84 protein-coding genes, 1 tRNA gene, 3 pseudogenes and 1 riboswitch are annotated in these 81,096 nt (G+C 72.7%); of the genes and pseudogenes, 34 read left to right on the top strand and 54 right to left on the bottom strand.

The features are described from left to right. Positions 1 to 167: 167 nt before the first annotated feature. A complete protein-coding gene (locus ACZ4XJ_RS32250) occupies positions 168 to 854 on the bottom strand; it encodes a copper homeostasis protein CutC (protein ID WP_468498233.1) in 687 nt (228 codons plus the stop codon). Positions 855 to 1,004: 150 nt separating this feature from the next. Here ACZ4XJ_RS32250 and ACZ4XJ_RS32245 point away from each other — a divergent pair, with 150 nt between their 5' ends. Together ACZ4XJ_RS32245 and ACZ4XJ_RS32240 are read left to right on the top strand one after the other, a co-directional pair. Next, entirely contained in the window at positions 1,005 to 1,781 is a 777-nt protein-coding gene (locus tag ACZ4XJ_RS32245; RefSeq protein WP_468498232.1) for an HD domain-containing protein, read from the top strand. 147 nt (positions 1,782 to 1,928) lie between these two features. After that, positions 1,929 to 3,170, top strand: a complete 1,242-nt coding sequence (locus tag ACZ4XJ_RS32240) for a Cmx/CmrA family chloramphenicol efflux MFS transporter (protein WP_362876754.1) — start codon at positions 1,929 to 1,931, stop codon at positions 3,168 to 3,170. 61 nt (positions 3,171 to 3,231) lie between these two features. On the opposite strand, the gene ACZ4XJ_RS32235 is transcribed toward ACZ4XJ_RS32240, so the two are convergent. Together ACZ4XJ_RS32235 and ACZ4XJ_RS32230 are read right to left on the bottom strand one after the other, a co-directional pair. Further along, positions 3,232 to 3,498 carry a DUF4031 domain-containing protein gene (locus ACZ4XJ_RS32235; protein ID WP_468498231.1) on the bottom strand — a complete coding sequence of 89 codons (267 nt, stop codon included), beginning with the start codon at positions 3,496 to 3,498 and terminating at the stop codon, positions 3,232 to 3,234. A gap of 7 nt (positions 3,499 to 3,505) precedes the next feature. Further along, positions 3,506 to 3,883 (bottom strand): hypothetical protein, encoded by a 378-nt coding sequence (locus ACZ4XJ_RS32230; RefSeq protein ID WP_362876702.1) that lies wholly within the window; start codon positions 3,881 to 3,883, stop codon positions 3,506 to 3,508. A 174-nt stretch (positions 3,884 to 4,057) separates the two neighbouring features. Here ACZ4XJ_RS32230 and ACZ4XJ_RS32225 point away from each other — a divergent pair, with 174 nt between their 5' ends. Genes ACZ4XJ_RS32225 through ACZ4XJ_RS32215 form a run of 3 tightly spaced genes read left to right on the top strand, consistent with a single transcriptional unit; the run spans position 4,058 to position 7,550 of the window. Continuing rightward, complete coding sequence (locus ACZ4XJ_RS32225; protein WP_362876753.1) at positions 4,058 to 5,041, top strand: MurR/RpiR family transcriptional regulator; 984 nt, start codon at positions 4,058 to 4,060, stop codon at positions 5,039 to 5,041. After that, positions 5,038 to 6,039: an N-acetylmuramic acid 6-phosphate etherase gene (gene murQ, locus ACZ4XJ_RS32220; RefSeq protein WP_468498230.1), complete on the top strand. Its 1,002-nt coding sequence runs from the start codon at positions 5,038 to 5,040 to the stop codon at positions 6,037 to 6,039. The genes ACZ4XJ_RS32225 and murQ overlap by 4 nt, the downstream gene beginning before the upstream one ends. A 35-nt stretch (positions 6,040 to 6,074) precedes the next feature. Continuing rightward, positions 6,075 to 7,550, top strand: coding sequence for a PTS transporter subunit EIIC (locus ACZ4XJ_RS32215; protein ID WP_468498229.1), 1,476 nt, complete (start codon positions 6,075 to 6,077; stop codon positions 7,548 to 7,550). A 108-nt stretch (positions 7,551 to 7,658) separates the two neighbouring features. Here the strand turns inward: ACZ4XJ_RS32215 and ACZ4XJ_RS32210 are convergent, their stop codons facing one another. The 6 genes from ACZ4XJ_RS32210 to ACZ4XJ_RS32185 form a co-directional block, all read right to left on the bottom strand. Then, positions 7,659 to 7,997 carry a hypothetical protein gene (locus ACZ4XJ_RS32210; RefSeq protein WP_362876699.1) on the bottom strand — a complete coding sequence of 113 codons (339 nt, stop codon included), beginning with the start codon at positions 7,995 to 7,997 and terminating at the stop codon, positions 7,659 to 7,661. Positions 7,998 to 8,062: 65 nt separating this feature from the next. Then, positions 8,063 to 8,518, bottom strand: coding sequence for a hypothetical protein (locus ACZ4XJ_RS32205; protein WP_468498228.1), 456 nt, complete (start codon positions 8,516 to 8,518; stop codon positions 8,063 to 8,065). 114 nt (positions 8,519 to 8,632) lie between these two features. Next, positions 8,633 to 8,902: a hypothetical protein gene (locus tag ACZ4XJ_RS32200; protein WP_468498227.1), complete on the bottom strand. Its 270-nt coding sequence runs from the start codon at positions 8,900 to 8,902 to the stop codon at positions 8,633 to 8,635. Between the two features lie 349 nt (positions 8,903 to 9,251). After that, on the bottom strand, positions 9,252 to 10,433 hold the full coding sequence (locus tag ACZ4XJ_RS32195) for a S8 family peptidase (RefSeq protein WP_468498226.1): 1,182 nt from the start codon (positions 10,431 to 10,433) through the stop codon (positions 9,252 to 9,254). Between the two features lie 243 nt (positions 10,434 to 10,676). Next, the gene (locus tag ACZ4XJ_RS32190) at positions 10,677 to 11,417 is read right to left on the bottom strand and encodes an SDR family oxidoreductase (protein WP_362876695.1); all 741 of its coding nucleotides are present in this window, start codon (positions 11,415 to 11,417) and stop codon (positions 10,677 to 10,679) included. A 126-nt stretch (positions 11,418 to 11,543) separates the two neighbouring features. Next, a complete protein-coding gene (locus tag ACZ4XJ_RS32185; RefSeq protein WP_468498225.1) occupies positions 11,544 to 12,158 on the bottom strand; it encodes a phosphoribosylanthranilate isomerase in 615 nt (204 codons plus the stop codon). A 207-nt stretch (positions 12,159 to 12,365) separates the two neighbouring features. On the opposite strand from ACZ4XJ_RS32185, the gene ACZ4XJ_RS32180 reads away from it, so the two are divergent. Then, positions 12,366 to 12,794 carry a GNAT family N-acetyltransferase gene (locus ACZ4XJ_RS32180; RefSeq protein ID WP_468498224.1) on the top strand — a complete coding sequence of 143 codons (429 nt, stop codon included), beginning with the start codon at positions 12,366 to 12,368 and terminating at the stop codon, positions 12,792 to 12,794. 98 nt (positions 12,795 to 12,892) lie between these two features. On the opposite strand, the gene groL is transcribed toward ACZ4XJ_RS32180, so the two are convergent. The 4 genes from groL to thrC all read right to left on the bottom strand — a co-directional run bounded on the left by groL (position 12,893) and on the right by thrC (position 17,097). Then, entirely contained in the window at positions 12,893 to 14,515 is a 1,623-nt protein-coding gene (gene groL, locus ACZ4XJ_RS32175; RefSeq protein WP_281203599.1) for a chaperonin GroEL, read from the bottom strand. Between the two features lie 354 nt (positions 14,516 to 14,869). Continuing rightward, positions 14,870 to 15,076: a cold-shock protein gene (locus ACZ4XJ_RS32170; RefSeq protein ID WP_008743607.1), complete on the bottom strand. Its 207-nt coding sequence runs from the start codon at positions 15,074 to 15,076 to the stop codon at positions 14,870 to 14,872. 421 nt (positions 15,077 to 15,497) lie between these two features. Further along, positions 15,498 to 15,773, bottom strand: a complete 276-nt coding sequence (locus ACZ4XJ_RS32165) for a MoaD/ThiS family protein (RefSeq protein ID WP_281203600.1) — start codon at positions 15,771 to 15,773, stop codon at positions 15,498 to 15,500. Positions 15,774 to 15,807: 34 nt separating this feature from the next. Then, positions 15,808 to 17,097 carry a threonine synthase gene (thrC, locus tag ACZ4XJ_RS32160; protein ID WP_362876692.1) on the bottom strand — a complete coding sequence of 430 codons (1,290 nt, stop codon included), beginning with the start codon at positions 17,095 to 17,097 and terminating at the stop codon, positions 15,808 to 15,810. Positions 17,098 to 17,114: 17 nt separating this feature from the next. Further along, positions 17,115 to 17,272, bottom strand: a riboswitch (SAM riboswitch). A 185-nt stretch (positions 17,273 to 17,457) separates the two neighbouring features. Here thrC and ACZ4XJ_RS32155 point away from each other — a divergent pair. After that, entirely contained in the window at positions 17,458 to 18,408 is a 951-nt protein-coding gene (locus tag ACZ4XJ_RS32155; RefSeq protein ID WP_362876691.1) for a glucosyl-3-phosphoglycerate synthase, read from the top strand. Positions 18,409 to 18,470: 62 nt separating this feature from the next. Further along, positions 18,471 to 19,934 carry an alpha,alpha-trehalose-phosphate synthase (UDP-forming) gene (locus tag ACZ4XJ_RS32150; RefSeq protein ID WP_468498223.1) on the top strand — a complete coding sequence of 488 codons (1,464 nt, stop codon included), beginning with the start codon at positions 18,471 to 18,473 and terminating at the stop codon, positions 19,932 to 19,934. 49 nt (positions 19,935 to 19,983) lie between these two features. On the opposite strand, the gene otsB is transcribed toward ACZ4XJ_RS32150, so the two are convergent. From otsB to ACZ4XJ_RS32135, 3 genes are all read right to left on the bottom strand, one after another. Then, positions 19,984 to 20,838, bottom strand: a complete 855-nt coding sequence (gene otsB / locus ACZ4XJ_RS32145) for a trehalose-phosphatase (protein ID WP_468498222.1) — start codon at positions 20,836 to 20,838, stop codon at positions 19,984 to 19,986. Between the two features lie 119 nt (positions 20,839 to 20,957). Then, positions 20,958 to 21,218, bottom strand: a complete 261-nt coding sequence (locus ACZ4XJ_RS32140) for a DUF3263 domain-containing protein (RefSeq protein ID WP_468498221.1) — start codon at positions 21,216 to 21,218, stop codon at positions 20,958 to 20,960. 95 nt (positions 21,219 to 21,313) lie between these two features. Beyond that, the gene (locus ACZ4XJ_RS32135) at positions 21,314 to 22,618 is read right to left on the bottom strand and encodes an extracellular solute-binding protein (RefSeq protein WP_468498220.1); all 1,305 of its coding nucleotides are present in this window, start codon (positions 22,616 to 22,618) and stop codon (positions 21,314 to 21,316) included. Between the two features lie 212 nt (positions 22,619 to 22,830). Between ACZ4XJ_RS32135 and ACZ4XJ_RS32130 the strand changes: the two genes are divergently transcribed. The 3 genes from ACZ4XJ_RS32130 (at position 22,831) to ACZ4XJ_RS32120 (ending at position 25,963) form a co-directional block, all read left to right on the top strand. Continuing rightward, the gene (locus ACZ4XJ_RS32130; RefSeq protein WP_468498235.1) at positions 22,831 to 23,763 is read left to right on the top strand and encodes an ROK family protein; all 933 of its coding nucleotides are present in this window, start codon (positions 22,831 to 22,833) and stop codon (positions 23,761 to 23,763) included. Beyond that, the gene (nagA, locus tag ACZ4XJ_RS32125; RefSeq protein ID WP_362876686.1) at positions 23,763 to 24,914 is read left to right on the top strand and encodes an N-acetylglucosamine-6-phosphate deacetylase; all 1,152 of its coding nucleotides are present in this window, start codon (positions 23,763 to 23,765) and stop codon (positions 24,912 to 24,914) included. Before ACZ4XJ_RS32130 ends, nagA begins: the two co-directional genes overlap by 1 nt. A 131-nt stretch (positions 24,915 to 25,045) precedes the next feature. Next, on the top strand, positions 25,046 to 25,963 hold the full coding sequence (locus ACZ4XJ_RS32120; RefSeq protein ID WP_468498219.1) for a 1-phosphofructokinase family hexose kinase: 918 nt from the start codon (positions 25,046 to 25,048) through the stop codon (positions 25,961 to 25,963). 87 nt (positions 25,964 to 26,050) lie between these two features. Here ACZ4XJ_RS32120 and ACZ4XJ_RS32115 read toward each other — a convergent pair whose 3' ends face one another. Continuing rightward, positions 26,051 to 27,070: a CBM35 domain-containing protein gene (locus tag ACZ4XJ_RS32115; protein WP_362876684.1), complete on the bottom strand. Its 1,020-nt coding sequence runs from the start codon at positions 27,068 to 27,070 to the stop codon at positions 26,051 to 26,053. 68 nt (positions 27,071 to 27,138) lie between these two features. Beyond that, complete coding sequence (gene cdgB / locus ACZ4XJ_RS32110; protein WP_468498218.1) at positions 27,139 to 28,851, bottom strand: diguanylate cyclase CdgB; 1,713 nt, start codon at positions 28,849 to 28,851, stop codon at positions 27,139 to 27,141. Positions 28,852 to 29,154: 303 nt separating this feature from the next. Between cdgB and ACZ4XJ_RS32105 the strand changes: the two genes are divergently transcribed. Further along, positions 29,155 to 29,742, top strand: a complete 588-nt coding sequence (locus tag ACZ4XJ_RS32105; protein WP_468498217.1) for a flavin reductase family protein — start codon at positions 29,155 to 29,157, stop codon at positions 29,740 to 29,742. Positions 29,743 to 29,852: 110 nt separating this feature from the next. Here the strand turns inward: ACZ4XJ_RS32105 and arfB are convergent, their stop codons facing one another. After that, a complete protein-coding gene (arfB, locus tag ACZ4XJ_RS32100) occupies positions 29,853 to 30,278 on the bottom strand; it encodes an alternative ribosome rescue aminoacyl-tRNA hydrolase ArfB (RefSeq protein ID WP_362876682.1) in 426 nt (141 codons plus the stop codon). 152 nt (positions 30,279 to 30,430) lie between these two features. Between arfB and ACZ4XJ_RS32095 the strand changes: the two genes are divergently transcribed. Beyond that, on the top strand, positions 30,431 to 31,006 hold the full coding sequence (locus ACZ4XJ_RS32095) for a TerD family protein (protein WP_281203612.1): 576 nt from the start codon (positions 30,431 to 30,433) through the stop codon (positions 31,004 to 31,006). 126 nt (positions 31,007 to 31,132) lie between these two features. Then, positions 31,133 to 31,678: a GNAT family N-acetyltransferase gene (locus ACZ4XJ_RS32090; protein ID WP_362876681.1), complete on the top strand. Its 546-nt coding sequence runs from the start codon at positions 31,133 to 31,135 to the stop codon at positions 31,676 to 31,678. A 74-nt stretch (positions 31,679 to 31,752) separates the two neighbouring features. Here ACZ4XJ_RS32090 and ACZ4XJ_RS32085 read toward each other — a convergent pair whose 3' ends face one another. Both ACZ4XJ_RS32085 and ACZ4XJ_RS32080 read right to left on the bottom strand, forming a co-directional pair. Further along, positions 31,753 to 33,207, bottom strand: coding sequence for a M1 family metallopeptidase (locus ACZ4XJ_RS32085; protein WP_468498216.1), 1,455 nt, complete (start codon positions 33,205 to 33,207; stop codon positions 31,753 to 31,755). A 143-nt stretch (positions 33,208 to 33,350) separates the two neighbouring features. Next, positions 33,351 to 33,911 (bottom strand): GlcG/HbpS family heme-binding protein, encoded by a 561-nt coding sequence (locus tag ACZ4XJ_RS32080; protein ID WP_362876680.1) that lies wholly within the window; start codon positions 33,909 to 33,911, stop codon positions 33,351 to 33,353. Positions 33,912 to 34,447: 536 nt separating this feature from the next. On the opposite strand from ACZ4XJ_RS32080, the gene ACZ4XJ_RS32075 reads away from it, so the two are divergent. The 3 genes from ACZ4XJ_RS32075 to ACZ4XJ_RS32065 all read left to right on the top strand — a co-directional run bounded on the left by ACZ4XJ_RS32075 (position 34,448) and on the right by ACZ4XJ_RS32065 (position 36,947). Beyond that, positions 34,448 to 35,662 (top strand): sensor histidine kinase, encoded by a 1,215-nt coding sequence (locus tag ACZ4XJ_RS32075; protein ID WP_362876749.1) that lies wholly within the window; start codon positions 34,448 to 34,450, stop codon positions 35,660 to 35,662. Continuing rightward, complete coding sequence (locus tag ACZ4XJ_RS32070) at positions 35,659 to 36,282, top strand: response regulator (RefSeq protein ID WP_468498215.1); 624 nt, start codon at positions 35,659 to 35,661, stop codon at positions 36,280 to 36,282. Before ACZ4XJ_RS32075 ends, ACZ4XJ_RS32070 begins: the two co-directional genes overlap by 4 nt. Before the next feature lie 161 nt (positions 36,283 to 36,443). Further along, the gene (locus ACZ4XJ_RS32065) at positions 36,444 to 36,947 is read left to right on the top strand and encodes a hypothetical protein (protein ID WP_468498214.1); all 504 of its coding nucleotides are present in this window, start codon (positions 36,444 to 36,446) and stop codon (positions 36,945 to 36,947) included. A gap of 31 nt (positions 36,948 to 36,978) precedes the next feature. On the opposite strand, the gene ACZ4XJ_RS32060 is transcribed toward ACZ4XJ_RS32065, so the two are convergent. The 3 genes and pseudogenes from ACZ4XJ_RS32060 to ACZ4XJ_RS32050 form a co-directional block, all read right to left on the bottom strand. Beyond that, a complete protein-coding gene (locus ACZ4XJ_RS32060; protein ID WP_468498213.1) occupies positions 36,979 to 37,659 on the bottom strand; it encodes a pentapeptide repeat-containing protein in 681 nt (226 codons plus the stop codon). A 44-nt stretch (positions 37,660 to 37,703) separates the two neighbouring features. Further along, a complete protein-coding gene (locus ACZ4XJ_RS32055) occupies positions 37,704 to 38,201 on the bottom strand; it encodes a GNAT family N-acetyltransferase (RefSeq protein WP_468498212.1) in 498 nt (165 codons plus the stop codon). Positions 38,202 to 38,268: 67 nt separating this feature from the next. Further along, positions 38,269 to 38,460, bottom strand: a pseudogene (locus ACZ4XJ_RS32050) (aminoglycoside phosphotransferase family protein); the annotation flags it as partial. A gap of 413 nt (positions 38,461 to 38,873) precedes the next feature. Between ACZ4XJ_RS32050 and ACZ4XJ_RS32045 the strand changes: the two are divergent. From ACZ4XJ_RS32045 to ACZ4XJ_RS32035, 3 genes and pseudogenes are all read left to right on the top strand, one after another. Then, positions 38,874 to 40,253 carry an NAD(P)/FAD-dependent oxidoreductase gene (locus ACZ4XJ_RS32045; protein ID WP_468498211.1) on the top strand — a complete coding sequence of 460 codons (1,380 nt, stop codon included), beginning with the start codon at positions 38,874 to 38,876 and terminating at the stop codon, positions 40,251 to 40,253. A gap of 216 nt (positions 40,254 to 40,469) precedes the next feature. Next, positions 40,470 to 40,753: pseudogene (locus tag ACZ4XJ_RS32040) on the top strand (tyrosine-type recombinase/integrase); the annotation flags it as partial. 202 nt (positions 40,754 to 40,955) lie between these two features. Beyond that, positions 40,956 to 42,164: a DNA sulfur modification protein DndB gene (locus ACZ4XJ_RS32035; protein ID WP_468498210.1), complete on the top strand. Its 1,209-nt coding sequence runs from the start codon at positions 40,956 to 40,958 to the stop codon at positions 42,162 to 42,164. Between the two features lie 273 nt (positions 42,165 to 42,437). Here ACZ4XJ_RS32035 and ACZ4XJ_RS32030 read toward each other — a convergent pair. Continuing rightward, positions 42,438 to 42,512: transfer RNA gene (locus ACZ4XJ_RS32030), tRNA-Thr, on the bottom strand. A gap of 367 nt (positions 42,513 to 42,879) precedes the next feature. On the opposite strand from ACZ4XJ_RS32030, the gene ACZ4XJ_RS32025 reads away from it, so the two are divergent. The 3 genes from ACZ4XJ_RS32025 to ACZ4XJ_RS32015 all read left to right on the top strand — a co-directional run bounded on the left by ACZ4XJ_RS32025 (position 42,880) and on the right by ACZ4XJ_RS32015 (position 45,455). Further along, positions 42,880 to 43,971: an ABC transporter ATP-binding protein gene (locus ACZ4XJ_RS32025; protein ID WP_362876675.1), complete on the top strand. Its 1,092-nt coding sequence runs from the start codon at positions 42,880 to 42,882 to the stop codon at positions 43,969 to 43,971. Positions 43,972 to 44,190: 219 nt separating this feature from the next. Then, on the top strand, positions 44,191 to 44,604 hold the full coding sequence (locus ACZ4XJ_RS32020) for a hypothetical protein (RefSeq protein WP_281203635.1): 414 nt from the start codon (positions 44,191 to 44,193) through the stop codon (positions 44,602 to 44,604). An 80-nt stretch (positions 44,605 to 44,684) separates the two neighbouring features. Continuing rightward, positions 44,685 to 45,455: a nucleotidyltransferase family protein gene (locus ACZ4XJ_RS32015; RefSeq protein ID WP_362876674.1), complete on the top strand. Its 771-nt coding sequence runs from the start codon at positions 44,685 to 44,687 to the stop codon at positions 45,453 to 45,455. A 146-nt stretch (positions 45,456 to 45,601) separates the two neighbouring features. On the opposite strand, the gene ACZ4XJ_RS32010 is transcribed toward ACZ4XJ_RS32015, so the two are convergent. The 6 genes from ACZ4XJ_RS32010 to ACZ4XJ_RS31985 all read right to left on the bottom strand — a co-directional run bounded on the left by ACZ4XJ_RS32010 (position 45,602) and on the right by ACZ4XJ_RS31985 (position 51,974). Continuing rightward, entirely contained in the window at positions 45,602 to 47,155 is a 1,554-nt protein-coding gene (locus ACZ4XJ_RS32010; RefSeq protein ID WP_468498209.1) for a DoxX family protein, read from the bottom strand. Between the two features lie 184 nt (positions 47,156 to 47,339). After that, complete coding sequence (rlmB, locus tag ACZ4XJ_RS32005) at positions 47,340 to 48,311, bottom strand: 23S rRNA (guanosine(2251)-2'-O)-methyltransferase RlmB (protein ID WP_362876672.1); 972 nt, start codon at positions 48,309 to 48,311, stop codon at positions 47,340 to 47,342. Positions 48,312 to 48,402: 91 nt separating this feature from the next. Then, positions 48,403 to 49,803, bottom strand: coding sequence for a cysteine--tRNA ligase (gene cysS / locus ACZ4XJ_RS32000; RefSeq protein WP_362876671.1), 1,401 nt, complete (start codon positions 49,801 to 49,803; stop codon positions 48,403 to 48,405). A gap of 195 nt (positions 49,804 to 49,998) precedes the next feature. Continuing rightward, positions 49,999 to 50,505, bottom strand: coding sequence for a 2-C-methyl-D-erythritol 2,4-cyclodiphosphate synthase (ispF, locus tag ACZ4XJ_RS31995; RefSeq protein ID WP_362876670.1), 507 nt, complete (start codon positions 50,503 to 50,505; stop codon positions 49,999 to 50,001). Beyond that, positions 50,495 to 51,241 (bottom strand): 2-C-methyl-D-erythritol 4-phosphate cytidylyltransferase, encoded by a 747-nt coding sequence (gene ispD / locus ACZ4XJ_RS31990; RefSeq protein ID WP_468498208.1) that lies wholly within the window; start codon positions 51,239 to 51,241, stop codon positions 50,495 to 50,497. The genes ispF and ispD overlap by 11 nt, the downstream gene beginning before the upstream one ends. A 250-nt stretch (positions 51,242 to 51,491) precedes the next feature. After that, on the bottom strand, positions 51,492 to 51,974 hold the full coding sequence (locus tag ACZ4XJ_RS31985; RefSeq protein WP_003953493.1) for a CarD family transcriptional regulator: 483 nt from the start codon (positions 51,972 to 51,974) through the stop codon (positions 51,492 to 51,494). Positions 51,975 to 52,529: 555 nt separating this feature from the next. Here ACZ4XJ_RS31985 and ACZ4XJ_RS31980 point away from each other — a divergent pair. Further along, a complete protein-coding gene (locus ACZ4XJ_RS31980) occupies positions 52,530 to 53,201 on the top strand; it encodes a DUF461 domain-containing protein (protein WP_362876667.1) in 672 nt (223 codons plus the stop codon). A 150-nt stretch (positions 53,202 to 53,351) separates the two neighbouring features. Here the strand turns inward: ACZ4XJ_RS31980 and phoP are convergent, their stop codons facing one another. Both phoP and phoR read right to left on the bottom strand, forming a co-directional pair. Beyond that, positions 53,352 to 54,032 carry a two-component system response regulator PhoP gene (phoP, locus tag ACZ4XJ_RS31975; protein WP_037795450.1) on the bottom strand — a complete coding sequence of 227 codons (681 nt, stop codon included), beginning with the start codon at positions 54,030 to 54,032 and terminating at the stop codon, positions 53,352 to 53,354. Continuing rightward, positions 54,029 to 55,267 carry a two-component system sensor histidine kinase PhoR gene (gene phoR, locus ACZ4XJ_RS31970; RefSeq protein WP_383992065.1) on the bottom strand — a complete coding sequence of 413 codons (1,239 nt, stop codon included), beginning with the start codon at positions 55,265 to 55,267 and terminating at the stop codon, positions 54,029 to 54,031. The genes phoP and phoR overlap by 4 nt, the downstream gene beginning before the upstream one ends. Positions 55,268 to 55,462: 195 nt before the next feature. On the opposite strand from phoR, the gene phoU reads away from it, so the two are divergent. Then, on the top strand, positions 55,463 to 56,140 hold the full coding sequence (phoU, locus tag ACZ4XJ_RS31965; RefSeq protein WP_042813786.1) for a phosphate signaling complex protein PhoU: 678 nt from the start codon (positions 55,463 to 55,465) through the stop codon (positions 56,138 to 56,140). A 155-nt stretch (positions 56,141 to 56,295) separates the two neighbouring features. Beyond that, positions 56,296 to 56,445 carry a hypothetical protein gene (locus ACZ4XJ_RS31960; RefSeq protein WP_362876665.1) on the top strand — a complete coding sequence of 50 codons (150 nt, stop codon included), beginning with the start codon at positions 56,296 to 56,298 and terminating at the stop codon, positions 56,443 to 56,445. 164 nt (positions 56,446 to 56,609) lie between these two features. Here the strand turns inward: ACZ4XJ_RS31960 and ACZ4XJ_RS31955 are convergent, their stop codons facing one another. Further along, a complete protein-coding gene (locus ACZ4XJ_RS31955; protein WP_281203648.1) occupies positions 56,610 to 57,371 on the bottom strand; it encodes a phosphoglyceromutase in 762 nt (253 codons plus the stop codon). A 153-nt stretch (positions 57,372 to 57,524) separates the two neighbouring features. On the opposite strand from ACZ4XJ_RS31955, the gene ACZ4XJ_RS31950 reads away from it, so the two are divergent. Continuing rightward, positions 57,525 to 58,874 carry an MDR family MFS transporter gene (locus tag ACZ4XJ_RS31950; RefSeq protein WP_362876663.1) on the top strand — a complete coding sequence of 450 codons (1,350 nt, stop codon included), beginning with the start codon at positions 57,525 to 57,527 and terminating at the stop codon, positions 58,872 to 58,874. 51 nt (positions 58,875 to 58,925) lie between these two features. Here the strand turns inward: ACZ4XJ_RS31950 and ACZ4XJ_RS31945 are convergent, their stop codons facing one another. Together ACZ4XJ_RS31945 and mshA are read right to left on the bottom strand one after the other, a co-directional pair. Continuing rightward, complete coding sequence (locus tag ACZ4XJ_RS31945) at positions 58,926 to 59,420, bottom strand: type III secretion system chaperone family protein (RefSeq protein ID WP_362876662.1); 495 nt, start codon at positions 59,418 to 59,420, stop codon at positions 58,926 to 58,928. Then, positions 59,413 to 60,795: a D-inositol-3-phosphate glycosyltransferase gene (gene mshA / locus ACZ4XJ_RS31940; RefSeq protein WP_468498207.1), complete on the bottom strand. Its 1,383-nt coding sequence runs from the start codon at positions 60,793 to 60,795 to the stop codon at positions 59,413 to 59,415. The genes ACZ4XJ_RS31945 and mshA overlap by 8 nt, the downstream gene beginning before the upstream one ends. A 242-nt stretch (positions 60,796 to 61,037) precedes the next feature. On the opposite strand from mshA, the gene ACZ4XJ_RS31935 reads away from it, so the two are divergent. The 3 genes from ACZ4XJ_RS31935 to ACZ4XJ_RS31925 all read left to right on the top strand — a co-directional run bounded on the left by ACZ4XJ_RS31935 (position 61,038) and on the right by ACZ4XJ_RS31925 (position 64,978). Beyond that, positions 61,038 to 61,850 (top strand): class I SAM-dependent methyltransferase, encoded by an 813-nt coding sequence (locus ACZ4XJ_RS31935; RefSeq protein WP_362876661.1) that lies wholly within the window; start codon positions 61,038 to 61,040, stop codon positions 61,848 to 61,850. A gap of 240 nt (positions 61,851 to 62,090) precedes the next feature. After that, positions 62,091 to 63,224, top strand: coding sequence for a C40 family peptidase (locus tag ACZ4XJ_RS31930; RefSeq protein WP_468498206.1), 1,134 nt, complete (start codon positions 62,091 to 62,093; stop codon positions 63,222 to 63,224). A 386-nt stretch (positions 63,225 to 63,610) separates the two neighbouring features. Continuing rightward, complete coding sequence (locus ACZ4XJ_RS31925; RefSeq protein WP_468498205.1) at positions 63,611 to 64,978, top strand: PP2C family protein-serine/threonine phosphatase; 1,368 nt, start codon at positions 63,611 to 63,613, stop codon at positions 64,976 to 64,978. Positions 64,979 to 65,027: 49 nt separating this feature from the next. Here the strand turns inward: ACZ4XJ_RS31925 and ACZ4XJ_RS31920 are convergent, their stop codons facing one another. The 3 genes from ACZ4XJ_RS31920 to ACZ4XJ_RS31910 all read right to left on the bottom strand — a co-directional run bounded on the left by ACZ4XJ_RS31920 (position 65,028) and on the right by ACZ4XJ_RS31910 (position 66,566). Further along, a complete protein-coding gene (locus tag ACZ4XJ_RS31920; RefSeq protein ID WP_468498204.1) occupies positions 65,028 to 65,366 on the bottom strand; it encodes a DUF2516 family protein in 339 nt (112 codons plus the stop codon). Positions 65,367 to 65,481: 115 nt separating this feature from the next. Continuing rightward, on the bottom strand, positions 65,482 to 66,108 hold the full coding sequence (locus ACZ4XJ_RS31915; protein ID WP_362876658.1) for a hypothetical protein: 627 nt from the start codon (positions 66,106 to 66,108) through the stop codon (positions 65,482 to 65,484). 17 nt (positions 66,109 to 66,125) lie between these two features. Next, positions 66,126 to 66,566 (bottom strand): helix-turn-helix domain-containing protein, encoded by a 441-nt coding sequence (locus tag ACZ4XJ_RS31910; protein ID WP_362876657.1) that lies wholly within the window; start codon positions 66,564 to 66,566, stop codon positions 66,126 to 66,128. 154 nt (positions 66,567 to 66,720) lie between these two features. Here ACZ4XJ_RS31910 and ACZ4XJ_RS31905 point away from each other — a divergent pair, with 154 nt between their 5' ends. The 3 genes and pseudogenes from ACZ4XJ_RS31905 to ACZ4XJ_RS31895 all read left to right on the top strand — a co-directional run. Then, positions 66,721 to 67,167 (top strand): helix-turn-helix transcriptional regulator, encoded by a 447-nt coding sequence (locus tag ACZ4XJ_RS31905; protein ID WP_468498234.1) that lies wholly within the window; start codon positions 66,721 to 66,723, stop codon positions 67,165 to 67,167. Positions 67,168 to 67,177: 10 nt separating this feature from the next. Beyond that, the gene (locus ACZ4XJ_RS31900; RefSeq protein ID WP_362876656.1) at positions 67,178 to 67,594 is read left to right on the top strand and encodes a VOC family protein; all 417 of its coding nucleotides are present in this window, start codon (positions 67,178 to 67,180) and stop codon (positions 67,592 to 67,594) included. Positions 67,595 to 67,683: 89 nt separating this feature from the next. Next, a pseudogene (locus tag ACZ4XJ_RS31895) lies at positions 67,684 to 68,073 on the top strand (imine reductase family protein); the annotation flags it as partial. A gap of 88 nt (positions 68,074 to 68,161) precedes the next feature. Here the strand turns inward: ACZ4XJ_RS31895 and ACZ4XJ_RS31890 are convergent. The 3 genes from ACZ4XJ_RS31890 to ACZ4XJ_RS31880 all read right to left on the bottom strand — a co-directional run bounded on the left by ACZ4XJ_RS31890 (position 68,162) and on the right by ACZ4XJ_RS31880 (position 70,945). Next, positions 68,162 to 68,932 (bottom strand): putative protein N(5)-glutamine methyltransferase, encoded by a 771-nt coding sequence (locus ACZ4XJ_RS31890; protein WP_468498203.1) that lies wholly within the window; start codon positions 68,930 to 68,932, stop codon positions 68,162 to 68,164. A 90-nt stretch (positions 68,933 to 69,022) separates the two neighbouring features. Continuing rightward, positions 69,023 to 70,267 carry a GNAT family N-acetyltransferase gene (locus ACZ4XJ_RS31885; protein ID WP_468498202.1) on the bottom strand — a complete coding sequence of 415 codons (1,245 nt, stop codon included), beginning with the start codon at positions 70,265 to 70,267 and terminating at the stop codon, positions 69,023 to 69,025. A 93-nt stretch (positions 70,268 to 70,360) separates the two neighbouring features. Next, positions 70,361 to 70,945 carry an RsiG family protein gene (locus ACZ4XJ_RS31880; RefSeq protein ID WP_362876653.1) on the bottom strand — a complete coding sequence of 195 codons (585 nt, stop codon included), beginning with the start codon at positions 70,943 to 70,945 and terminating at the stop codon, positions 70,361 to 70,363. Between the two features lie 131 nt (positions 70,946 to 71,076). Here ACZ4XJ_RS31880 and dtd point away from each other — a divergent pair, with 131 nt between their 5' ends. Beyond that, positions 71,077 to 71,502, top strand: a complete 426-nt coding sequence (gene dtd, locus ACZ4XJ_RS31875) for a D-aminoacyl-tRNA deacylase (RefSeq protein WP_362876652.1) — start codon at positions 71,077 to 71,079, stop codon at positions 71,500 to 71,502. Between the two features lie 28 nt (positions 71,503 to 71,530). Here the strand turns inward: dtd and ygfZ are convergent, their stop codons facing one another. The 12 genes from ygfZ to ACZ4XJ_RS31815 all read right to left on the bottom strand — a co-directional run. Continuing rightward, on the bottom strand, positions 71,531 to 72,499 hold the full coding sequence (gene ygfZ / locus ACZ4XJ_RS31870; RefSeq protein ID WP_362876651.1) for a CAF17-like 4Fe-4S cluster assembly/insertion protein YgfZ: 969 nt from the start codon (positions 72,497 to 72,499) through the stop codon (positions 71,531 to 71,533). A gap of 51 nt (positions 72,500 to 72,550) precedes the next feature. Further along, complete coding sequence (locus ACZ4XJ_RS31865; protein WP_468498201.1) at positions 72,551 to 73,000, bottom strand: Fur family transcriptional regulator; 450 nt, start codon at positions 72,998 to 73,000, stop codon at positions 72,551 to 72,553. A gap of 129 nt (positions 73,001 to 73,129) precedes the next feature. Beyond that, entirely contained in the window at positions 73,130 to 73,702 is a 573-nt protein-coding gene (locus ACZ4XJ_RS31860) for a heme-binding beta-barrel domain-containing protein (protein WP_281203667.1), read from the bottom strand. Positions 73,703 to 73,969: 267 nt separating this feature from the next. After that, a complete protein-coding gene (locus ACZ4XJ_RS31855; RefSeq protein ID WP_468498200.1) occupies positions 73,970 to 74,833 on the bottom strand; it encodes a hypothetical protein in 864 nt (287 codons plus the stop codon). After that, complete coding sequence (locus tag ACZ4XJ_RS31850) at positions 74,830 to 75,672, bottom strand: hypothetical protein (RefSeq protein ID WP_468498199.1); 843 nt, start codon at positions 75,670 to 75,672, stop codon at positions 74,830 to 74,832. The genes ACZ4XJ_RS31855 and ACZ4XJ_RS31850 overlap by 4 nt, the downstream gene beginning before the upstream one ends. Further along, positions 75,669 to 76,427 (bottom strand): hypothetical protein, encoded by a 759-nt coding sequence (locus ACZ4XJ_RS31845; protein ID WP_468498198.1) that lies wholly within the window; start codon positions 76,425 to 76,427, stop codon positions 75,669 to 75,671. The genes ACZ4XJ_RS31850 and ACZ4XJ_RS31845 overlap by 4 nt, the downstream gene beginning before the upstream one ends. Positions 76,428 to 76,610: 183 nt before the next feature. Further along, positions 76,611 to 76,889 (bottom strand): DUF3099 domain-containing protein, encoded by a 279-nt coding sequence (locus ACZ4XJ_RS31840; protein WP_468498197.1) that lies wholly within the window; start codon positions 76,887 to 76,889, stop codon positions 76,611 to 76,613. A 154-nt stretch (positions 76,890 to 77,043) separates the two neighbouring features. After that, a complete protein-coding gene (locus tag ACZ4XJ_RS31835; protein WP_468498196.1) occupies positions 77,044 to 77,334 on the bottom strand; it encodes a DUF1416 domain-containing protein in 291 nt (96 codons plus the stop codon). Positions 77,335 to 77,433: 99 nt separating this feature from the next. Beyond that, a complete protein-coding gene (locus ACZ4XJ_RS31830) occupies positions 77,434 to 78,279 on the bottom strand; it encodes a sulfurtransferase (RefSeq protein ID WP_362876644.1) in 846 nt (281 codons plus the stop codon). A gap of 189 nt (positions 78,280 to 78,468) precedes the next feature. Then, the gene (locus ACZ4XJ_RS31825) at positions 78,469 to 78,552 is read right to left on the bottom strand and encodes a putative leader peptide (RefSeq protein WP_350206375.1); all 84 of its coding nucleotides are present in this window, start codon (positions 78,550 to 78,552) and stop codon (positions 78,469 to 78,471) included. 161 nt (positions 78,553 to 78,713) lie between these two features. Then, positions 78,714 to 79,427, bottom strand: a complete 714-nt coding sequence (locus ACZ4XJ_RS31820; RefSeq protein ID WP_468498195.1) for an LmeA family phospholipid-binding protein — start codon at positions 79,425 to 79,427, stop codon at positions 78,714 to 78,716. A gap of 101 nt (positions 79,428 to 79,528) precedes the next feature. Next, on the bottom strand, positions 79,529 to 81,096 hold a 1,568-nt coding region (locus ACZ4XJ_RS31815; protein ID WP_468498194.1), incomplete at its 5' end, for a hypothetical protein.

Raw genomic sequence — 81,096 nt, 5'->3', positions numbered from 1 at the left:
AACGTGATTTGTTGGCGCGCGGTGCCGCCCGGCAAACGAAGCTGCGGACAGGGCGCCATAAATCATGCCCGCCCCGGACGACACCCCACCCCGGCCCCGGCCCCGACCCACCCGCAGCCGCCGCCCCACCCGGCCCCGCCCCACCGGCCCCACCCGGCCCCGCCCCCCTACCCCAGCGCCAAGCGCCACTCCGCCACCGCCGCCGCCGAGACCGGCCCGTCCCAGCCCGCAGGCCGCGCCGCGCCGCCGATGTGGAAGGCGTCGATGCCCGCCGCCCGAAGCTCCGGCAGGTGCCGCAGCGCCAGCCCGCCGCCGACCAGGATCCGCGCCCCGTACCCCGGCTCACCCGCCCGCGCCGCCTCCGCGAGCAGCACCGGCAGCCCCTCGTCGACCCCGGCCGCCGACCCGGCGGTGAGGTACGTGTCCAGACCGGGCAGCTCCGCGAGCGCCTTCCGCAGCTGGTCCCGATCCGGCGCCCGGTCGATCGCCCGGTGGAACGTCCACCGGCACCCGGCGAGCTCCGCCACCACGGCCTCGACGGCGCCCAGGTCCGGCCCGCCCTCCGCGTCCAGGAACCCGAGCACGAACTCGTCCGCCCCCTCCGCCCGCAGCCCCCGCGCCGTCTCCACCAGACCGGCCAGGTCCCCGGCGGCGAACCCGTCCGCCCTGCGGAGCATCACGCGCAGCGGGATGTCGACCGCCGCCCTGATCGCCGCGAACGTCTCGCGCGACGGGGAGAGCCCGTCGGCGGCGATGTCGGCGACCATTTCGAGTCGGTCCGCCCCACCGGCCTGGGCGGCGACCGCGTCCTCCACGTCGAGGGCGATCACCTCCAGGAGCGCACGGTTGCTCATGTCGTCCCATCCTTCGGAATTCGGAAATCGGAAAACTGCGCGTATGGCCCGGGCCGGACCGATATGGAAAATAGGTCTAGTCCAATATGCAGGGTACGGGGCCCCACCCTCGCTCCACCAGCACAATCACGCCACCCCCACAATGTGCGCATGAACACAGACCCCGAGCACGCCGACACCACGAGCGGCACCACCACCTCCCCGCCCCCCACGGCCGGCGCCGCCGCCCCCGACACCACCGCCCCCGACACCACCACCCGCGACACCGACCTCCGCGCCCGCTGGCAGGCGACCCTCACCGCCGCCGGCGCGGACCCCACCATCGACCCCGCCCCCTACGCCGACCGCCTCCTCGCCGCCTGGGCCGAACCGCAGCGCCGCTACCACACCACCGCCCACCTGGCCGACGTCCTGGCCCGGATCGACGTACTCACCGACGCCGACCCGGCGACGCCCCCCACCGACGCCGCCACCGACCCCACCGACCCCGCCGCCGTCGAGCTCGCGGCCTGGTTCCACGACGCCGTCTACCGCCCCGACCGCTCCGAGAACGAGGAGCGCAGCGCTGCCCTCGCCGAGCGCGCCCTCCCCGAGCTCGGCGTAGACGCCGCCCGGACCGCCGAGACAGCCCGCCTGGTCCGGCTCACCGTCACCCACGACCCGGCCCCCGGCGACACCAACGGCGAGGTCCTCTGCGACGCCGACCTCGGCGTCCTCGCCGGCGCCCCGGCCGCGTACGACGCCTACGCCGCCGCCGTCCGCGCCGAGTACGGCTTCGTCCCGGAGGACGCCTTCCGCGCAGGACGCGCCGCCGTGCTGCGGCAGCTCCTGAGCCTGCCCCGCCTCTTCCGCACCCCGTACGGCGCCGGCCACTGGGAGGCCCCCGCCCGCGCCAACCTGACCCGCGAACTGGCGACCCTGACCTGACATACACACCGTCATACGGGAATGCGGCCCGCTACGACCTGGTTTGTGTATGTCATGCCCGCAGCCTCATCAGCGCCCGTCCCCGCGGCGTCGTCCCCCGACGCCACCGCCCCCACCACCCCCACCGCCCGCGCCCCGCGCACCCGCATGCCCGTGGCCGTGTACGTCCTCGGCCTGTCCGTCTTCGCGCTCGGCACCAGCGAGTTCATGCTCTCGGGGCTCCTGCCGCCGATCGCCGAGGACATGGGCGTCACGATCCCGCAGGCGGGCCTGCTCATATCCGCCTTCGCGATCGGCATGGTCGTCGGCGCCCCGCTGCTGGCCGTGGCCACCCTGCGGTTGCCGCGCCGCACCACCCTGATCGCGCTGATCATCCTGTTCGGCCTCGGGCAGGTGGCGGGCGCGCTGGCCCCCTCGTACGGGCTGCTCTTCGCCTCCCGCGTGGTGTCGGCGCTCGCCTGCGCCGGGTTCTGGGCCGTCGGCGCGGCCGTCGCCATCGCCATGGTCGACAAGGACCAGCGGGCCCGCGCGATGGCCGTCATGATCGGCGGACTGTCCATCGCCAACGTCCTCGGCGTCCCCGCCGGCGCCTTCCTCGGGGAGCACCTGGGCTGGCGCTCCGCGTTCTGGTCGGTCGGCGCGGCCTCCGCGGTCGCCCTGGTCGGCATCCTCGCGCTGATCCCACGGATCCCGCTGCCCGCCGAGAAGCCCCGCCTCGGCCGTGAGCTGCGCATCTACCGCGACCGTCAGGTGTGGCTGTCGATCGGCGTGACGGCGCTGGCCGCCGGCGGCATCTTCTGCGCCTTCAGCTACCTGTCGCCGCTGCTCACGGACGTGGCCGGGCTGGATTCGAAGTGGGTCCCGTGGATCCTCGGCCTGTTCGGCGTGGGCGCGCTGATCGGCACGACCATCGGCGGGCGGGTCGCCGACGCGCACCTCTTCGGGGTGCTGATCTGGGGCATCACCGCCTCGACGGTGTTCCTGACGGCGCTGGCCCTGCTGGCCTCCGTGCAGGTCGCGGCCGTGGCGCTGTCGTTCCTGATGGGCGTCTCGGCGTTCTTCACCGCGCCCGCGCTCAACGCCCGCATGTTCAACGTCGCCGGCGCCGCCCCCACCCTGGCCGGCGCCACCACCACCGCCGCGTTCAACCTGGGCAACACGGGCGGACCGTGGCTCGGCGGCACCGTCATCGACGCCGGCCTCGGCTTCGCCGCGACCGCCTGGGCGGGCGCGGCCATGACGCTCACCGCGATCGGCCTGACCCTGATCTCCCTGCGCCTGCACCGCCGCACCCCGCCGCACGGCGCACACGGCACCCGCGTGGTCGGCGGCTCCCGCCCCGCCACCAGCCCGGCGCCCACCGAGACCGCCGGCGCCGTCCGCGGCTGATCCCGCACCCGACCGGGCCCGCCGCCCGGCACGACGCACCGTACGACCCTCGGTCCGACCCTCAGTACGGCCGGCCCTTCGGGCGGCGCAGGCCGGCGTCCGTGAGGCGGCGGACCAGTTCCTTGCTCCCGATCTCCACCGCGCCCGCCCCGACCGCGTCGGCGTAGCGGTGCGAGGGCACGTCGTAGTGGTCGCGTTCGAAGCCGCGGGCCGGGCAGCCGATGGACGCCGCGAAGGCGTGCAGTTCCTCGTACGAGACGTCGCTGACCAGGTGCGACCACATGCGGCCGTGCCCGGGCCAGACCGGCGGGTCGATGTACACCGTCACGGGCGGCTCACCGGCCCGGGTGCAGGACGGGGCCGAGGCCGCCCACCGCCGACACCCGTACTCCGGCCTCCGAGCACACCCAGTGCGGGTCGGGTCCCAGCTCCGGATCCACGTCCAGGGCGTGCGGGTCGCCGTGTCCGCAGACGGGGCACAGCGGCCAGCGTCCGTACTTCTCCAGCAGGGCGTCCTTCACGTCCTGCGCGACGAGTCCGGCGAGGTAATCGACGCCCTCCGGCCACTGCTCCACCCACCACCGGCGGTGCGTGACCGAGTCCTCGACGAGGGAGACGACGTCGGCGTCGGCGACCTCGGCTGCGGCGAGATCGGCGAGAACGAGTGCGCGGGCGACGTGCAGCGCCTGCTCCAGGGGGGTCGGGGTGTCCATGGGCTCATTGTGGACCCGTGCACCCCCGGCGGCGAAGGTCCCTTTTCCCGGGGCCGAAGGTCTCGCGGGACACGGCCCCATGGCGCCTTGACCGACCGCCCCGCCCGAAAATAGATTTCAGACGTGAGCAAGAACGCGAAAGAAACTTTCAGCGACGCGGGTCACGCGGCCGACGTGAAACCGGGCGCGCCCACCGGAACCGCCACCGGAACCGGCAACGGAACCGCCCCCGTACCGGCTCCGGCCCCCGCCCCCGCCGCCCTCCGGGCCCGCGTGCGCAGCCTCGGGCCGTCGATGACCCGCTCCGTGCAGGCCGTCGCCGAAGCCGTGGCCTCCGATCCCGCCGGCTGCGCCCAGCTCACCGTCTCCGCCCTCGCCGAGCACACCGGCACCAGCGAGGCCACCGTCGTCCGCACCGCCCGCCTCCTCGGCTACCCCGGCTACCGCGACCTGCGCCTCGCCCTCGCCGCGCTCGCCGCGCAGCAGGAGTCGGGCGCGGCCCCCGCCGTGACCGTCGACATAGCCGTCGACGACCCGCTCGCCGACGTCGTCGCCAAGCTGGCGCACGAGGAGGCGCAGACCCTCGCCGACACCGCCGCCGGACTCGACCTGACCCAGCTGTCCGGCGCCGTCGGCGCCCTCGCCGGCGCCCGCCGCGTCGACATCTACGGAGTCGGCGCCTCCGGGCTCGTCGGCCAGGACCTGGCGCAGAAGCTGCTGCGCATCGGACTGATCGCGCACGCCCACAACGACCCGCACCTCGCCGTCACCAACGCCGTCCTGCTGCGCCCCGGGGACGTCGCGGTCGCCGTCACCCACTCCGGCAGCACCGGCGACGTCATCGAGCCGCTGCGGCACGCCTTCGAGCGCGGCGCGACGACCATCGCCGTCACCGGCCGCCCGGGCAGCCCCGTCGCCCACTGGGCCGACTTCGTCCTGGCCACCTCCGCCGCCCGCGAGACCCAGCTGCGCCCGGCCGCCATGTCGAGCCGGACCAGCCAGCTGCTCGTCGTCGACTGCCTGTTCGTCGGCGTCGCGCAGCGGACGTACGAGACCGCCGCGCCGGCCCTGGCCTCCTCCTACGAGGCCCTCGCCCCCCGGCACTCCGCCACCGCCCCCACCAGCAAGCGCACGACCCGCCAGGAGCCCCGCCCATGACCGCGTACGCCGCCCTCCGCGCCCAGCTCGACACGCTCACCACCGAGGCGTTCCGCCCCGAGCTGGCGGAGATCGATCGGCTGTCCACCCTGGAGATCACCCGCCTCATGAACGCCGAGGACGCCACCGTCCCGGACGCCGTCGCGGGGCAGCTGGAGACGATCGCCGCCGCCGTCGACGGGATCGCCGTACGCATGGCCCGCGGCGGCCGGCTCGTCTACGCGGGCGCCGGCACCGCCGGCCGGATGGGCGTGCTGGACGCCAGCGAGTGCCCGCCCACCTTCAACACCGACCCGGCGCGGGTCGTCGGCCTCATCGCGGGCGGCCCCTCCGCCATGGTCAAGGCCGTCGAGGGCGCGGAGGACTCCGCGGAACCGGCCGCCGAGGACCTCGCCGCGCTGGGCATCGGCCCCGACGACACCGTCATCGGCATCTCCGCCTCCGGCCGCACCCCGTACGCGATCGGCGCCGTCGAGGCCGCCCGCGCCCGTGGCGCGCTCACCGTCGGGCTGTCCTGCAACGCCGGTTCCGCGCTGGCCGCCGCGGCCGAGCACGGCATCGAGGTCGTCGTCGGCCCCGAGCTGCTGACCGGCTCGACCCGGCTGAAGGCGGGCACCGCGCAGAAGCTCGTACTGAACCTCATCTCGACGGTGACGATGATCCGGCTCGGCAAGACGTACGGGAACCTCATGGTCGACGTCCGCGCCTCCAACGAGAAGCTGCGCGCCCGCTCCCGCCGCATCGTCGCCCTCGCCACCGGCGCCCCCGACACGGAGATCGAGGCCGCGCTCACCGCCACCGGCGGCGAGGTGAAGGACGCCATCCTCGTGATCCTCGGCGGCGTCGACGGCCCCACCGCGGCCCGCCTGCTCACCGCCTCCGACGGCCACCTCCGCGCCGCCCTCGCCGAAGCGCCGACCGGAGCACCGACGGGAGCGCCGACCGGAGCCGCCACCGGTGCCCCGACCGATGCCCCCGCCGCCCCCGGCTCCCACTGACCCGCCCGCACCCCCCTACGCAAGGCGACACCACCATGTCCACTGACAAGAACCGCGCCACAGCCGCCGCGATCCTTCCTCTGGTCGGCGGTCCGGACAACATCACCTCCATCGCGCACTGCATGACCCGCCTGCGGATCGGCCTGCGCGACCGCACCCTCGTGCAGGAGGAGGCCCTCAAGGCGGTCCCCGCGGTCATGGGCGTCGTCGAGGACGACACGTACCAGATCGTCCTCGGCCCGGGCACCGTCGCCCGCGTCACGCCCGAGTTCGAGGCCCTCGTCGAGGAAGGGCGCTCGGCGGCGCCGAAGGCGGTCACCGCCGAGGAAATCGCGGCGCAGGGAGCGGCCCTCAAGGACGCCCGGAAGGCGAAGAACTCCACCCCCTTCAAGCTGTTCCTGCGGCGCATCGCGAACATCTTCGTCCCGCTGATCCCCGCGCTCATCGGCTGCGGCATCATCGCCGGACTCAACGGCATGCTCACCAACCTGGGCTGGCTGCCCGCGCTCGTCCCGGCTCTCGCCGCGATGGCCTCCGGGTTCATGTCCCTGATCGCCGTGTTCGTCGGCTACAACACCGCGAAGGAATTCGGCGGCACGGCGATCCTCGGCGGCGCGGTCGCCGCGATCATCGTCTTCCCCGGCGTCGCGAAGATCGACGCGTTCGGACAGCAGCTGTCCCCCGGCCAGGGCGGCGTCCTCGGCGCGCTCGCCGCGGCCCTGCTCGCCGTCCAGGTCGAGAAGTGGTGCCGCAAGTGGGTCCCCGAGGCGCTAGACGTCCTCGTCACCCCCACCCTCACCGTGCTCGTCTCCGGCCTCGTCACCCTCTTCGGCCTGATGTTCATCGCCGGTGAGGTCTCCACCGCCATCGGCACCTTCGCCAACTGGCTGCTCGCCACCGGCGGCGCCTTCGCCGGACTCGTCCTCGGCGGACTGTTCCTCCCACTCGTCATGCTGGGCCTCCACCAGGCCCTCATCCCGATCCACACCACCTTGATCGAACAGTCCGGCCACACGGTCCTGCTGCCCATCCTCGCCATGGCCGGCGCGGGCCAGGTCGGCGCGGCCATCGCCGTCCACCTGCGGCTCCCCCGCAACGGCTCGCTGCGCGCCACCATCAAGTCCGCGCTGCCCGCCGGCTTCCTGGGCGTCGGCGAACCGCTGATCTACGGCGTCTCCCTGCCGCTGGGCCGCCCCTTCATCACCGCCTGCGCGGGCGGCGCGGCCGGCGGGGCGTTCGTCGGACTCTTCAGCCAGCTCGGCGTCGGCGTCGGCTCCACCGCGATCGGCCCGTCGGGCTGGGCCCTGTTCCCGCTGCTCGACGGCAAGGCGGGCATGGGCGCCACCCTCGCCGTCTACGCGGGCGGCCTGGCCGTCGGCTACCTGGCCGGCTTCCTCGCCACGTACTTCTTCGGCTTCACGAAGCGGATGCTGACCGAACTCAACACCGACCCGAACCCGCCCGCCCCGACCTCCGCGACCGGCCCGGAGAAGGAACCCGCCCTGGCCTGAGCGCCCGCCGGGACAGGAACGGCGGTGGGGGGCGGGTACGCACGACGCGTACCCGCCCCCCACCCCCGTCACGTGCCGGGTGCCGGGCGCCGCTGGGCCCGGCGGGGCTCAGAAGTGTTCGACGAGCCGGGCTACGAGGACCACGCACGCGCCGAGCAGCAGGGCGATGACGGCGAGCGCGAGCAGCACCCGCCGACCCCGCCGCAGGCTGCGGACGGCCGACGCGATCCCGAACGCGGCGACCGCGACCCCCAGGACGCCGATCACCGCCGCGATCCAGTACGCCCAGGCGTGCTCGCCGAGGAAGCGCAGCAACAGGTTGGCGGCCAGGAGCACCACCGTGCCCGGCACGGAGTCACCGTAGGAGACCTCCCGCTCGGGGGCGGCGTGCGCCTCGGCGCCGTCCCGCTCCCGCTCCGACTCCGACTGCGTCACCGGCTCGGACATCCCCCGCCACCTCCCGTACCGACCGATCGTCGATCGCCCGCACCGACCCTACCGGCCCGCCCGGGTCAGAAGCTCGGACAGATGTTCTTGTGCGCCACGTCGAGGATCTTCGCGGCCTTGGCGGCGCCGTGGCCCTCCGGGTGGGTGGGGCTGGTCCACCGCCGCTCGGTCTGCTCGACCTGCTTGGCCCGGTTCCCCGGGTGGCTCTTGATGGCGGAGCAGGTGTCGATGCCACGGCTGATCGCCTTGTCCTCCTTGCCGTGGACGATGTCCCGATCGATCGCGTTGAGGCCGTCGAAGTAGGCCTGTCGGGCCGCGCCCTTGGGCGCCGGCGGCAGGCCGACGGCCGCCCGGAGGGCGTCCGGGTCGGGCGTCGCGGACGAGGGCGCCACCGCCGGCTTCGCGGTGGACGGTAACGCCGCCGGCTTCGACTCGGCCGGGGTGACCTCGGCGCAGCCGGTGAGCACGAGGAGCCCGGCGGCGGCGACGGTCAGGGTGAGGGGGATGTGGTGGGTGCGCATCGGGCCATCGTGGCGGCCCGGGGAGCCTCGTGCGCCCTCTGTGACGGGTCCGTTACGCGCGGGGCCCCGCGCGGGGCGGGGGTCCACGGGTCCGAGCTCCCCGGAAGCGGCTGGTCAGACTCCGGCGGCCTCCTTCAGGAAGCCGGCCGGGTCGGGCACCCCGTAGCCGAGCTTCGGGCCCCGCTCGACGGCCATCGGCAACAACTGCCCGACGATCTCGGCGCCCCAGCCGTCCGTCCCGTCCTCGGACCACTCCCACAGCTCGTCGATGCCGAGCCCGGTCATCAGCAACCCGTGCCCGGTACGGATCTCCGCGCACAACTCCGCGACCGCGTCCAGCAGCCGCCCGCCCGGCCGTTCGTCGGGGCGTAGAGGTCGAGGCACGGGCCCCAGTTGGAGAAGTCGGTCCCCTCGTCGAAGCGGTTCGTCGCGCCGACCGTCACCACGCGGGCGGCGGAGCGGGCGAGACCTGACAGGCGTCACGGTTGTCGCAGCCCAGCACGCGGACGCTGACCAGGGTCGCCTAGCGCGCCACCCCGTACGTCGTGCCGCCGACCGTGTCCGGGACGTGCGGGCGCCCGACGTCGGCACGGCCCCGCGAAGTTCACGTGTACGGGGGACCGGTGGGGGCACCTGTACGGGCACCTCTTACTCCCGGACGCCGGCCCGCCCTCCCCGGCTCCCCCCTGCTCTCCCCCGCTCGTCCGCCCTCCCCCGCCCGCTCGGAGACCGCTCAGAGGCCGCCGGTGAACAGCAGCCGGTTCGGGCTGCCGTCGCCGAGGCCGGTCAGGACGTCCTTCGTGGACGCGGCGACGAGGAACTCCGCGACCTCCGCCGGCAGCGCCTCGGGGTGCTCGGCCAGGTAGAGCGCGGCGACGCCGGTGACGTGCGGTGCGGCCATCGACGTACCGTCGTGGGCCACGCTCCCGCCGCCCAGCCGGGCCGAGACGATGTCCGTGCCGGGCGCGTACAGGCTCACGCACGGGCCGGAGTTGGTGAAGGCGGGCTGCTCGTCCCGCTCGTCCGACGCGGCGACCGTCACCACCTTCGCGGCGGAGGCGGGCGAGAACGCGCAGGCGTCCCGGGTGGCGTTGCCGGCGGCGACGACGGGCAGGACGCCCGCGTCGGCCAGCGCGGTCGCCGCGTTGTTGACGGTCTCCGACCGGTCCCCGGCCAGCGAGGCGTTCAGCACGGCCGGGCGGACGGCGTTGCGGGCCACCCAGTCCAACCCGGCGACGATCCCCGAGTACGTGCCGGTGCCGTCGCAGCGCAGGACCCGGACGCTCACCAGGCCCGCTTCCTTCGCCACCCCGTACGTCCGGCCGGCCACCGTGCCCGCGACGTGCGTGCCGTGGCCCTGGCAGTCCTCCCCCTCGCGGCCGTCGTCGACGGCGTCGAAGCCGGACGAGGCCCGGCCGCCGAACTCCTCGTGGCCCCGCTCGATGCCGGTGTCGAGTACGTAGACGGTCACCCCGGCGCCGGTGCCGCGGACGGTGTAGTCGTCGTCCAACGGCAGCCGCTCCTGGTCGATCCGGTCCAGACCCCACGAGCCAGCCGGCGCCCGCGATCCGGGGGCGGCGGAGGGCCGCGGCACGGACCACACCTCGGCGTCCTCCTCCACCGAGCGCACACCCGGGCTGTCGCGGACCGCCGCCAGCTGGAGCGGGGTCAGCGCCGCCGCGAAACCGTTCAGCGCCGAGGTGTAGAGGAACGACGGCTCCAGGCCCAGGCCCCGGGCCGCCCGCTCCGCGTCCACCCCCTGCTCCAGGGTCACGAGGTACCGGCCGGGCACCGCGTCGGCGGCGGTGAACAGCGGCGCCGGGGTCGGCTCCGGCGTCGCGGCGGAGGCCGTACCGGCCATCGCGGGGGTCACGGCGAGGAGCGCGGCGGTGGCCACGCGGGCGAGCAGGCGCATGAAGGGAACTCCCTGACGGGGTCGGAGATCGGCACGGTCGGCCGTCCCCACCGCGACGGGTGCCTCCGCGGGGCCGGCTCCCTCCCATCCGTGCCCCCGCGCGGCCCGCCCGGCCTCCGACCGCCACCCGAAGACCACCCGTACGGCCGCGCCGCCGGCGGGCGGCCGCGCCGAGCCGGGACCGTCGCCGGGGCGGGCATCCGGTCGCGGGGTCGACCCCCCGGGTCCGGCCCGGCGGGGCCGCTACAGGCCCGCGCCGCCCGTGGCGTCGACCACGCGGCCGGTGACCCAGCGGGCCGCGTCCGAGGCGAGGAAGCCGACGACGTCGGCGATGTCCTCCGGCCGGCCCACCCGGCCGAGCGCCGCGAGGGAGGCGGCGTGCGCCTCGGCCTCCGGGTTGCCGCGCAGCCAACCGGCGTTGACGTCGGTGTCGACGATGCCGGGCGCGACGGAGTTGACGGTGATCCCGCGCGGGCCCAGCTCCTTGGCCAGGTTCAGGGTCAGGTTGTCGAGCGCGCCCTTGGTGGCCCCGTAGGCGAGGATCTCCGGCATCGCGAGGCGCGCGGCGCCACTGGAGACGTTGATGACGCGGCCGCCGTCGCGCAGCCGGCCGAGGCCCTCCTGCACGACGAAGAACGGCGCGCGGACGTTCACGGCGAAGACCCGGTCGAAGTCCGCCTCGGTGACCTGCCCGAGGGGAAGCGGCAGTCCGATGCCCGCGTTGTTGACGATGATGTCGACCCCGCCCGGCTCCAGCGCGTCGTACGCCTCCCAGAGGGCGGCCGCGTCCCCGTGGCGCCCGAACTCCGCGCGCAGCGCGCGGGCCCGACCGCCCGCCGCGGTGATCTTCCCGACGGTCTCCCGGGCCGCCGCCCCATCGCTGGCGTACGTGAGCACGACGCTCACGCCGTCCGCCGCGAGCCGCTCGGCGACGGCCCGCCCGATACCCCTACTGCCACCCGTGACCAGCGCGTTCTTCTCCATGACGGATCCCCCTGGATTCAATAGCGATCACTACAGAATGAACGTAGCACGACATCTATAACGATCGCTACGGAATCTTTCGCCGGGGCGCGCGCCCCGGCCCGGCCGGAGCCGGGCGAACGGCGGTCAGCTTCCGGCCCGGGCCGCCGCGACGAAGGCACGGATCAGCTGCGGGGACTTGATCCCGCGCTCGCTCTCGACCCCGCTGGAGACGTCCACGCCCCACGCGCCCGTCGCCGCGAGGGCCTCCGCGACGTTGGCGGGGGTGAGTCCGCCGGCCAGCAGCCACCGCCCCTCGGGCGCCACGAACCCCGCCGAGCCCCAGTTCCAGGGCTTGCCGGAGCCCGGGTCCGGGGCGTCGAGCAGCAACAGGTCCTCCCCCAGCTCCCCGCACCGGCGCACGTGCTCGGCGGTGGCCCGGACCAGCGTCCGGCCGGGGGCGCGCAGGTCCTCGTAGTACTCCGGGCCCTCGTCCCCGTGGAGCTGCACGGCGCGCACCCCGCTCTCCTGCGTGAGCCGGCGCACCTCCGCCACCGACTGCCCCCGGAACACCCCGACGGTGAGCACCCCGTCCGGCACCGCCGCCGCGAGCACCCGCGCCGCGCCGGCGTCGACCGTACGGGGGCTGCCGGGGGCGAAGACGAAGCCGACGGCGTCCGCCCCGGCGGCCACGGCCACCTCGACGTCGCGGGCGGTCTTCAGACCACAGATCTTGACGAAGGGCACGCTGCGTTCGCTCATACCCCGATCCAACCAAACCGCCCCACCCGAAAGCGACCCGTCCCAAGCACCGGGCACGCCGGCCCGTACCCCCGCGTCACGGTCTCCTTCGGCGAGCCGCTCCACGCCCCGCCCCCCTTCGCCTACCCGCTCGACACCACCGGCTCCTGATGTCCCGCGCTCCGGAAACCGTTCGGCGCGGGCCGCCCGGCCGCCCAGAATGGGCCCATGAACGACAACGGGGTGGACGTCACCACAGGCGGCGCGGACGCGGAGCTCGACGCGCGGCTGAGCAAGGAACTGGACGCCTTCAACCAGGCGGCGACGGCGGGGCACGCGCAGTCGGAGTTCACCGTACGGATCACCGACGCGGACGGTGAGCTGGTCGCGGGGCTCTCCGGCTGGAGCTGGGGCGACCGCGCGGGCATCGGCATGACCTGGGTCCGCGAGGACCAACGGGGCTCCGGCCGGGGCGCCGAACTGCTGTTGACGGCCGAGGAGGAGGCCCGCCGACGGGGCTGCGTGAGCATCCTGGTCTCCTCGTTCACCTTCCAGGCCCCGGCCTTCTACGCCCGCCACGGCTACCGCGAGGTCGCCCGCGTCCCCGGCTTCCCGGCGTCCCACGAGGACGTCTGGCTCCTCAAGCCCCTCACCTGACCCGGTTCCGGAACCCGCAACGCCCCCACAACGCCCGAGGGCGGCACCCCCGTGGGGTGCCGCCCTCGTTCGAGAACAGCCGATCAGCCAGGGGCCGATCAGAAGTCCATGTCACCGCCCGGCATGCCGCCGCCCGCGGGGGCACCGGCCTTCTCGGGCTTGTCGGCGATGACGGCCTCGGTGGTGAGGAACAGCGCGGCGATCGACGCGGCGTTCTGCAGCGCGGAGCGCGTGACCTTCGCCGGGTCGATGATGCCCTCGGCGATCATGTCGACGTACTCGCCGGTCGCGGCGTTCAGGCCCCAACCGATCTGCAGGTTGCGCACCTTCTCGACGACGACGCCACCCTCGAGACCACCGTTGACGGCGATCTGCTTGAGCGGGGCCTCCAGCGCGAGCTTCACGGCGTTGGCGCCGGTCGCCTCGTCACCGGTGAGCTCCAGCTTCTCGAAGACCGAGGAGGCCTGGAGCAGGGCCACGCCACCGCCGGCGACGATGCCCTCTTCGACGGCCGCCTTCGCGTTGCGAACGGCGTCCTCGATGCGGTGCTTGCGCTCCTTGAGCTCGACCTCGGTCGCGGCACCGGCCTTGATGACGGCCACGCCGCCGGCCAGCTTCGCGAGGCGCTCCTGGAGCTTCTCACGGTCGTAGTCCGAGTCGGAGTTCTCGATCTCGGCGCGGATCTGGTTGACGCGACCCTGAACCTGGTCGCTGTCACCGGCACCGTCGACGATGGTGGTCTCGTCCTTGGTGATGACGACCTTGCGGGCGCGGCCGAGCAGGTCGAGACCGGCGTTCTCCAGCTTGAGGCCGACCTCCTCGGAGATGACCGTGCCGCCCGTGAGGATGGCGATGTCACCGAGCATGGCCTTGCGGCGGTCGCCGAAGCCCGGGGCCTTGACGGCGACGGACTTGAAGGTGCCGCGGATCTTGTTGACGACCAGGGTCGACAGGGCCTCGCCCTCGACGTCCTCGGCGATGATCAGCAGCGGCTTGCCGGACTGCATGACCTTCTCCAGGAGCGGCAGCAGGTCCTTGACCGAGCCGATCTTGGAGTTGACGATCAGGATGTACGGGTCGTCGAGGGACGACTCCATGCGCTCCATGTCGGTGGCGAAGTACGCCGAGATGTAGCCCTTGTCGAAGCGCATGCCCTCGGTGAGCTCAAGCTCCAGGCCGAAGGTCTGCGACTCCTCGACCGTGATGACGCCTTCCTTGCCGACCTTGTCCATCGCCTCGGCGATGAGCTCGCCGATCTGGGTGTCGGCGGCGGAGATGGAGGCCGTCGAAGCGATCTGCTCCTTGGTCTCGACATCCTTGGCCTGCGACAGCAGGGCGGCGGAGACGGCCTCGACGGCCTTCTCGATTCCGCGCTTGAGAGCCATCGGGTTGGCGCCGGCGGCTACGTTGCGCAGACCCTCGCGCACGAGGGCCTGGGCGAGCACGGTGGCGGTGGTCGTACCGTCGCCGGCGACGTCGTCCGTCTTCTTGGCGACTTCCTTGACCAGCTCGGCGCCGATCTTCTCGTACGGGTCCTCGAGCTCGATCTCCTTGGCGATGGAGACACCATCGTTGGTGATCGTGGGGGCGCCCCACTTCTTCTCAAGGACGACGTTGCGACCCTTGGGGCCAAGGGTGACCTTGACGGCGTCGGCGAGCTGGTTCATCCCACGCTCAAGGCCGCGCCGGGCCTCCTCGTTGAACGCAATGATCTTGGCCATCTGAAGTGGTCCTCCCGGACAGGGGTGGATTGCTCCGGACCGCGCCCGCGCCCGCGACGGACGGCCTGCGGATTCGGCGGTTCCTTCCCGCCGGACCCTGCGGGCCTCACCGGCCCGGTCCTCGTCTTAGTAGCACTCTCACCTGGAGAGTGCTAACGCCAATGATTAGCACTCGACCCCCGCGAGTGCAAGCGGCTTCGAGCAATGTCCGCCCCGCGCCGGGCCCGCCGGCGGCTCGGGGGCCGGGCTCCGCAAGGGCCCCGGGGCCGACACGCACGAGGGGCCCGCATCCCCGTGTCCGGGATGTGGGCCCCTCGTGTGTGAGTGCGTCGGTGGTCGATCGCGCTTCGGGACTCAGCCGGCAGCGAGCTTGACCATGTCCGCCTGCGGGCCCTTCTGGCCCTGCGAGATTTCGAACTCGACCCGCTGACCCTCTTCAAGGGTGCGGTACCCGTCCATCTGGATGGCGCTGTAGTGGACGAACACATCCGCGCCACCGTCGACCGCGATGAAGCCGTAGCCCTTCTCCGCGTTGAACCACTTGACGGTGCCCTGAGCCATGCCTAACTCCCCTATTACTGGCCCTTGCGCAGGTCCGCGCTTCGCGAACCCGGGTCAGAACTTGCGCCGGAACGCCTCGACCGGGGCTGAATGTATCCGCACCGCTGCTGTCTGCAACAGGTCAATCCGACGAGAATTCCGGACACGCGAAAACATTGAAATAGAGTGAAAATTTGGCATATTCTCGGGCAACTCGGGCCTGACAATCCACGCCAAAGCCCCATAGCGCGCACTCATGTTGACTCAATGTCAACCCTCCCCGGCCCCGCTCATATGCGGCGGGCAAGAACAGCGGAGGGGACTTCCCCAACTCTACCGCTATCAATCAAGCAGAATTGCCCCCTCCACTTATTGGCGGAGAGGGCAATTCGGAAATCGACGGGCGGCGCCGGCCGCCCGGGGAGGGCGAGCGGGCGAACGATCAGCCGCCGGCGACGGCCGGGATGATCGAGACGCCGGCGCCGTCGGGCGTCGCCGTCTGCAGCCCGCCCTCGAAGCGCACGTCGTCGTCGTTGACGTAGACGTTCACGAAGCGGCGCAGCTTGCCCTGGTCGTCCAGGACGCGCGCGGCGATGCCCGGGTGGCTCTTCTCCAGGGAGTCGATGACCTCGGCCAGGGTCGCGCCCTCGGCCGGAACCTCGGCGACGCCGCCGGTGTAGGTGCGCAGGATGGTGGGGATGCGGACGTTGACGCTCATGGCGCTACCGCCTTTCCGGGTGTCGTGGGGAGGATCAGGCAAGGCCGGCGGCGCGGAAGGCTTCCAGGCTCGGGCGGATGGTGGCGGTCTGACCGCTGTCGGCGGCCACCGCCTCCAGGGTCTTGAGGCCGTCGCCGGTGTTCAGGATCACGGTGGTCAGCGTCGGGTCGAGCTGCCCGTTCTCGATGAGCTTCTTCGTCACGCCGACGGTGACGCCGCCCGCGGTCTCGGCGAAGATGCCCTCGGTCTGCGCGAGGATCTTGATGGCCTCGACGACCTGGGTGTCGTTGACGTCCTCGACGTATCCGCCGGTGCGCCGCGCGATGTCCAGGACGTACGGGCCGTCGGCCGGGTTGCCGATCGCGAGGGACTTGGCGATGGTGTTCGGCTTCTGCGGGCGGACCACGTCGTGACCGGCCTTGAAGGCGGTGGACACCGGGGAGCAGCCCTCGGCCTGGGCGCCGAAGATCTTGTACGGCTTGTCCTCGACGAGGCCGAGCTTGATCAGCTCCTGCAGACCCTTGTCGATCTTCGTGAGCTGGGAGCCGGACGCGATCGGGATGACGATCTGGTCGGGCAGCCGCCAGCCGAGCTGCTCGCAGATCTCGTACGCCAGGGTCTTGGAGCCCTCGCCGTAGTACGGGCGCAGGTTGACGTTGACGAAGCCCCAGCCCTCGCCCAGCGGGTCGCCGATGAGCTCGGAGCAGAAGCGGTTGACGTCGTCGTAGTTGCCCTCGATGCCGACGAGGTCGCCACCGTAGACACCGGCCATGACGACCTTGCCCTGCTCCAGGTCGTGCGGGATGAACACGCAGGAACGGAAGCCGGCGCGGGCGGCGGCGGCGCCGACGGCGCCGGCCAGGTTGCCGGTGGAGGAGCAGGACAGGGTGGTGAAGCCGAAGGCGCGGGCGGCCTCGACGGCGATGGCCACGACGCGGTCCTTGAAGGAGTGCGTCGGGTTGCCGGAGTCGTCCTTGACGTACAGCTTGCCGGTGACGCCCAGTTCCTTGGCCAGGTTGGCGGCGTCGACCAGCTTGGTGAAGCCGGGGTTCAGGTTCGGCTTGGAGGCCACGTTCGCCGGGACGGGCAGCAGCGGGGCGTAGCGCCAGATGTTGTCGGGGCCGGCCTCGATGGCGGCGCGCAGGGCCTCGGGGTCGCCGAGGGGCAGGTCGTAGGAGACTTCCAGCGGTCCGAAACACTCGACGCAGGCGAAAATGGGACCGAGCTCGAAGCGGGTTCCGCACTCGCGGCAGGAAAGGCCGGTGGCGGGTCCGAGATCAACGGACGCCTGCTCGGCAGAGGTGGCGACGGTCTGTGCAGCCATGATGGCGAGGCCCTTTCTCCTCATCTTCCCCATGGCGCACTTCGCCATGAGACGGAATTGGCACCTTCCCTAGTCGGGGACCTCGCGGGAGTGCGTCGTGGACGCCTCGCGAGAACCGACTGGAGGGTTGCCGGGGCTTCAACGGGCCGTATCCCTCTGCCCCTCTGGATGAGCGGTATGGCACCGGACGGCGCGCTCCATGGCGTGTCCGGGCGTTTGTGCGCGGGACCCCCGGCATGCGGTGGGCCATCGCGTTGTTCAAGACTGTAACCGAAGGTCCGGGTGGTTGAGACAGCCGTCCGAACCGCGAGATGGATCACTTTTCGGTCCAAACCACCGACGCAGCAGGGAGTCCCGAGAGTGCTGGAAGAGGTGGAGCGCTGGCTGGCCGCCCGCTCCTGGTCCGCCGCCGACCGACCGCTCGACCAGCTCCTCGACCGGAAACGGGCGACGGGCACGACGGTCAGCGTGGTGCTGCCCGCCCTCGACGAGGAGGCCACCGTCGGACGGATCGTCGAGGTGATCCGGCGCGATCTGATCGACGGCCCGGCCATCGCGCTGGTCGACGAACTCGTGGTGATCGACTCGGGTTCCTCGGACGGGACGGCGAAGGTCGCCGCCGCCGCCGGCGCCCGGGTCGTGCACCGTGACGAGCTCCTCCCCCGCATTCCGGCGCTGCCCGGCAAGGGCGAGGTGCTGTGGCGCTCGCTGCTGGCGACGACCGGCGAGGTCGTCTGCTTCGTCGACGCCGACCTGCGGGACTTCGACTCCGCGTTCGTGTCCGGGATCGTGGGTCCGCTGCTGACCGATCCGCAGGTGCAGTTCGTCAAGGCGATGTACGACCGCCCCCTGGGCGACGCCCCCGGTCAGGGCGGCCGGGTCACCGAGCTGGTCGCCCGGCCGCTGCTGAACCTGCACTGGCCGCAGCTGGCCGGCTTCGTGCAGCCGCTGGGCGGCGAGTACGCCGTACGCCGCTCGCTGCTGGAGCGGCTGCCGTTCCCCGTCGGGTACGGGGTCGAGCTGGGCCTGCTCGTGGACGCGTTGCACACCGTCGGACTGGACGCGCTGGCCCAGGTCGACGTGGGCGTCCGGCTGCACCGCCACCAGGACGGGCAGGCGCTCGGTCGGATGGCCGCGGCGATCTACCGCACGGCGCAGCTGCGGCTCTCGCGCGGGCACCTCGTACGGCCGGAGCTGACGCAGTTCGAGCGGGGGCCGGCCGGTTTCGTGCCGCGCACGCACCCGGTGGACACCGAGGAGCGGCCGCCGATGGCGGGCATCGAGGAGTACGCGGGCCGTCGCGTGGCGTAATCCTCCGCGGGCCCTCGGCGTACGGGCGTTTGACCGGGGGCGGGCCTGGCTAGGTTGGCCGCATGGCTTCTCAGGTACTCGTCGCCGCGAACCGCGGCCCGCTCTCGTACGCCCTCGATCAGGACGGCACCCTCAGTGCCCGGCGCGGTGGGGGCGGTCTCGTCTCCGGTCTCTCCGCGGCCCTCGCCCGGCAGCCGGAGGCCGTGTGGATCTGCGCGGCCCTGTCCGACGCCGACCGGGAGGCGGTGCGCCGGGGCGTCGCCGAGCCGGGCGTGCGGATGCTCGACATCGACCCCGCGGTGTACGACGACGCGTACAACGGCATCGCCAACTCGGTGCTCTGGTTCACCCACCACCACCTGTACGACGTCCCCCGCGAGCCGGTCTTCGACGCGGCCTTCCGGCGGCAGTGGGCCTCGTACACCGCCTACAACCGGGCGTTCGCCGAGGCGCTGGCGCAGGAGGCCGCGCCGGGCGCCCGCGTGCTGGTGCAGGACTACCACCTGGCGCTGGTCCCCGGTCAGCTGCGCGAGCTGCGACCGGACCTGCGGATCGGGCACTTCACCCACACGCCGTGGGCGTCGCCCGAGTACCTGCGCATGCTCCCCGACGACATCCGCTCGGAGCTGGTGTGGGGCATGCTCGGCGCGGACGTGGTCGGTTTCCACACCTGGGCGTGGGCCGACGGCTTCATGGCAGGCGCCCACCTGGACGACGAGCGGGGCACCGCCCGGCCGATGTCCCCGGCGGGCGTCGAGCCGTCCGGGGCGCGCTGGGTGGACAAGAGCCCGTCGGGGCCGGTGCGCCACCGGCGCACGGACGTGGCGGTTTTCGCGCTGGGCGTGGACGGGGACGACCTGCGGGCCCTGGCCCACCGGCCGGAGGTCGACGACAAGCTGGCGGCGCTGCGGACCGAGGTCGCGGGCCGCAAGGCGATCGTCCGGGTGGACCGCACCGAGCTGTCGAAGAACATCCTGCGCGGGCTGCTCGCCTACCGGGAGCTGCTCACCACGCACCCCGAGTGGCGGGGCGAGGTGGTGCACCTGGCCTCCGCGTACCCGTCCCGGCAGGACCTGGCGGCGTACCGGTCGTACACGCAGGCGGTGCGGGACCTGGCGGCGGAGATCAACACCGAGTTCGGTACCGAGGACTGGCAGCCGGTGCTGGTGTCCGTCGAGGACGACTTCGCGCGGTCGCTGGCCGCCTACCGGCTGGCGGACGTGGCGCTGGTCAACCCGGTGCGCGACGGCATGAACCTGGTGGCCAAGGAGATCCCGGTGGTGTCGGAGGCGGGCGTCGCGCTGGTCCTGTCCACGGGGGCCGGGGCGTACGAGGAGCTGCGGGAGGACGCGCTGGTGGTCAGCCCGTACGACGTGACGCGGACGGCCGAGGCCCTGCACGCGGCGCTGTCCATGCCGGCCGCGGAGCGGGCGGAGCGTACGAAGCGGCTGGCGGCGGCGGCCACGGCACTGCCCCCGGCGGCCTGGTTCACGGCCCAGCTGGACCGCTTGGAGCCCGGGGCCTGACCCGGAGCGCGCCGTACCGGGGCGGATCCCGGTACGGCGCGGGCGCCGGTCAGGCGCGCAGGGCCTCGGCGAGCGCGGCGAGGAAGGCGGTGACGGCGGCCGGTCCCGGCAGGACCAGGTCGGCGCGGGCGGCCAGCTCGGGCACCTCCGCCGAGCCGCTGCACACCAGCAGTCCGGGCAGTCCGTCGGCTCGGCGCTTCTCGACGGCGGAGAAGGCGGCGAGGTCGCCCAGGTCGTCGCCCGCGTACAGGACGGCCTCGGCGTCGCGTTCGGCGAGGAACTCCGTCAGGGCGACGCCCTTGTCCATGCCGGGCGGCCGCAGTTCCAGGACGGCCCGGCCGGGCTCGACCATCAGCCCGTGCCGCGCGGCCAGCTCGGCGAGCGGCTCCCGCAGGGCGGCGAAGGCCTGTTCGGGGTCGGCGGCGCGGCGGGTGTGGACGGCCAGCGCGCGGCCCTTCTCCTCGATCCAGGTGCCGCGCCAGGCACCGATGGAGTCGAGGAAGCCGGGCAGCTCGGCCCGTACGGCCGCGACGCCCGGGTGCTCGGCGGGCGCGTGGACGATGCCGGTGACGGCGTCCCAGCGCTCGGCGCCGTAGTGGCCGAGGACCACCATGTGTTCCAGTCCCGGGACCCCGGCGAACCCGCCGTACCGCACGGCGACCCCGGCGGGGCGGCCGGTGACGACGGCGACGGCGGCGACCTCGGGCGCGAGCGCGGCGAGCGCCGGGACGGCGTCGGCGTGGGCGCGGGCCTGGTCGGGGTCGGGAACGATGTCGGCGAGGGTGCCGTCGAAGTCGAGGGCGACGACGGCCCTGCGGGGTGCGCGGAGGAGGGCTTGGAGGCCCTCGCGTCCGGCGGCGGTGACGGGCTCGGGCATCGGCAGGTCGTGCGGGCGGCTCCCCATACCGATGACCCTACCGGCGTAATCCGCCCTCCGCCCAGACCGCCTCCGGACCGGGACCGCCGCCGACCCGAACCGTCGGGCGCGCGGCGCCGGCGGATGACCATCGGATCGCGGGCGGATCATCGTCGGGCGCGCTGGGCCTCGCGGACGCGGCGGAGCCGGTGGACGGTGCCCGGGGCGTGCTCCAGGGCGCGCGGGTCGTCCATGAGGGCGTTGAGCAGCTGGTAGTAGCGCACGGGGGTCAGCCCGAGGGCCTCGCGTATCGCCCGCTCCTTGGCGCCCGGCCCCGGCCAGCTGCGCCCCTCGTAGGCGAGTACGGCGGCCTCGGTGTCGGTCAGCCGGGTCGCCGGCCGCCGCTCCGCCTGCCCGTCGTCCGTCATACGGCCAGATTAACGGCGGCCACCGACACCTGCGGCGTGGCGAGTGTCGGTGGCGCCGCGGGTCGGTGGCCGGCGTGGTGCCCGGGGCGGCGGGGTCAGCGGTCGCCGTCGGCCTTGCTCGCGGACGTCGCGATGTCCTCCAGGACCTTCGCGGGCTGTCCGCCGGGCTGCACGACCTTGCCGATGTTCTCCTTCACGTCCTCGCTGACCCCGGCCCAGGACTTCTTGCCGACGGGGTAGAGCTTGGCGTTGGGCAGGGCCGTCAGGAAGGTCTTCAGCTGGGCGGCGGAGCCGCCGGTGCTCGCCTCCATGGCCCGGTAGCCGCTGGTGGTGACGGGCAGCAGGTCGTACTGGTTGGTGAAGGTCGTCACGTTCTTCGCCGAGTACAGGTGGTCCAGGAACTTCCCGGACTCCTTCTTGTGGCCGTTCTTGAAGGCCATGACCCAGTCGGCGACGCCCATCGTGGAGTGGTCGGTGCCGTCGACGGTCGGCATCTGCACCATGCCGAACTTCACGCCCTTGCCCGTGGCCTGCTTGAGCAGGGTGGGGTGGCCGTTGAGCATGCCGACCTCGCCCCGGTTGAAGGCGTCGAAGGCGGCCTGGCGGTCGAGCTTGCCCGGTTCGACGGAGCCGGTCAGGCCCTGGCCGACCATCTTGTCGCGGAGGAACTCGAAGGCCTTGACGTTCTCCGGGGAGTCGATCTGGTAGCCCTCCTCGTTGTCGGTGTAGCCACCGCCGCCGGAGAGCATCCACATCATCGACTCGGCCTGGGCCTCCTCGCGGCCGAGCGGCACGGCCATCGGGGTGGGGACGTTCGCGGCCTTGAGCTTCTTGGCCGCGGCCTCCAGGTCGGCCCAGCTCTTGGGCTGCCAGGGGGTCGCGCCGTCCTTGGGGATGACGCCGGCGTCGCCGAGGAGCTTGGTGTTGTAGAAGAGCAGCCGGGTGCTGGCCACGAACGGCATGCCGTACTGGACCCGCTTGACCTTGCCGGCGTCGGCGAGGGGGGCCAGGAAGTCGGCCTCGGTCTTCACCGAGAGCAGTTCGTCGACGGTGTAGAGCTTGTCCGCCTCCGCGTAGTCGGCGTAGGCGCCGATCTGCGCGATGTCGGGGGCCTTGCCCGCCTTGACCATCTCGGCGACCTTCGCGTCGACCTCCGACCAGGAGTAGACGCTGACCTCGACCCGGACGTTCGGGTTGTCCTTCTCGAAGGCCGCGGCGAGGTCCTTCCAGTAGCCCGTCGAGGAGTTCTGCGGACTGTCGCCGTAGTCGGCCGCCACGACCCGCAGGGTCACCTCGTTGTCCCCGGTGAGGCTTTCCAGGCTGCCGCAGCCGGTCAGCGTCACGGCGGTCAGGCACAGCACGGCGCCGGACGCGGCCAGGCTCAGGTAACGGCCCTTCACGGTTCTCGATCCACCCCTTGTCGTACGTACGATTCGACGTAAGGTCTACACCACTTTGGCGGCTCCCTCACACCCCCCGCGCACGCGGCGCCCGGACTGTGTCCGGACCGTAGCCGGACCAAGCTCCCGAATTTGTATGGCCACTCAACAATCCCACCCAATGGACTAGACCTTTGCCCGCCGAGCACGCGAGACTGTCACCTGTGAAACCCGTGAAACACGTCATCGCCCTCGATGTGGGCGGCACCGGGATGAAAGCCGCCCTCATCGCCGAGGACGGCACCCTGCTGCACGAGGCGCGCCGCGCCACCGGCCGCGAGCGGGGCCCCGAGGCCGTCGTCGAGACGATCCTGGACTTCGCGTCCGAGCTGCTGGTGCTGGGCCGGGAACGGTTCGGCGCCGCCGCCTCGGCCGCCGGCGTCGCCGTCCCCGGCATCGTCGACGCCGACCGGGGAATCGCCGTGTACGCGGCGAACCTGGGCTGGCGCGACGTACCGATGCGCGAGCTCCTCGGCAGACGGCTCGGCGGCATCCCGGTGGCCCTGGGCCACGACGTGCGCACGGGCGGCCTCGCCGAGGGGCGCATCGGCGCGGGCCACGGCGCCGACCGCTTCCTGTTCGTCCCCCTCGGCACCGGCATCGCCGGGGCCATCGGCATCGCCGGGGTCATCGAGGCCGGCGCACACGGCTACGCGGGCGAGATCGGTCACATCGTGGTGCGGCCCGGCGGACCCGCCTGCGGCTGCGGCCAGCACGGCTGCCTGGAGACCCTGGCCTCCGCCGCCGCCGTCAGCCGCGCCTGGGCGGCCGCGTCCGGCGACCCCGAGGCGGACGCCGCGGACTGCGCGAAGGCCGTCCAGTCCGGTGACGCGCGCGCCCGCGAGGTCTGGCTGTCCGCGATCGGCGCCCTCGCCGACGGGCTCGTCACCGCGATCACCCTGCTCGACCCGCGCACGCTGATCATCGGTGGCGGGCTGGCGGAGGCGGGAGAAACCTTGTTCACACCGCTTCGGACGGCCGTCGAGGAACGCGTGACGTTCCAGCGGCTGCCCGAGATCGTTCCGGCGGCCCTCGGGGACACCGCCGGATGCCTGGGCGCAGGGCTGCTCGCCTGGGACCTACTCGCCACGGAGGTACCTGCCTGATGTCCGGAAGCGCACACAGCACCGTTCTCTCCGGCGCCAGGGTGGTGCTGCCGACCGGCACCGTGGCGGGCGGCCGGGTCATCGTCTCCGGAGACCGCATCGCGGGCAGCGCCGACGAGGGCGCGCGGCACGTCGACCTGTCCGGGCACTGGCTCGTCCCCGGCTTCGTGGACATGCACAACCACGGCGGCGGCGGCGCCTCCTTCACCTCCGGGACCGCCGAGGACGTCCTCAAGGGCGTCCGCACCCACCGCGAGCACGGCACGACGACCCTCGTCGCGTCCACGGTCACCGGCGACCTCACCGAACTGGCCCGGCGCGCCGGACTGCTGGCCGAGCTCACCCAGCAGGGCGAGATCGCGGGCATCCACTTCGAGGGGCCGTTCATCAACCCCTGCCGCAAGGGCGCGCACAAGGAGGAACTCCTGCGCGACCCCGACCCGGCCGAGGTCCGCAAGCTGATCGACGCCGCGCACGGCGCGGCCCGCATGTTCACCCTGGCGACCGAGCTGCCGGGCGGGCTGGACTCCGTACGGCTGCTGGCCGAGCACGGGGTCATCGCCGCGATCGGCCACACGGACTCCACGTACGACCAGACCCGGCAGGCGATCGACGCGGGCGCCACCGTAGCCACCCACCTGTACAACGCGATGCCGGGGCTGGAGCACCGCGCCCCGGGCCCCATCGCGGCGCTGCTGGAGGACGAGCGGGTCACCGTCGAGTTGATCAACGACGGGACCCACCTGCACCCGGCGATGCTGGAGCTGGCCTTCCACCACGCGGGCGCCCACCGCGTCGCGCTGATCACCGACGCCATGGACGCGGCCGGCTTCGGCGACGGCACCTACCACCTCGGTCCGCTGGAGGTCGAGGTCAAGGACGGTGTCGCCCGGCTCGTGGAGGGCGGCTCCATCGCCGGCTCCACCCTCACCCTGGACACCGCGTTCAAGCGGTCGGTGACGTTGGACCGGCTCCCAGTCGAATCCGTCGTCCAGGCGATCTCCGCCAACCCGGCCAAGCTGCTCGGCCTGTACGACCGGGTCGGCTCGCTGGACCCGGGCAAGTACGCCGACCTCGTCGTCCTGGACGCCGAGTTCGACGTCAAGGGCGTCATGCGGCGCGGCGAATGGATCGTCAACCCGCTCGGCTGAACGGGGCGTTGCGGGCGGGGGGCTGCCGCGCCCCGTTCGGGTGGGGGCGGTGCGGGCCCGGAGCCCGGGGGACTGGGCCGACCGGCCTCCGTTTGGCATGATCCCGGCACACACCGAAACCGGGACCGGTCATGATCCTCACCGTGACGCTCAACACCGCGCTCGACATCACCCACCGGGTGCCGAGGCTGCGTCCGCACGCCTCCCACCGGGTCACCGCCGTCGCCGAACGCCCCGGCGGCAAGGGCCTGAACGTGGCCCGGGTGCTCGCCGCCCTCGGCCACGAGGTCACGGCGACGGGCTTCGCGGGCGGCCCGACCGGCGAGGTCGTCCGCACGCTGCTGGCCGCCTCGCCCGGGGTGGTCGACGCCCTGCTCCCCTGCGCGGGCACCACCCGCCGCACCCTGGCCGTCGTCGACGAGGCCACCGGCGACACCACGCAGTTCAACGAACCCGGACCGCAGATCACCGCCGTCGAGTGGGCGGCGTTCCAGGCGCACTACGCCGAACTCGTCGCCGGGGCGCGGGCGGTGGCCCTGTGCGGCAGCCTGCCGCCGGGCGTGCCGGTGGGCGCGTACGCCGCCCTCGTACGGGCGGCCCGCGCGGCCGGCGTCCCCGTACTCCTGGACACCAGCGGTGAGGCGCTGCGCCGGGGGGTCGCCGCCCGGCCGGAGATGATCAAGCCGAACGCCGCCGAGCTCGCCGAGCTGACGGGCTCCCACGACGCGCTCCCCGCCACCCGCGACGCCCGCCGCCGGGGCGCCCACGCGGTGGTCACCTCGCTCGGCCCGGCGGGCCTCCTCGCCGCCACCGCGCACGGCACATGGCGGGCCGCCCCGCCCCGCGCCCTGAGCGGCAACCCGACCGGCGCGGGCGACTCCGCGGTGGCCGGCCTGCTGTCCGCCCTCACCGAGGGCCTCGACTGGCCGGCCCGCCTCACCCGCGCGGTGGCCCTCTCGGCCGCCACGGTCCACGCCCGGACGGCGGGCGAGTTCGACCCGGCGTCGTACGCGTCCCTCACCGGATCCGTCACCGTGACCGCCGTCTAGCGCTGTGGCCGGGACGACTCGACCCCCGCACCGCGGACGGGTGTGGGGGTCGGTGCGGGGCAGGGCCGGCGGCGGGGCCGGGTCGGATCAGCCCTGTTCGAGCCAGAGCTGGTCGATGTTGATCTCGCAGAGGTTTCCCTGCTCGCAGGAGACCTTGATCGTGTTGGTGCCCTTCTTCAGCTGCACCAGCGAGTACGTGTGCGTCCAGCCCTTGTCCCACTCGCCCGGCTTGGCGAGGGAGTAGTTCTTCATGTTGATCGGACGGGACTGGGCGTCGCCGTTCACGGTCAGCGTGCTGTTCGCGTCCTTGCCGGGCACCCCGTAGGTGATCTTCACCTTGTACTGGCCGTTCTTGGGCACGTCCAGGGTCCAGGTGACGGCCGCGCCGACCTGGTTGAAGTTGCCGACGTACTGGCCGTCCGCGCTCTTCGCCCCCGGCACCGCCTTCATCAGGGTCGCACCGCCCGTCAGGGCCATGCCCGACCCCGAGGCGTCCGCCTTCGGCAGCGGGGTCGGCGACGGCGCCGGGGAGCCGCTCGGCTTCGGGGCGTCGGAGTTGTTCGGCGGGGCCGCCGACTGGGCCGGGCCCGGGTCCGCCTGGTTCTTCTTGTCGTCGTCCTTGCCGAAGGCCAGCGCCGCGCCGATGCCGATGGCCACCGCCGCGACGACCGCGACCGCCGCGATGAGCAGGCCCTTGCGGCTGGAGCCGCCGCCGTTGCCGCGGCCGGCGCCGCCGCCCTGCGGCTGGATCGTCCGGGTCCGGTCCTGCGGTGACGGCTGCTGCGGAACGCCGTAACCGCCGGCCTGCAGCGCCTCCGGCGCCTGGTACTGGGCCTGGTAGGGCTGCTGCTGGGCGGGCACGGGGCCGCGCTGGCCGCCGTACGTCCGCTCACCGACCGTGCGCACCTGGTTGTACGAGGTACGGGGGACGCCGGGCTGCACGCCGGGCTGACCGCCGACCGCGGGACCGGGGTAGCCGTACCCACCACCCGAACCGGGCGGGGTGGCTCCGGCGGCCTGGCCGTCCGCGTAGAGGTAGCCGAACGGATCGTCGTCCTCGGGCTGGTTCGCCCCACCGTGCGGGCCGTTGTTCGCGGGCGTCGTCATCGCAGGTCACTCCTTTCGACCCACGGGAGCCTACCCCGAACACGTGCGCCCAGGAGCGGCCGATCCACTCAGCCGGCCCTGCGGTGGGCCTTGGAACGGGACCGCTTCTCGATGTACATCCGCTGGTCGGCGGAGCGCAACACCTCGTCCGCGGACATCCCGCAGCCGGCCCAGCCGATCCCGAAACTCGCTCCCACGCGCACCGCCCGCCCGTCCACCCGGATCGGCGGGATGATCGCGTTGCGCAGTCGAACGGCGAGGTCGGCGGCGTCGGCGGCGCCCAGTCCGTCCGCGAGGACGACGAATTCGTCACCACCGAGCCGGGCCACCGTGTCCCCGTCCCGGACCCCGGTCGTCAGCCTCCGCGCCACCTCGATCAGGACGGCGTCCCCGGTGTGGTGCCCGAAGCGGTCGTTGATCGACTTGAAGCCGTCGAGGTCGCAGAAGAGCACCGCGAGCCCCTTCGTCCCGTCGTCGACGTCCGTGGCGGGGGCGACGGTGTGCACGTGGTGGTCGTACGGGCCCTCCGGGCGCCCACCCGTCGCGCCGGGGAAGTCCGGGAACTCGGGGTAGTCGACGGGGCCGGCCCCGGGGTAGCCGTGGGGGGCCTCCGGCTGAAAGCCGTGCTCGACGGCACCACCCGCCCCGGGCCTCGACTCGTAGGCCGCGTCGAGCGCCTCCACGGCCGTGGCCAGCACCGACTGCGGCCGCCGGCACAGCCGGGCGCCGAGCCGCGAGCGCAGCTCGGCGCTGTTGGGCAGGCCGGTCAGGGAGTCGTGGCTGGCCCGGTGCGCGAGCTGGAGCTCGTGCCGCTTGCGCTCCTCGATGTCCTCGACGTGGGTGAGGAGGAAGCGGGGCCCGTCGGCGGCGTCCGCGACGACGGAGTTGCGCAGCGAGACCCAGACGTACGTGCCGTCGCGCCGGCCGAGGCGCAGCTCCGCGCGGCCGCCCTCGGCCGAGGTGCGCAGCAGGGTCCCGATGTCCTCGGGGTGGACGAGGTCGGAGAAGGAGTAGCGGCGCAGGACGGAGGCGGGCCGACCGAGCAGGCGACAGAGCGCGTCGTTGGTGCGGAGCAGCCGGCCGTGCTGGTCGCCGCCCATTTCGGCGATGGCCATGCCGCTGGGCGCGTACTCGAAGGCCTGGCGGAAGGATTCCTCACTGGCGCGCAGGGCCTGCTGTTCCCGTTCGAGCCGGACGAGGGCCCGCTGCATGTTCGCTCGGAGCCTCGCGTTGCTGATCGCGATGGCCGCTTGGAAGGCGTACATCTGGAGCGCTTCGCGGCCCCACGCGCCGGGTCGGCGCCCGTTGCGGGGTCTGTCCACCGAGATGACGCCGAGCAGTTCCCCGCCGGTCGCGTACATGGGGGCGTAGAGCCGGTCCTCGGGATGCCATTCGTCCTCGAACCGCGGGTCGGGGCCGTCGGTGTGCCACTGGGGGACGTCGTCCTCCAGCAGGACCCAGCCCTCGGTGTGCGGGATGAAGCGCAGGCCGTCCCAGTCCTCGCCCATGGTCAGGCGCCGGTCCCAGGACGGGCGGGAGCCGACGCGACCGGTGATCAGGGCTTCCGCGGCGGGGTCCCCGGCGAAGGCGGCGACGACCAGGTCCCCGTCAGGTCGAACGAGGTTGACACAGGCGAGCTCGTAGCCGAGGCCGACGACGATGCCGTCCACGACGGTCTGCAGGGTGTCCGCCAGGCTCCGGGCCGTATTGAGCTCGGCCACCACCTGGTGCAGCTGCCGCAGGGTCGCAAGACGGACGTACGGCTCCGACTCGGTCTCCATTGCTCGCTCTCCCCGAGACCTCGACAGCAACTCCAGGTTTGTCATCGGCGTTTCGTTGCGGTGTCCCGTCCACTGAATCACAGTGAGCTGTGCGGCAGGTACACAGGGTCAACAAATCTTGCTCTCTGTGACTCAAGTCACATGAGATGAACAACAGACCGGGAGACAGCCCCTGTTGGGTGGGAGCGCTCCCCGCCCTTCCCCGGAGCAAACGATACGTCGGGGCCTAGGCCCCGGGGCGGGGACGCGGCTCGGACCAGCGCCCGATGTGCGCCGTACGGTCGCCGCACTAGCGTTCCCCACGTGCCGAAGACGAGCCCGAGCCCGACCCCCGTACCCCTGACCGCGCCGGAAGGCGGCACCCCCCATCCTGAGGGGGTGAGCAACGACGAGTTCCGGGCGGCCATGTCCCGGCTGGCGGCGGGCGTGTGCCTGATCACCGCACACGAACCGGCCCTGACCGCCGACGGACCGCGCGGGGAGGACGTCGGCATGACGGCCACGGCCTTCATGTCGGTGTCCCTGGACCCGCCGCTGGTCCTGGTGAGCCTGCGCGAAGGCTCCAGGATGGACGACCTGCTGGCGGAGCAGCCGCTGTGGGCGGTGTCCGTCCTCGCCGACTCCCAGCTCCGGATCGCGAGCCGGTTCGCCATGAAGGGCCGGATCAGCGACCGGCTGCTGTTCGAGGGCGTGCCGTGGGAGCGGGGCGCCGTCTCCGGATCGCCGTTGCTGACGGGCGCGCTCGCCACGCTGGAGTGCCGTACGGAGTCCCGGGTCGAGGCGGGCGACCACACCCTGGTCATCGGCCGCGTCCTGACCGCCGCCCTGCCGGCGCCGGACGCACCGCCCCTGACGTACTTCCGGGGCCGCTACCGGCACCTCGCGCCGTAGCGGGCGTGAGGGCACGCGCGTCCGGAAGGGCTCGCGCGTCCGAAGGGGTCGCGCGTCCGAAAGGGCTCACGCGTCCGAAGGGGCACGCGCGTCCGAAGGGGCTCGCGCTCCTACCAGTCGCGGCCGGTGCGGCCGCGCTTCGTCTCGCCGCGGGCCTTCTTCTCCCGCAGGCGCCGCTCGTTGATGCCGCGCGGGATCCTCGTCGCCCGGCGGGCCTTCGGCGGCGGGGCCGTGGCCTCCGCCAGCAGCGCGGCCAGCCGGACCAGCGCCATCTCCCGGTTGCGCAGCTGGGAGCGGTGCTCGGAGGCCCGTACGGTCACCACGCCGTCGACGAGGCGGGACGCGAGCCGCTCCAGCGCCCGTTCCTTCCACACGTCCGGCAGGGCCTTGGTGGCGGCCACGTCGAACAACAGCTCCACCCGGGAGTCCGAGGTGTTCACGTGCTGCCCGCCCGGCCCGGAGGAACGCGAGAACCGCCAGGCGAGCTCCGACTCGGGGAGCACGACAGAACCGCGGATGACATAGGGACCAGGCATGCCCCCCATGATCCGTGCCCGCGGCCGGTCCGTCACTCATATTTCACGGAGGAAGACGCGCGGGAACCCCGCGGGTACCCGGGCGCGTTAGAGGAGTCAGCGGTACTTTGACCGCCTGTACGTGCGTGCTGGATGAGGAAAGGGACAATCCCATGGCTGTCAGCCTGTCCAAGGGCGGCAACGTCTCGCTCTCGAAGGAGGCCCCCGGCCTCGCTGCCGTCACGGTCGGCCTCGGCTGGGACACCCGCACCACCACCGGTGTGGACTTCGACCTCGATGCCTCGGCCATCGCGGTGAACGCGACGGGCAAGGTCGTCTCCGACGGTCACTTCGTCTTCTTCAACAACAAGTCCACCCCGGACCAGACCATCGTCCACACCGGCGACAACCGCACCGGCGAGGGCGCGGGCGACGACGAGGCCATCAACGTCAACCTCGCGGGCCTCCCCGCCGACGTCGACAAGATCGTCTTCCCGGTGTCCATCTACGACGCCGAGTCCCGCAGCCAGAACTTCGGCCAGGTCCGCAACGCGTACATCCGCGTCGTGAACCAGGCCGGCGGCACCGAGATCGCGCGCTACGACCTCTCCGAGGACGCGGCCACCGAGACCGCCATGGTCTTCGGCGAGCTCTACCGCAGCGGCGCCGAGTGGAAGTTCCGCGCGGTGGGCCAGGGCTACGCCTCGGGCCTCACCGGCATCGCCCAGGACTTCGGCGTCAACGTCTGACGGTCGGCGTCCGCCGATCCGGAGTCCGTTCGCAGGTCGTGATCCGACTCCGGTCCACGGCATAGCCGCTGGTGAAGCTCCCGCCCCGTCGTACGGCGGGGCGGGAGCTTCGCTACCGTTCCCCAAGTGATCCTCCAACCGCTCGTCCCCGTGGACGGCGCCCTGCCCGGGCCGGTCCTCACCGAAATCGCCACGCTCTACGCGACGAACCACGCGTTCTTCGAAATCAGCGGCGACTTTCCCGATCCCGCCCGCATCACCGTCGAACAGGTCGCGGCCTCCCTCGCCGACGAACTCGCCCACGACGGCGCCGAAGTGCTGCTGGCCCGCTCCGCCGGCCGCCTCGTCGGCCTGGCCGTGACCCTCGACCGGCACCCCGATCCGGCGTCCGAGGACCCGGACCCGTGGATCGGCCTGCTGCTCATCGACTCCACCGCGCACCGCGAGGGCTACGGCCGCTCCGTCGCCGGCGCCGTCGAGGACCGCTTCCGTGCCGCGGGACGGACCGGCGTACGACTCGCCGTACTCGAAGCCAACGCCAACGCGCTCGCCTTCTGGCAGGCCCAGGGCTACACGGCCCTGCGCCAGGCCAAGGACCGCGAACTGGGCCGTCCCTGCACGGTGATGCGCAAGGCGCTGACACCGGAGGCGGGGGTGGACGCGGGGGCGTGACCGGGCGGGTGACCGGGCGGGTGACCGGGGCGTGAACCGGGGCTGACAGGGGCGCGCCCCGGGTGCCCCGCGTGTCACGGGGCCTTCGGGCGGTCCTCCCCGTACAGCCACACGTCCCAGACCTTCTTCAGGTCGTGGCCCGTGTGCCGCTGCGCGTACGCCGTGAAGTCCGCGGTGCTCGCGTTCCCGTGCCGGTGGTCGGTGGCCCAACCGCGCAGCAGGGCGAAGAACTTCTCGTCGCCGACCTCCTGCCGGATCCGGTGCAGCACCATCGCGCCCCGCACGTACACCGGGTCACCCGAGATGTGCTCCGGTCCGGGCGGGGCCGCCGGCGGGAAGGCGTCCCACTCCGAGTCGGCGGCCTGGTCCACGGTCGTGTCACCGTCGACGATGGCCTCGAAGCGGCGCTGCGCCGTCGGACCGTCGTGCTCCTCGGCCCACAGCCACTCGGCGTACGTGGCGAAGCCCTCGTTCAGCCACATGTCCTTCCAGGACTTCGGCGACACCGAGTTGCCGAACCACTGGTGGGCCAGTTCGTGGAGGATGAGGTTCTCGTCGGGGGCGCCGGGATAGACGGGCTTGGTCTGCGTCTCCAGCGCGTACCCGAGGGTCCCGCCCGGCAGCACGATCGTGCCGACCGTGTCGAAGGGGTACGGGCCGAACTTGGCGCTGCCCCACTCCACGATCTCCGGCAGCCGCTCCAGCGCGGGCGCGCTCTTCGCCGATTCGGCGGGCGTCACCGCGTTGTAGAGGGGGATGCCGGAAGGGGTCCGGCCGGTCGTCACGTCGAACTTCCCGATGGCGGCGGTCGCCAGATAGCTCGCCATCGGCTCGGCGCTGTGCCAGGCGAACTCCGTCCGCCCGTCGGCGACGTCCGTACGCGATCGCAACGCCCCGTTGGAGACCGCCTCGTACCCCTTGGGGACGGTCAACTTGATGTCGTACGTCGCCTTGTCGGAGGGGTGGTGGTTCCCCGGGAACCAGCCCATCGACCCGACGGGCTCCCCGACGCCGACCGCTCCGTCGGCCGTGGCGATCCAGCCCTCCTCGGAGCCGTCGGGGTCGACCACGGGCTTGGGCCGGCCGGAGTAGTCGATCTCCGTACGGAAGACCTCGCCCTTCTTGAGGTCCTTCGCGGGCCGCACCGTCAGCTCGGTGCCGCTCCGGTTGTGGCGGGCGCCGGCGCCCTGCACCTCCACGCCCTCGACCTTGAGGCCGCTGAGGTCGAGGTTGAAGGAGCTGAGCCCCTGCTCGGCGCGGGCGGTGATGACGGCCGTGCCGTGCAGTCGCCCGTCGGCGGGGTCGTAGGCGAGGTCCAGGTCGTAGTGGTCGACCTGGTAGCCGCCGTTGCCGGCGCGCGGGAAGTACGGATCGCGGACCCCGGACGCGCCGGGCCGCCCCTGCACCGTGGAGCCCGTACACCCCGTGGCCAGGACGGCGACGGAGAGGACGGCCGAGACGGTGGGGGCGGCGAGGCGGGTGAGCCTGGTGGTGCGCCTGGTGCGCCGGATGATCCGGGGATGTTCCACGGAGTCGATCCTAAGCGGGGGCGCGGGGCCCGACCCGGAGCGGTGGAGTGCTTGCGGGGCGCCGGCCGGTTGCGGGGCGCCGGCCGGTGCGGGGCTCGGGCGGGTTGCGGGGCTCGGGCCTCGGGCTGCCCGCGGGCCCTGGACTACTTGCCGAGGGCGTCGACACCCGCCTTGGCGAACTTCTCGTCCAGGTCGCCGCTCGGGGCGCCGGCCACACCGATGCCGGCGACGGGGGCGCCCTTGAACTGGACCGGGGTGCCGCCGCCGAGGAACAGGGTGCCCGGGATGTCCTTCAGGTTCGGGGTCTGCGCGAGGCGGCCCGCGAGGACGGAGGTCGGGGCGTTCCAGGACACGGCGGTGTAGGCCTTGCGCTGCGCCGACTCGTAGGACTGCGGGCCCGCGCCGTCGCCGCGCAGGGTGACGATGGTGTTGCCGTTGCGGTCGACCACGGCGACCGTCACCTTCTGGTTCTCCTTCGCGGCGGCCTGCAGCGCGGCCTGGGCGGCGCGGGACGCGGCGTCGACGGTGAGGTGCGTCGAGGTGGTGAAGTTCTTGTCGTCGTCCTTCTTCGCGGCCGGCGCGGCGGCCTCCGCTGCGGCGGGGGCGGACGCGGGGGTGGCGCTCGCGCTGACGGCACCGAACGTCCCGGCGCCGAGGGCGAGGGCGAGGGCGGTACCGGTGAGGACGCGGGTGCGGGTGTTCATCTCTGCTCCTGGTGGTGGGAGGGGCGGTCGCCGACTGGCTCGTTCACCGCTGCTCCAAGCCTCGGCCCGCAACCACCCCGCCCCCGTCGCCGTACCGGCTCCCAACGACCACCGCACCGGCTGACCCAGGGGTCAACCGATCGGCCGATGCGCGGCCCGGCCGGCACGGGTTCTCCTGATCGGTACGCACGGATCGGTACGGAGCAGCGCGCACGCGCCGGCCGGCACGGAACGGCGCGCACGCGCGAGTCGAGACGGAACGGCACGCACGCGAGCCGGAACGGAACGGCGCGCACCCGAGCCGGTACCCCGCTGGGGCGCCGGCGGGCCGGCCGTCACCCCGCCCACCCGGGGCAGAGCAGGACCGATCCCCCCTCGCCCCCGCCCGGCCAGGGCAGGGGCGCCCACCCGTCCCCCGCCCGGCCAGGGCAGGGGCAAGATGGATACCACCCTCAGCCCCAGGAGCCCCCGCCGTGAGCCACATCCCGCGGCCGCACCCCTCGACCGACCCCGACACCCGCACCCTGGCCACCGTCATGCACGCGGCGTTCTTCCTGCTCCTCGGCGCGTCGGTGGCCCGCTTCCTCCTGCGTCACCCCGGCGAGCCCCGCACCCCCTGGGTCCTCGCCCTGAGCATCGCGCTGGCGCTGCTGTACGTCCTCGGCCCCGTCGTCGGAGCCACCACGGCCGCCCCCGCCCACCGCGGCACCACCCGTACCGGCCCCGGCAGCGGGACAGCTACCGCTGCCCGCCCGCCCGGTCGGGGCCGGCGGGCCACCGGTCCGACCCTGCGCCGGCGGGCGTGGCTCGGGTTGGTGGTCGCCACCTGGGTGGTGCTCGTCGTCCTCGCGCCGAGCTTCGCCTGGTGCGCCGTACCGCTCTTCTTCACCGCCCTGCGCACCCTCCCCCCGCGTGCCGCGATCGTCCTGGTCGCCCTGCTCACGGTGTTCGTCGTCGCCGCCCAGGTGCGGCTGTCCACCGCCTTCGACCCGAACCTGTTCCTCGCGCCGCCCGCCGTCGCCGCCCTCGCCACCGCCGTCTTCGTCCACATGGAGCGTCAGACGCAGGCCCAGCGCGCGCTCATCGACGACCTGATCCGGACCCGCCGCGAGCTCGCCGCCACCGAACGCCGCGAGGGCACCCTCGCCGAGCGGCAGCGGCTGTCCATGGAGATCCACGACACCCTGGCGCAGCACCTGTCCAGCCAGCAGATGCTGCTCCAGGCGGCCGACCGCACCTGGGAGAGCGACCCGGGCACCGCCCGCGCGCACGTCCGTACCGCCACCGGCATCGCCGCGCGCGGCCTGGCCGAGGCGCGGCGCCTCGTGCACGACCTCGCCCCGGCCGAGCTGGCGAACGGCGCCGGCCTCGCCGACGCCCTGCGCGCGCTGGACGCCGGCCCGGACATCACCGTCCGCTTCCACCTGGAGGGCACCTCGGCCCCGCTCCCGGACCGCGCCGAGTCGGCGCTGCTGCGCATCGCGCAGGGCGCCCTGTCCAACATCCGCGAGCACTCGGGTGCGCGTACGGCCGCCCTCACCCTGAGCTTCCTCGGCGACCAGGTCGTCCTGGACATCGCCGACGACGGCGACGGCTTCACGCAACCCCGCAGCGCCGGCCCCGACCGGGGCCACGGCCTCCCGGCGATCCGCGCCCGCGTGCGCCAGCTCGGCGGAACCCTCACCATCGAATCGACCCCGGGCGAGGGCACCGTCCTCTCGGCCTCGATCCCCCTGGAGCCCACAGGATGACGACGATCCTCCTCTGCGACGACCACGTCGTGGTCCGCGCCGGCCTCCTCGCCCTGCTGGGCAGCGAGCCGGACATCGAGGTGCTCGGCGAAGCCGGCAGCGGGGAGGAGGCGGTGGCGCTGGCCGCGAAACTCCGCCCGGACGTCGTCCTGATGGACCTGCAACTGGGCGAGGGCATCGACGGCGTCGAAGCCACGCGCCGCATCACGGCCCTGCCCGACCCCCCGTACGTCCTGGTCCTCACCACGTACGACACGGACGCCGACATCACCCGCGCCATCGGCGCCGGTGCCACCTGCTACCTCCTGAAGGCGGAACGGCCCGAGGAACTCTTCGCCGCCATCCACTCGGCGGCGGCGGGCCGTACGACGCTCTCCGCGCCCGTGGCGAGCCGGGTCATGGCCCACATGCGCGGCTCCCGCCCCACCCTCACGGACCGGGAACTGGACATCCTGGGCCAACTGGCGCGCGGCCTCGGCAACCGCGACATCGCCCGCGCGCTGTTCATCAGCGAGGCCACCGTCAAGACCCACCTGGGCCGCATCTACGACAAACTCGGCGTCGACACCCGCGCGGGCGCCGTAGCGGTGGCAAAGGAACAACGCCTCCTGCCGTCGTGAGGGGGGTTGGGGTGTTGTCGGGGCGGGGGCGGGTCGGTTTTGGGGGCGGGGTCGGGGGCGGCGGAACCACCCCGCCCAGCAGCGCCCACCCCACCCCCGACCCCACCCCACCACCCCCACCCGCGCGTCAGGGGAGTCGGAGCCGTGACACCATCGGGTACGTGCTCGACATCGGCTACTCCCTCTCCCGGCGCTTCCCGGACCCCCCGCAGACCGACTACCGGTCGGCGGACATCCGTACCCTGCGCCACGACCTCTTCTGCGGTGACGTCTACCTCGCCGACACCGACAAGGACCGGGAAGTATCCACAGCCTGGGGATGGGTTCCCGTCCTGGACTTCGCCTGGGCGCTCTGCGACATCGTCGAGAAGCTCGACGAGGACCCGCGCGGCAGCCGCTCCGCCCACCGTCAGTACGCCGAGCTCGACTTCACCGAGTCGGCGGACCGGATGCTCTTCGAGCGCCGCTTCGGCTGGGTCGACATCGAGGCCGACTGGATGCCGGCCGAAGAGGACCCGATCACCTTCAGCCACCGCCTGCTGCGTCGCGAGGCCCGCGATTTCCTGCACGACCTGATCGCCGACCTCGTCGACATGCACGACGGACTCGCCGACAACCCGGTCATCTGGACCCTCCAGGCCCGCTTCCCCCGCGTCCCGGCCTGACCGGCCCGTACGCCGACCCGTACGCAGCCCCCTACCCCACCACCCGCAGCCCCAGCTGCGCCGCCAGGGCCGGGGCGAGGTCGAACAGTTGCGCCGGGCTGATCACCGCTCCGGCCAGCGCCTCCACCCCGCGCGCGATCCCCAGTTCGGCGGCGTCCCGCAGGTCGACGTCCTTCATCCGGGCCGCGCTGAAGTCGGCCCCGCGCAGCGTGCAGTCACGGAAGCCGACCCGTTCCAGCACCGCGCCCCCGAAGTCCGGCTCGACGAGCACGCAGCCCTCGAACACCACGTCCTTGAGCCGTGCCTTCCGCAGGTTCAGGTAGTCGATCTTCCCGCCCCGTACGAGGACCCGCTCCAGCACCGCCCCGTGCAGCTGCACCCCGCCCAGCCGGGCGTCCAGCAGCTCCACGTCCCGCAACGCAGCCTCCGACAGGTCGGTGCCCACGCCCCGGACGCCGTCCAGCACCGTGTCCATGAACCGCGCCTTCGCCAGCCCGGCCTCGTCCAGCGCGCACCGTCGCAGCGCGCAGTCCATGAACCGCGCGCCGGAGCCTTCCTGGCCCGCCAGGTCGAGGTCGGCGAACTCCAGACCGTCGTAGTCGCCGTCCGGCTCCAGCGGGCCGCCGTCCCACGCCGTCAGCTCGGGCAACCTCACCTCCGGCCGCCGCGCCGCCTTGACCGTCCCGTGCTGCTGCCCACCACTGCGTGCCATCCCCTCATCCTGACCCACCCCACCGACATCCGACCGCCGCCGCGTCACCCGCCCCGGCGGACCCCCGCCCCCGAAGCCCCCAGCGCCGTGAGCGCGTCCTCCGTCAGTCGGTGGACCGACCACTCGTCCTGCGGGCGCGCGCCCAGGGACTCGTAGAACGCGATCGTCGGCGCGTTCCACTTCAGGACCGACCACTCCAGGCGCGCGTACCCGCGCTCCACGCACGTGCGCGCCAGTTCCGCGAGCAGGGCCTTGCCGTGGCCGCCGCCGCGCGCGGAGGGGCGTACGTACAGGTCTTCCAGGTAGATGCCGTGGACCCCGCGCCACGTCGAGAAGCAGAGGAACCACACCGCGAAGCCGACGGGTTCCCCGTCCTCCGCTTCCGCGATGTGCGCGAAGGCCGCCGGCCGTGCCCCGAAGAGGGCCTCACGCAGTTGCTCCTCGGACGCGCGTGCCTCGTGCGGGACCTTCTCGTACGCGGCGAGCTCACGGATCATGGCGTGGATGACGGGGACATCGGCGATTTCGGCGTCACGGATCATGCGGTCACCCTAGGTCGCCCGCCTCGGCGTCGATCCGGGCAGGCCCGTCGGTCGGGGGGCAACCGGTGTCACCCGGTTCGCCCGCCACCTCGGCGACCGCCGCCGCGCAGCCCAGCGGCGGCCGCCGGTCCCGCGGCTCGGCCAACAGGGCCGCCGCCCGGGGCGCCTCGTCCAGCATCCGCGCCGCGACCGCGTCCAGGCCGCGCAGTCCGGCGGGGGCGGGTACGGACGTCAGCCGACCCGGGAGTTCCCCGATGGCCCGCACCCGCCCCGACCCCAGGCCCGGCCCGCGCGGCGCCTCAGCCGCCGATGCCCGCCGCCGCCAACGTGCGCGCGAAGGCCGCCGCGTCGAACATCGAGCCGTCCTTCGCGCCGATCGACTTCCCGTCGACCAGCACCGCCGGGGTCCCCCGCACGCCCGTCGCCTCGCACGCCCCGTACGCCCCGCACCACGTATGCCCACGACCGAACCTCTCCGCATCGGCCCCGGCGCGCGCACGTCGATCCCCCACGCACCAAGGGCACAAACATCAGCAAACTCCGCAAACCACCCACCGGACCTTACGATCCCTCCCACCCCACCCGCATGGGTCATTCGGCCCGGAAACACGTCCCGAATCACGACACCGCGGCCCTGGACACCCCACCGACAGCCCGTGTACCAACTCCCCCATGACGATCAACGGCGGCATCTCCTTCTGGTACGCGACGGACACCACCGCCCCCCAACCGGCCCGCGCCCCCCTCACCCGCGACGCCACGGCCGACGTCGTCATCGTCGGCGGCGGCTACACCGGCCTGTGGACGGCCTACTACCTGAAGGCGTCCGCGCCCGACCTGCGCGTCACCGTCCTGGAGCAGAAGTTCTGCGGCTACGGCGCCTCCGGCCGCAACGGCGGCTGGCTCTACAACGGCATCGCCGGCCGCGACCGGTACGCCGAACTGCACGGCCACCCGGCGGCGCTCCGCCTCCAGCAGGCCATGAACGACACCGTCACGGAGGTCATCGACGTCGCCGCCAAGGAGGGCATCGACGCGGACGTCCACCGCGGCGGCGTCCTCGAAGTCGCCCGCAGCCCCGCCCAGCTGAGCCGCCTCAGGGCGTTCCACACCGCCGAGCTCGGCTTCGGCGAGACCGACCGCACGTTCCACGACGCCCCCGCGACCCGGGCACGCGTCGACATCGCCGACGCCGTCGGCTCCAGTTGGACCCCGCACGGCGCCCGCGTCCACCCGCTGAAGTTGGTCAAGGGCCTCGCCGCCGCCTGCGAACGCCTGGGGGTCGTCATCCACGAGTCGACCCCCGTCACGGAGATCGCGCCCCGCCGCGCCGTCACCCCGTACGGCACGGTCCGTGCCCCGTTCGTCCTGCGCTGCACGGAGGGCTTCACGGCGGCCCTCAAGGGTCAGAAGCGCACCTGGCTCCCGATGAACTCCTCGATGATCGCCACGGCCCCGCTACCGGCGGAGGTGTGGGACTCCCTCGGCTGGTCGGGCCACGAGGTGATCGGTGACATGGCCCATGCGTACATGTACGCCCAACGCACCGCCGACGACCGCATCGCGATCGGCGGCCGCGGGGTCCCCTACCGCTACGGCTCGCGCACCGACCACGACGGCCGCACCCAACCGGCCACGATCACCGCCCTGACCTCGCTGCTCACGTCCTTCTTCCCCCAGCTCACCGGGACGGAGATCACCCACGCCTGGTCCGGCGTCCTGGGCGTGCCCCGCGACTGGTGCGCCACCGTCTCCCTGGACCGCACCACCGGCCTCGGCCTGGCCGGCGGCTACGTCGGCTCCGGCGTCGCCACCGCCAACCTCGCCGCCCGCACCCTGCGCGACCTGATCCTGGAGAACCCGACGGACCTGACCTCGCTCCCCTGGGTCGACCACCGCGTCCGACGCTGGGAACCGGAACCCTTCCGCTGGCTCGGCGTCCAGGCCCTGTACGCCGCCTACCGCGAAGCGGACCGCCACGAAACGGCCACCCACCGCCCCACGACAACCCCCCTGGCCCGCCTGGCCGACCGCGTCTCGGGCCGCCACTGAGCGCCCGGCCGCCCGCTCCATACGACGAAACCCCGACTCAGAACGGATCTGAGCCGGGGTTTCCGCAGGGCCCCCTGTCGGATTCGAACCGACGACCTACGCATTCAGCGGCGCACCTGGAAGCAGACGTAGCCCTTGTGCGCCCGGCAGTCGGCCGGGCACGGCTCGAATCGGTGCAGCCTGCCCCCGCAGGCCCGCAGGTCCTTGCACCCGTAGGCCGGAATCAGCGACCGCCGCCAGCACGACGGGAGCCGTCAAACGGCGGGGACGATCCTCAACGAATTGGGGGTGGACATGCCCACGATCATGCAGATCCTCCGCCACACCCAGATCGGCCAGACCCGCCGGTATGTGAAGGGCCGCTCCGAGCTGTCCCGGGAGGGCGATGCGGCGGATGGGCGATGCGTTCATGCCCCGCCAGGCGGTGCCCGCCGAAACCCGAACCGACGCTGAGCGCAGTCGTGCGGCGCGTGCGCGGGCGCCGTCGCAAGATTCGCTGAAGATCCAGCTCAGAACCCTGGCGAGCGGTGACATCGCACGCGCTCGTTAGGTGACGTTACGTCGAACCGCAGGGGACCTCACCTACTACTCGCACGTAACTAGCATTTGTACGCGCCATTCATTGTTGCCTACGTGAGAAATCTTGCGTAGCCTCACTTCCATCGGACGTATTCAGCGTCCGCAAATGAAGGGACCCCCGCGATGGAAGAAGCGACTGACAGCAGCAGCGCCGCCACTACGCCGCCTTCCCGACCGAAGATCAATTACGGGCAGGTGGCTTACCCGGGCATCGGCTACAAGATGGGCAGCCGGCAGATGGTCACGACGGTAATGAACCCCGTCACCTACGTCGGGACCGTCGGTGACCGCGAGAACTGGGACCCGCTGCAAGGAACCGGGACCAACCGCAAGGAGGACAAGAACCACCGACAGGCCATCGCCAAGTACATCGAAGAGACAGAGGACTACGTCCTCAACTCGGTTCTCGTGTACTACAGCCTCGACGACGCCGAGTTCGTGCCGGATGACCCCGAGGCTCCGATCAGCATGGGAACCCTTTACGTCCGGCCCGGCGCGAAGGCGAAGGTAGGCGACGGCGGTCACCGCACCTCCGCCTATGGAGACGTCATCGAGGCCCACCGGCACGGCGATGACGTGCTCCACCGACTGCAGGCCAACGGCCAGCCGGTGATCGTGGTACTGGACGACGACCAGGCGCGCCGAGCACAGGACTTCACCGACCTGCAGCAGAACGCCAAGCCTCTCAACGCCTCGATCGCGCAGTCCATGGACCGCCGTCAGGCGATCAACAAGATGCTCCTGGAAGAAGTGGTCAAGGGCGACCGGGTGCCGCTCTTCGAGGGCGGCAAGCGGGTCGAGTTCCTCACCGACTCACCCGGCAAGCTCTCGCCGAAGCTGACGGGGTTCAAGACCCTGCGGTACGCCACCGGCACGCTCCTGGTCGGAACCGGACCTCGTTCGTCACGGGCCTGGGACGAAGCCGTCGCCGTCAACATCGCCACGACACGGCACGACGAAGCTCTCCAGAACATGATTGATTTCTGGAATGGCTTCGGCGCCTTGCCTGACGTGGCCACCGCCCTCTCCGTCCCCAGCGGCATGGTCAAGCTGCGCGAGACCACCTGGCTGACCAGCGCGAACGTCCTCTACGCGCTCGCGGCAGCTGTGCGTGAGGTCACCAATGGCACCGGTGTGAGCATCGCGGAGGCGATGAAGGCCGCCTCCGCGATCGACTTCACTCGGGCGGGGAGCACCTTCCACGGCACCCTCGTCGAGCCGGCCAAATACGACACGGACGGCAATCTGACGGCCAAGGAGAAGGCCCTGACCGGCCGCGACGCGTGGGAGGGCGCAGCCGAGAAGCTGGCCGCCATCATGCGTCAGCACTGACGCGGGCAGTCCACCAAACTGCTCCTGCCATTGAGTGGGACCCCCGGAATTGAGGTCCGGGGGTCCCACGTCAGTCTGCAACACGCCGATGCAGTCCCGCACGCGGAGGCGGCTGCCCCGGGCCCGACATCCGCTGCGGACCTAGCCCCGGGCCCTTGTCCGAGACCAGAACTGAGACCGAGAGCACCCGTGCGGCCCGGGCCCGGCGCCGCCGCAAACCCGCTGAAAGACGAAAGCCCAGCTCAGAGAACACCTGAGCTGGGCTTTTCACAGGGCCCCCTGTCGGATTCGAACCGACGACCTACGCATTACAAGTGCGTTGCTCTGGCCGGACTGAGCTAAGGAGGCAGGGCCGCACTCACTCTACACAGCAGCCGATTCGCCGAGCCATCACCTTTCCGCCGCCACCGGCGCCGCCCCGACGACGGCCGTACGAAGGCCGTACGACGGCCGTACGACGGCCGTACGAAGGCCCGGCGAACCGGCGGCGCCTCCGCCGACGCGCGCTCCGCCCGGACCCGGTGGACCGCCGCCGCGTCGGTTCCGCCGTCCGAACGGCCCGCTCCGACAGATCGCACGGAGTACGAAGTCACCGCACACGGGTGCTGACAGGAAGCGCGGCGCCAGGTAGCGTCGGGCGGAGTCCAGGGCACTGGACTAGACCTTCCACTCGGATCGTCCGGCACGTTCCTGCCGGTAGAAGGGATTCATCACCATGGCTTCTGTCACTTTCGACAAGGCGACCCGTCTGTACCCCGGCGGCGACAAGCCCGCCGTCGACCAGCTGGAGCTGGAGATCGAGGACGGCGAGTTCCTCGTCCTCGTCGGCCCCTCCGGCTGCGGCAAGTCCACCTCCCTGCGCATGCTCGCGGGCCTGGAGGACGTCAACGGCGGCGCCATCCGCATCGGTGACCGCGACGTCACGCACCTGCCGCCCAAGGACCGGGACATCGCGATGGTGTTCCAGAACTACGCGCTGTACCCGCACATGACCGTCGCCGACAACATGGGCTTCGCGCTCAAGATCGCCGGCGAGGACAAGGCGACCATCCGCCGCAAGGTCGAGGACGCGGCGAAGATGCTCGACCTCACCAGCTACCTCGACCGCAAGCCGAAGGCCCTCTCCGGCGGCCAGCGCCAGCGCGTCGCCATGGGCCGCGCGATCGTCCGCAAGCCGCAGGTCTTCCTCATGGACGAGCCCCTGTCGAACCTCGACGCCAAGCTCCGCGTGTCGACCCGTACGCAGATCGCCGCGCTCCAGCGCGACCTCGGCATCACCACGGTCTACGTCACCCACGACCAGGTCGAGGCCATGACGATGGGCGACCGCGTCGCGGTCCTCAAGGACGGTCTGCTCCAGCAGGTCGACACCCCGCGCAACATGTACGACCGCCCCGCGAACCTCTTCGTCGCCGGGTTCATCGGCTCGCCCGCCATGAACCTCGTCGAGGTCCCGATCGCCGACGGCGGCGTGAAGTTCGGCGACAGCATCGTCCCGGTGTCGCGCGAGGCGCTGTCCGCCGCCGCCGACGCGGGCGACCGCACCGTCACCGTCGGCGTGCGTCCCGAGCACTTCGACATCGGTGACACCGGCGGCCTGACCATCACCGTGAACGTCGTCGAGGAACTCGGCGCCGACGGCTACGTCTACGGCAGCGCCGCGGTCGGCGCCGACAAGGCGAAGGACATCGTCGTCCGCGTCGGCGGCCGGCAGGTCCCGGAGAAGGGTTCGACGCTGCAGATCGTGCCGCGCGCCGACGAGATCCACGTGTTCTCGACGTCCTCGGGAGCCCGCCTCTCGGGCTGACACCCGTCGCCGCGACCGAAACCCGAAGGGGCGCCCCATCAAGGGGCGCCCCTTCTTCGGCAGTTGCCGCCGTCCCCCCGCCAACCCCGCGCCAAACCCCGGCAGACCGGGCCATTCGGCCGCATCCGTCAACCCCATATTCGAAAAGCCACGTCGAACCATCCCCCGACAGGGTGACTAAATGTCGCCAATTCTTCACCGAGCGCTAATCTCGCCCTCGTGACCCACACTGCCCGCCGTATCGGCCGTTCCCTCGCCCTGGTCCTGCCCGTCGTCCTGGTCCTGTCCGGGACCCTCGCGGTCACGATGGTCCCCTGGGCGGACAACACCCCTTCCCAGATCCTCACCGCCTCCGCCGAGGACGTGTCCGTACCCGCCAAGCCGCGCGCCGCCCAGGACCTCCTGCGCGACAAGCTGCTCAGCGAGCTCCAGCAGGGCCAGGAGCCGGGCGCCGTCCTCACGCACCTCCAGCAGGAGGTGGACCGCAGGCCGTCGCTCGCCGCGCACTGCGTGGGCATCGCGCGCGCCCTGGGCCGGGCCGCGGTGGACGCGTACGGACCCACGAAGGCCCAGTCCTTCGCGCGTCCCGTCTGCGACACCTCGTACGCGACCGGCGTCGCCTCCATGGGCTGACACCGGCCGCCCCCGCGCTCCTCGCCGGCTCCGCCGCGCCTGCCCCCGCCGGGGCAGGGGCCGTCCCTACGCTGACGGCCATGAGCGACGCCTCCCCCGTACCTCCCCGATCCACCGACCTCGCGGCCGCGTCCCCGGCCCCACCCACCCAGGCGGTCGTCCTGGCGGGCGGCCAGGGTTCGCGGCTGCGGCCGTACACGGACGACCGGCCGAAGCCGATGGTCGAGATCCCGGGGACGGGCCTGCCGATCATCGGACACCAACTCGCCTGGCTCGCGGCGGAAGGGGTCACCGACGCCGTCGTCTCCTGCGGGCACCTCGCCCACGTGCTCCAGGAATGGCTGGCGCAGGCCCCGTTGCCGCTGCGCGTGACCACCGTCGTCGAGGAACAACCACTGGGACGCGGCGGCGGCCTCAAGTACGCCGCCCGCCGGCTCCCGCACGCCGATCGCCCCTGGTACGCCACCAACGGCGACGTGTGGACCCGCTTCCCGCTGCGCGACATGGCCGCCTTCCACGCCGAACGCGACGCCGTGGCCACCCTGGCGCTCGCCCGGCCGCGGATCCCGTGGGGGGTCGTGGAGACCAACGCGTACGGGCAGGTGCTGGACTTCATCGAGGCGCCGCCGTCGCCCTACCCGGTCAACGCCGGGGTGTACGTCTTCTCCCCCGAATTCACCGCGCTGCTACCCGACTTGGGCGACCACGAGCGGACGACGTTCCCGCGCCTCGCCCGCGAACGCCGCCTCGCGGGCTACCCGCTGCCCCAGGGGGCCTACTGGCGGGCGATCGACACCGTCAAGGACCTCACCGAGGCCGCACGCGAGCTGGCCGCCCAGAACGCCCCCTGAGCCCCCGCACGCCCCGGACCCCCAACTCGGCCGCGAGCACGAGCCCGTACGCCTCCCCCGGCGCGCCGAAGGGCCCGGTGCGCTCCTCGCGCACCGGGCCCCGGGAGCCGGGAGCCAAACCGGCGGAACCCGATCGGGCCGGGCGGTCAGCCCAGCAGGCCGCCCACCAACCCCGGCTTCTTCGTCGGGGTGTCGCCGCCACCGCCGCTGCCGCTCTCGGGGCGGTTCCCCGAGGACGTGGTCGGCGGCTTCTGCGGGGTGGACTGCTTCGGGACGCTGCTGCGCGGGGACTGCCCGCTGCCCGTGCCGCCGCCCTTGGTGGCGGAGGGGGTGCCGGCGCCCGTACCGGCGCTCTCGCGCACCGGCGCTCCGCTGCTGCCGTTCCGGGCCGACTTCGAGGGCGCCACCGAAGGCGCCGCGGACGGCGACGCGGCCTGCTTCGACGGCTGCTGCCCCCGCGCCGGCTCGGACTGCTTGACCGAGGCCTTCGGCAGCGGCGTACCGGGCAGGTAGTTGCTCGGCGCCTGACCCGGCCCGGGCACGGTGACGACCGTGGAGGACCGGACGGCCCCTCCGAGCAGGGAGCCGACGAGCAGGGTGAGCCCGCACACGACGGTGGCCATGACGGCTCCGCGCCGCAGGACCCGGCGTCGCAGCCGCCATACCTCCGAACGCGGGCCCAGCGTGCGCCACGCCTCGCCCGCGAGCCGCCCGTCGAGGGAGTAGACGGGCGCGCCCGCGATGATCAGCGGGCTCCAGGCGGCCAGGTAGATGATGTCGGGCGCGTCGTAGGCGGGGACGGTCTTCCAGCTCACCGTCATCAACAGCGCGGCGGACAGCAGCGCCCCGATGCAGGCGGCGAACCGCTGCCACAACCCGAAGACCGTCAGGACGCCCACGATCACCTGGAGGAACGCCACGCTCAGCCCCGCGCCCACCGGGTGCGCCAGCGCGAAGTCGCGCAGCGGCTCGGCCAGCGCCCAGGGGTGCAGCGTCCGGAGCCAGGTGACCATGGAGCCGCGCTCGCCGCCGTCGAAGTAGACGGGGTCGCACAGCTTGCCCATGCCGGCGTAGATGCAGATGAACCCGAGGAAGACGCGCAGCGGGAGCAGCACCACGCCGAGGTTCATCCGGCGGCCGGGGTAGTAGGAGGCCTGGCCGCGGGAGTCGCCGACCCGTCGGGAGTCGCCGTCCGGATCGCCGCCGGGGTACTGGGCCCCGTACGGCTCGCGCGGCAGGTCCCGTACGGCGGCCAGCGGGCGGGTCTCCTCGGGGTCCCCGTAGCTGCGCTGACCGATGACGGTCGGGGTGGCGAGGGTGTCCTCGGCGAGGTCGTGGTCCAGGTCCACGCGCGGGATGACCTGGGTGGCGCCGCCGTCGTACTCGTCGTGGCCGCGGCCGGACTCGCGTACGGCCTGGAGCAGGCCGCCCGTCGCGGCGGCGTCGCCGGGGTCGGACCTGCCGCTCCACACGACGGGGGCCCGGCGGCGGCGGGCTCCGGCGGCGGCGGCCGCGGCGACGCCGAGGACGGGCGCGCGGCCGGGGGCATTCGCGGGCTTGGAACGCGCGCTCGGGCTCGGTGCGAGCCGCACGCGGAAGCTGGCGTGGTTGACGATGACCTGTGCGGGGTCGCACGGCACCTTGACCATGCTCAGCGCGGGCTGGTCGTCGAACCCTGACGTTCTGGTGTCCACACTCATCTAACCGAGTGATCCGTGTTTAGGACACTGCCTTGACATCAGGGATCTGTCCGAGACCCGTCAAGATCAAGTCGCCCCGCCCGGATCGGGCGGGGCGACACGCTCACGGGTCACTTCCGTGAGCCAAGTGGATCAAGCCGGGCGGACGGGTCCGGTCCACCCGGCGCTCAGCCCCGACCCGCGATCAGGCGCGGCTGCGGTCGGCGCGGCGACGGGCCGCCTCGTAGAGGACGACGCCCGCGGCGACGCCGGCGTTCAGCGACTCGGCGCCGCCCGGCATCGGGATGCGCACCAGGTAGTCGCAGTTCTCGCCGACGAGGCGGCCGAGGCCCTTGCCCTCGGAGCCGACGACGATGACGACGGGGCCGGCGAGCTGCTCCAGGTCGTTGACCGTGTGCGTGCCCTCGGCGGCCAGGCCGACGACGGTGATGCCGGCCTTCTTGTAGTCCTGGAGGGCGCGGGTCAGGTTGGTGACGCGGGAGACCGGGGTACGGGCGGCGGTGCCGGCCGAGGACTTCCAGGCACCGGCGGTCATGCCGGCGGCGCGACGCTCGGGGATGACCACGCCGTGGCCGCCGAAGGCGGAGACGGAGCGGACGATGGCGCCGAGGTTGCGCGGGTCGGTGACCCCGTCGAGGGCGACGATCAGCGGGTCCTCGCCGTTGTCGTACGCGGCGGCCGTGAGGTCCTCCGGGTGCGCGTACTCGTACGGCGGGACCTGCAGGACCAGGCCCTGGTGGTTGAGCCCGTTGGTCATCCGGTCGAGCTCGGGGCGCGGGGCTTCCATCAGGTTGATGTTGCCGCGCGCGGCGGCGAGCTGGAGGGCCTCGCGCACGCGCTCGTCGTTGTCGATGAACTGCTGGACGTAGAGGGTGGTGGCGGGGACGCCGTCGCGCAGCGCCTCGAAGACCGGGTTGCGACCGACGACCATCTCGCTGGTGCCCTTGGGGCCGCCGCGGCGCGGGGCCGGGCGGCGCTTGGCGGCCTGGCGGGCGATGGCGTTGCTGATCCGATTCGCCTTGTGCTTCTTGCGGTCCTCGGCCTTGGGCGTGGGGCCCTTGCCTTCGAGGCCCCGGCGCCGCTGGCCACCGCTACCGACCGTGGCGCCCTTCTTGTTGGACGTGCGGCGGTTCCTGCGCTGGCTGTTCCCGGCCATGACCTCTACCTGTTTTCGTTGATGCTGCGATATGTACGTATGAAGAGTGTGCCGCCCGGAGCGCCGGGCGGCACAGTCGGGCCGCTCCGGCTCAGCGGGGGCCGAGCGTCCAGCGCGGACCGGTCGGGCTGTCCTCGACGACCAGACCGGACTGCTGGAGCTGGTCGCGGATGGCGTCGGCGGTCGCCCAGTCCTTGCGGGCCCGGGCGGATTCCCGCTGCTCCAGGACGAGGCGTACGAGGGTGTCCACGGCGCCGTGGAGGTCCTCGCCGCGGTCGGACTCGCCGGCCCAGTGCGGGTCGAGCGGGTCCAGGCCGAGCACGGTCAGCATGGCCCGCACCTCCGACAGGCGCGCGATCGCCGCGTCCTTGTCGTCGGCGGCGAGCGCGCTGTTGCCCTGGCGGACGGTGGTGTGCACGATGGCGAGCGCCTGCGGGACGCCCAGGTCGTCGTCCATCGCCTCGGCGAAGGCCGGCGGCACCTCGGCCGCGGCCTCGACGGGACCGCCCGCCTTCTCGATGACGCGCTGGTAGAAGCCCTCGATGCGGGCGAAGGCGGACTCCGCCTCGCGCAGCGCTTCCTCGCTGTACTCGATCATCGACCGGTAGTGCGGGGTGCCCAGGTAGTAGCGCAGCACGATCGGGCGCCACTGCTTGACCATCTCGGAGACGAGGACCGAGTTCCCGAGGGACTTGGACATCTTCTCGCCCGACATCGTGACCCAGGCGTTGTGGACCCAGTAGTGCGCGAACTCGTCGCCGAAGGCCTTGGCCTGGGCGATCTCGTTCTCGTGGTGCGGGAAGATCAGGTCCAGGCCGCCGCCGTGGATGTCGAAGGCCTCGCCGAGGTACTTGTGCGCCATGGCGGAGCATTCGAGGTGCCAGCCGGGACGGCCGCGGCCCCAGGGCGTCTCCCAGGACGGCTCGCCGGGCTTGACGGACTTCCACATGGCGAAGTCGCGCGCGTCGCGCTTGCCGGTCTCGCCGGTGCTCTCCGGCTGACGGATGTTGTCGAGTTCCTGGCGGGACAGCGAGAGGTAGCCCGGGAAGGACTTCACGTCGAAGTAGACGTTGCCCTCTGACTCGTAGGCGTGGCCGCGCTCGATGAGCCCGCGCATCATCTCGACCATCTCGGTGACGTGTCCGGTCGCGCGGGGCTCGTAGGTGGGCGGGAGGCAGCCGAGGGCGGAGTAGCCGTCGTTGAAGGCGCGCTCGTTCTCGTAGCCGATGGACCACCAGGGGCGGCGCTGCTCGGCGGACTTCGCGATGATCTTGTCGTCGATGTCCGTGACGTTGCGGATGAAGGTCACGTCGTAGCCGCGGTACGCGAACCAACGGCGCATCATGTCGAAGTTCAGGCCCGACCTGATGTGGCCGATGTGCGGAGCGGCCTGCACGGTCGCGCCACAGAGGTAGATCGAGACGCAGCCCGGAACGAGCGGGGTGAAGTCACGGATCTGCCGGGCGCTGGTGTCGTACAGGCGAATAGTCACGGCATCCAGGGTAGTGCGCCTCTAGCAGTGCCCCGCGACCCTTTGGGGACCCGGGGGCGGGGTTTGTCGGCGCGGCGGTGCGAAGGGGGCGCGCACGGAGTCCCGTACGGGCGGTTTTCCCGGTTGGTGCCGACCCCGCTCCGTCGCCGCGCGGCCACGGCACCGGCCGGACACCCGCCCGGGCGGGGCCCGGACTCAGGCCGGGCTCGTCCGGTGGACGAGGGCGGTGGCGATGGCGGCGAGCCCCTCGGCCCGACCGGTGAGGCCGAGGCCGTCGGTGGTGGTGCCGGACACCGAGACGGGGGCGCCCGCGGCGGCCGAGAGCGCCTTCTGCGCTTCTTCGCGCCGCTTGCCGATCTTCGGGCGGACACCGATCACCTGGACGGCGATGTTGCCGATCTCGAAGCCCTCGGCCCGCACGATGCGCGCGGCTTCCGCCAGAAGGGTGACGCCGGAGGCGCCGGACCACTGCGGACGGGAGGTGCCGAAGTGCGCGCCGAGGTCGCCGACGCCGGCGGCGGAGAACAGGGCGTCACAGGCGGCGTGCGCGGCGACGTCCCCGTCGGAGTGCCCGGCGAGGCCGTCCTCGCCCTCCCACAGCAGACCGGCGCACCACAGTTCCCGGCCCGCCTCGAAGGCGTGCACGTCGGTGCCGATGCCGACGAGCGGCATCACGGGCGCGGCGGCGGGATCAGTAGGCATCGGTGGCCCTCCTGCGGGCGAGTACGGCCTCGGCGAGGACGAGGTCGAGCGGACGGGTGACCTTGAAGGCCTCGTCGTGGCCGGGGACGGTCACGACGGTGACTCCGAGGCGCTCCACCATGCCGGCGTCGTCGGTGGCGCCCTCGCCGAGGACGGCGATCTCCCGGTGCGCGCGCAGCAGGGTCGCCAGGTCGAAGCCCTGGGGGGTCTGGACGGCGCGCAGCCGGGCGCGCTCGGGCGTGGCGACGACCGGCTCGGGCTCGCCGGGCTCGCCCGGCTCGACCTCCTTGACGGTGTCGGCCAGCGGCAGCGCGGGGACGACGGCGGGCGCGCCGTCGCGCAGGGCGTCGATGACGGCGTCCACGGTGTCGACGGGGACGAGCGGGCGGGCCGCGTCGTGGATGAGTACGGAGGTGACGTCCTGCGGCAGCGCGTCCAGGCCGGCGCGCACGGACTCCTGTCGGGTCTCCCCGCCGGGGACGACCAGGACCTCGGTACGGTCGGGCAGCGCGTGCTCGTCGAGCAGCCGGCGCACATCGGCGGCCCCGTCGGAGGGGGCGACCACCACGACGAGGGACACGGCGCGGGAGCGGGCCATGGCACGGACGGCGTGGATGAGCATGGGCGTCCCGCCGAGGGCCCGCAGGGCCTTGGGGGCACCGGGACCGAGGCGTACCCCGCGGCCGGCGGCCGGGATCACCGCGGCCGTGCGGTGCGGACGCGTTTCGTCAGACATCAGTAGCTCCGAGCCAGGTTTGTGACTTCGGCCGACATGGGTATGGCCTGAAGCGTGCCGGGTGCGATGCCCCTCGCCCCTTCCGTGAAGACCGGTCGAGCAGGGCTGCCCGAACTCGGCACGCCAGGAAAAAGCAATGGGTACGAAAAAGGCGTGGGTACAGACATGCCGCAGCGCCCGGCAACAGCTCCCTCGTGGAGGAGGGAGCTTGTCATCGGGCACCGCGGCACAACTGTGTACGGTTTTCGCGTCAGGACGCGAGAACCTCGTCGAGGAGGGCCTCGGCCTTGTCCTCGTTGGTGTTCTCCGCGAGCGCGAGCTCGCTGACGAGAATCTGGCGAGCCTTCGCGAGCATGCGCTTCTCACCCGCGGAGAGTCCGCGCTCACGCTCACGACGCCACAGGTCGCGCACCACTTCGGCGACCTTGATGACATCGCCAGAAGCGAGCTTCTCCAGATTTGCCTTGTAGCGCCGGGACCAGTTCGTCGGCTCTTCTGCATACGGTGCGCGGAGCACCTCGAAGACCCGGTCCAGCCCGTCCTGGCCGACTACGTCGCGAACGCCGACGAACTCCGCATTGTCCGCAGGCACACGAACCGTCAGGTCGCCCTGGGCGACCTTGAGCACCAAGTAGGTCTTGTCCACGCCTTTGATCTGGCGAGTTTCGATGGCCTCGATCAGCGCGGCCCCGTGATGGGGATAGACCACGGTGTCGCCAACCTTGAACGTCATGTGACAGGTACCCCTTCCGTGGCTATCCAGGGTAACACGAGAACTGACTGTTATGAATGGCGTTTTCGCAGGTCAGGGCACATCTCGGGGCTTGACAACAGCGACACGAACGTGCTGCGAAGGGGTTGCGGAAGGGGGTATTCGCAGGTCGGAGGTGTTGTGCGGACCGGGCGAAACGGCCACGTTACACCTGGCGGACGAGTCCACGGGAGTGACGTACGTCCCGTTTTGCCGGGTTCGGGAGTCGGAAACCGAAGTACTCCGTTCGACTGGCGGCCGCCCGTACGGAGCGGGTTCCGGCCCAATCCGAAATTGATCACGGAGCCACGTTCGACGGAATCCCGGAATTGATCATCGGGCGGCCCCGGCGGCGATATCCCGAATGCAAGATCGCCGAGGCCGTCCAGGGCCGTGCGTCCGCTGCGGAGGGTCGGGTGCGGGGGCGGGGCGGCGGCTCGGTAACCTAAGCGCGCTGACACACCCTTAGGGCGGCTTTACCTCGGCCGTCCCGAGCGTCCACCCTTCCGTCCGTACGTCCTAGGAGTTGCCGCCGCCGTGAGCCGCAGCCTTCGACGCGGCGCCCTCGCCGCTTCTGCCGTCGTGTTCTCGATCGCTTCGCTCGCCGCGTGCGGTGCGGGCAACGACGCGCAGACTCTCCAGATCAAGCCGGACAACGCCGCCGTCACCAAGGGCGACATCCAGATCCAGAACGCCTTGGTGATCACCCAGGCGGAGAAGGAAAAGAAGGGCCCGGCCGTCGTCTCGGCGACCGTCTTCAACAACGGTACGAAGCCGCAGACCCTGGAGGGCATCACCCTCAAGGGTGGCAAGTCCAAGGTCGTCCTGAAGGCCGCCGAGGGCTCCGGCAAGATCACCGTGCCGGCCGGCGGCTCCGTGGTGCTGGGCGGCCAGGGCAACGCCTCCGCCGTGATCGAGGGCGGCCGCACCGCCGTCGTGGACGGCGACGTGCAGGAGGTCGTCTTCGACCTGAGCAGCACCGGCGACGTCGCCCTCCAGGCCTTCATCGTGCCCGCCTCCGGCATGTACGCCGGCTACGGGCCCACCGCGGCCCCGGGCGAGCCTTCCACCAGCCCGTCCGGGTCCCCGTCGGGCACGCCCTCCGGGACGCCCGCGCCCTCGGGCGCGCCGTCCGGTTCGCCGTCGGGCGCCGCGGGCGCGCCGTCGGGCAAGCCGTCCGGCTCCGCCTCGCACGGCGCCGGCCACTGAGGCCCGGCCGCGCGAAGCGGCCTACGTACACGGGGAAGGCCCCCAGCCGATGTGGCTGGGGGCCTTCCCCGTGGTCGTGCGGGCCGCCGGACCCGACCGCCGCTCACGGCTGTGCGCATGTGCCGCCTCGCGGCTGCGCGGCGCCGCGGTCTACGGCTCGAACTTGTAGCCCAGGCCGCGGACCGTCACCAGGTAGCGCGGCGCGCCCGGGTCGGGCTCGATCTTCGCGCGCAGGCGCTTGACGTGGACGTCGAGGGTCTTGGTGTCGCCGACGTAGTCGGCGCCCCAGACCCGGTCGATGAGCTGCATGCGGGTCAGCACGCGGCCCGCGTTGCGCAGCAGCATCTCCAGCAGGTCGAACTCCTTCAGCGGGAGGTCCACCTTGCCGCCGCCGACGGTGACCACGTGCCGGTCGACGTCCATCCGTACCGGGCCGGCCTCCAGGGCCGCCGGGGTGACCTCCTCCGGCTCGCCGCGGCGGCGCAGGACCGCGCGGATGCGGGCGACCAGCTCCCGCGAGGAGAAGGGCTTGGTGACGTAGTCGTCTGCTCCTATCTCCAGCCCGACGACCTTGTCGATCTCGCTGTCCTTGGCGGTCACCATGATCACGGGAACGTTGGAACGGCCGCGCAGCTGCCGGCAGACCTCGGTGCCGGGCAGGCCGGGCAGCATCAGGTCGAGGAGGACGAGGTCGGCGCCGTTGCGCTCGAACTCGTCGAGCCCGTCGGGCCCGGTCGCCGCGATCGCGACCTCGAAGCCTTCCTTGCGGAGCATGTAGGACAGGGCGTCGCTGAAGGATTCCTCATCCTCGACGACGAGCACTCGGGTCACGGAAGGACCTCCGGGGCAGGGATGACTGGTTCTGGTTGGGGCAGGGGTCGGACGGGTGCGGGGGCCGGCGCGGGCGCCGGTGCGGGTGCCTCGGGGAGCCGCAGGGTGAACGTGGAGCCCTGGCCCTCCGAGCTCCAGACCGACACCTCCCCGCCGTGCGAGGCGGCGACGTGCTTCACGATCGCGAGGCCGAGGCCGGTGCCTCCCGTGGCGCGGGAGCGGGCCGGGTCCACGCGGTAGAAGCGTTCGAAGACGCGCTCGCGGTCCTTTTCCGGGATGCCGATGCCCTGGTCGGTCACGGCTATCTCGATCAAGTCTCCACCCGGCGCGGTCACCCGGCGCGCGGCGATGCCGACGCGGGTGCGGGCCGGGCTGTAGTTGACGGCGTTCTCCACCAGGTTGCCGAGGGCCGCGGCGAGCTGCCCCCGGTGTCCCCAAACCCGCAGGTCGGCGGTGCCGCCGGCGGCCATGGTGATCTGCTTGGAGGTGGCGGTGTGGCGGCAGCGGTCGATGGCCTCGGCCACCAGCGTGTCCACGCGTACGGGCTCGGCGTCCTCCAGGGCCTCGTCGTTCTGCACCCGGGAGAGGTCGATCAGCTCCTGTACGAGGTTGATCAGGCGGGCGGACTCGATCTGCATGCGGCCCGCGAAGCGGCTGACCGCCTCCGGGTCGTCGGAGGCGTCCATGACCGCTTCCGAGAGCAGGGAGATCGCTCCGACGGGGGTCTTCAGCTCGTGCGACACGTTCGCGACGAAGTCACGGCGGACCGCCTCGATGCGGCGGGCCTCCGTGAGGTCCTCGACGAGCAGCAGCACGAGCCGCGAGCCCAGCGGGGCGACGCGCGCCGAGACCGCGAGGGCCTCGCCGCGGCCGGTGCCGCGCCTGGGGAGGTCGAGTTCGATCTGGCGTATCTCTCCGTCCCTGCGGGTGTCGCGGGCCATGTGGAGCATCGGTTCCACGGCGAGCTTCCCGCCGCGGACCAGGCCGAGGGCGTACGCCGCCGAGCTGGCCTTGACGACCGCGTCCCCCTCGTCGAGGACGACGGCGGAGGAGCGGAGCACGGAGAGGACCGTGTCCACACCGGGCGGGAGTACCGCGTTGATGTCGGGGCGCATGGAGCTCCTGGTGGGGCGGGCTTGGTCGCGCTCGCTCCAGCGGAACGCCAGCATGGCGATCACACCGGTGCACAAACCGGCGATCGCTGCAGCTGCGGCGACCGCCGCGTTCACGTCCATGCATCCAGGTTAAGCAGGCACGACGGCAGTTCCACAGCCGTTCGGGTGGCACCTCGAACACTCGTCGCCCAGAGTTCACCCTGGCGACGGGGTTGATTCACTTGTGATGTCGGAGTCGGACGCGTTCAGGGCCGAACGTGTCAACGTGGGCAAGAAGCCACGCAGCAGTAGCGAGTCGGCGAGAGAGGGACACCAATGCGGGACGCGTACCACGAGGAACTGGACTCGATCGGAGAAAGCCTGGTCGAGATGGCCCGGCTCGTCGGTTCCGCGATCGGGCGGGCCACCACCTCCATGCTCGACGCCGATCTGAAGCTCGCGGAGAGCGTCATCGCCGCCGACCAGAAGGTGGACGACCTCCAGCACGACCTGGAGGCCCGCGCCATCGCGTTGCTGGCCCGCCAGCAGCCGGTCGCCACCGACCTGCGCATCGTCGTCACCTCACTGCGGATGAGCGCCGACCTGGAGCGCTCGGGCGACCTCGCCCAGCACGTGGCGAAGCTGGCGCGGCTGCGCTTCCCGGACCGCGCGGTGCCGCGCGACCTGCACGCGACCATCCTGGAGATGGGTCAGCTGGCGCAGCGCCTGATGGCGAAGGCGGCCGAGGTCATCATCACGAAGGACGTCGACCTGGCGCTCCAGCTGGAGCAGGACGACGACGAGATGGACCAGCTGCACCGCACGCTGTTCCAGCACCTGATGGACGACCGCTGGAAGCACGGCATCGAGACGGCGGTCGACGTGACGCTGCTGGGCCGCTACTACGAGCGCTTCGCGGACCACGCGGTGTCGGTCGCCAAGCGCGTCGTGTACCTGGTGACGGGCGAGCACGCGGACGAGCTCCAGCAGCCGACGCAGGTCGACGGGGTCTGAGGACCGCCGCGCGGGGGCGGGCGGGTCCGTCGCCCCCGCGTGCGGCGGCTCGCTCCAATGCGCCGTTGACGCGCCGGTGCGGCTGGGCATGAATGAGGGCGAAGGCGACCGCGTACGCGTACGACCTGCCGTGTGTGCCCCCACGAGGAGGATCCATGTCCGATTCCCCCGTCCCCATCACCCCGGAACAGGAGCAGCCGCCACGGCCGGAGCCGCTGCGCCTGCCCCTACTCGCGGCCTGCGGCTGCGGATCGGGCTGCGGCTGCGGCTGCCAGTCCGGTGCGCCCTGCCAGTGCGGCGGCTGAACCCCGACCGACCCCGACCGACCCTGAAGGGCCCCTTCCCGCTTCGCGGGCGGGGGCCCTTCGCCTCGTCGCGGGCCCGCTACGGGGGTCAACCGTGGGCCCATGGCAAAAGAGTGCCCCCGACCCGCACCGTGTGCGGGTCGGGGGCATGGTCACTCTTCCTGCTACTTCTTCTTGCCCTGGTTCTTGACCGCCTCGATGGCCGCCGCGGCGGCGTCCGGGTCGAGGTAGGTGCCGCCCGGGTTCAGGGGCTTGAAGGCGGCGTCCAGTTCGTAGGCCAGCGGGATGCCGGTCGGGATGTTCAGGCCGGCGATGGCCTCGTCGGAGATGCCGTCCAGGTGCTTGACCAGGGCGCGCAGGCTGTTGCCGTGGGCGGCGACCAGGACGGTGCGGCCCGCGAGGAGGTCCGGGACGATGCCGTCGTACCAGTACGGCAGCATGCGGACGACGACGTCCTTGAGGCACTCGGTGCGCGGGCGCAGCTCCGGCGGGATCGTCGCGTAGCGCGGGTCGCCGGACTGGGAGAACTCCGTGCCGTCCTCGAGGGCCGGCGGCGGGGTGTCGTACGAGCGGCGCCACAGCATGAACTGCTCCTCGCCGAACTCGGCGAGGGTCTGGGCCTTGTCCTTGCCCTGGAGGGCGCCGTAGTGGCGCTCGTTCAGGCGCCAGGAGCGGTGCACGGGGATCCAGTGGCGGTCGGCGGCCTCCAGCGCGAGCTGGGAGGTGCGGATGGCGCGCTTCTGGAGCGAGGTGTGCACCACGTCGGGGAGCAGGCCGGCGTCCTTGAGCAACTCACCGCCGCGGACCGCCTCCTTCTCGCCCTTTTCGTTGAGATTGACGTCCACCCAGCCGGTGAACAGGTTCTTCGCGTTCCACTCGCTCTCGCCGTGACGGAGCAGGATCAGCTTGTACGGTGCGTCGGCCATGCGTACGAGCCTAATGGACTGCCCGGGGCGCCCGCGCGCGGTGTGGACGGCCGTCGATTGACGGATGGTGACAATTCAGTGGCCGTCCGGGGATCTTGGATCGTAATGTGCGGAGCTCAGTAGGGACACTTACACATCCCCGGGGGGACCCTTATGTCCGTTGAGAGTCTGAGGCGGGCTGCCCGGGAGAGCGTCTCGGGTCTGCCGAGGGCGTTCTGGTGGCTGTGGGCGAGCACCCTGGTCAATCGGCTCGGGGCCTTCGTCGCCACTTTCATGACCTTGTACCTGACGTTGGACCGGGGCTACTCGGCCACCTTCGCGGGCCTCGTCGTCGCCCTGCACGGGCTCGGCGGCGTCATCTCGTCACTGGTGGCGGGGGTGATGACCGACCGGCTGGGTCGGCGTCCGACGCTGCTGGTGGCGCAGGCGTCGACCGCGTTCTCGGTGGCGCTGCTGGGGTTCATGGAGCGCCCGGCGGCGATCGCGGCGGTGGCCCTGCTGGTCGGGATGACGTCGAACGCCTCGCGGCCGGCGGTCTCGGCGATGATGGCGGACATCGTCCGACCCGAGGACCGGGCACGGGCCTTCGCGCTGAACTACTGGGCGATCAACCTCGGCTTCGGGATCAGCGCCGCGGTGGCGGGGCTGATCGCGCAGTACAGCTACCTGGCGGGCTTCCTGGGCGAGGCGGCGCTGACGCTGGCGTGCGCGGTGCTGGTGTACGCGAAGCTGCCGGAGTCGCGGCCGGAGCGGGCGCGGCGGCCCGGGTCGGACGCCGACGGCGAGGGGTTCGTCCCCGAGCCGGAGGTGGGGCTGGGGACGGTGCTGCGGGACGGGCGGTTCATGGGGGTCGTCGGGCTGTCGTTCGTCATCTCGCTGATCTTCATGCAGGGCTCGGTGGGGCTGCCGGCGGCGATGGGCGCGGCCGGGTTCTCGCCGGCCGAGTACGGCCTGGTCATCGCGGTCAACGGGCTGCTGATCGTGATCCTGCAGATCCCGGTGACGCGGTTCATCGAGCACCGGGACCCGCGCAAGCTGCTGGTGGTCTCGGCGCTGCTGGCCGGGTACGGGTTCGCGATGACGGCGTTCGCCGGGCCGCTGTGGGCGTACGCGCTGACGGTGTGCGTGTGGACGCTGGCGGAGATCGTGAACTCGCCGACCCAGATGGGACTCGTCGTCCGGTTGTCGCCGGTGCACGGGCGGGGGCGCTACCAGGGGATGTACACGATGTCCTGGGCGGTGGCCTCGCTGGTGGCCCCGCTGATGGCCGGGATCGTCCTGGACCGGCTGGGCGCGCACTGGCTGTGGGGGTCGACCGGGGTGCTCGGCACGGTGGCCGCGGCGGGGTACTGGCTACTGATGCGGAACCTGCCGGACGACGCGGACGCGGAATCCGGCGGCGGCACGGACGGGCGGGCCGGCGCGGTCGAGACCGTGGCGGTCGAGGTCGCGGGTACGGGGGCGTCCGGCGCGAAGCCGATCGCGACGGCGCCGGCGGCGTAGCCGGTCGGGGCGGCGCCGGCGGCGTAGCCGGTCAGGGCGGCGCCCCCGCCGTCACCCCTCGCGGGACGGCCGGGTCAGGTGCTTGAAGGCGTCCAGGTTGCGGGTCGACTCGCCGCGCGAGACGCGCCACTCGTACTCGCGGCGGATCGCGCCCGCGAAGCCCAGCTCCAGCAGGGTGTTGAAGGCGCCGTCGGCGGCCTCCAGGACGGTGCCCAGCAGCCGGTCGAGGTCGTCCGGGGTGATCACGGACAGCGGGAGGCGGGCCGTCAGGTAGACGTCGCCGAGCGGGTCGACCGCGTAGGCCATCCCGTACAGCTTGAGGTTGCGCTCCAGCAGCCAGCGGTGGACGCCGGCCTCGTTCTCGTCCGGGTGGCGTATCACGAAGGCGTTGACGGAGAGGGAGTGCTTGCCCAGGCGCAGCGAGCAGGTGGTGCTCAGCTTGCGCGTGCCGGGGAGCCGGACGACGTACGAGCCCGGTTGCGGGCTCTCCCAGCTCAGCTCGGCGTCGGTCAGGACGCTCTCGATGATCGCGGCGGTGTCAGCCATGGTGGGAGCGTACGCGACGCCGATGATCATGCATGGCGGCGGTGTAGACGTCGGCGGTGCCACTGGCGGCGGTGTCCCAGCCGAAGAACTGCGCGTGCCGCGCGGCCTGCCCGCCCAGGCGGTCGGCCAGCCCCGGGTCGTCGATGAAGCGGCGCAGCTCACGGGCGTAGTCGACCGGGTCGTGGCCGGGGACGAGGATGCCCGTGACCCCGTCGTTGACGGCGACGGGCAGTCCGCCGACGGCCGCCGCGAGGACCGGCGTACCGGTGGCCTGGGCTTCGAGGGCGACGAGCCCGAAGGACTCGTTGTAGGACGGCATGACCAGCACGGACGCGGCGCGGAACCAGTCGGCGAGCCGGTCCTGGTCGACGGGCGGGTGGAAGTGCACGAGGTCGGTGATGCCGAGTTTCGCGGCCAGCTTCTGCAGCCCCTCCGGCTTGGCGAGACCGCTGCCGGAGGGCCCGCCGACGACGGGGACGAACAGTCGGCGGCGCAGGGACGGGTCCTGGGCGACCAGTTCCGCGACGGCCCGCAGCAGGACGTCCGGGGCCTTCAGCGGCTGGATGCGGCCGGCGAACAGGGGGATCACGGCGTCCTGCGGCAGGCCGAGGCGGGCGCGGGCGGCGGCCCGGCCGTCGCCGACGGTGAAGCGGTCGAGGTTGACGCCGGGGTGGACGACGGCGACCTTGCCGGGATCGGCCTCGTAGTGCCGTACGAGTTCGTCGGCCTCCTCGGCGGTGTTCGCGACGAGGCGGTCGGCGGCGGAGACGATCTGGGTCTCGCCGATGACGCGGGCGGCGGGCTCGGGGGTGTCGCCGACGGCGAGCGCGGCGTTCTTGACCTTGGCCATGGTGTGCATGGCGTGCACGAGGGGGACGCCCCAGCGTTCGGCGGCGAGCCAGCCGACGTGGCCGGAGAGCCAGTAGTGGGAGTGGACGAGGTCGTAGTAGCCGGGTCGGTGACCGGCCCAGGCCTGCATGACGCCGTGGGTGAAGGCGCAGAGCTGGGCGGGCAGCTCCTCCTTGGCGAGGCCTTCGTACGGACCCGCGTCGACGTGCCGTACGAGGACGCCGGGGGCCAGCTCGACGGCCGGCGGCAGGCCGCCGGTGGTGGCCCGGGTGAAGATCTCGACCTCGATGTTGATCGCGGCGAGGCGCTTGGCCAGCTCGACGATGTACACGTTCATGCCGCCGGCGTCGCCGGTGCCGGGCTGGTGCAGCGGTGAGGTGTGCACGCTGAGCATGGCGACGCGGCGCGGCTTGCGGTGGTGGCCGACGGCCGGCAGGCGCAGTCGCGGCGCGTCGCTGCGGGTGCCGCGCGCGGCGGCGAGGCGTCCGCTGATGCTGCCGCCGAGACGGGACACGTACTGGCTCAAGGGAGCAGTTCCTCTCGCTCGGACGACGCGCGGGGACGACGCGCACGGACGGTGGTGGCGGACCGGGCGGGGCCCGGAGGGACGGTCCGCCCCGTGGGGCGGCATGGCTGCGGGGGCGCTGTGGGGCGCCTTGCAAGGAGTGCAACCCGGACGGGCGCCGCCCGCATTCCGGGGCGGGCCGACTTTCCGTCGCTGTTTGCCGGTTTTTTATCCGGCGAGGGCCCTCCGCTTAGGCTCGGCGCATGGCTTCCCGCAGCACTCCACCACCCCCGAGGCGCCCTGTGGGCACCGTGACGCGGGGGACGACGAACCCGAACCGGCTGCGCCGCATGGACCGCTGGATCGCGGCGTCGCACGGGGCCGCGCTGCGCCGCGCGGACGCGCCGGTGGCGGTGGACCTCGGCTACGGGGCGGCCCCCTGGACGGCGGTGGAGCTGCTGGCGCGGCTGCGGGAGGCGGCGCCGGCGGTGCGGGTGGTCGGCATCGAGATCGAGCCCGCGCGGGTGGCGGGGGCCAAGCCGTACGAGCGGGACGGGCTGAGCTTCCGGCACGGCGGCTTCGAGGTGCCGCTGGACGGGGACGAGCGCCCGGCGCTGATCCGCGCGGCGAACGTGCTGCGCCAGTACGACGAGGAGCAGGTCGCCCGGGTGTGGGAGCGGCTCCGCGCGCGGTTGGCCCCGGGCGGGCTGCTCGTGGAGGGGACGTGCGACGAGATCGGCCGGCGGCACGTGTGGGTGGCGTTGGGGCCGGAGGGGCCGCGCACGGTGACCTTCGCTACGCGGCTGGGCTCCCTGGAGCGTCCGTCGGACCTGGCGGAGCGGCTGCCGAAGGCGCTGATCCACCGGAACGTGCCGGGCGAGCCGGTGCACGCGTTCCTGCGGGACTTCGACCGGGCGTGGGCGGCGGCGGCCCCGTACGCCTCGTACGGGGCGCGGCAGCGGTGGATCCGGACGGCGCGGGCGCTGTCCGGGGACTGGCCGCTGGCGGACGGCCCGGTGCGCTGGCGGCAGGGGGAACTGACGGTGCGGTGGGAGGCGCTGCGCCCGGTGGGGTGACGCGCACGCGATGGGGTGAACCTCGTACGACGGGGAACCGGCTCCGTGGGCGGCCCGTTGAGTCGGCAGGGGTGGGCGGGGCGTGGCCGGTCATGATCGGACCGTGACCCGCAAGGGTGTTGGAATTCACCGAGTCGTGGCACCATCCCGGAGACAGTGACAAGTTACTGATGAATAGTCAGATCTGATGTCGGGTGAGGCACCTGTCGTCCGGTCGGACTCGGGGCGCCTGGGGGAGCCATGGGGACCGCGAAGCGAGCGTCGCGTCGGCACGGGGCATCGACCCTGACACTGCTGTGCGCGATGGCGATACTGACGGCCCCCGCGATCGCGGGGGGCACCGCGTACGCGGCCCCGGCCGCGCCGGTCCCGTCCCCGGCGCCGCCCGCGCCGGGTGCGACGCCCGGGTCGCCCGTGGCACCGACGCCGGCGCCCGGGGCGAAGTCGCTGGAGCAGACCCGCAAGGACATAGAGGGGCTGTACCGGCAGGCCGGCAGCGCGACGGACGCGTACAACCTCGCGGAGAGCGAGACCAAGGCCCAGTCCGAGCGGATCGTGGAGATCGCGAAGCTGGTCGTGGCGGGCCAGGACCGGATCTCCGGCCTGAAGGCCCGCGCGGGCGCCGCGGCGCGCGCCCAGTACCGCTCGGGCGGCCTGCCGCCGGGCGCGCAGCTGGCGTTGAGCGACAGCCCGGGCCAGTTCCTCGACGGGGCGAACCGGTTGCGGCAGGGTGAGAAGGCCACCACCGACCTGTTGTCCGAACTCAACCGCACGCAGAGCGGCTTGGAGCGGTACGCGAAGGACGCGGGCGCGCTCTGGCAGAAGATGGAGGAGAACCGGGCCAAGCAGGAGGCCGCCAAGAAGGAGATCGAGGGGAAGATCAAGGCGGCGGAGGAGCTGGAGAACAAGCTGGAGGCCGAGGAGAAGGCCCGGCTGATCCAGCTGGAGCAGGAAGCCCAGTACAAGGCGCAGACGCAGTGGCTGTCGACGGGCGCGCTGAAGGAAGCGAAGGGGTCGGCGACGGACGCCGGCAAGCGGGCGGTGCAGTTCGCGACGGCGCAGATGGGCAAGCCGTACGTGTGGGGCGCCACCGGGCCGAACTCATACGACTGCTCCGGCCTGACCTCGCAGGCCTGGCTGGCGGCCGGCAAGGCCATCCCGCGCACCTCGCAGGAGCAGTTGCGGCTGCTGCCGAAGGTGGCGATGAAGGACATACGACCGGGTGACCTGATCATCTACTGGGACGACGCGAGCCACGTCGCGATGTACGTCGGGGACGGCGCGATGGTCCACTCGCCCCGCCCCGGCCGGAGCGTGACGATGGCGGGCGTCGGCTCGATGCCGATCAAGGCCGTGGTCCGCCCCGACGCGTAGGCCCCGGCCGGGCGGATTCGGGTCCCGGGCGGGGCCGCGGGCGGGCTCGGGTCGTGGGGGCGGAGTCACCGCGGCCCACACGCGGCCGTCGGCGGCGCCGGACCGGAGAAGCCCGCGGGCGCGGCCCGGCGGGGCGGAGGTGTGCAGCGTCACGTGGGACGGCGGTGGGGCGGGGGCGGGGGCGGGGTGCGCGACGTCACGTACAGGGGTCCGGCACGGGCTTCGGCGGTGGGGCGCGGGGTCCCGGTGAGCGGGACCGGGTTGTGGGGGTTCCGTGACGTTGGTCATCCATCGGCCCGCTTATCCCCCGCGATAACGGCATATGACGGAGGCCCTCCCCCCAACCGGCATTCCGTTCGTCGCCACCCTCCCGCTAGGGTCGGCCCATGAGCGCACCCTCGGGGGGAGGGAAGGAACCGGAGACGATGTCCGTACCCGTACCGCGGCAGCGGGACACCCCGCCCGTGGAGAGCGGTCCGGCGGTTCTTTCCGTCACCCCCGCGACACCCGGACCGGGCCCCGCCCCCGTTCCGGCCACCGCATCCGTACCCGCACCCGCCCCGGCACCCCAGACGTCACTGACCCTGCTGGTGATCGAGGACGACCCCGCGGGCGGCCTCACCGTTCCCGAGATCCTCGACGCCGACGGCCACCGCATCCGGCTGCGCAGCGCCCGCAACCTCACCGAGGCCGCGCGACTGCTCACCCCCGACGTGCACTGCGTCCTGCTCGACCTCTCCCTCCCCGGCGCGGGCACGGGCACGGGCGCCGACACCGAGGACGGTCTCGCGACCCTGCGCCAGGTGCTGCGGCTGGCCCCGCGCCACGCGGTCCTCGTACTGACCTCGGAGTCCGACGCCGAACGCGCCGCCGAGGCGGTCCGCGTCGGCGCCCAGGACTTCCTCTTCCGCGACGAGCTCGACGGCCGGCTGCTCAGCCGCGCCATCCGCTACGCCGTGGAGAGAAAGCGGGCGGACATCGCCCAGTACAAACTTGCAGAATCGAAACTGCGGGCCCAGGAGAACGCCCGCCTGGAACGCGGTCTGCTCCCCACGCCCCTCCTGGAGGGCTCGGACCTCCGCTTCGCCGCCCGCTACCGACCGGGCCGCAGTCGGGCCCTGCTCGGCGGGGACTTCTACGACACGGTCCGCACCCCCGACGGCACCGTCCACGCGATGATCGGCGACGTCTGCGGCCACGGCCCGGACGAGGCGGCCCTCGGCGTCGAGCTGCGCATCGCCTGGCGCGCCCTGACCCTGGCCGGCCTGTGCGGGGACGACCTGCTCTCCACGCTCCAGGAAGTGCTCGAAGTCGAGCGCCCCTGCGAGGAGATCTTCGCGACGCTGTGCACGGTCGACATCGCCCCGGACGGCCGCCGCGCCGGCCTGTGCCTGGCCGGGCACCCGGCCCCGCTGATATCCCGGCCGGGCCAACCGGCGCGGCTCCTGCCGTACGAGAACAGCGGCCCGGCGCTCGGCCTGCTGCCCCGGGCCCGCTGGCCCCGCCGCCAGGTCGAACTGGGCGGCACCTGGAGCCTGATGCTCTACACCGACGGCCTGATCGAGGGCCACATCGGCGAGGGCAAGGAGCGCCTCGGGCAGGACGGCATGGTCGAGATGATCAACCGTCACCTGGACCGGGGACTGACCGGCGAGGCACTCCTGGAGGCTTCCGTCACGGAGGCCCGCCGCCTCAACGGCGGCGAACTCACCGACGACGTCGCCGTGGTCCTGCTCTCCCGCAACGCGGGCTGAGCCGGAACCCGGCCGGCGACGCCCGCCGGCCGGTGCCCACCACTCGGGACTACCGGCCGCCGTTGTAGGGCCCGTACGGGCCGTCGCTGCTGCTGCCGCGGCGCTTGCCGCCGCCGCCCGTGATCTGCTTGAGCGCCGGCCGGACGTCGACGAAGAAGACGATGGTGGCCACCAGGCCCGCGATCTGCAGGAACAGCATCGCGAGGAAGAAGTCCACCACCACGGTGACGCCGAGGATGACCAGCCAGAAGGTCTTGGTCTGCTTGTCGGCCGCCGTGTAGGCCTGCGCGCTCGGCACCGCGGCCATGACGAACGCCACGACGGCGAGCGCCAGCATGGCGTAGCCGAACAGCGGGAGCACCCCGTTGTCGAACCCCTGCATCAGCATCGTCTCAACCGCCCTCTGTCCCGTCCGGCACGCCTGTCTCCACGCTACCGCCGGAGCCGTCTTCCCAAACGAGAACGAACCGGGCACCGCTCAGGTGCCCGGTCCGATCCGTCGATCAGGCCTCGCCGCCGGTCGTGGCGGCGGCCTTCTTGGCCGTGCTCTTGCGCGCCGTGGTCTTCCGCGCCGCCGGCTTCGCCTCGGCGGAACCATCCGCGGCCTCGGCGGCCGCCGCGTCGGTGGCCTGGGCGTCGGAGGCAGCGGCCTCGGTGGCCCCGGCGCCGGACTCCTGGGCGGGCTTCGGCTTCGGGTCGGGCTCCACGACGTCGGCCAGGTCCACGATGTCGTCGGAGATCTCGCCGCGCCACGCCCGTACGGCCTGCTCGCCGTGCTCGGCGACCTTGTCGTAGGTCTCCTTGGCGCGCACCGCGTACTCGGCGGCCACGCCGACGCCGCGCAGCGCCAGGTCCTGGGCGGTCTCGCCCAGCTTCTTCGGGTCGATCGACCCGAGGACCTCGGCGACCTTGGCGGTGACCGCCTCCTGCGCCTCCTTGGCCTTCCCCTGGACGACCTTGGGGTCGGTGTTCACGACGGCGTCGATCCGCGCGGGGGCCTCGGCGCGCAGCTGCTCGATGAGGCCGGGCACCTTCTTGGCCTGCTGTACGGCCAGGTCGGCGGTGCCCGCGGCGAAGTAGAGGGGGGTCGGGTCGGTGAGGGTCTTCTTCAGGTCATCGGCGATGGCCATGTGCTGGTCCTCCCGGATCACAGTCGGTTCGTAGGGGGCAGGTCCCCGTCGTCGGCAATGGCACCGGAGTCCGCGGTCGGGCCGGGGGCGGCGTCGGCGGCCGCCTCGGCGTCCAGCGCGTTCTCCTTGCGGAACGAGTCGTAGATCTGGAGCAGCACCTGCTTCTGCCGCTCGTTGATCGACGGGTCGGAGAGGATGGCGGCACGCGTCTCCACCTCGTCGCGATCCCGCTCGTCCAGGATTCCGGCCTGCACGTACAGCGTCTCCGCGGAGATCCGCAGCGCCTTGGCCAGCTGCTGGAGGATGTCCGCGCTCGGCTTGCGCAGCCCGCGCTCGATCTGGCTCAGGTACGGATTCGACACCCCCGCCGCGTCGGCCAGCTGCCGCAGGGACAGTTGAGCCTGCCGCCGCTGGTCGCGGAGGTATTCGCCGAGGTTTCCGACGTTGAGCGATGCCATGCCCCGATCCTGCCGCACCCTGCTAACTTTTGCAAGCAACCGCTTGCAAAAGCGCGCACCCCCGGCCGGCGCAGGGTTCGTGGCATGCCGCCCGTGGGATGCTGGGGGCGTGAACCTGGAGGATCTCGTACGGCTGCGGCGGGCTCGGGACGCGATGGACCGGGACTACGCGCGGCCGCTCGACGTGCCGGCGCTGGCGCGGGTCGCCCTGATGTCCTCCGGGCACTTCTCCCGCAGCTTTCGGGCCGCCTACGGGGAGACGCCGTACGGGTACCTGATGACGCGCCGCATCGAGCGGGCGAAGGCGCTGCTGCGGCGCGGGGACCTGAACGTGACGGAGGTCTGCTTCGAGGTCGGCTGCACCTCGCTCGGGTCGTTCAGCTCGCGCTTCACCGAGCTGGTCGGCGAGACGCCGAGCGCGTACCGGGCCCGCTGCCACGCGGCGGGCGCCGCGATCCCCGCCTGCGTGGCCAAGGTGTCCACCCGTCCGCTCAGGAAACCGGAACCGATCGGGAAACCGGAACCGGTCAGCAAACCGGAACCGGTCAGCAAACCGGAACCGGTCAGGAACGGAGAAGCGGGAACGGGCGACGGCTCGTAACGTCGAGGGCATGACCATCAAGCTCTCGCAGTGCTTCATCGCCGTCGACGACCACGACAAGGCGCTCGCCTTCTACCGTGACGTCCTCGGCATGGAGGTCCGCAACGACGTCGGCTTCGAGGGAATGCGGTGGGTGACCGTCGGGTCCCCCGCGCAGCCGGACGTGGAGATCGTCCTCGAACCGCCGCTCGCCGATCCCAACGCCTCCGCCACCGACAAGCAGGCCATGGCGGAGCTGCTGGCCAAGGGCATGCTGCGGGGCGTCATCTTCGCCACCGACGACGTCGACGCCACCTTCGAACGGGTCCGGGCCGCCGGCGGCGAGGTGCTCCAGGAGCCGGTCGACCAGCCGTACGGGGTCCGCGACTGCGCCTTCCGCGACCCGGCCGGCAACATGCTCCGCTTCAACCAGCCCCGCACGCGGTAACCGACCCGCGATCCCACCGGCGACGGCCCTTCCCCAGGGGGCCGTCCGCCGGGTGCGCCGGTTGCGCCGCCACCCGGAGCCGGGGCGTCCTGACCGCCGACACCCCCGACCGGGCCCGGGACACCGCGCGGTGGGCGGAGCGGCACGGCGTCCGCCACCTGGACGGGGCGGTCATGACGCCGAACGCCACCATCGGCACGGACCACGCGGTGTTCCTGCACGGCGGCCCGCAGGACCTGTACGAGGAACTGCGCCCGGTGCTCGACACGTTGGGTGGCGCCCACACCCACCTCGGAGCGGACACCGGCCGCGCGGCGGCGTACGACATCGCGCTGCTGGACGTCTTCTGGACGGCCACGGCCGGCTGGGCGCACGCCCTGGCGGTCGCCCGGGCCGAGGGCATGGCCCGCCGCACGGTCGGGCCGGGCCACGGGACGGACGGGTTCGTCCGGATCGCCGAGGTCCTGGGCCGCCGCTGAGGAACCGCCGGGGGCACCCCCGACGCCGAGCCCACCGCCGCCGCGTCCGGAAGCGGACGCGGCGGCGGGCCCCGGTCGGCTCGGCGCGCTACCCCACCGGCGCCCGCCCGATCACCACCGTCGCGTACAGCTCCTCCGAGGTGACCGCCCGGACCGCGAGGCCGCCCGCCGTCAGGGCGGAGGCCGTCACCGGCGACTGCCGGGCGCTGGTCTCGATCAGCAGGTGTCCGCCCGGGGCCAGCCACCGCACGGCCTCGGCGGCGACCCGCCGGTGGACGTCCAGGCCGTCCGCGCCCCCGTCGAGGGAGACGAGCGGCTCGTGGTCGCGGGCCTCCGGCGGCATGAAGCCGATCTCCTCCGTCGGCACGTACGGGGCGTTGACCACCAGCACGTCCACCCGCCCGCGCAGCTCCGCCGGGAGCGCCGCGTACAGGTCGCCCTGCCAGACCGAGCCCCCGTACGGGGCCACGTTGCGCCGCGCGTACTCCAGCGCGGCCGGGTCGATGTCGGCGGCGTGCAGTTCGACGCCGCCGTGGACCTGGGAGGCCACCGCCGCGCCGAGGGCGCCGACCCCGCAGCACAGGTCCAGTACGACCGCTCCGGGCCGGGTCAGCCCGACCGCCTCCCGCACCAGGAACTCGGTGCGCCGGCGCGGCACGAAAGCCCCCGCGCCGACCCACACGCGCAGCCCGCCGAACTCCGCCCAGCCCACGACGTGCTCCAGCGGTTCCCCGGCGACCCGGCGGGCGACCATGCCGGCCAGGTGTCCGTCGTCGGTGGCGGCCGAGACCAGCAGGTCCGCCTCCTCCTCCGCGAAGACGCAGCCGGCCGCGCGCAGGCGTTCCACGATCGATGCCACGGGTGATTCGGTCCTCTTCGGTCGTCAGCAGTCGGAGATCGGTGGTCGGTGGTCGGCAGTCGGTGGGGACGGGCGACGCGCCCCGGGCCGTCAGAAGACGTCCGGGCACCACGGCCGCCGCGCGGTGCGGAACACCGTGTCGGCGAGGGCCACCGCCCCGGGCCGCAGTTCGCTCACCCCGCCCAGCGCCGCCAGCCGTACCGCCGAGGCGTCGCCGAGGTAGAGGGCGCCGAGCGCGGCCGCGTCGAGCCGCAGGTCGGCGGGCTCCTCCGTACGGGAACAGGTGCCGGCGCCCGCGTCGAGGCGGTAGCGGCCCTCCGCCGGGCCGTCGGGGTCGGTGACCTCCAGGACGAACGCGCCGGGGACCTCGTACGTCCGCGCGGCCAGCGCCCGTGCGACGTCCAGCACCCGCACCCACAGGAAGTCGGATGCGGTCACCAGCGCGGCCGCGCGCGGGTCGGGCAGCAGCTGCGGGAGGAGGTCGTCGGGGGCGCGGTAGCCGGTGCGGACCTTGGTGACCCAGTCGACGGAACACAGGAAGTGCCACAGCGCCCGCTCGGCCCCGGGGGTCAGCGCGATCAGGTCGCGCACGCGCAGGGTGTTCTGCGGGGTCTTCGCGTCGGTCCAGTGCTCGTCGACGCCGTAGATCACCAGACCGGCGGTCTCACCGTCGGCGCTGCGGTACACCGCGTGGAACTTGTCCTTGTACGGGGAGTGCGACATCGCCCGCACGCCCGTCGCCACGTCCCACCAGCGCGCGTCCCGGTCGACCAGGCCGGGCACGACGGCCCGCAGCCGCTCGTGCAGCGCGGGGCCGATCCGCCGGACCTCGGCGGCGTCCACCAGGTCTATCCGGCCGCCGTCGGCGGGGACCGGCCGGCGGCGGTCGAGGCCGGTGCGCGGCACGTCGATCTCCCACTCGGCGAGGGAGGTCGCGGGGCCGAAGCCGTAGCGCCCGTAGATCGGGTACTCGGCGGCGATCAGGGTGGCCAGGACGTCACCGCGCTCCCGGGAGGCCGCCAGCTCGGCGGCCATCATCCGGGTCAGCAGGCCCTGGCGGCGGTGGGTGGGCAGTACGGCGACGGAGGAGACCGCACTGCACGCGACGAGGGCCCCGCCGGGGACGGTCAGCTCCTGCGTGAAGGACCGGAAGCTCGCGACGCAGCGGCCGGTGTCCGGGTCGAAGGCGCCCTGAAGGCGGGCGAGGTCGCTGCCCTCGGTCCGTTGGGCCACGTCGGAGTCCGTGACCGGGGTCGCGGTCAGGAAGCCGGTGTTCAGGGCCCGCATCCAGTCGGGGATCTCGGACTCGGTGATCGGGCGGACGTCAGCGCTCATAACGGCTCACGCTAATCGTCCGTACGGCCCTGGTCGCCCGATTTTCCCGCCGCCCGCGATCGCTGCCCGCGCACCCCGTCCGGCAGCGGGTCGCTAGGCCAGCAGGTCGTCCACCTGTGCCTCGCCCTCCCGGTAGCGGCGGGTGATCTCCGCGCTGGAGTCGTCCGCCAGCCGCTGGAGCTGCTGCCGGCGCCGCGAGACCTGCTGCTCGTAGCGGACCAGCCGGCCCATCGCGTCGTGCAGTTCCGCGTCGGTGCGGGCGTCCAGGTCGGACAGTTCGACCTCGGAGAGCATCTCGGCGGCCAGCAGCCGGAACTCCTCGTTGTGCGGGGTCCCGAGGGTGACGTGGCGGGCGGAGGGCCTGCGGCTGGACGGCGCGTCGGCGAGGATCTCGGAGAGCCGGTCCACCACCGGCGCCTCGGGGTCCGTGCGGCGGGCGAGTTCGGCGCGCAGGATGTCGATGCGGCCCTGCAGGAGTCTGCGTACGTAGCTCAGGTCGGCCTCGTCGCGCTGCGCGTCGCGGCGCAGCGCGCGCAGCTCCGGCAGGCCGAGGGCGGTGGCCGCGCCGGCCAGCGGGCCCGGGCCCGGGGCTTCGCCGGTGCGCTGTGCGGGCGGGCGCCCGGTGGCGGGTGACGCGGGTGACGCGGGTGCAGGTGCGGAGGTACCAGAGGTGTTCATCGTTCGTATCCGTCCCCTCGACCGGTGCTGGGGGCACCGCCTGCGTGCATCGTGCCACTCTCCGTGGCGTCGACGCAGTCCCACTGCACCCGATCGGCCCCGGACGGGTGCACGCCTGGTACACAGGTGGTATGCGAGCAGTGGTGCAGAGGGTGGACGGCGCGAGCGTGGTCGTGGCCGGTGAGACGGTCGGCGAGATCGTCGGCGAGGGACTGTGCGTCCTGGTGGGGGTGACCCACGACGACACTCCGGAGAAGGCGGCGCTGCTGGCGCGCAAACTGTGGTCCGTACGGATCCTGGAGGCGGAGAAGTCGTGCAGCGACATCGGCGCCCCACTGTTGGTGATCTCCCAGTTCACGCTCTACGGGGACGCCCGCAAGGGCCGCCGCCCCACCTGGAACGCGGCCGCGCCCGGCCCGGTCGCCGAGCCGCTGGTCGACGAGGTCGTGGCGCAACTGCGGTCGCTGGGCGCGACGGTGGAGACGGGCCGGTTCGGCGCGGACATGCGCGTCTCGCTCACCAACCACGGCCCGTTCACCATCGTCATCGACATCTAGGACGTCCCGCCCGATCGGCGCCGGAACGCTACGGCGCCACGACGACCTCCTGCGCGGCGGCGGTGGTCCCCACCAGCAGCGGCGCGTCCACGGGGACGTTCCGCTTGACCAGGGCGAGGGCGATCGGCCCCAGTTCGTGGTGGCGCACGGCGGTGGTCACGAAGCCGAGCCGACGGCCCTCCTCCCCGTCCGCGGCGAGCCGTACGGGCGTGCCGTGCGCGGGGAGCAGCACCTCGGAGCCGTCCAGGTGCAGGAAGACCAGCCGGCGCGGCGGCTTCCCCAGGTTGTGGACGCGGGCGACGGTCTCCTGTCCCCGGTAGCAGCCCTTCTGCAGGTGGACGGCGGTGCCGATCCAGCCCAGTTCGTGCGGGATGGTGCGGTGGTCGGTCTCCAGGCCGACGCGCGGGCGGTGCGCCTCGACGCGCAGGGCCTCGTAGGCGAGCAGGCCGGCGGCCGGGCCGTGCGCGGCGGCGAAGGCCTCCAGCTCGGCGCGGGGGAGGAACACCTCGCGGCCGTACGGGGTCTCGCGCACGGCGAGGTCCTTGGCGACCTCGGCGATCGAACCGGCCGGGAGGTGGACGACGGCGAAGTCGGCGGTGCGGTCGGCGACTTCGACGCGGTAGAAGAACTTCATCGCCTCCAGGTAGCCGATCAGGGCCTCCTGGGTGCCGGGCTCGACGTGCGCCCAGACCGTCTCCCCGTCGTCGACGAGGTAGAGGGCGTGCTCGATGTGCCCGTTCGCGGAGAGGATCAGCGCCTCGGTGGCCTGTCCGGCGGGGAGGTCGGCGACGTGCTGGGTGATCAGCAGGTGCAGCCAGCCGAGCCGGTCCGCCCCGGTGACGGTGACGACACCGCGGTGGGAGAGGTCGACGAAGCCTCGGCCGTCGGCGAGGGAGCGCTGTTCGCCGTAGAGCTCTCCGTAGTGGGCGGCGACGCCCTCGTCACGGCCTTCGGCCTGTACGGCGCCGGGGAGATGGAGCAAGGGGCTGCTGGTCATGCCACCAAGCGTACGACCCCGGCGGCGCGGCCCCCGGGGCGCTCCCCCGGGTCAGGGCAGCTCGGGGCGGGTGTCCGCCGCGCGGCGGGCGGCGCACTCCGCGCACAGCCCGAAGATCGCGAAGTGCTTCATGTCGGTCTCGAAGCCGAAGTCGGCCCGCAGCTTCGCCGTGAACTCGGCGGCGACGTCCAGGTCGGCCTCGATGACCTCGGTGCAGTCCCGGCACACCAAGTGGATGTGGTGGTGCCGGTCGGCGAGGTGGTAGGTGGGGGCGCCGTGCCCGAGGTGCGCGTGCGAGACCAGGCCCAGCTCCTCCAGGAGCTCCAGGGTCCGGTAGACCGTCGAGATGTTCACCCCGGAGGCCGTCCTGCGCACCTCGACGAGGATCTCGTCGGGGGTGGCGTGCTCCAGGGCGTCGACCGCCTCCAGCACAAGCTGTCGCTGCGGTGTCAGCCGGTATCCGCGCTGCCGCAGGTCGCTCTTCCAGTCGGTGCTCACCACCCGGCCAGTGTAAGCGCGCGAAGGGGACCGCGGTCGAGTCCGCGGTCCCCTTCGTTTCGTACGACCGTCCGCCCGGCCCTCGGCCCGGCGGAGCTGCCCCGTCGGCTCGGCGGTGGCCGGCCGGTCGGCTCAGCGGAAGAAGGCGATGCCGTCCTCCGGGAGCTCCGGCAGGTTGCGCGCCATGTCGGCGATCTCCTCCGGGGTGACGACCTTCTTGAGCTGGGCCGACATGTACGGGCGCAGCTCGACGTCGGGCGTGGCCTTCTCGCCGACCCACATGAGGTCGCTCTTCACGTACCCGTAGAGGCGCTTGCCGCCGCTGTACGGGCCGGAAGCGGCCGTGCGGGCCACCGCGTCGGTGACGACGTCGATCTGCGGCTTCTGGTGCGCGAGGTCGCCGTACCAGACCTCGACGACGCCCTGGTCACGGACCATGACGATCTCGACCTTGCGGTCCGCGTCGATGCGCCAGTAGCCCGACTCGGACTCCAGCGGGCGCACCTTGTTGCCCTCGGCGTCGAGGACCCACGTGTGGGAGGTGTACTCCAGGAAGTCCCGGCCGTCGTGGCTGAAGACGACTTCCTGGCCGAAGTTGCACTTCTCCTCGCCGGGGAAGTCGAAGACGCCCGCGCCCTCCCAGTTTCCGAGGAGGAAGGCGAGGGGGACGAGGCCGGGGTTCAGGTCGGAGGGGATCTGGATCATGGTTGGCTGCTCAGGCGATCTGTTCGAGGGGGTCCGGGGTGGTCGACTGCGCGGAAGCTCAGCGCTGACCCTGGTACAGCTTCTTGACGGCCAGGACCGTGAAGGCCATGACGCCGACGCAGACCAGGACCAGCAGGGAGGTGAAGACTGCCTCAAGCACGGGGTGCTCCTCGGGAGGATTCGATGGCGGGGTACGGGCCGGTCCCCAAGCCTACTGGCCCGGGGACCGGCGCACTCTGCGAGGTGGGCCGTACGCCGTCCGGCGGGTCAGCCGAGCAGCTGGTGCTGGAGGATCACCGTCTGGTGGAGCGGGACGGCTGGCACCGCTCCCTTGCGGGTCTGCAGGATCACGGCCTGGACGTCACCGGACTGCACGCAGGCGGCCCGGACCTGTTCGTCGCCGACCGGGGCGGATTCCTCCATCACGGTCACACCGGTGGTGTCGGGTGCCTTCTGGTCGACCTTGACCTTGCCCCAGACCTCGTCCACCTCGATGCGGTTGACGCCGTTCAGGTTCATGTCGGCGCCGCAGCCCTCGAAGGTGTCCGCGAAGCCCGAGGAGTGGAACCGCAGCAGGTAGACGCGGGTGCGGGTGCCGTCGGGGGTGGTCCAGCCGCGGCCCACGATCTGGCGCAGGCCCTCGTTGACCAGCCCCTCCTTCAGCTTCGCGCGCGCGGTGCCCTCGTACTCCTCCATGAGGGTGTCCACGGTGACGACGGAGTCCTTCTCCAGCTTCAGCCCGGGGTCCGGTACGGAGCCCTTCGGCGGGGGCAGCAGCAGCTGGGTCAGGCCGGCGTAGTGGGTGCCGTCCTCGTTGTCCTTGGCGAAGGGCAGCGGGGCACCCGGCGGCAGGGTGGGCCGGGCCGGCGCCGGGTACTCCCAGCGGCCGTCGTCGAGGGTGGCGAGCCCGGGGAGATCGGTGCGCTCGGGCTGGAGGAGCGCGTACGCGGCCCCCGATCCGGCGGCCGCGAACACGAGGACGGCGGCGCTCCACCGCAGCACCGCGAACAGCTTGCGGCGGTCCTTGGGGGGCGCGGGGGGCGCGTCCGTCGGGGTCGGGGCCACGGGGGCGGCGGGCGCCGGGGCGGGCTGCGGGGACGTTTCCGCCGGGGCGGTGTGCTGCTCGGTCACGCGGACTCCCCCGGGGACTTGAGGTGGCGCAGCTGGTTCTTGAGGAGGTCGACCGCGTCGGTGGCGTAGAAGCCGGACTTGGGACCGTAGGCGCGCAAGTCGACCATCACGTCGCCCTCGACCGCGACGCAGTACAGGGACTCGATCTTTTCCTTCTTCTCCTCGCCGACGGCCACCAGCGCGCACTTGGCGTCCGGGTAACCGTCCACCTTCGGCGCCTCTCGCTTGTCGGCGACGAACTCCAGGAAGGACTTCGAGGCCCCGGCGAAGGAGTTCACGGCCTTCGGGTCGGCCTGCAGGATCCTGACCTCCACGACCAGGTTCCCGGCCCACTTCGTGTAGGTGCGTCCCGCCTGGCCCTTGAGGTCGAGTTCGGCCAGCGCCTCGTCGCGCTTCTTGCGCTCCGAGGTGGACAGGCCCTTGCGGATCTCCTTGAGCCCCTCGACGGCCTTGTCCCCGGACACGACGAAGTCGTTGCCCTCGGCCCCGAGGTCCGGGCCGAGTTCGAAGCTCGCGGGCACCGGGAGCAGCTTGGCGGACACCGCGTTGGCGGGCACGTTCGGCGGCTCGGGTACCTCCTGCGGCTCCTCGCCGGCGGCCGCCCAGTAGGCGGTGGGCGCGCTGCGGTCGGCGTCGTCGACGGTGGCGGACGCCCAGACCCCTGAGCCCACCAGAACGGCCAGGCTGAGCACGCCGACCACCAGCGGGCCCACCTGGACGCGACTCCCGGCCGGGGCGTCGGGGGCGGCCACCGTGGCCGGGGCCGGTCCGGGCTCCGTCGCCGCGGGGGCGGCGGGGCCGGCCGGGACCGTCGTCGTGTCGTTCGTCGGCTCGGTCACAGTCGCTCCAGCTGTCGCTTGGCCAGGTCGACGACGTTCGATTCGGCGATGTTCCCGCCCCGGTTGTCGTCGTAGAAGATCTCCAGGAGCACGTCACCGCGCCGCACGAGGGCGCGCGAGCTGCGGTACGGCTCGTAGCCGGGCTCCTGCTGCGCCTTCGAGTCCACCCAGGCGTGACCGAGGTCGTCGGGCACTCCGGGAATGGACACACCGGGATTGCCGGCTCGCCTCGCGCTCGGCATGCCCGCGCTGTAACCCTGCTGGTACTCGTCCGCGCCTTCGCGATCCCTGAACTGGATGAGCCGGACGGTGACGTGGTAACGGTCGTTCGTGGACCACGAGGTCAGCGCGATTCTGCGGAGGCCGCCCGTGACGAAATCCCGCAGGGCCTCTTCCGGGTTGTCGTGGTCGGCCGCGAAGAAGTCGAGCGACTCGTAGCCCGGCGATTCCTCGACCTTCGCGCCCGGCGGCGGCTCCAGGAGCAGCTCCGTCAGGTCGCCGTCGGTCTTGTGCCAGCGGTTGGCGTTGACGGACTTGAGCGTCGTCGCGCCGTCCGCGGCCAGCGGCTTCGGGGTGTTCACCTGCCGCAGGGCCAGCGGGGGCAGGGGGGTCGGTTCGCGGTGGTACTGGATCGCGTAACCGGTGACCGTGCCGGCCAGGGTACCGAGGACGACGGCGGCGGCGATCAGGAGCGTCGTGCGCCCGCGCCGCCGACGAATCGGGGCGATCTCGGCGCGAGCGGCATCCGATGTCACGGCCGGAAATTCCGCAGTGCCCGATTCCGGCGTCTTCTCCGCCGGTATGGGCGGCTCAGGCACGGTCTGTTCTTTTTCCAAGGGAGGTCCCCCCCGCAGGACTGGAGGCGCCGGGTGGTGCACCCACGCACAGCCAAGACGGACCCCGACCGGAAGTAGTTGTACCGAACCCTTATTACGTTTTTATATAGGCGGGTTTCCTTCGTCCCGGCGCCGCTTTCCGTCCAATTCGTCCCACCATTCGTCCGACTTCCGATCGCCGGAGGGATCGTCCCACCAGCGGTCGTCGGGTCCGCGCCGGTTGGCGACCATCGCGGCGATCGGCGGGATCACCATGGCGACCACGCAGAGGGCCACCGCGGCCTCCACCGACCACAGGCGCACGAAGGACCAGGCGGAGACGAACAGGAACAGGCATCCGCCCATGAGCAGGAAGTAGGCGCGTCGGCGCCGGGCGTACATACCTCCAGGGTAGGTCCGCGCCGACCCGCACGACCCCGAACGACCCCGACCGGACGCTCCGGACGGCGCGAAGGGCCGCACCCCGTTCCAGTGGCGTCCAACCCCCGGGGGTGCGGCCCTTCGGCCGGTCAATCGTCGCTGCGGTGTGCGGTGCTCAGACCGCGATCGCCACGTCCGTCACGCCGCCGGCCTCGGCGACCACGACGTCGCGGTCGGCCGTGCCGCCCGGCACGAGCGCGCGCAGGGTCCAGGAGCCGGTGGCCGCGTAGAAGCGGAACTGGCCGGTCGCCGAGGTCGGGACCTCGGCGGTGAACTCGCCGGTCGAGTCCAGCAGGCGGACGTAGCCGGACACCGGCTCGCCGCCCTGGGTGATCTGGCCCTGGATGGCCGTCTCACCGGGCTTCAGCGTCGCGAGGTCGGGCCCGCCGATCTGTGCTCCACACATGTTCTCTGTCCTGTCCTGGAGAGGTCGTACTGCTACTGGCTACGGGTGCCCCTGCGTGCCCGGCAGGGTTGCCGACCGGCCGGCCGCCGGCCGGCCGGGCTACTTGTTGGGGCCGAGCTCGATCGGCACGCCGACCAGCGAGCCGTACTCGGTCCACGAGCCGTCGTAGTTCTTGACGTTCTCCTGGCCGAGGAGCTCGTGCAGCACGAACCACGTGAGGGCGGAGCGCTCACCGATGCGGCAGTAGGCGATGGTGTCCTTCGCCAGATCGACCTGCTCGGCCTGGTAGAGGGCGGTCAGCTCCTCGTCCGACTTGAAGGTGCCGTCGTCGTTGGCGTTCTTCGACCACGGGATGTTGCGGGCGCTCGGGATGTGGCCCGGGCGCTGCGACTGCTCCTGCGGGAGGTGCGCCGGCGCGAGCAGCTTGCCGGAGAACTCGTCGGGCGAGCGGACGTCGACCAGGTTCTTCGTGCCGATCGCGGCGACGGCGTCGTCACGGAAGGCACGGATGGAGGTGTCCTGGGCCTTGGCCTTGTAGGAGGTGGCCGGGCGGTTGGGGACGTCCTTGCCGTCGACCAGGTCGCGGGAGTCGAGCTCCCACTTCTTGCGGCCGCCGTCGAGCAGGCGGACGTCCTGGTGGCCGTAGAGCTTGAAGTACCAGTAGGCGTAGGACGCGAACCAGTTGTTGTTGCCGCCGTAGAGGACGACGGTGTCGTCGTTGGAGATGCCCTTGGCGGAGAGGAGCTTCTCGAAGCCCTCCTGGTCCACGAAGTCACGGCGGACCGGGTCCTGGAGGTCGCTCTTCCAGTCGATCCGGACGGCGTTGGTGATGTGGTTCTTGTCGTAGGCGGACGTGTCCTCGTCCACCTCGACGATGACGACGTCGGCGTCGTTCAGGTGGGCCTCGACCCAGTCGGCGTCTACGAGGACGTCGCTGCGGCTCATGATGTTCTCCTCCGGGGCAGTGTGCGGCGGGGTGGTGCGGGTGCTGCTGCGGGGCTGGCAGTGCGGGTGCGCGCCGTTCCGGGTGTCACGCCCGGACCCTGCGCGGGGAGGCGTCAGGGGGCGGGAGGCAGGTGCGGTCACGCGACTGAAGGGCCGTCGTCCGGCCGGTGGAGCGGAAGGCTCACACCGCTACATGGAGCGACAGAGCATGGCGGCGACGCGACACAGGTCTACTGCCCGCCGCTTCGTGAGGTCCGCCTGCTGATGCTTCATAGGTAGGGATCGTAGGGACGAATCGGCCGCCCTGTCACCGGTGTGTCATATGTCGAGACAGGATCGTCCGAATGATGGGACGAGAGAGCCCCGGCGGGCCGCCGCGCGGCCCCCGGGGCTCCTCGTACGACCCGTTCATCTGCGGATCGGACCGGGCTGTCTCACGATCCGGCCAGCGACACGTTCGTGCCGGTCAGCGTGAGGTGCACACCGGCCTCGTCGGCGGTCAGCGCGGACAGGCCGAGCCCGGCGGGCAGGCCTCCGTCCACGGTCCGGTCGAAGTCGGTGCGCTTGCGGACCTCGCGCTCGATCCCGGGGATCCCCTCGCCGGGGACCTCGTCGGCGCGCACCCGGACGATCTTGCCCTTGCCGTCCTTCGCGTCGACGAGGGTCACGGTCGACACCACGTGCCGGGTCAGGGACTGGCCGAGGAACTCCAGCGTCGCGGTGACCTTGACCTTGCCGGGGGTTCCGCCGTAGGTCAGGACCACGCCGTTCTGGGAGGCCTGGGTGAGGTCCGCCCAGGAGGTCAGCGCGGTGCCCTCGGCCCGGCGGGCGGTGCCGCCGGTGTAGTCCCCGTTCAGCTTCACCTCGTGGAAGCTCGCGTCGATCTGCGAGAGGCGCGTCTTGCGGCCGTCCGCGGTGGCCTCGACGCCGGTCAGCTTCAGGTTGACCCGCTCCAGGTCGTGGCTGAGGGCCTGCGTCAGGAACGGGAAGCCCTCTATCTCGACCTCCGCCTTGCCGCCGGCCCCCTGCCGCGCCTGGATGCGCTCGGCCAGCCGCTCCTCGGCGTAGCCGACCGCCCAGCGGTCCGCGCCCACGAACAAGGCCCCCAGGACCACTCCGATGATCAAGACGACGCGCAGGAAACGCACGTGCCCTCCCCCTACTAGTCGGTACGTGCGTTCTAGTGGACCATGACCGGCCGCGGGGGCCGTGTGCGAGCGCCCCCGGGCCGGTGGTCGGCCCCGGCCGGTCAGCCCACGACCCGGCCGATCAGGTAGACGGCGGGCGCCGCGACGGCCAGCGGCAGCGCGACACCGGCCGTCATGTGGACGAACTTCGACGGGTAGTCGTACGCCGCCACCCGCAGGCCGATCAGCGCACAGACCCCGGCGACCAGGCCGATCAGGGCCCCGCCCGCGCCGGTGCCGGTGACGGTGCCGACCGCGATGCCGGCGCCCGCGGCCGCGCCCAGCGACACGGCGACGGAGGGCAGGGTGGGCAGCGGCAGCGCGCGCGTGAACACGGCCACGGCGACGGCCGCGGCGCCCACGCCGACGGCCTCGCCGTCGGCCGCGAGGAAGCCCGCGCAGGCGATGGCCAGGGCGGCGGAGGCCACCGACGCCATCAGCCCGTACATCCGCTCGTCGGGGTCCGCGTGGCTGCGCAGCTGGAGGACCAGCGTGAGCAGCACCCAGGCGCCGAGGGTGCCGATGATCGCGCCGGGCCCGTACGTGCTGTCGACGGCGAGCACCGCCGCGTCCGCGACGAGGGCTCCGAGGAAGGCGAGGGCGATGCCCTGACGGGCGGGCCACATGCCGTTCAGGCGGAACCAACCGGCCGCGGTGAGGGCCTGGAGGGCGATCAGCGGGAGCAGCAGGGCGAAGTCCCCGAACGCGGCGGCCACGGCCAGCAGCAGCCCGAGGGCGGCGGTCAGTACGGCCGGCTGCGGACCGGGGTCGATGATCGGCGAACGGCCCTCGGCGCGGGCCTGGGCGGGGTCGACGGCGCGGATGGTGTTGCCGCCCAGGGTCGGGGGGGAGTAGTCGGCGGCGGGCCCCCCGGCCGCCGGTACGGGCCCGGCCGCGGGAGCCGCGGGAGCCGCCCCGGCGGCCCCGGGCCCCGGGTAGGGCGGCAGGTACGCCGTCTGCTCGGCGGCACCCTCACGAACCGGCGGCAGATACGCCGTCTGCTCAGCGGCACCCTCACGAACCGGCGGCAGGTACGCCGTCTGCTCCGCGGCACCCTCACGAACCGGCGGCAGGTACGCCGTCTGCTCCGCGGCGGCGTCGGGGGCCGGTGCGGGGGGCTGGGGCGGGAGGTACGCGGTGGACTCGGCGTCCCAGGGCTGCGGCTCCGCCGGCCGGGGCTGCGCATGGCGCGGCCCGGCGTGCCGGGGCTGCTGCGGGGCGGCCGCGGGGGCGGCCTCCTCGCGGAACCACCCATCGGGCGCGACCGGCTGCGCCTGTTGCTGCTGCTGCGCCCGGGGGTCGGCCGGCCCCGGGTACGGGGGCAGGTACGCCGTCTGCTCGGCGGCGGCCCCGTCACCACCGGAGCCCCCACCGGCGCCGAAGCCGGTCCCGCCGGACGTGCGCGGGTCGGCGGCCCACGGAGCGGCCTGCGGGGCGCCCCAGTCCTGCTGCGACTGTTGCCGCTCGGCGGGCGCGGGCGCCGGCGCGGCCTCCTCGCGGAACCACCCATCGGGCGCGACCGGCTGCGCCTGCTGCTGCTGCTGCGCCCGGGGGTCGGCCGGCCCCGGGTACGGGGGCAGGTACGCCGTCTGCTCGGCGGCGGCCCCGTCACCACCGGAGCCCCCACCGG

The sequence above is a fragment of the Streptomyces sp. NPDC029836 genome, from assembly GCF_055574495.1.
This window is presented reverse-complemented; position numbering and strand designations above follow the sequence as displayed.

What these genes read in the sequence shown, in the direction of transcription:
- ACZ4XJ_RS32240 (WP_362876754.1), top strand. Translation starts at nt 1,929, where the DNA reads ATGCCCGTGGCCGTGTACGTCCTCGGCCTGTCCGTCTTCGCGCTCGGC.
- ACZ4XJ_RS32205 (WP_468498228.1), bottom strand. Translation starts at nt 8,518, where the DNA reads ATGCGCACCCACCACATCCCCCTCACCCTGACCGTCGCCGCCGCCGGG.
- ACZ4XJ_RS31830 (WP_362876644.1), bottom strand. Translation starts at nt 78,279, where the DNA reads ATGAGCCGCAGCGACGTCCTCGTAGACGCCGACTGGGTCGAGGCCCAC.
- ACZ4XJ_RS32010 (WP_468498209.1), bottom strand. Translation starts at nt 47,155, where the DNA reads ATGAGTGTGGACACCAGAACGTCAGGGTTCGACGACCAGCCCGCGCTG.
- ACZ4XJ_RS32025 (WP_362876675.1), top strand. Translation starts at nt 42,880, where the DNA reads ATGGCTTCTGTCACTTTCGACAAGGCGACCCGTCTGTACCCCGGCGGC.
- ACZ4XJ_RS31900 (WP_362876656.1), top strand. Translation starts at nt 67,178, where the DNA reads ATGACCATCAAGCTCTCGCAGTGCTTCATCGCCGTCGACGACCACGAC.
- phoU (WP_042813786.1), top strand. Translation starts at nt 55,463, where the DNA reads ATGCGGGACGCGTACCACGAGGAACTGGACTCGATCGGAGAAAGCCTG.
- rlmB (WP_362876672.1), bottom strand. Translation starts at nt 48,311, where the DNA reads ATGGCCGGGAACAGCCAGCGCAGGAACCGCCGCACGTCCAACAAGAAG.
- ACZ4XJ_RS31860 (WP_281203667.1), bottom strand. Translation starts at nt 73,702, where the DNA reads ATGATCCAGATCCCCTCCGACCTGAACCCCGGCCTCGTCCCCCTCGCC.
- ACZ4XJ_RS32115 (WP_362876684.1), bottom strand. Translation starts at nt 27,070, where the DNA reads ATGACGACGCCCGCGAACAACGGCCCGCACGGTGGGGCGAACCAGCCC.
- ispD (WP_468498208.1), bottom strand. Translation starts at nt 51,241, where the DNA reads ATGTCTGACGAAACGCGTCCGCACCGCACGGCCGCGGTGATCCCGGCC.
- ACZ4XJ_RS32060 (WP_468498213.1), bottom strand. Translation starts at nt 37,659, where the DNA reads ATGGCACGCAGTGGTGGGCAGCAGCACGGGACGGTCAAGGCGGCGCGG.
- ACZ4XJ_RS32165 (WP_281203600.1), bottom strand. Translation starts at nt 15,773, where the DNA reads ATGAGCGTCAACGTCCGCATCCCCACCATCCTGCGCACCTACACCGGC.
- ygfZ (WP_362876651.1), bottom strand. Translation starts at nt 72,499, where the DNA reads ATGACCAGCAGCCCCTTGCTCCATCTCCCCGGCGCCGTACAGGCCGAA.
- ACZ4XJ_RS32180 (WP_468498224.1), top strand. Translation starts at nt 12,366, where the DNA reads ATGAACGACAACGGGGTGGACGTCACCACAGGCGGCGCGGACGCGGAG.
- ACZ4XJ_RS31945 (WP_362876662.1), bottom strand. Translation starts at nt 59,420, where the DNA reads ATGGCTGACACCGCCGCGATCATCGAGAGCGTCCTGACCGACGCCGAG.
- ACZ4XJ_RS31950 (WP_362876663.1), top strand. Translation starts at nt 57,525, where the DNA reads ATGTCCGTTGAGAGTCTGAGGCGGGCTGCCCGGGAGAGCGTCTCGGGT.
- ACZ4XJ_RS31825 (WP_350206375.1), bottom strand. Translation starts at nt 78,552, where the DNA reads ATGAAGCATCAGCAGGCGGACCTCACGAAGCGGCGGGCAGTAGACCTG.
- ACZ4XJ_RS31840 (WP_468498197.1), bottom strand. Translation starts at nt 76,889, where the DNA reads ATGTACGCCCGGCGCCGACGCGCCTACTTCCTGCTCATGGGCGGATGC.
- ACZ4XJ_RS32045 (WP_468498211.1), top strand. Translation starts at nt 38,874, where the DNA reads ATGACGATCAACGGCGGCATCTCCTTCTGGTACGCGACGGACACCACC.
- ACZ4XJ_RS32170 (WP_008743607.1), bottom strand. Translation starts at nt 15,076, where the DNA reads ATGGCTCAGGGCACCGTCAAGTGGTTCAACGCGGAGAAGGGCTACGGC.
- ACZ4XJ_RS32140 (WP_468498221.1), bottom strand. Translation starts at nt 21,218, where the DNA reads ATGACGGACGACGGGCAGGCGGAGCGGCGGCCGGCGACCCGGCTGACC.
- ACZ4XJ_RS31930 (WP_468498206.1), top strand. Translation starts at nt 62,091, where the DNA reads ATGGGGACCGCGAAGCGAGCGTCGCGTCGGCACGGGGCATCGACCCTG.
- ACZ4XJ_RS31910 (WP_362876657.1), bottom strand. Translation starts at nt 66,566, where the DNA reads ATGGCATCGCTCAACGTCGGAAACCTCGGCGAATACCTCCGCGACCAG.
- thrC (WP_362876692.1), bottom strand. Translation starts at nt 17,097, where the DNA reads ATGGCTGCACAGACCGTCGCCACCTCTGCCGAGCAGGCGTCCGTTGAT.
- otsB (WP_468498222.1), bottom strand. Translation starts at nt 20,838, where the DNA reads ATGGGGAGCCGCCCGCACGACCTGCCGATGCCCGAGCCCGTCACCGCC.
- ACZ4XJ_RS31905 (WP_468498234.1), top strand. Translation starts at nt 66,721, where the DNA reads ATGGACCGGGACTACGCGCGGCCGCTCGACGTGCCGGCGCTGGCGCGG.
- ACZ4XJ_RS31955 (WP_281203648.1), bottom strand. Translation starts at nt 57,371, where the DNA reads ATGGCCGACGCACCGTACAAGCTGATCCTGCTCCGTCACGGCGAGAGC.
- ACZ4XJ_RS31915 (WP_362876658.1), bottom strand. Translation starts at nt 66,108, where the DNA reads ATGGCCATCGCCGATGACCTGAAGAAGACCCTCACCGACCCGACCCCC.
- phoR (WP_383992065.1), bottom strand. Translation starts at nt 55,267, where the DNA reads ATGGACGTGAACGCGGCGGTCGCCGCAGCTGCAGCGATCGCCGGTTTG.
- ACZ4XJ_RS32150 (WP_468498223.1), top strand. Translation starts at nt 18,471, where the DNA reads ATGGCTTCTCAGGTACTCGTCGCCGCGAACCGCGGCCCGCTCTCGTAC.
- ACZ4XJ_RS32035 (WP_468498210.1), top strand. Translation starts at nt 40,956, where the DNA reads ATGGAAGAAGCGACTGACAGCAGCAGCGCCGCCACTACGCCGCCTTCC.
- ACZ4XJ_RS32075 (WP_362876749.1), top strand. Translation starts at nt 34,448, where the DNA reads ATGCACGCGGCGTTCTTCCTGCTCCTCGGCGCGTCGGTGGCCCGCTTC.
- ACZ4XJ_RS32055 (WP_468498212.1), bottom strand. Translation starts at nt 38,201, where the DNA reads ATGATCCGTGACGCCGAAATCGCCGATGTCCCCGTCATCCACGCCATG.
- dtd (WP_362876652.1), top strand. Translation starts at nt 71,077, where the DNA reads ATGCGAGCAGTGGTGCAGAGGGTGGACGGCGCGAGCGTGGTCGTGGCC.
- ACZ4XJ_RS32080 (WP_362876680.1), bottom strand. Translation starts at nt 33,911, where the DNA reads ATGAACACCCGCACCCGCGTCCTCACCGGTACCGCCCTCGCCCTCGCC.
- murQ (WP_468498230.1), top strand. Translation starts at nt 5,038, where the DNA reads ATGACCGCGTACGCCGCCCTCCGCGCCCAGCTCGACACGCTCACCACC.
- ACZ4XJ_RS32185 (WP_468498225.1), bottom strand. Translation starts at nt 12,158, where the DNA reads ATGAGCGAACGCAGCGTGCCCTTCGTCAAGATCTGTGGTCTGAAGACC.
- ACZ4XJ_RS32190 (WP_362876695.1), bottom strand. Translation starts at nt 11,417, where the DNA reads ATGGAGAAGAACGCGCTGGTCACGGGTGGCAGTAGGGGTATCGGGCGG.
- ACZ4XJ_RS32095 (WP_281203612.1), top strand. Translation starts at nt 30,431, where the DNA reads ATGGCTGTCAGCCTGTCCAAGGGCGGCAACGTCTCGCTCTCGAAGGAG.
- ACZ4XJ_RS32195 (WP_468498226.1), bottom strand. Translation starts at nt 10,433, where the DNA reads ATGCGCCTGCTCGCCCGCGTGGCCACCGCCGCGCTCCTCGCCGTGACC.
- ACZ4XJ_RS32230 (WP_362876702.1), bottom strand. Translation starts at nt 3,883, where the DNA reads ATGGACACCCCGACCCCCCTGGAGCAGGCGCTGCACGTCGCCCGCGCA.
- ACZ4XJ_RS31925 (WP_468498205.1), top strand. Translation starts at nt 63,611, where the DNA reads ATGAGCGCACCCTCGGGGGGAGGGAAGGAACCGGAGACGATGTCCGTA.
- ispF (WP_362876670.1), bottom strand. Translation starts at nt 50,505, where the DNA reads ATGCCTACTGATCCCGCCGCCGCGCCCGTGATGCCGCTCGTCGGCATC.
- ACZ4XJ_RS32015 (WP_362876674.1), top strand. Translation starts at nt 44,685, where the DNA reads ATGAGCGACGCCTCCCCCGTACCTCCCCGATCCACCGACCTCGCGGCC.
- ACZ4XJ_RS32210 (WP_362876699.1), bottom strand. Translation starts at nt 7,997, where the DNA reads ATGTCCGAGCCGGTGACGCAGTCGGAGTCGGAGCGGGAGCGGGACGGC.
- ACZ4XJ_RS31885 (WP_468498202.1), bottom strand. Translation starts at nt 70,267, where the DNA reads ATGAGCGCTGACGTCCGCCCGATCACCGAGTCCGAGATCCCCGACTGG.
- arfB (WP_362876682.1), bottom strand. Translation starts at nt 30,278, where the DNA reads ATGCCTGGTCCCTATGTCATCCGCGGTTCTGTCGTGCTCCCCGAGTCG.
- ACZ4XJ_RS31880 (WP_362876653.1), bottom strand. Translation starts at nt 70,945, where the DNA reads ATGAACACCTCTGGTACCTCCGCACCTGCACCCGCGTCACCCGCGTCA.
- ACZ4XJ_RS32070 (WP_468498215.1), top strand. Translation starts at nt 35,659, where the DNA reads ATGACGACGATCCTCCTCTGCGACGACCACGTCGTGGTCCGCGCCGGC.
- ACZ4XJ_RS32250 (WP_468498233.1), bottom strand. Translation starts at nt 854, where the DNA reads ATGAGCAACCGTGCGCTCCTGGAGGTGATCGCCCTCGACGTGGAGGAC.
- ACZ4XJ_RS32120 (WP_468498219.1), top strand. Translation starts at nt 25,046, where the DNA reads ATGATCCTCACCGTGACGCTCAACACCGCGCTCGACATCACCCACCGG.
- ACZ4XJ_RS32215 (WP_468498229.1), top strand. Translation starts at nt 6,075, where the DNA reads ATGTCCACTGACAAGAACCGCGCCACAGCCGCCGCGATCCTTCCTCTG.
- ACZ4XJ_RS31985 (WP_003953493.1), bottom strand. Translation starts at nt 51,974, where the DNA reads ATGACGTTCAAGGTTGGCGACACCGTGGTCTATCCCCATCACGGGGCC.
- ACZ4XJ_RS31960 (WP_362876665.1), top strand. Translation starts at nt 56,296, where the DNA reads ATGTCCGATTCCCCCGTCCCCATCACCCCGGAACAGGAGCAGCCGCCA.
- groL (WP_281203599.1), bottom strand. Translation starts at nt 14,515, where the DNA reads ATGGCCAAGATCATTGCGTTCAACGAGGAGGCCCGGCGCGGCCTTGAG.
- nagA (WP_362876686.1), top strand. Translation starts at nt 23,763, where the DNA reads ATGTCCGGAAGCGCACACAGCACCGTTCTCTCCGGCGCCAGGGTGGTG.
- ACZ4XJ_RS32245 (WP_468498232.1), top strand. Translation starts at nt 1,005, where the DNA reads ATGAACACAGACCCCGAGCACGCCGACACCACGAGCGGCACCACCACC.
- cdgB (WP_468498218.1), bottom strand. Translation starts at nt 28,851, where the DNA reads ATGGAGACCGAGTCGGAGCCGTACGTCCGTCTTGCGACCCTGCGGCAG.
- ACZ4XJ_RS31835 (WP_468498196.1), bottom strand. Translation starts at nt 77,334, where the DNA reads ATGTGTGGAGCACAGATCGGCGGGCCCGACCTCGCGACGCTGAAGCCC.
- ACZ4XJ_RS31920 (WP_468498204.1), bottom strand. Translation starts at nt 65,366, where the DNA reads ATGCTGATGCAGGGGTTCGACAACGGGGTGCTCCCGCTGTTCGGCTAC.
- ACZ4XJ_RS31935 (WP_362876661.1), top strand. Translation starts at nt 61,038, where the DNA reads ATGGCTTCCCGCAGCACTCCACCACCCCCGAGGCGCCCTGTGGGCACC.